This is a genomic window from Methylobacterium carpenticola, from assembly GCF_042748905.1.
Taxonomy (GTDB): Bacteria; Pseudomonadota; Alphaproteobacteria; order Rhizobiales; family Beijerinckiaceae; genus Methylobacterium; species Methylobacterium carpenticola.
Window position 1 is genome coordinate 1,291,930 of sequence record NZ_JBHZEO010000001.1, and the last position, 109,928, is coordinate 1,401,857.

Genomic DNA, 109,928 nt, shown 5'->3' on the forward strand with positions numbered 1-109,928 from the left:
ACTCGTTCGACGGCCATGGTCCGCGTGGCCGAGGCTGGTGGATATGGCCGAGCTTTTGAATCAGTAAAGTTAAAACGCGACCGGATCGGTCCGGATGCGTGCGGCGAAAAGAAGCTGTGCGGGCCGGCGAATCAATCGGACGAAAGTGCATGGCACGCCAACGCGTTGTGCGTTGCATCGGTGCATCCGCCCGCGACAGGCGCTATAAGGCGGCAACACGCGGGCCGTGCCCGCAAATCCCGAGGAGACGCCATGTCGATCGCCTTCCCGGCTCCGGACCCCGCCATCCTCGCCCGGCGCGAGGCGATCATCGAGGGGCTCCGCCCGCTCGTCGCGCGCGAGGCGCTGGTGACCAGCGAGGACGAGCGGCGCGCCTTCGAGACGGACGGGCTCACCGCCTATCGCCGGATGCCGCTCGCCGTGGTCCTGCCTTCCACCACCGCGGAGGTGGCGGCCGTGATGCGCTACTGCCATGCGGAGGGCGTGCGGGTGGTGCCGCGCGGCGCCGGCACCTCGCTGGCGGGCGGGGCGATCGCGCAGGAGGATGCGATCATCCTCGGCGTCGCCAAGATGAACCAGGTGCTGTCCCTCGACTTCGCGAACCGCACCGCCCGCGTGCAATCGGGCATCACCAACCTGGCGATCAGCGGCGCGGTGGCCCACGAGGGCTTCTTCTACGCGCCCGACCCGTCGAGCCAGCTCGCCTGCACCATCGCCGGCAACATCGCGATGAATTCGGGCGGCGCCCACTGCCTGAAATACGGCGTGACCACCAACAACCTGCTCGGCGTCACGCTGGTGCTGGTCGACGGCACGGTGGTGGAGATCGGCGGCGAGCATCTCGACGCGGCCGGCTACGATCTCCTCGGCCTGATCTGCGGCTCCGAGGGCCAGCTCGGCATCGTCACCGAGGCGACGGTGCGCATCCTGCGGGCTGCCGAGGGGGCCCGCCCGGCGCTGATGGGCTTCGGCAGCGTCGAGGCGGCCGGTGCCTGCACGGCGGCGATCATCGGGGCGGGCATCATCCCGGTCGCGATCGAGTACATGGACCGCGAGGCGATCACGATCTGCGAAGCCTTCGCGAAGGCCGGCTATCCCCTCGACGCCGAGGCGATGCTGATCATCGAGGTCGAGGGCTCGGACCAGGAATGCGACGCGATGCTCGCGCGCATCTGCGAGATCGCCAAGCCGTTCAACCCGACGAGCCTCAAGGTCTCGCAATCGGAGGCCGAGAGCGCGGCGATCTGGAAGGGCCGCAAATCCGCCTTCGGCGCCACCGGGCGGATCTCCGACTACATCTGCATGGACGGCACCATCCCGACCGGCCAGCTCGCGCAGGTGCTGGAGCGCATCGGGGAGATCACCAGGGCCTACGGCCTGCGCTGCGCCAACGTGTTCCACGCGGGCGACGGCAACCTGCATCCGCTGATCCTCTTCGACATCAACACGCCCGGCGAGATGGAGAAGGCCGAGAAGGCCGGCGAGGACATGCTGAAGCTCTGCGTCGAGGTCGGCGGCTGCCTCACGGGCGAGCACGGGGTCGGCATCGAGAAGCGCGACCTCATGAACGTGCAGTACGCGCCGGAGGACCTCGCCCAGCAGATGCGGGTGCGCGCCGTGTTCGATCCGGCCTGGCTGATGAATCCCGCCAAGGTCTTCCCGCTCGAGGGGCGGATCGCGGCCTGACCGGCGCGCATCGGACGGAGCCGCCCCGCGGCGCCGTCACAAAAAACCCGAACTCGCGGGGCATTCGGTCTTTTGTTCCGCCCGCCAAGACGACGCCGATCGTCGCGGGCCGCAGATTCGGGGCTTGCCAGTGATCATCCGCCACCCTGTCGCGACGGACGCGTTCACGCGCCTGCATCGGACCTTCACGGTCCATCTCGGCATCGCCGTGACGCTGGCGTGGGGCACGGCGCTGGGGGCCGCCTGCTACGCCCCCTGGGTGCGCAACATCCGCCCGCTCCTCGATCCGGACACGGGCCGCGTGGAGAGCACGTGGTCCTTCCTGTTCGCCATGCCGGTGGTGCTTACCCTGGCCTGGGCCGCTGCCCATTTCGGCCGCGAGACCTTCCGCCGCACGCAGATCCTGTCGAACGAGGCGGCGGAATTCGCCCTCGCGGCCGCCGTCGCCTTCGGGGTGTTCTACATGGCGATCGACCGGGCCGTGGCGGCCTTCTTCCTCGCGTCCTGAGCCGGGCCGCATGTCGGCATCCTGGCGCGAGTTCTGGAACCGCGCCAACCCGATCTACGTCAACGAGCGCCACCGGCAGCGGCACTATGCCGGCCTCGCCGACGAGATCGCCGCCCTGGTGCCCCATCCGGGAGCCCGCGTCCTCGATCACGGCTGCGGCGACGCCCTCTCGGCCGGGCGCGTCGCCGAGGCCTGCGCGCGGCTCTATCTCTGCGACGCCGCTCCCCGGGTGCGGGACGCCCTCGCCGCGCGGTTCGCGGGCGAGACCCGCATCGCGGTGATCGGCCCCGAGGAGATCCCCGCCCTGCCCGACCGCAGCCTCGACCTCGTCGTGGCGCATTCGGTGGCGCAGTACCTCACGCCGGCGGAACTCGACGGGCTGCTCGGCCTCTGGCACGCGAAGCTCCGGCCCGGCGGCTGCCTCGTCGTCGCCGACGTGATCCCGCCGGATCTCGGCGCCCTGGCCGATTCCCGCGCGCTCCTCGCCTTCGCGCGGCGCGACGGCTTCCTCGCCGCGGCCCTGCTCGGCCTCGCGCGCACCGCGCTGTCCGACTATCCCGCCCTGCGCCGCCAACTCGGCCTCACCCGCTATACGCCGGCCGCCATGCTGGAGCGGCTGCGCGCGGCGGGCTACATCGCCGAGGCGCGGCCGAATCTCGGCCACAACCCGCAGCGCCTCGCCTTCGCGGCCCGGGTGCCCGCCGGCTGAGCCGATCCGCCCTCGCCCGGCATCGGATGCGGCGGCGCCGGCCTTGAACCCTCGCCCCGGGAGACGATCTGTTGGGGTGCGTCACCAACTCAGGGCCGATGGCGATGCCCCTCTCGCGCCGCTCTCTCCTCGCGGGCGCCGCCGCGCTCGCGCTGCCTGGCCGCGCGCTCGCCGGCGCCGATGCCGATGTGGCGATCGTGGGGGCCGGGGCGGCCGGCCTCGCGGCAGCCGCGCGCGTCGCCCGCAGCGGGCGGCGCGTGGTGGTGCTCGAAGCCCGCGACCGCATCGGCGGGCGGGCCTTCACGGATCCGTCCCTCGGCCCGGAGCGGGCTTTCGACGCGGGCGGCCAGTACATCCACTGGGCCGAGCACAATCCCTGGACGGCCATCGCCGCCGCCGACGGCGTGCGGCGCGCGGATGACGGAGCCGGCCCATGGCCGATGCTGTTCATCGACGGCACGCCCGCGAGCGATGCCGACCGCGGCCGTCGCCGCGCCGGCTTCAGCCGGCTGACCACGATCCTCGACCGGCATCTCCCAGCGGACCGCTCGATCCGCGACGCGGCGGAGAGCGACGATCCCGCCGTGCTTGCCGCCGCCGCCGGCCTCACCCGCCTCTCCCTCGGCGAGGAGCCCGAGCGGGTCTCGGCCCAGGATTACGACCAGCTCTGGTCGGGAGAGGACATCTGGGTGGACGGCTACGGCGCGCTCGTCGCCCGGCACCATGCCGGCGTCACGGTCCGCACCGCCTGCCCCGTCCGGGCGATCGATGTCGGCGGGCCGGGTGTCGCCCTGGAAACGCCGTCCGGCACGCTGAAGGCCGGAGCCGCGATCGTCACCGTCCCGCTCGGCGTGCTCGCAGCCGAGGCGATCCGGTTCACGCCCGGCCTGCCCGCGGACCTCGCGGCGGCGATCGGCGGGCTGCGGATGGGGGCCTACACCAAGATCGCTCTGGCCCTCGACCCGGCCATCCTCGCCGAGATGCGCGATGCGGTGGTCGTCCGCTCCCCGCGGGCCGACAGGCCGGGCCTGAGCGCCTATCTGGAGATGCGGCCCTTCGGCCGCCCCCTCGCGATCCTGCATGCGGGCGGCGATGCGGCGCGGGCGCTCTGCGCGGCGGGCGAGGCCGAGGCCGTCGCCGCCGCCACGGACGAGGTCGCGTCCGTCTTCGGCGGCCGGGCCCGCGCCGGGATCACCGGTGGGCGCCTCGCCGGCTGGTGGACCGATCCCTTCGCCCGCGGCAGCTACTCGCTGGCCCTTCCCGGCCATGCCGGGGCACGGGCGGCCCTACACCGCCCGGTCGCCGACCGGCTGTTCTTCGCGGGCGAGGCGGCGGCGGGCGGCGGCGCGATGACGATCGGCGGGGCGACCCTCGACGGGGAGCGCGCCGCCCAGGCGGCATTGGCTCACCTGCAAGGTCATTGAGGAGCGCCGGGCGGCGGTGCGGGGGCGGATGGATTCCGCTCCAGACCTCTCGCTCCGCTTCATCGCCGCCGTGCCGGTGACCCCTTCGGCGAATGATGCCGAGGCTCCGCACCGCACGGCTCAGCTGGCCACCCGGCCCGCGCGCCCTATCTCTCTGGAGAGGCGACGCCCGGACGGCGCGATGACGCGCTTGCCCGCGGCCCGCCGGGCAGAAAGGCCGATCGATGTCGGAAGAGAACAGCGCCGTGCGCGACCGGGCGGAGACTCGGGCGGCGCGGGCGCGCATGCAGGCCGAGGCCGCGGCTGGAGCGTGGTCCGACCTGGAGAAGGCGAATCGTCACCGGGACGAGAACATGGCGCGGCTGCGGGCGATGCGCCTGCGCAAGGAGGCCGAGGAAGCCGAAGCGGCGCTCGCCGCCCCGGTCCGCAAGGTGCGCAAGCGCTGAGACGTCAGTGGAGTGCGCGCCGGGGCTGTCCGGTGCGCCGCTCCTCCCAGGCCTCCAGGGCCGTGCCCGAGATACCGCCGTCGCACAGGCGGCTGCTGAGATCCGTGAAGATCCGCTCGCAGAGTTCGAGATCGACCGCGCCGTCCATCCCGTCGTCGTCGGCCTCGTCCGCACTGGCGAAGCGGTCGAACGCCGCGGAGAGTTCGGCATAGGCGAGCGCCACCGGCATCGTGCGGAAGATCGTCAGGAAATCGTCGTCCACATCCCCGGTGTACAGGTCCCTCATGCGCACGGCGTAGCCGTCCGCGTGCTCGGCGATCTCGTATTGCCAATGGCGGCCTTCGCAGGCTGCAAGGATCATCGCGGTCTCCCGTCGCGCCTCGCATCACGAATGCGGAGGGCGGGCGGGAAGTTCCGATCCTCGCCGGCGAGCGGTGAGGAAACGCACCCTCAGGGCCGGATCCCGACCTCGAAGCCCGCCCGTCCGCTGATCCGAAGCTGGGTGCCGTTGCCGAGATCGACGAAGCCCGGCGCCTTCGCGCGCAGCGGCGGCGCCTCGCGGCATTCCGGCCGGTCGGGCAGGCGGACGCCCGGCGGCGCGTCCTGCGGACAAAGGCGCGGCCGGCGCGGTGCGGGCTCGCCGGCCGTCGCCGGCCCGGCGGCGATTGTCAGGAGGGTGCCGAGAACGAGCCTGATCGTGCGATGCGCGCGCATGCCCCCGTCCTACCAGCGCGGCGGCGCGCCGTCACGGCCGCGTCTGCCCGACATCGGCCGTGGTCACCTGCACGGTCCGGGTGCGGTTGCCGCGCAGGATCGTCAGCTCCAGGGTCTGCCCGACCCCGGCGGCCTGGATCGCCGCCGTGAGGTCCGCGAGCCGGTGCACCGGCTTGCCGTTCACCCCGACGATGATGTCGCCGAGATCGCCGGTGACCGGATCGACCCCGCGCAGGCCCGCCGCCGCGGCCGGGGAGCCGCGCATCACCCGCACCACCGCGACGCCGTCGATGCCGAGCTGGGCGGCGGCCTCCTCCTGGGCGGCGACGATGCCGATGCCCGGCGTCGGCGTGCGCCCGGTGCGGATCAGGTCGGGCACGACGCGGTTGACCACGTCGATCGGCACCGCGAAGCCGATACCGGCGCTGGCCCCGGAGGGCGAGAAGATCGCCGTGTTCACGCCGATCACCCGGCCGGCGGAATCGAGCAGGGGGCCGCCGGAATTGCCCGGGTTGATCGCCGCGTCGGTCTGGATGACGCCGGAGAGTTCGCGGCCCTCCTGGGTCGGCAGGCGGCGCTGGAGGGCGCTGATCACCCCGCTCGTGAGGGTGTGGTCGAGGCCGAACGGGTTGCCGATCGCGTAGACGAACTGCCCGACCTTCAGGTCGCCGGAGGTGCCGATGGCGATGGGCGGCGGCATCGCGCCGACGCGGCCGAGCCGGAGCACCGCGAGGTCGTAGTTCGGGGCCGTGCCGACGAGCGTTGCGGGCACGACCTCGCCGCTCGACAGCCGCACCGAGATATCCGAGCCGCCCTGGATGACGTGGTTGTTGGTCACGATGTGACCGGCCGCGTCCCAGACGAAGCCGGTTCCGGTCTGCTCGCCGCCCTGCCCCGCCGGCTCGCCGCTGTAGGGATCGCGCATCAGATCCTGCCCGCTCGGCACGCGGCGGGCGAAGACGTACACGACCGACGGCGCGGCGCGCTCGAACAGCGCCACGGTCGAGGCCTCGGCGGGCGCGAGGTCGCCCCGCGGCGTCACCGCGCGCGGCTGCTCCACGGAGAAGAGCAGGGCTGTCAGGTAGGGCTGGGCGACGAAGAGCGCGAGCAGCACCAGGGCGGCGCCCAAGGCGACCCGCAGGAAACGATCCGGCACGACGACACCTCCGTGCAGCGCTGACGCCCGAGCGGACTTGCTCCTGCAAGTCCGCCCGGCTTCCTGGTCTCGCATCATTGTCGCCGCCGAAGCGGCGACCGTCCCGGTGATGATGCCCAGCTTCGCCGCACTAACTGGGCTGTCGGGAGCGCGGCTTCAATGCGGGAAAACGCGCGGGCGCTCCGCGTGCTGACCGCCCGGCATGCCCGCACCACGGACGGTGCCCACGCTTTCTGTCGCGGCTATCGATTTGCCATGATAACCTCTCGCGAGGATCGTTACGGCAGGGCGTTTGAGCAGTCTTGCGCTTCTTTTCGGTGATATGGATGGGCTCCCGCCGCGCGCTGCCACTCTGGTATTACATTGCTGCACTCAATCTGGCGCTGCTGGTGCCCGGTTTCGCGGTCACGGTCGTGCTGCTGCATCAGTGGGTTGCGGCCGAACGGTCGCGGCTCGAGACCGCGACCGTGGCGATCAATCTCGAGGCGCTGGAGACGATCGACCGCTTCCTGGCCGCCCAGGTCGCCACGTTGCAGGCGCTCGCGACCTCCCCGGCACTGGAGACGGGGGACCTCGAACGGTTCGGCCGGCAGGCCAAGGAGCTGCTCCAGCTCCAGGGCATCAACCTCATCCTGCGCGACACGACCGGGCAGGAACTCATCAACACCCGGGCGTCATGGGGCGACCCCCTGCCCCGCATCATGCGCCCGGCCGATCAGGTCGTCCTGGCGACCGGGCGGCCGGCGATCTCGGACCTGCTGATCGGCTCCATCTCCCGCATGCCGGTCGTGCATGTCTGCGTGCCCGTCTACCTGCGGGGCGAGATCGCCTACGTGCTGAGCGCGAGCCTGCCCTCCGCGCGGATCGGCGCGCTCCTCGGCGAGGCCGGCGTCGCCCCGCCCTACTCGGCCTCGGTGGCGGACCGGTCCGGAACCATCATCGGCCGCTCGGTCGAGACGGAGCAGGCGGCCGGCCGGCCGCTGCCGGGCTTCCCCGACCTCGCGGGCGAGCGCGGGACTTGGAAGGGGCGCAACCTGCACGACGTGGCGGTGTTCGGCGCCTATCGGCGCTCGGCGCTCTCGGGCTGGACCATCGCGGTCGGGATCGAGCAGCAGGCGCTGCAGGCGCCCCTCTACGCCTGGCTCCGGCTGCTGGTCCCGGCCCTGGTCGGGCTCGGCCTCATCGCGCTCCTGATCTCGGGGCTGGTGGGCCGGCGGATCCTGCGCGCCAAGGGCAGCCTCGCCGCGAGCGCCCGGGCCATGGCGGAGGGGCGCGTCATCCCGGAGACCGTCACGCCGATCCGGGAGGCGAATGAGATCGGGGCCGCGCTCGCGGCCGCCTCGGTGCAGCTGCGGCAACAGGCCGACGCGCTCCTCGCCGCCAACCGCGACCTCGAAGGGCGCGTGGCCGAGCGCACCCGCGAACTCGCCGAGAAGGAGACCGTGCTGACGATGACCCTCGATGCCATGGATCAGGGGCTCGTCATGGTGGATGCCCGCGGCGTCGCCGCGGTCACGAATCGGCGCTTTGCCGAGATCCTGCGCCTCGATCCGGCCTTCCTCGCCACGCATCCCTCCCACGACGCGCTGCTGCGGATGCTGGAGGCGGCGGGCGAGTTCTCCGGGCTCGATCCGGTGATCCTGCAGGGTCTGAAGGCCCGCGACATCGCGCGGATCGGGCCCCGCTACGAGCGCGTGCGCCCGAACGGACAGGTGCTCGAGGTGACGACCACCTCCACGGCCGATGGCGGGATCCTGCACATCTTCACGGACGTCACCGCCCGCAAGGCGGTGGAGGCGGCGCTCGCGGAAGCGCACCGGGTCGCGCAGGCCGCGCGCCGCGAGGCGGAGGCGGGCAGCGCCGCCAAGTCCGAGTTCCTGGCGACGATGAGCCACGAGATCCGCACGCCGCTCACCGGCGTCCTCGGCTATGCCGACCTGCTGATGGCGGAGGGCGACCTCGCGCCCGAGCAGCGCCGCCTCGTCCAGCGGATCCAGGGAGCGGGCGAGGCGCTCCTGACCATCGTGGACGACATCCTCGACTTCTCCCGGATCGAGGCGGGCGAGATCAAGCTCGATCCGAGGCCGTTCCGTCCCGCCGAACTCGTCGACGATGCGCTCGCCCTGATCCGCGCGGCAGCGGACGACAAGCAACTCGCCCTCACCGCCCGGATCGATCCGGGCGTGCCGGAGCGGCTCGTCGGCGACGGCGGCCGCTTCCGGCAGGTGCTGCTGAACCTCCTCAACAACGCCGTGAAGTTCACCCGGCGCGGCAGCGTCACGGTGACGGTGACCCGCGAGGCGGATGGGACGGCGGCGCCGGGCTGCCCGATCCGGGTCCGCGTCACCGATACGGGCATCGGGATCCCGGCCGAGAAGCACGGGCGGCTGTTCCAGCGCTTCAGTCAGGTGGACGGCTCGATCCAGCGCCGCTTCGGCGGGACCGGCCTCGGGCTCGCGATCAGCCGGCGGCTGGTCGAGGCCATGGGTGGGGAGATCGCCGTCGAGAGCCGCGAGGGCGAGGGCTCGACCTTCTGGTTCACGGTCCGGCTGGCGGAATGCCCGCCCGCCGTCCCCGCGCCGTCCCCGGCTGCCGCCCCGCCCCGGTCCGGGCCGCCCGCCCGGATCCTGATGGCGGACGACAATCTCATCAACCAGGAGATCGTCCGGCGGCTGCTGGAGGCGATCGGGCACCGGGTCGACGTGGTCGATGACGGCGCCGCCGCGGTCCAGGCGGTGCAGGCGGCGGCCTACGACCTCGTGCTGATGGACGTGCAGATGCCGGGCACGGACGGGCTGACCGCCACGCGCCGCATCCGGGGGCTTCCCGGCGCCCCCGCCCGGGTCCCGATCATCGCGCTCACTGCCAACGTGCTGCCCGCGCAGGTCGCCGAGTTTCGGGCCGCCGGGATGGACGACCACATCGGCAAGCCCTTCCGGCACGACGACCTCTACGCGGTGGTGGCCCGCTGGAGCGGGGCCCGCGCCAAGCCCCTTGGCCGGTTGATGACCGCGACCAGCGTGTAGGAGATGATCATCAGGAGGAACCACGCGCCGAGCTTCTGAGGCGGCACCAGGGTCCAGCCGGCCCGCTGATGCGGGTAGATCCACGTGCGGCTCAGGGTTCCGATGTTCTCCGCGAGCCAGATGAACAGGGCGACGAGGACGAGGCCGAGCAGCAGCGGCATGCGCCGATGCACCCGCCAGACCTTGAAATGCACCGTCGCGGGCCAAAACAGCAGGGCCGCGAGCGCGAACAGGACCACGCGCAGATCGACGACGTAGTGGTGCGTGAAGAAGTTCACGTAGATCGCGAGCGACATGGCCGCCAGGGCCGGTAGCGGCGGGTGCCGGGTGAAGCGGAAGTCGAACAGCCGCCAGACCCGGGCGAAGTAGGATCCGACGCTCGCGTAGAGAAACCCGGTGAAGAGCGGGACGCCCCCGATCCGCAGCAGGCTCGGCTCCGGATAGATCCAAGAACCGACCGCGGTCTTGAACAGCTCCATGGCCGTGCCGACCACGTGGAAGACGAGGATCACCCGCGCCTCCTCCCAGGTCTCCAGCCGGAGGGCGAGCATCGCGATCTGGATCGCCACCGCCGCGAGGGTCAGCGCGTCGTAGCGGGTGAGCGGCGCTTGCGCGGGATAGAGCATGGCGGAGGCGAGCATCAGCCCGCAGAGCAGGCCGCCGAACAGGCAGGCCCAGCCCTGCTTCAGCCCGAAGCGCACGAACTCGTAGAGCGCCACGGCGGTGGGCCCGCGGGCGAGGGCGCGCTCCCCGATCCGCGCGTCGAGGGCGATGAAGCGGGCGAGCGGCGCCCAGAGGCGAGCGGCGCTGTCGGTGGAGGGCGGCGGGATCATGACGCTGCGCGGAAGGGCCTGGAGCCGTTCTGCCTCGATCCGCGTTTCCGCATCGTTCCCGCCGCCGGACCGGGAGCACCGGATCGGGGCGAGGCCGTCATGCCGGCCGCGCCCTGCCACCTTCATCCCATTGGCCCCTCTTCGGGAGGCGCCTATAAGGTGGACAGCACAGCATCAGCGAGGGCCGCAGGCCGATGACCCGCATCCCGGATTTCTCGGACATCGCCTTCTCGGCACCGGGTCTCGCCGCGCCGTCCGCCGTGGCGGCGGAGCCCTGGATGACGCCCGAGGGCATCCCCGTGAAGGCGGCCTACGGCCCGCAGGACCGCGAGGGCATCGACTTCCTCGAGACCTATCCGGGCATCGCGCCCTTCCTGCGCGGCCCCTACCCGACCATGTACGTCACCCAGCCCTGGACCATCCGGCAATATGCCGGCTTCTCCACGGCGGAGGATTCCAACGCCTTCTACCGGCGCAACCTCGCGGCGGGGCAGAAGGGACTCTCGGTGGCCTTCGACCTCGCCACCCACCGCGGCTACGATTCCGATCACCCGCGCGTCTCGGGCGATGTCGGCATGGCGGGCGTCGCCATCGATTCGATCTACGACATGCGCACCCTGTTCGCGGGGATTCCCCTCGACCAGATGACCGTGTCGATGACCATGAACGGCGCCGTGCTGCCGATCATGGCGCTCTACATCGTCGCCGCCGAGGAGCAGGGTGTGCCGCCGGCCAAGCTCGCGGGCACGATCCAGAACGACATCCTCAAGGAGTTCATGGTCCGCAACACCTATATCTACCCGCCGGCCGGGTCGATGCGGATCATCTCGGACATCTTCGCCTACACCTCGGCCAACATGCCGAAGTTCAACTCGATCTCGATCTCCGGCTACCACATGCAGGAGGCCGGGGCGACGCAGGATCTCGAACTCGGCTACACGCTTGCCGACGGCGTCGAGTACATCCGGGCGGGCTTGGCCGCCGGCCTCACCATCGATCAGTTCGCGCCGCGCCTGTCCTTCTTCTGGGCCATCGGCATGAACTTCTTCATGGAGGTGGCGAAGATGCGGGCCGCGCGCCTGCTCTGGGCCAAGCTCGTGAAGGAATTCGCCCCGAAATCCGACAAGTCGCTGGCTCTGCGCACCCATTCGCAGACGAGCGGCTGGTCGCTCACCGCGCAGGACGTGTTCAACAACGTCACCCGCACCTGCGTCGAGGCGATGGCGGCGACGCAGGGCGGCACCCAGTCCCTGCACACCAACGCCCTCGACGAGGCGCTGGCGCTGCCCACCGACTTCTCGGCCCGCATCGCCCGCAACACCCAGCTCTTCCTCCAGCAGGAGAGCGGCACCACGCGGATCATCGATCCCTGGGGCGGCTCCTACTACGTCGAGCGCCTCACCCGCGACCTCGCCGCCCGCGCCTGGGCGCATATCCAGGAGGTCGAGGGCCTGGGGGGCATGGCCAAGGCGATCGAGGCCGGCATCCCGAAGCTGCGCATCGAGGAGGCCGCGGCCCGCACCCAGGCCCGGATCGATTCCGGGCAGCAGACCATCGTGGGCGTCAACAAGTACAAGCCGGACGGCGACCGGCCGATCGACCTCCTGCGGGTCGACAACGGCAACGTGCGCACGATGCAGATCGACAAGCTGCGGCGCCTGCGCGCCGAGCGCGACGAGACGGCCGTCGCCGCGGCGCTCGACGCGCTGACGACGGCGGCGGGAGCGGAGGGCAACCTGCTGGCGCTCGCCGTCGCGGCGGCGCGGGCCAAGGCGACGGTGGGCGAGATCTCGGCGGCGCTGGAGCGGGCCTGGGGCCGGCATCAGGCGGAGATCCGCTCGATCTCGGGGGTCTACAAGCGGGAGATGGGCGGCATGTCGGGAGCGGTCGAGGAGGTGCGCAAGCTCGTCGAGCGCTTCGAGGAGGCGGATGGCCGCCGTCCCCGCATCCTGGTCGCCAAGATGGGCCAGGACGGGCACGATCGCGGCCAGAAGGTGATCGCCTCGGCCTTCGCGGATCTGGGCTTCGACGTGGATATCGGGCCGCTCTTCGCGACGCCGGAGGAGGCGGCGCGGCAGGCGGTGGAGAACGACGTGCACATCGTCGGCGTCTCCTCGCTGGCGGCGGGGCACCTGACGCTGGTGCCCGAGCTGAAGGCGGCGCTGGTCGCGGCCGGCCGGCCGGACGTGATGATCGTGGTGGGCGGCGTGATCCCGCCGGGGGACTTCGAGGCGCTCAAGGCGGCGGGCGCCTCGGCGATCTTCCCGCCCGGCACCGTGATCGCCCAGGCTGCTGCGACCCTCATCGCCGAACTCAACCAGCGCCTCGGCTACGGGTCCCGGCAGGCCGCCGAGTAGCGCGGTCTCAAAACGGTCACGGTTGTCCGGCCTGAGGCGGGGATCTTCCCCCGTCTCGCTGTCAGGTGCGCGCGTGCAGGCCGGCGCTATCGATTCCCTCGACGACACTGCCTTCTCGCGGCCCGGCGGCCAGCGGGTGAACCTGCGCTGGCTCGCGGCCTGCCTGCTCACGGGCGTGGCCGGAGCGGGGCTCCTCGGCGTCGCCCTCGATCTCGCGGCTTCGGACGGGATCGTCGCCGCACCGCCGGAACTCGCGGTGCGCCCGCACGCGGAGGGCCAGGCCGGAGCCGCGGCCCGCAAGGGCGACCGCCTCGTGCGCGACGAGATCGTGGTGGCGGCCAAGCGCGAGTTCCGCGCCTCGCTCACCGAGCGGGCGGGCGAGCGCGAGATCATCCGTCTCCATTCCTTCGTGCAGATCGCCACCGACCTGCCGCTGCGCGCCCCGGACGCGCCGATCCCACCCTTCGATCCGTTGCGCAGCGCGCAGGCCGAGGCCGCCGCCGACGAGGCGGGGACCGATCCGGCCGAGACCGCCGTGACCCTGGAGCGCAGCCCGCTCTCCGGCCTCGCCGAGGCGGCGGCCCCCGCCCTCACGGACGAGGAGGTCGACGCCCTCGTCGCCGAGACGCAGCGCCTCGCGGGCGGTCCCGGCTCCCTGCCCCCGCCTTCCCGCCCGAGCGCATGCTCTCGCGCGCGCTGCGGCTCGGGGCAGGGTCCGAGGAGATCGAGGCCCCCTCCGGCGCCATCGAGGTCAAGATCCTGCCGGAGAACCTGACCGAGATCCCGGAGACCCTGACCGCGCCCGCGACACCCCTGTTCGAGACGCGCGAGGCGGTGCTCGGCAAGGACCAGAGCCTCGACGCGCTCCTGCGCGCGAACGGGGCGCCGCCGGACCGGGCCGCGGCGATCCTCGCCGCGCTCAGCCCCCGCGCGCGGGGGGATCTGCCGGAAGGCCAGCATCTGCGCCTCCTGATCGTCCGCGACGGCCCGGCCGCCGGGATCGCCCGGGTGACGCTCTACGGCGAGGGCGGCATCGAGGAGATCGCGGCGGCGAACGACCGCGGCGTCTTCGTGTCGGTGGCGCCCCCGCGGGCCGGGGCCGTCGCGACTGCGGAGGACGAGGGCGGCGTCAGTCTCTACGAGAGCCTCTACAATGCCGGCCTCAAGAACGGCGTGCCCCGCGCCGTGATCGAGGACCTCGTGACGGCGCTCGCCGCCGGCACCGATCTGCAGAGCCGCGCCGAGCCGGGCGACCACGTCGAGATCGTCTTCACGGCGGACGAGGAGGCCAAGCCCGAACTCCTCTACGCGGCCCTGCGCAGCCACGGGGAGATGCAGACCCTCTACCGCTTCCGCATGCCGGGCAGCGGCGAGGTGGAGTATCTCGATGCGGATGGGCGCTCCTCGCGGAAATTCCTGATCCGGCGGCCGGTGGCGGAGGGGCGGATCAGCTCGCCCTTCGGAGCCCGTCTGCACCCGATCCTCGGCTATTACCGGATGCACAACGGCGTCGATTGGGCGGCGACCCGGGGCACGCCGATCATGGCGACGGGCGACGGCGTCGTGGTCTCGGCCGGCGCCCGGTCGGGCTACGGCAACCGCGTCGAGATCCAGCACGCCAACAACTACGCCACCGCCTACAACCACATGGCGCGGATCGCCCGCGGCATCGCGCCGGGCGCCCGGGTGCGTCTCGGACAGGTGATCGGCGCGGTGGGCACCACCGGACTGTCCACCGGGCCTCACGTCCATTACGAAGTCTCGATCAACGGACGCTTCGTCGACCCGATGAAGATCCGCCTGCCGAGCGCCCGCGAACTCACCGGCCCGTCGCTCGCCGCCTTCCGGGCGGCCGAGGAGCAGATCGACGCCCTGCGCCAGCACCGGAACGCGCGCAACACCGCGGAGCGCAGCTGAGGCGACGGGGGTTGGGAAGAACATTCCCCTTGTGTCGCCCACGAGAGAACATCCTGCCCCATCAGGCCCGAACTTCGAAAAAGCCGTCCATTGATCGCCGGGCCGCCCGGCCCGAGATTCCCGCTCATGAGCGAACGTCCCGAGACCTCATCGACGGTCTTCGACCCCTATGGTGAGCCGATCGCCATCGGCCCGGCCTGCCCCACCGAGGCCGGGGATCGCCGCGCGCGCCGGGCCGCCATCGCGCTGTTCTGGAGCCTCGCCCTCGCCCTGGTCGCCGGGCGGGTCTATCTCGGAAGCGAGCCGGTCGCGCACGGAGTGCGCATCATCGCCTCGGCTGCGGCGACGGTCCTTCGCTGACGGGTTCGCGCGACCCGGAAGACCCTTGGCAATCTCCGCTGGTCCTCAACTTCTCCGGTCCTCAATCGAAACCTCGTCCCAGATTGTGATCTGCAGGAGAACCGGGGCGTTCCATCCAGCGCGTCCGGGACGCTCCCGGGATGAGGCCTCGCGGCGGACGCTATCACGCCGCCCGTCCGCGCCGCACAACCGCAAGGTGATCAGAACGGCTCGCGCATCCGTCAATTGACCCATCGGCCAATCGGACTAGTTCTAGTCCGGCTTGGCGGGTCCATCGTCGCCGAATCGCGGATCCCGCGCCAGCCGGGAGGAGACAGGCCGGCCATGATGCGTCTCAACGTGAACGGGTCCGTGCGCGAGGTCGAGGCGGAGCCCGACACGCCGCTGCTCTGGGTGATCCGCGAACAGGTCGGTCTCACCGGCACGAAATACGGGTGCGGCATCGCCCAGTGCGGCGCCTGCACGGTCCATGTCGACGGGCAGGCCGTGCGCTCCTGCTCGCTGCCGGTCTCGGCGATCGGCGAGGATCAGGCGATCGTCACCATCGAGGGCTTGAGCCCGGACCGGTCGCATCCGGTGCAGAAGGCCTGGGCGGCGCTCGACGTGCCGCAATGCGGCTTCTGCCAATCGGGGATGATCATGGCCTCGGCAGCGCTCCTCGCCCAGAACCCGAAGCCCTCCGACGCGGAGATCCGCCGCGAGATCACCAATATCTGCCGCTGCGGCACCTATAACCGCGTGCTCGCGGGCATCCACCTCGCCGCCGAGGGCGGCGAGACCGGGCGCGGGTGAGGAGGCCGGCATGACGACAGCATCATCCCCCGCCCCTTCGCGCCGCGTCTTCCTCGCGGGCGCCGCGGCGACGGCCGGCGCCTTCAGCCTCGGCTTCCACGTTCCGGCCCTCGCCGAGTCCGCATCCCCGGCGGCACCCGAGGTCAATGCCTGGGTGGTCGTGCGGCCCGACGAGACCGTGGTGATCCGGATCGCCCGCTCCGAGATGGGCCAGGGCACCCTCACCGGCCTCGCCCAGCTCGTCGCCGAGGAACTCGGCTGCGACTGGGCCCGGGTGACGACCGAGTACCCGACGCCGGGGCAGAACCTCGCCCGCCAGCGGGTCTGGGGCGATTTCTCCACCGGCGGCAGCCGCGGCATCCGCGAATCCTACCTCGCGGTGCGCCAGGGCGGCGCCGCCGCCCGCATGATGCTGGTCGCCGCGGCGGCCGAGGGCTGGGGCGTCCCGCCCGGCGCGTGCCGGGTCGGGAAGGGCGTGATCACGCATCCGGGCTCGGGCCGCTCGACCACCTTCGGCACGGTCGCGGCGCGCGCCGCCGCGATGCCGCCGCCCAAGGACGTGGCCCTCAAGGATCCGAAGGACTGGACCATCGCGGGCAAGCCGCTCAAGCGGCTCGACACGGTGGCGAAGCTCGACGGCAGCCAGGTCTACGGCCAGGACCTGAAGCTCGACGGCATGCTGAACGCCGCGATCCGCGACTGCCCGGTGCCGGGCGGCCGGGTGAAGAGCTTCGAGGCCGCGTCGGTGCTCGGCATGCCGGGCGTCAGGAAGGTGGTGCAGGTCGGCGACAGCGGCGTCGCCGTGATCGCCGACACGTTCTGGCGGGCGAAGACCGCCGTCGAGGCGCTGCCGGTGGTCTGGGACGAGGGCCCGAACGCCGCCGTGTCGAGCGAGACCATCGCCGCCACCCTGAAGGCCGGGCTCGACGCGGACGAAGCCTTCGTCGGCAACAAGGCCGGCGACGCCAGGGCGGCCCTGCGCGACGCCGCGCGGGTGGTCGAGGCGACCTACGCCTACCCGTTCCAGAACCACGCCACCATGGAGCCGATGAACGCCACCGCCCGCTGGACCCCCGAGCGGTGCGAGGTGTGGACGCCGACGCAGAACGGCGAGGCGGCGCTCGCCGCCGCCGCCGAGGCGGCCGGCCTCTCGCCCCGGCAATGCGAGGTCTACAAGATCCATCTCGGCGGTGGCTTCGGGCGGCGCGGCGCCACCCACGACTGGGTGCGCCAGGCGGTTCTCATCGCCCGGGAGGTGCCGGGCACCCCGGTGAAGCTGATCTGGACCCGCGAGGAGGACATGACGCATGGCCGGTATCACCCGGTCACGCAGTGCCGGATGCGGGCGGCCCTGGATGCCGAGGGCAATCTCACCGGCCTGCACATGCGCATCTCCGGCCAGTCGATCCTGGCGGCGATCGTGCCGGGGCGGCTCGGGCCGGACGGGAAGGATCCGGTGACCTTCCAGGGGCTCAATCCCGGCGGGGCTGAGGCGGCGATCGGCTACACGATCCCGAACCTCCTCATCGACCACGCCATGCGCAACCCGCACATCATCCCGGGCTTCTGGCGGGGCGTGAACACCAACCCCAACGCCATCTACCTCGAATGCTTCATGGACGAGGTCGCCCATGCGGCGGGCCAGGATCCCCTCGCCTTCCGGCGCCGGCTGATGGCGAACCATCCCAAGCACCTCGCGGTGCTGAACGCGGTGGCCGAGCGCATCGGCTGGGACCGCAAGCCGCCCGAGGGCGTGCATCGCGGGCTCGCCCAGATCATGGGCTTCGGCAGCTACGTGGCGGGCGCCGCCGAGGTCTCGGTGCGCGACGACGGCACGCTGAAGATCCACCGCATCGTGGCGGCGACGGATCCCGGCGTCGCGGTGAATCCGCAGCAGATCGCCGCCCAGGTCGAGGGATCCTTCGTGTATGGTCTCTCGGCGGCCCTGCACGGGGAATGCACCGTGAAGGACGGCCGCATCGAGCAGACCAACTTCGACACCTATCCGGTGATGCGCATGGACGAGATGCCGGCCGTGGAGACGATCCTGATTCCGTCGGGCGGCTTCATCGGCGGCGTCGGCGAGCCGACCATCGCGGTCGCCGCGCCCGCCGTCCTCAACGCCGTCTTCGCGGCGACGGGCAAGCGGGTGCGCCAGATCCCGCTCAAGCACACCGACCTGCGGCGCGCGTGAGCCTCCGTCTCGCGCTCGTCCTCGCCGCGGGTCTCGACGGCACCCAGGTCTCGGCGCTCGCGGCGTCGCCGCTCGTGCCCCCGCCCGGCGCCTCGTCCTGCTCCGGCTGCCACGGCCAGCACGGCGAGGGGGTCTTCGCTCCCCTCGCGGGCCGTCCCGCGGAGGCGATCGCGACCGCGCTCGCGGAATACCGGGCGGGCACCCGGCCCGCCAGCGTCATGACCCGGATCGCCAGGGGATTTTCCGAGGCGGAGAGCCGCGCGATCGCCGATTACCTCGCCCAGCAGCCGCAGGGGGGCCCGTGACCGACACGACGCGGCGAAGCCTCCTCGGCGGGCTCGCGGGGATCGCCCTCGCCCGCCCCGCCTGCGCGCAGCCACTGCCCGTCCCAGGCGCGTCCGGGCGCGTCGTGGTCGTCGGCGGCGGCTTCGGTGGCGCGACGGCGGCGCGATCGCTGCATCAGGCGGGGCTCGCGGTCACGCTGATCGAGGCGGAGGCGACCTACACGGCCTGCCCGTTCAGCAACGAGGTCATCGTCGGCCTCCAGCCGATGGCGGCGCAGCGTTTCGGCTACGAGGGCCTGAAGGCGAGCGGCGTCACGGTGGTGCAGGCGCGCGCCACCGGGATCGACGGCCGCGCGCGGCAGGTGACGCTCGCCGACGGCACCACCCTGGCTTACGACCGCCTGATCCTCTCGCCCGGCATCGCCCTGCGCTTCGACGCCCTGCCCGGCTACGACGAGGCCGCCGCCGAGGTGATGCCGCATGCCTGGAAGGCCGGGGCGCAGACGGAACTCCTCGCCCGCCAGCTCCGGGCGATGCCGGATGGCGGCACCGTGGTGCTGGCGGTGCCGGGCAATCCCTATCGCTGCCCGCCCGGACCCTACGAGCGGGCCAGCCTGATCGCCCATTTCCTGAAGACGCGAAAGCCCCGCTCGAAGCTGATCGTCCTCGACGCCAAGGACACCTTCTCGAAGCAGAAGCTGTTCGAGGCGGCCTGGACGAGCCTCTATCCCGACCATCTCGAATACGTGCCGCTCGCCTCGGGCGGGCAGGTGACGGCGGTCGAGCCGGCGAGCCTGACCGTGCGGACGGACTTCTCGGAATACAAGGCGGCGGTGGCCTGCATCATCCCGCCCCAGCGCGCCGCGCCGATCGCCCTGTCCGCGGGCGTCGCCGACCGGACCGGCTGGTGCCCGATCGACCCCGTGACCTTCGAGTCGCGGCTCGTCCCCGGCATCCACGTCGTCGGCGACGCCGCCATCGCCGGCGCCATGCCGAAATCCGCGTTCTCGGCCAATGCGCAGGCCAAGGTCTGTGCGCAGGCGGTGGCCGACCTGCTGGCCGGGCGCACGCCCGTGACCCCGAAGCTGATCAACACCTGCTACAGCCTCGTCGCGCCCGGCTACGGCATCTCCGTCGCCGGCGTCTACCATCCGGCGAACGGCGTGCTCGCCGACGTGGACGGCGCCGGCGGCACGAGCCCCCTCGACGCCCCTTCCTCCCTGCGCGAGGCCGAGGCCGCCTACGCGGCCGCGTGGTATCGCACCATCACGGGCGACGTGTTCGGTTGAGGCCGGTCAGAACAGGTGGAAGGCGTGCGGGGCGAACAGGCCCACGGCCAGCATGCCGATCCCCGCGACGCCGAGCAGCCCCCCGCCGATGGCGAGCGCCGTGATGCCGGTGATGACCTGCGCGGAGGCGAGCACGATGCCGATCTGGAACGCCGCCGAGCCGATCTCGTAATGGTGGTAGCGCGCGAGCGCGAGATCGCGCTTCGCCTCGGCCGTCTTGGCGCGGGCGGCGAGTTCCTTGCGGCCTTCGCCCGTGCTGGGCTCCGATTCGTAGCGGCCCAGGGTCTTCTGCCATTCCTCGACCTGTTTCCTCACCGCCTCGCTCGGTGCGCCCGGCGCCTCGATCGCGGTCTGCTCCACCGCGGTCTTGAGGAAGGTGCTCCGGATGGTGCGCGCCTGGAAAAAGGCCCACAGATTGCTCGCCTCGACATTGGCACTCAGCGCATCCGTCTGCGCGCTCTTCGCCAACGTCTCGCCCAGCGCCAGGAACAGCGCCAGCACCGAGATCAACAGCGCAATCTTCTTGTTCGACCCTTCGACTGATCCGTGACCGCCCGACATCTCCGTCTCCTTCGCGTCAGCGTGGCCGCTGTCATAGCCGGCGATTCGCGAACCGCCAGTGACTTCTTGTCGGCGGGATCATCGCCGAGCCCCCTTTCCTTCCGGGGCGACTCGCGAAAAGAGAGGGACCGGTTTCCGTCATGGACGCTCCTCATGCATCGCACGCGTGCCCTGTTCGCCAGCTGCCTCGCGCTTGCCGCGCTCCCGGTCCGCGCCCAGACCGGGCCCGCTTGGCCCGACACCTATCTGAGCCGCGTCGAGGCGACGGCGGTGATGCAGACGCTCAACGCCCAGCTCCTCGCCGCCCGCAGCGCCACCTTCACCCTCGAAGGTTGGTGCGCCGCGCACAAGCTCGCACCCGAGCCGCGGCTCGTCGCCCGGCTGGTGCGCGAGGTCGAGCGGCCGGCCAGCGCCGAGACGCGCCAGCGCCTGCAGGTCGGCCCCGACGAGCCCCTGCGCTACCGGCGGGTGCGCCTCGCCTGCGGCGAGCACGTGCTATCGGAGGCGGACAATTGGTACGTGCCCTCCCGGCTCACGCCGGAGATGAACACGCTCCTCGAGACCACGGACACGCCCTTCGGCCGGGCGGTGCAGAGCCTCAGGCCCACCCGGCAGACGGTGGAGAGCCGCCTCCTGTGGCAGCCCCTGCCGGAGGGCTGGGATCAGGCGCCGCCCGCGGTCGGGACCTGCGCTCCCCTCGTGGTGCCGCAGGAGCTGTTCGCCCATCGCGCGGTGCTGTTCACCGCCGAGCGGCAGCCCTTCTCGGAGGTGGTGGAGACCTATGCGCGGGCCGTGCTCGACTTCGCCCGCGCGCCGCGCCCGGCGGATCCCGCCTGCGCGAAACCCTGATCGTCAAGGGAGACAACGTCGAGGGAGACAAGGGCTATGCCCCGCTACTACTTCGCGACCCGCGTGGGCGAGGATCTCGTGCCCGACCCGGATGGCCGCGTCCTCCGGGACGCGGACGAGGCCTGGGCGGCGGCGCGCGACCTGATCCGCGCGCTGCTGCGCGAGAGCGGACCGACCTCGCGCCTGTTCTCGGCCATCCTGGAAGTCACCGACGAGGCAGGCGAGATCGTGTTCGAGTTCCCGTTCCCGGAGGCGCTGGATCCGCAAGGGGAGAGCGGCGGCCGGCTTCACTGAGGCGGCGCGCCCTCGTGTCCGGCGATCTCATACGGTTTCCGGATGATCGCTTCGCGATGCGGAAACCGGCCTCGCTCAGGCGCCGCGCGGGCTCGTGATACGGTTTCCGAAAGTGATCTTCCGGAAACCGTATCAGTCGCCGGCCGTCTCGTCCGGCGCTCCCGCGGGGGCGAGACGGATCCAGGCGTCGAGGGCCCACCGGATCCCATGCCCCGCGGCGGCGACGACCGCCATCGAGCCGGCCAGGTTCAGGAAGAGGGACGCGTCCGTCATCGGTGCTTCTCGAACGGTTGAGAGGGCGCCTGCCGGTCGCCGGGCGGGGAAACCCGGATCGAGCGTCATGGCGCCGTTGCAGGCCAGTCTTCCCATCGCTTTCCGGCAAAACGATGAGACGGCCCGCCTCAATTCGAAGCTTGGTCGTTCCGATGTACGGCACAGTCACGGCTCGATGCCGGACTGTCCTGGCCGTTTAAGATCGCGTTAATTGCGGATGAGGGGGGATTAATCGTTGAGGCGAATGAGGCCGCCCCGGGCAGGGACGGCCTCGATTGTGGCGGGAGCGTCAGGCCGCGAGGGCGTAGGTCTCCGCCGGAGCCTCGGCCGCCATGAACTGGGCCCGCGCCAGCTCCGCGAAGCGCCCGCCTTCCGCGACGAGCTCGTCGAAGGTCCCGGCCTCCACGATGCGCCCCCGGTCGAAGACGAGGATGCGGTCGGCGTTGCGGATCGTCGCGAGGCGGTGGGCGATCACGAAGGTCGTGCGGCCCTCCATCACGGCGTCCAGCGCGCCCTGGAGCTTGCGCTCGGTGGCGGCATCGAGGGCGCTCGTCGCCTCGTCGAGGATCAGCACCGGCGGGTTCTTGAGGAGCGCCCGGGCGATCGAGAGCCGCTGCCGCTCGCCGCCCGACAGGGAGCGTCCGCGCTCGCCGATCACCGTGTCGAGTCCATCGGGCTGGCGGGCGAGGAAATCCATCGCCTGCGCCCGCTCCAGCGCGTCGAGCATCTCGGCATCGGTGGCGTCGGGCCGGCCGACCTGGAGGTTCTCGCGGATCGAGCGGGCGAACAGCATCGGCTCCTGGAACACCACGCCGATATTGTGCCGCAGCGAGGCGACGGAGAGGTCGCGGATGTCGTCGCCGTCGATGCGGATCGTCCCGGTCTCCGGATCGAAGGCGCGGTGGAGCAGGCTCAGGGTGGTCGACTTGCCCGAGCCGGTGGTGCCGACGAGGGCGACCGTTTCGCCCGGCGCGACCGAGAAGCTGATCCCGTCGAGCGCCGGCCGCCGGCCGTCGTAGGAGAAGGTCACGTCCTCGAAGGCGACCTCGCCGGCGATCCGGGCGACCGGGCGGGCGTTCGGCCGGTCGCGCACCGCCGGGACCGTGTCGAGGATGTCGAAGAATTCCTGCATCTTGGGCGCCTGCATGAAGAGCCCGTTGACGAAGGACACCACCTGATCGAGGCGCCCGACGAGGAGCGTCGCGAGGCTCATGAAGGACACCACGTCGCCGACGCTCGCCTGGCCCTGGAAGTGCAGCGCGAGACCGGTGACGAAGATCGCCGTCATGGTCAGGGTCGCCGAGGCCCGGGTCGCCACCGAGGCGAGCGCCCACCACGACAGGACCGGCGTCTGGGCCGCGAGCAGGTTGCGGATGATGCCCTGCATCGCCTCCTTCTCGGCCTTGGCGCGGGTGAAGGACTGGATCACCGCCACGTTGCCGAGGGCGTCGGAGGCGTGCGCGGCGAGGCCGGAATGGAAATGCTCCACCTCGCCCTGCAGGCTCTCCGTGCGGCGCAGCACGAAGGTGGTGAGCGCGGTGAAGGCGACGACCAGCACCAGCAGGATCGCGCCGAGCTGCCAGTTGAGGAACAGGGTCATCGGCAGCAGGACGACGAGCGAGACCAGGGCGGCGCAGTGGTCGCGGAAGAAGCCGAGCCACAGCCACGCCATGCCGTTCGAGCCCTCCAGCATCGCCTTGAGCACCCGGCCCGAATGGTTGGACGCGTGGAAGGCCAGCGGCAGGTCGAGGACGTGCTCGAAGTAGTTCGCCATGGCGCCGAGCCGGCGCCGGTGCGTCAGGCGGTCGGCGTGGAGCGCGATCAGCACGCTCGCCGCGATGCTGAACAGGCCGAAGCCGACCCAGGCGCCCACGAGCAGCATGAGGTCGCCGTAGGAGGCCGCCCCTTCCGGCCGCGCCGGCAGATGGGTCACCCGGTCGATGATGCGCCCGAACAGCACCGGCTCGGCGAAAGCCGCCGCCGCGAGCGCGATGTTGGCGAGCGTGAGCCCGGCGCCGAGCCGCAGATCGGGTCCGAGCTGGGCCATGACCCGCCCGTAGAGCCGCAACAGCCGCATGTGCTGAATCTCCGAAACCCCTTGGGCGCGGTGATCGTGCCGGATCCGTCGCCCGTCTCGTCCGCGGCGTCGGACGTTCAAGCCCTTCGCCATGCTCCCTTCATGACGGATTTCGCCTGAACGGCGCATGACGGGACGGGCGCGGGGGCAGGGCCTTTACGCTTCGTTGAGCACGATCCCCCTAGGCTGGGGATGGATGACCCGGACTCGTCCCGCGACAGGAAGTACGCAGCGTCATGGATCTCGCAACCGGCCTCGGCCTGCTCGGCGGCGTCGCCGTCGTCATCGTGCTGATCCTCATCGATGGCGGGAACTTCGCGGCCTATTTCGACAAGCACGCCGTCATCGTGATCTTCGGCGGGGCGACGGCCGCCACCATGCTGCGCTTCCCCTTCTCGGTGATCGTGCACGGCGTGCCGATGGGCCTGCGCTACGCCTTCAGCATGCGCTCCATCAAGCCGCGCGACCTCATCGACGAGATCACCAAGATCGCCGAGGTGGTGCGCAAGTCCGGCCCGATGGCCGTCGAGAACATGGAGATCTCCGACCCCTTCCTGGCCCAGGGGGTGCGCTACATCGCGGACGGCTACGACCGCGAGTTCATCCGCGACACGATGGAGCGCGACCGCGACAACTTCCTGATGCATCTGGAGGAGGGCTCGAAGGTGTACCGGGCCTTCGGCGACTGCGCCCCGGCCTGGGGCATGATCGGCACCATCCTCGGCATGGTGACGATGTTCGCCAACATGTCGGACCCCTCGAAGCTCGGCCCCGCCATGGCGACGGCGCTGCTCGCCACGCTCTACGGGGCGCTCATCGCCAACATGATCACCCTGCCGATCGCCGACAAGCTGCACGTCAAGCTGGAGGAGGAGGACGTCTCGCGCTCCCTCATCATCGACGGCGTCCTGCTGATCCGCGACTCGAAGAGCGCCTCGCTCGTGCGCGAGATGCTGATCGCCTACCTGCCCCACAACACCCGCGAGGAACTCGCCGCCGAGGCGGCGTGAGCCCGGCGAGCCCGAGGACGCACCAGTGGCCAGGAAGAAGCGGGGCGGCGCCCATGGCGGTCACGGCTGGTTCGTGACCTTCGCCGACCTGATGGCGCTCCTCATGAGCTTCTTCGTGATGATCGCCGCCTACTCGACCCAGGACCAGAAGAAGCTCCAGGCGGTTGCCGGCTCGATGCGCGACGCCTTCGGCAACAACCGGGAGAGCCGGTTCAACGGCATCATCGAGAAGAACGGGCTGCCGAGCGCCACGCGGCTGCGCGACCTGCGCGACGTCACGCCCGACAAGGCCTCGGACCGCACGACGCCCCCCTCGCCCGACGAGGTCTTCGACAACGGCGTGCCCCAGAACGGCTACCGCGACGGCTTCGGCCTCGCCATGGCGAGCCTGCGGCAGGCCCTGCAGGACCTGCCCGACATCGCCGAACTCTCGAAGAACGTGCTGATCCACGAGACCCAGCGCGGCCTCGACGTCTCGCTGGTGGATCAGGACGGCCGCTCGATGTTCCCCGACGGCTCGACCCGCCCGAACGACCGCACCCGGCAGGTGCTTGAGCGGCTGGCCCCGACGATCCGCGGCATGTCGAACAGGATCGCGATCGCGGGCTACACCTCGGCGACCCGCCCCGGCCGCCGCCCGGCCGCCCCGCCCTGGGAACTCTCAACCGGCCGCGCGATCAGCGTGCGCGAGACGCTGGCGGGCGCCGGCATTCCGGACGAGCGCTTCACGATCGTCTCCGGCAAGGCCGATACCGAGCCGCTCTTCCCGGACAATCCCTACATCGCGGCCAACCGCCGGGTGACGATCACGCTCCTGCGCGACGCCCCGCCCCTGCCGCCCGGCGTGGCCCTGCCGTGAGAACCGGCCGACGGCTCCCGGCGATCTCTCCCCAAACGCCTTCTCCAGCCCGCGACCTCAGATTGAGGTCGCGGATGGGACGGCCGGCCGAACTGGTCAAATAGGCCCTGCGGCGACGGATTACTTCGAGACCAGGAGCGTCCAGTAGACCTTGTACTTCGAGCCCGGCGCGTAGGCGGTGGCGATGCCCATGCGGGTGGCGTCGGGCGCGAGCAGCACCGCGTTGTGGGCCGGGCTGTCGCGCCAGCCGGAGAAGGCCTCCGCGAGGGTGTGGTAGCCCGCCGAGAGATTGGCCTTGGGGTCGGGAAAGCCCATCCGGGCCGCCACCGTCTTGACGATGTCGGCTTGGCTCGGCCGGTCGGCGGCCGCCATGGCGGCGCTTTCCGTCTCGGCGAGGCGCTGGAGTCCCGGATCGAGGGCGAGCGGAGGCAGGCCCTTGTTGCGCCGGTAGGCCCCGATCATGTCGCGCGCGGTGGCGAGGTCGAGCTGGGCCCCCGCCGCGGTCATCGGCCAGTAGAGCGAGGGGCCGGCCGGCCCCGTCTGGCGCACGGCCTCGCCGCCGGCGCAGCCCGCGAGGGCAGCGCCGAGGGCCAAAAGGGTGACCGATCGGGTGATCGACCGGGAGGCGGCGTGCGTCAGGCTCACGGGACGGACTCGGGCATTCGGCGGCGCTCGCCGCCGCCCGGGTTCGGAACCGCCGGATCGGTCGGGGATGCGATCCCGGGCACCACGGCCCGGGCGATCTGCCCCAACGCGTCCTGAACCGGTTCCAGTCCCTGCACGGTGACGATGCTCGCCCCTGGCCCGAGATTGGGGATGAGCCCCTCCTCCGACAAGGTCTTGAACACCGCGAAATTCAGGTCGCTCTGCACCTTCAGCTGCGAGGCGACGTCGGTGATCATCGCGATCATCTCGAATTCGAGGAACGGATCGCCGATCTTGCGGAACACCACGCGGGGCGGCGGCTCCTTCAGCACGTCGGCATGCGCCCGGGCGCAGCCGGCGATGAGGTCCGCGGCCCGCACCGGATCCTGGTTGCGCAGGACGTTCACGGTGATCGACACCCGTCCGGTGCGGTCGCCGCGCACCCGGTTCTTCACCACGCCCGAGATCAGGTTGGAGTTCGGCACGATCACGGCCGAGCGGTCGAAGGTCTGGATCTCCGTCGAGCGCACGCTGATGCGCCGGACGTAGCCCTCGTTGTCGCCGATCACCACGAGGTCGCCGACGCGGATCGGCCGCTCCCAGAGCAGCAGCAGGCCCGAGACGAAGTTGTTGACGATCGATTGCAGGCCGAAACCGATACCGACCGAGAGGGCACCGGCCACGATGGTGATCTTCTCCAGGCTCAGGCCCAGATACGAGAAGGCGATGGCGAGCGAGACCAGGAAGCCGACATAGCCCGTGACCGTCGCGATCGAGTTGCGCAGGCCCGCCTCGAGGTCGGTGGCCGGCAGATAGGTGTTCTCCAGCCAGCGCTTGACCACGCGCGAGACGGTCAGGCCGAGCAGGAACAGCCCGACCGCGATGACGATGGTCGAGAGCGAGATCGTGACGTCGCCGACCTTGAAGCCGAAGAAGGCCGCCCGCACCGAGGTGTAGATGTCGGTCGAATCGACGCCCCAGGTCGCCAGCAGCAGCACCGCCGCCACGACACCGAGGACCACGCGCACGAGACCACCCATCAGGACGGCGATCTGGTTGAGGGACTTCTTGCGCAGGCCGGTATTGGCCTGGAGGGCGGTGGCGATCCGCGAATCGTCCTGCAGCGTGCCGGTGATGAAGGCGTCCGCGCTGGTGATGGCGAGGTAGAGCAAAGCCGCCGCGATGGCCGTCCAGACCAGCTGGTCGATGAGGAAGGACGAGAGCGCGATGTAGCCGGACAGGGCGCAGAGCGCGACCGCAGCGGTGACGACCCAGCCGACGATGCGCAGGGGGCCGCCGATGCCGGTGCTCGATTCCGCCGCCACGTAGGGGCCGAAGCAGGCCTCCTCGGTCTCCGCGCGGGCCGCGAAGCGGCGCAGGCCCTCGGCCATCACCACGGCCACCACCGCCGCGAAGATGCCGCGGGTGACGATGCTGATCGGCAGGCCGACCGAGATCGCCTCGTTGAACTCCTCGATGGTGCGCCCGATGGCGATGACGAAGGCGATGCCGACCACGAGGCGGGTCAGGCGCTCGGCCGTCGCGTCCTCCATGGCGACGAGCCGCCAGTCGGGCTTGCCGGGCGAGAGGAGCGCGTCCGTCACCGCCTCGACCACGGCCACGAAGGCGAGCGCCATCAGCACCCCGTGCGCGACGGTGGAGTAGCGGTCCGGCATCAGGTCGGTCGCCTCGATGGCGAAGCTCACCAGGAAGCTGCCGGCCAGGGCCGGCACGGCGCCCGACAGCACGACGCGCCAGGCGGCCAGCACCTTGGCGCGGCGGCTCGGCGCCTTGGTCTTCTCGTTGGCGGCATCGCGTCGCCCGAGCCGCGGCGCGATGTGCCGGCGGGCGATGTAGAGCGCCACCGAGACGCCGATGGCGAGCGCGACCACCAGCAGGCGCAGGGGCGTGCCGCTGCGCTGCACCTGCCGGACGATGTCGTCGAGGGCCGTCTCGGCCGCCTTGACGTCGCGCGGCAGGCTCGAAGCCGCCCGCGCGTAGAGGTTCGGGCTGAGCAGCCCGTCCGTGCGCTCGAACAGGGCGCGGGTGAAGGCGGTGCGGCGGCGATTGCTGATCTGGTCGGTGATCTGCTCGCTCTGCACGAGGAGCGAGCGGGCGAGCCGCATGGTCTCGTCGATCTCGGCGACGCCGCCCTCGCGCTGCGCGCGCTCCTGGGCGACGTCGGGGGCCTCGGCGCCCTCCTTGGGCTTCGGCCCGAGCTGGTTCAGGCGCTCCTTGGCGGCTTCGAGGCGCGGGCCCAGGCTGTCGATGACGTGGCGCAGCCGCTCGGCCACGGGATCGATGCCGTCGCGCAGGAGTGCGAGATCGTCCTTGTTGAGGTTCTGATGGGTGAGCGCTTGCTCGCGCTGGTCGAGATCCGCCTTCTCCTGATCGAGCTGGGCGCGAATCTGCTTGATCTGCTCGGAGATCGGGGTCGGCTGCGGCTTGGGGGCAGGAGCGGCGGGCGCAGGAGCCGGCGGGGCCGCCTGAGTCGCCGGAGCGGCGGGAGCCGCCTGCGCGGTGGGGGCCTTGGCATCCGGCTTCGCCGCGGGGCCCTGCGCGGCCGCGAGGCCCGGCACCAGGACGGCGGCGGTCATCAGGGCGGCGATCCATCGGCGCAACGATGTCATGGCGGTCCTTCTCGTCCTGCGGACCCGGCGGTCCGGGCACGTCCTCACGGGGATCGAAGCCCTCGCGGCTCCGGCTTGCCCCGCACAAGTAACGCAGGGGCCGCCTCGGGTGGAGGGCGGATCCCCCATCGCCGAGCAATGGGGCGAAAGATCGCCCGTGCGCCCGCGGCCGGCCCCGGATGCGGCTGTGGGCGCGACACCGCAGGCGGAGCCCGAAACCTTCACAACCGTGTCATCCTGCTACTAGAATGACGGAACAATGGACTCGGCCCCTCCGGTCTGCTGCGAACAGATGGCGTCGATCATCTCGGTCCGGCAGCACAGATGCCCGGTACAGCCCCGGGCGCACTCGATCCGCGGCACCCGCCCGACCGGCGGCCATGCCGGCCTTCCGCCGTGTCCCCTCACTCCCCCCGGACAGAGCGTGAGGTAGGCGATGCATCCCATCCCCTGCCTCCGCCCGCGTCGCGAGCCCCGGTCCCCCGCCGGGCGCCCTCGCCGCAGCCGGACCGTTGCCAGGGCAGGATGATGCTGGATCTGCAAACCCTCGTGCTGAACGCGGATTATCGGCCGCTCTCGTACAATCCGCTCTCTCTGTGGTCCTGGAAGGACGCCTTCACCGCCCTGTTCCTCGACCGCGTCACATTGGTGGCGAGCTACGACGTCGAGGCCCGCTCCCCGAGCCGCGCGCTCAAGGTGCCGAGCGTCGTCGCGCTGAAGAGCTACGTGGCGATGGCGCGAAGCCCCGCCTTCACGCGCTACAACATCTACCTGCGCGACACGTTCAGCTGCCAGTATTGCGGGCTGCGGCTCCCCGCCGGCGGCCTGACCTTCGACCACGTGGTGCCGCGCTCGCGCGGTGGTCAATCGAGCTGGGAGAACGTGGTCGCGGCGTGCAGCCCCTGCAACCTGCGCAAGGCCAACCGCACGCCCGAGGAGGCGGAGATGCCCCTCCGCAACCTGCCGCGCCGGCCGAGCCGCCACGAGCTGCACCGCCGCCAGCCCGAATTCGACCACCGGCAGTACCACCACACCTGGATCGATTACCTGTACTGGGACAGCGAGCTGGAGACCTGAGCCTCAGGGCTCCGGGAAGACGGGCGGCGGCTCGTTGTAGATCGGCAGGCGCTCGTTGCGTGGCATCCAGGCGAGGTAGGGTTCACCCACAGGCTCCCCGTTGGCGACCGGCGCGGCGAGGCGCGGCTGACGATGCCGCGCCGCCCGCGCCTCGCGCGGAATGGACGTGACCTCGCGGCGCGCGCGCGCGTCCGTGCGGGCGGGCCGTTCCGCGGGGAGGCCATCGGCCGCGGCCGGCGTCGCCACGGCGAGGCCGAGCAGGAGACCGGCGGACAGGACGGAGCGGCGCATGGGCGGGATCTCCACGGGGTCCCGGGAGGATCGCGGTCCGGAGCGACTCGCCCGTTAAGGGCCGCGCCCGATCCGTCCGCATGGTTTCCGCCCTATTGCGCGGTGACGCCGCCGTCGATGACGAATTCGGACCCGGTGACGAAGCGCGATTCGTCCGCCGCCAGATAGGCGGCCATGGCGGCGATCTCGTCGGCCTGCGCGTTGCGGCCGAGGGGCACCGAGGCCCGCAGCCGCTCCCGCAGCGCCTCGGGGTCGCGCCCGCCGGCGGCCAGATCGTAGAGCATGTCCGTCTCGGTGAAGCCCGGATGGATCGAGTTGCAGCGGATCCCGTAGCCCTGGCGGGCGCAATGCAGCGCCACGGATTTCGTCAGCAGCCGCACGGCCCCCTTCGAGGCATTGTAGGCCGCGAGATTGTGGCCACCGACGATCCCGGAGACGGAGGAGAGGTTGATGATCGCCCCGCCGCGTCCCTGCGGCGGCTTCATCGCCCGCACGGCGTGGCGACAGCCGAGGAAGGTGCCGTCGACGTTGATGTCCTGCACCCGGCGCCATTGCTCGAGGGTGACCGACTCGATCGTCGCCACGACCGCGATGCCGGCGCTGTTGACCAGCACGTCGAGGCCCCCGAAGCGCTGCACCGCCTCGTCCACCGCCGATTGCCACGCCGCGTCGCGGGTCACGTCGAGGGCGGTGAAATGGAAGGCCGGATGCGTGGCCGCGGCCCGGGCGCCGGCCTCCGCGTCGATGTCGGCGAGGATGACTGCGGCGGCCCCCTCCTCCGCGAAGCGCCGGGCGGTCGCGAGGCCGATTCCGCGCGCGCCGCCGCTGATCAGGGCGACCTTCCCGGAGAGACGCTGCATCCTCGGCTCCGCATCGCGCCGCCGGGCGGCGGCGCGCGACACTGGGCCGGTTCGGGGCCTGCCGCAAGCGCCTCAGAACTTGAGCGCCGCGCCGCCGCGTACGGTGTTGATGTTGGCCTTGTGCCCGTCGAAATCATTGAACTGCACGTACTGGTACTCGGCCCGCAGCAGGATGCTGCTGGTGAGCGCGAATTCCAGACCCGCCCCGGCCGCGATGCCGCCGACGATCTTCTCACGGGATTTCGTGATCACGGTCGGGCCGGCCGGTACGCTCTGGGTGACATCGGCCTGATTGAACGAGGCGTAGCCGTCGTGCATGACCGGGGCGTTGGCGCCCGAGGCCTTGTTGCTGTTGTAGGTGGCCTGATCGTAGCCGTTCGCTTCGACCGCGACCGTGTCGGTGATCCGGGCACGGCCGATGGCGAGGCCGGCGGTGACGTAGGGCATGACGTTTCCGACGTCGTAGCCGAACCGGGCCCTGAGCGTGGCGTAGTCCTCGATCTTGGTCTTCGCCTCCCCGATCAGGTCGAGCGCTTGCCAGTATCCGTTCGTGAGATTCTGGCGGCCGATCGCGTCGATGGTCGTCCCCTGGACGCCGAGATGGGTGTAGTCGAGTTCGGCGCCGGCGACGATCTCGTCGAACTGGAAGTTGATGCCGAGATAGGCGCCGAACGAGGTGCCGTCGCGCCGCGCGCTTTGGGGATACAGAAGCGACGAGGCGCCGAAATTCGATTCATAGGTGGATCGCCGGAAGTAGTTCGCGACCGGCGTTTGGAAGACGTTGCCGAACCCGAAGCTGGCGCTCGACCAGCCGCCATGTCCGCCGACATAGACGCCGTCCCAGTTCCCCACGGGAGCCGGCGCATCGAAGCTGCTGCCGCGCAGGGTTCCGAAGTCGAGATCGGCCGCCAGCGCCGGATCGAGCCCGCCCAGGCACAGAGCGGCGAGAAGTCCTGAGGTCACGATACGCATGAGAGCGATCCCCCGACGAGGCGTCGGCGTCAATGGTCAATTGTCACGTCTCATAATCGCTAGGTAACCTTAAGATTGTCTTGCGGAGGACGGAGAGGAATGGTGCAAAACGAGGGAGGCCCGGAGCGGTCCTGCCGCTCCGGGCCTCTCGTGGGGTCGGCGCGCGCCGCGCCGGAGCGGGTTCAGTAGACGGCGGGCAGCCCGCCGGCTCCCGCGAAGGGCAGGCCGCCGAAGGCCCAGCGCAGGCCGATCCGGAACTCGTTGGCGGTGACGTCCTTCAGGCGGGTGTTGTAGCCGTAGGCGTCGAAGCCGGTCCGCGCCTTGCCGATATCGAGGTAGCGGTAGCTCGCGTCGATGCTGACGCCGTAGGCGACCTCGTAGGACAGGCCCGCCATGGCGGCCCAGGCGAAGGTGGTGACGCTGTGGTTCGCCCGCGCATCGGTCGTCTGCGGACCGATCGCGTAGATCGGCTGGGTGTCGCCGCAGGTGACGGTGGTGCAGGTGGTCCGCGTCCAGGCGTTGTGGAAGCGCTTCTCCGCGAAGCCGATGCCCGCGCCGACATAGGGCGTGAAGCCCCACCACGTGCCGAGATCGGCATAGACGTTGAACAGACCGGTGAGGACGTCGAGCTTGCCCGCCTCCTCGTTGTAGCCCTCCACGAAATTGGTGCGGGAGCTGTAATCGTGGAAGCGGCTGGCGGTGCGGGCGTCGATGGTGAAGTCGGCCCGCAGGAAGCTGTTGAACCGGTAGCCGATGCCGCCGCCGTAGCCGTCCGTGGAACTCAGGCGCAGGTCGACCAGCTTGGCCCCGGGCGTGCCCGGGAGCGTGTCGTCGCCCGGCCGGCGGAAATCGCTCGCCGTGTAGTCGCCGCGCAAGTACCAGCCCGTGCCGATCTCCACGGCCGGTGCCGGCGCCGGCAGCGGCGGGGCGGGCGGCAGCAGGTCGGCGGCCCCTGCCGGCGAGGCGGCGACCAGGACGGCACCGAGCGCCGCGGCCGCCCAGCAGTGACGCGATCCTTCCATGATGCTCTCTCCGGCGGTGCGCCCGGTGGGTGGCGCCGCCCATGTTGCCTGCGGTGATGATGATGCGCTGTCGCGCGGGGAACGGATGCCCAAGCGGGACTGCATCGGGCGATCCTGCTCGGATCGGCGCGTCAGTACTTGCGGACGATCGGACCCGGGGGCGGCTCGTAGGCGGCGATCGGCGGCATCGGCGCGACCAGGGGCACGCCGAACAGCCAGCGCATGCCGAGCTTGATGTCGTGGGACTCGATGTCCTTGACCTTGATCGGTGCGTAGCTCTGGCCGCAGAAGCAGTTCAGCACGCCGGTGCGCGCCTCGCCGAGATTGAGATAGCGGTAGGCCAGTTCGAGCTTCAGGCCGGGCGTGACCGCGTAGGAGAGACCCGCGTGCAGGGCCCAGGCGAAGCTCGTCGTCGTCTTGGACTTGTAGACGCCGCCGCTCGAGCCGCCCTGCGAGTAGACGTCGCTGCCGACGTTCCCGTTCGCATCGATCAGGTTGTACTTGATCAGGTTGACGCTGTTGTCGGAGAAGCCCGACAGGTGGTTGAAGGCGACGCCGACGCCGCCGCCGACGAACGGGGTCACGCCGTACCACGTGCCGAGATCGGCGTAGACGTTCGCCAGCACGACGGCGGAGGAGAGGTGGCCGTTCGTCGTCTCGTCCGTCTGGTCGGAGAACACGCCGCGCAGCCCGTCCGGGCCCTGCACGGTGTAGGGCGGCGCGTTGATGCGGTCGTTGGCCCGCATCCCGGCCGAGAACCGGTACTCGCCGGTGACGTCGCCGCGCAGCCAGGGATTGACCTGATAGCCGACGCCGATTCCCGCGAAGCCGCCGCCGCCGATCTCGCTGCCGTAATAGTGAACCGGGTCCGGCTGAGGCACCGTCGAGAGATGCGGCTCGGTGTAGATGCTCGCGCCGACATCACCGCGCAGATACCAGCCTCCCCCCATCTCCACCGGCGGCGGGGGCAGCGGTGGCGGAGGCGGTGGGAGCAGGTCGGCCGCGCGGACGAGGCCCGGCGCACCCACCGCCGCGGCGACCGTGACGATGCGCGCCAGCGCGAGTGGCTTGGAGCGGCCCATGACGAATCCTTGATTGAAGGGCCGGGCCGCATGTCGGCGCAGCGGCCTGCCCTGGATAACGTCATGAGTTTCAACGCAAGAGGTAAACCCCCGCTTAACGTTAAACCTTATCCCTACCTGACGATAAACAAGACCGAGTCATGTGCGGGGAAAGACACGGGCCGATCAGGCGGCCGCGCGACGCAGGGCTTCCACGACCTCGTCGACGACCTCGACCACGAGTTCGCGGTTGTCCCCCTCCGCCATCACGCGGATCACCGGCTCGGTGCCGGAGGGGCGGATCACCAGGCGGCCGGCATTGCCGAGCCGCAGGCGGGCGCCCTCGATGGCGGTGACGACGGAATCCTGCCGCAGCGGCTCCCCGGCGCCGTAGCGCACGTTCTTCAGCACCTGCGGCAGCGGGTCGAAGCAGTGGCAGACCTCGCTCACCGGGCGCTGCTGGCGCTGCACCACGGTGAGGAGCTGCAACGCCGCCACCAGCCCGTCGCCGGTGGTGGCGTAGTCGGACATGATGATGTGGCCGGATTGCTCGCCGCCGAGGTTGTAGCCGTGCTCGCGCATGTGCTCGAGGACGTAGCGGTCGCCCACCGCCGTGCGCACGAGGCTGAGGCCGAGGCCGCCGAGATAGCGTTCGAGGCCGAGATTGGACATGATCGTGGCGACGATGCCCGGCTGCGTCAGCCGCTCGTCGTCCCGCCAGGACCGGGCGACCACCGCCATGAGCTGGTCGCCGTCCACCCGCTGGCCCTTCTCGTCCACGACGAGCACCCGGTCGGCGTCGCCGTCGAGGGCGATGCCGATATCGGCGCGCAGCTCGCGCACCTTGTGCACCAGGGCGTCGGGGGCGGTGGAGCCGACGTCGCGGTTGATGTTGAAGCCGTCCGGCTCCGTGCCGATGGCGATGACCTCGGCCCCGAGTTCCCACAAGGTCTCGGGCGCCACCCGGTAGGCGGCGCCGTTGGCGCAGTCCACCACCACGCGCAGGCCGTCGAGGGTGATGTTGCGCGGGAGCGTGCGCTTGGCGAACTCGATGTAGCGGGCATGCACGCTCTCGATCCGCTTCGCGCGCCCGAGATCGGCCGAGCCCGACAGGCGCTTCTGCAGGTCGGAATCGAGCAGGCGCTCGATCTCGTGCTCGACCTCGTCGTTGAGCTTGAAGCCGTCCGGCCCGAACAGCTTGATGCCGTTATCCTCGTAGGGGTTGTGCGAGGCCGAGATCATCACGCCGAGATCGGCGCGCATGGAGCGCGTCAGCATCGCGACGGCCGGTGTCGGCATCGGGCCGAGCAGCAGCACGTCCATGCCCACCGAGGTGAAGCCGGCGACGAGCGCGGTCTCGATCATGTAGCCCGAGAGCCGGGTGTCCTTGCCGATCACCACCCGGTGCCGGTGGTCGCCGCGCTGGAACAGCAGGCCCGCCGCCTGCCCGACCTTGAGGGCGAGTTCCGGGGTGATGACGCCGTTCGCGCGCCCCCGGATTCCGTCGGTTCCGAAGTACTTGCGCAACACCGTCTCCTCGTCTCGGTTCGGTCCGCCTCGCACAGGGCCGGATTCCCCGGCGTGACGCGGCGGCGCCTCCATAGCATCGTGCCGAAGCACGACCATAAACACGCGGCAGCCTAAGACATGGTTGCGCCGGGCTTCCGCCGGCAGCTCCGCTCAGGGCCGGGTCCCGGCGGTGCGGGCATCACGCTCGGGCAGCCAGTCGAGTTCCACGATGGTCTCGCCCTCCTCGCGGTTGAAGCGAAGCGCGGAGTGCCGCATGGCCCGCAGGGACGCCGCCTCCTCGGCGCGGGGGCATTGCACCGGATCGTGGGCGTGCCTCTCCCGGTCGAGTTCCTGGGCGAAGGCCGTGCCGAGGCGGTCCAGCGTCTCCAGGGACGAGAACGGCGCCGACACGTAGACCGTGCGATGCGGGCCCCGGGCGAGGCAGTAGCGCCAATCGGCCAAGGCCGGCGCGGCGAGGATCGACAGGCACAGGGCGAGGATCAGCGGTCTCATCGCAGGGGTCCGGCGCGCCGACCGGCGCTCACCGAACCGCTATCGCCCTCCCATTGCGGCGCGAGGATGGCCGGGCGGCTCAGGCCTCCGCCCGCTCGGCCTCCTCGATCGGCAGCGTCCACACGAGCTCGCCCGCCTCGTCCGTGAGCCACACCAGCGTGGCGTCGTCCGAGAAGAGCTCGTCGGCCCGGCCGAGGGCGCGCGCCGAAGCCTGCCGCACCCCGGCGGCCTCGATCCGCACGTCCTGCAGCGCGCGGCCGACCGTGCCGTGCCGATCCCGCGTGGCGACCTGGAGACGGTAGGTAGGCATGACCTCGAATTCCCGCCGCTTGACGTAGGATCACCCGGGGCACTTACACTCCTTTTGCCGGCTCACTGCAAGGGGGCTTAGGTCCGGGTCCGGCGAATGTCGGGGCGGATGGCGCCGGCCGCGGCGTTGACAACGTCGCGCCGCCGCTTAGGCCTGACGGTCTCACAGGGGGAGACGACCGGATGAGGGTGGCCTGCGTCGGAGAGTGCATGGTGGAGCTGGCCGAGCGTCCGGACGGGGCGCTGGCGCGCGGCTTCGGCGGTGACACCCTCAACACTGCCCTCTATCTCGCGCGTCTCGGTGTCGCGGTGGATTACGTCACCGCCCTCGGCGACGATCCCTGGAGCGAGGAGATGGCCCAGGCCTGGGCGCGTGAGGGCATCGGTCTGGAGCGCGTGCGCCGCCTGCCCGGCCGCATGCCGGGGCTCTACATCATCCGCACCGACGGGGCCGGCGAGCGCAGCTTCCACTACTGGCGCGACAGCGCCGCGGCGCGCGATCTCTTCACCGAGCCGCAGGCCGGCGCCACCCGGGCCGCCCTCGAGACCTACGACGTCGTCTACTTCTCCGGCATCAGCCTCTCGCTCTACGGAGAGGCCGGGCGGGCGGCCCTCGCCGAGACCCTGGCCGCCTTGCGCGCCCGCGGCGGCCGCGCCGCCTTCGACACCAACTACCGGCCGCGCGGCTGGCCCGACCGGGCGCTGGCCCGGGCGGTCTTCCGCGAGGCGATGGCCGCCGCGGACCTGATCTTCGCCTCCGAGGAGGATCTCGACTGGCTCTACGGCGAGACCGGCACGGACGAGGTGCTGCGCCATCGCGGGCGCGCCGAGATCATCCTCAAGGAGAGCAGCGCCCGCACGCCGGTCGCGCGCCTGCTGCACGGGGATCACGAGGAGACCGTGCCCGCCGAGCCGGTCGAGCCCATCGTCGACACCACGGCGGCGGGCGACAGCTTCGCGGCGGGCTATCTGGCGGCGCGCCTCGCCGGCCTGCCGCCCCGCGAGGCTGCGGTCTGCGGCCACCGGCTCGCGGGCGCGGTGATCGGTCATCGCGGCGCCGTGATCCCCGCCGCCGCCATGCCAGCCCTGCCCTTCGGGGCCACCGGAGACAGCGAATGACGAGCCCCGCCGAATCCCGCCTCGCCCGCCTCGACGCGCTCCTCGCCGAGGCGCCCGTGATCCCGGTCATCACCGTGCCGGAGCTGGCGCATGCGGTGCCGCTCGCCCGCGCCCTCGTCGCGGGCGGCATCCGCACCCTCGAGATCACCCTGCGCACGCCCGTGGCCCGCGACGCCGCCCGGGCTATCATCGCGGAGGTGCCGGAGGCGGTGGTCGGGATCGGCACGGTGCTGACGCCGGAGGATCTCCAGGCCGCCCACGACCTCGGCGCGCGCTTCGCGCTCAGCCCGGGCGCCACCCCGGAGCTGCTGCGCGCCGCGGCGGATAGCGACATGGCCTTCATGCCCGGCATCGCGACCCCCTCCGAGCTGATGCAGGTGCTCGCCGCGGGCTTTCGCATCGCCAAGTTCTTTCCCGCCGTGCCGGCGGGCGGGCAGGCGGCGCTGAAGGCCCTCGCGGGGCCCTTCCCGCAGGCCCGCTTCTGCCCGACCGGGGGCATCGGCGAGGCCGATGCCAAGGCGTGGCTGGCGCTGCCGAACGTGGTGGCGGTGGGCGGCTCCTGGCTCGCGCCCGAGGCCGAGATCCGCGAGGGCCGCTTCGCGGCGATCACCGAGCGGGCGCGGCGCACGCTCGCCGGGCTGGCCTGAAGCCCGCACGCGGCGTCGTCTCGCACGAGGCAGAGCCTCGCACGAGGCCTCTGGCGCCGGGCCCCGACCGACGCTACATGAGGGAGGCGGGGCTGCGGGGTGCGTCAGGAGACACATATCCCCGGGGCCTTATCGACTCCCTCGGGAGCTGTCCCCGCCCTGGTCCGTGGACCGGGGCACACGGCGCCCACCTACGCTGTAGGTTTCCCGGGATCGATTCTCCAACGGCTTTCGTGGCTCCGCGCTTCTCCATGTCCGACACGTCCGTCGCTTCCCCCGACAAGGCCCTCCTCCGGAGAGAGGCCCTGTCGCGGCGGGATGAACTCGCCCCCGACATCCGGGCCGAAGCTTCGCGCCGCATCGCGGCCTCGGTGCTCGCCCTGCCCGACCTCGCCCGCGCCGTGCTCGTGAGCGCCTACTGGCCGATCCGCAGCGAGGTCGACGTGCGCCCGCTGATCGCGGCCCTGCGGGAGCGGGGCCAGGCGGTGGCGCTGCCGCAGGTGACGCCCGCAGGACTCGTCTTCAGGCAGGTGACCGATGCCGAGGCCCTGCGGGCGGGCGGCTTCGGCCTCAGCGAGCCGGGTCCGGACGCGCCCGTGGTCCGCCCCCGCGCCCTCCTCGTCCCGCTCGCCGCCTTCGACCGGCGCGGCCACCGCATCGGCTACGGCAAGGGCTATTACGACCGGGCGCTCGCGAGCCTGTCGCAGGACGGACCGATCCTCGCCGTGGGCGTGGCCTTCGCGGTCCAGGAGATCGCCGCCGTGCCCGACAGCCCCCACGACCGCCGCCTCGACCGCGTCGTCACCGAGACGGCCGTGATCGAGCCCACCGGAGCCTGATCCTCATGCGCCTGCTCTTCCTCGGTGACGTGGTCGGGCGGCCGGGCCGCAACGCGGTCGCGGACCGCCTGCCGGGCCTGCGCGAGCGCTGGCGGCTCGACTGCGTGGTGATCAACGGCGAGAACGCGGCGGGCGGGTTCGGCATCACCGAGACGATCTGCGACGAGCTGCTCGACGCGGGCGCCGACGCGGTCACCCTCGGCAACCACTCCTTCGATCAGCGCGAGGCGCTGGTCTTCATCGAGCGCCAGCCGCGCCTCGTGCGCCCCGCCAACTACCCGCCGGGCACGCCGGGCCGCGGCGCCACCGTGGTCGAGACGCGCTCCGGCGCCCGGGTGCTGGTGGTCAACGTGATGGGCCGGATCTTCCTCGACCCCCTGGACGATCCCTTCACGGCCGCCGACCGGGAGGTCTCGGCCTGCCCGCTCGGGCTCGCCGCCGACGCGGTCATCGTCGACGTCCACGCGGAGGCGACGAGCGAGAAGGAGGCCTTCGGCTACTTCCTCGACGGGCGGGCGACCCTGGTCGTCGGCACCCACACCCACGTGCCCACGGCGGATCACCGCATCCTGCCGGGCGGCACCGCCTACCAGTCCGATGCGGGCATGTGCGGCGACTTCGATTCGGTGCTCGGCATGCAGAAGGACGAGCCGGTGCGCCGCTTCTTGCAGAAGACCCCCGGCGCGCGCCTCGAAGCGGCCAGCGGCGAGGGCACCTTGTGCGGGATCGCCGTCGAGACCGACGACGCCACCGGCCTCGCCCGCCGCGTCTCCGCCGTGCGCCTCGGCCCCCATCTCGAAGAGACCTGGCCCCGCCACTGGGACTGAGCCCGCTCCCCGAAACCGTCATGCGTGTTTTGACTGCCGCCGCCGCGGCTTGATCCGCGGGCGCCCAGCCGGCACAGTGCCGCCGGCTGCGCCGGGATCGGTCCGGGCGGGAGCACCACGCGCGCGGCGGCCGGCGCCGCGACCCTGACAGAGCGAGACGAACCACGCGATGGCGGCGAGTGCTGCGTCCCCTCCCCTGACATCGCCCCGGATCTACCTCGTCCGCATGGTGGTGTTCCTGATCCTGGTCGGTTTCCTGGCCTTCGTGCTCTACCGGCAGATCGTTCCCGCCTTCATGGCGAATCCGGGCCTCAACGGCCTGATCCTCGGCGTCCTGTTCATCGCGATCCTGCTCGCCTTCGGCCAGGTGCAGCGCCTCTTCCGCGAGGTCCGCTTCGTCAACCGCACGGCGGCGGGGGAGCAGGGCGCGGGCGAGCCGCGCGTGGTCGCCGCCCTCGCGCCGCTGGTGCGCACGGTGAGCGCGGGGGAGCCGGTCGCGCCGTCGGGCTTCCGCCCGCTCCTCGACACCGTCGCCTCCCGCCTCGACGAGGGCCGCGAGGCCCTGCGCTACATCGCCGGGATCCTGATCCTGCTCGGCCTCCTCGGCACCTTCTGGGGCCTCATCGACACGCTCTCGGCCGTGGGCGGCGTCATCCGCTCGATGCGGGCGGGCGGCGGCGACGCGGCGGTGATGTTCGACGAGCTGAAGAGCGGGCTCGCCGTGCCGCTCTCCGGCATCGGCCTCGCCTTCTCGGCCTCCCTGTTCGGCCTCGCGGGCTCGCTCACCATCGGCTTCCTCGACCTTCAGGCGGGACAGGCGCATAACCGCTTCATCAACCAGCTGGAGGATTGGTTCGCGAGCCGCGCCGGGCCCGAGGCGGCGGCGGGCGTGGTCCTGCCGGCGCGGACCTCGGACGCCTCGCTGCGCGACCTCGCCGAGGCGGTCACGCGGCTTTCCACCCTCGTCGGCGACAGCACCGGCAACAGCCGCTCCAGCACCCAGGCCATGGCGAACCTCGCCGAGGGCATCCAGGGCCTCGTGCAGCACATGCGGGCCGAGCAGCAGATGATCCGCGACTGGGTCGAGGCGCAGGCGAGCCGCGAGCGCGAGCTGAAGCAGGTGCTGGAGCGCCTGAGCCGCGAGCGGGTGGGCTGATGCGCCCGCGCGAGATCGTCGCGCGCCGGGACGCCCGCTGATGGCCGGCCGCGTCCTGCGCCGCGAGCGCTCCCTCAACGTCTGGCCGGGCTACGTCGACGCGCTCACCACGCTGCTGCTCTCGGTCGTCTTCCTGCTGACGATCTTCGTCACCGGCCAGTTCTTCCTCTCGCAGGAGATCACCGGCCGCGACACGGTGCTCGACCGCCTCAACAAGCAGATCGCGGAGCTGACCGATCTCCTGGCCCTCGAGCGCAACGGCCGCCGCGTCCTGGAGGAGACGGCGGCCGCCCTGCGCTCGAATCTCCAGGAATCCGAGTCGGACCGGCGGCGCCTGCAGGAGACCCTGTCGAGCGACCAGGGCGCGCAGGGCAAGGCGACGGAACTCGGGCGCCAGCTCGAGGCCGAGAAGGGCGCCACCGCCCGCGCCCTGTCGCAGGTCGAGCTGCTGAGCCAGCAGATCTCGGCCATGCGCCAGCAGCTGGCGGCGCTGGAGGAGGCCCTCGCCGCCTCCGAGACCCGCGACCGCGAGAGCCAGGCGCGCATCGCCGATCTCGGCAGCCGTCTCAACGTGGCCCTGGCCCAGCGGGTGCAGGAACTCGCCCGCTACCGCTCGGACTTCTTCGGACGCCTGCGGCAGATCCTCGGCAACCGCACGGATATCCGCGTCGTCGGCGACCGCTTCGTGCTGCAATCCGAGGTGCTGTTCGCCGCCGGCCAAGCCACCCTGCGCCCGGAGGCCGGCCCGGAGCTCGACCGCATCGCTGCGGCCATCGTGGAACTCAACCGCCAGATCCCCTCGGACATTCCCTGGGTGCTGCGGGTCGACGGCCACACGGATGCGCGGCCGATCAGCTCCTCGGCCTTTCCGTCGAACTGGGCGCTCTCGGCGGCCCGCGCCATCGCGGTGGTGCAGTACCTCGCGGGCCGCGGCATCCCGCCCCAGCGCCTGCTCGCCGGCGCCTTCGGCGAGTTCCAGCCCCTCGACAGCGGCACCGGCGAGGAAGCCTATGCCCGCAACCGCCGCATCGAGCTGAAGCTGACCGAGCGCTGAGCGGCCGTCGACGCCTCTCTCGTCTCGGCGGCCGGCCGGGTCTATGACAGGCGCTCGGTCATTTGGCCCATCACGCGGTCACGTGACCCATCACTTGGCCGATCACGTGGCCCCGGCCCTCGGGCCCGACGACGAGACACGGACAGCGGCGATGATCGGCGGATGGGCAGTGGTGCTGACGGCGCTCATCTACATCTGCGCCCTGTTCGCCGTGGCCCATTGGGGCGACGTCTCGGGCCGCCGCCTGATGCGCGACGAGCGCGTGCGGCCGACCATCTACGCGCTCTCGCTCGCGGTCTACTGCACGTCGTGGACCTTCTTCGGCTCGGTGGGCCTCGCGAGCCGCTCGGGCCTCGACTTCCTGACGATCTATGTCGGCCCGGTTCTCGTGATCGGCCTCGGGCACCGGATGGTCGCCCGGGTGGTGCGCATCGCCAAGGCCCAGAACTCCACCTCCATCGCCGACTTCGTGGCCGCGCGCTACGGCAAGAGCGAGCGCATCGCCGCCCTCGTCTGCCTCATCGCCATCGTCGGGGCGATCCCCTACATCGCCCTCCAGTTGCGCGCGGTGGCCGCCTCGCTCCAGGTCTTCCTGCACGCGACCGATGGGGCCGGCGCCGGCATCCAGAACCTGATGGGCGATCTCGGCCTGTTCACCGCCCTGGTCCTCGCGGGCTTCGCGGTGGCCTTCGGGACGCGGCACGCCGACGCGACCGAGCACCAGGACGGCCTCACCCTGGCCATCGCCCTCGAATCGCTGGTCAAGCTCCTGGCCTTCCTGGTGGTCGGCGGCTTCGTGATCGGCTGGATCCTGCGCGACGCGCCGGTGGTGACGCCCGAGGCGATGGCGAGCGGCGCCGCCTCCCTCGCCGCGGACACCTCCGGCACCGGCACCCTGCTGATCCAGACCCTGCTCTCGGCCTGCGCGGTCCTGCTGTTGCCGCGCCAGTTCCACATGGCGGTGGTCGAGAACCGGGCGGTGGCCGATGTGGGGCGGGCGGCCTGGACCTTCCCGCTCTACCTCGTGCTCATCAACCTCTTCGTCGTGCCCCTCGCGGTCGTCGGGCTGATGCTGTTTCCGGACGGCACCGTGGCGCGGGACATGACCGTGCTCGCCCTGCCCCTCGCGGAGCGGGCGGACGGGATCGCGCTCATCGCCTTCATCGGCGGCCTCTCGGCCGCGACCGCCATGGTGATCGTGGAATCGGTCGCGGTGGCGATCATGATCTCCAACCACCTCGTGATCCCGGTGGTGCTGCGCCGCCGGCCGGGCGGCGGCGCGTCGAATCTCGGCGGCGTCGTGCTGGGCGTGCGCCGTGTCGCCATCGTCGTGGTGATCCTGGCGGCCTACGCGTATTCCCGGGTCGCGGGCGAGGTGGCGCTCTCGGCGATCGGCCTCCTGTCCTTCGCGGCGGTGGCGCAGATCGCCCCGGCCTTCCTCGGCGGGATCCTGTGGCGCCGCGGGACCGGGCTCGGTGCGGCGGCGGGCCTCACCATCGGCCTCGCGGTCTGGGCCTACACGCTGCTCCTGCCGAGCCTGTTCGGGGAGGGGCCGGACGCTCTCGCCGCCGAGCTTCTCCGCGCCGGGCCGTTCGGGATCGAGGCCCTGAGCCCGACCGCCCTGATGGGCCTCGACGAGCTGCCGCGCCTCGTCCACGGCACGCTCTGGAGCCTCGGCCTCAACGCGCTGGCCTATGTGGGCTTCTCCCTGCTGCGCGCGCCGAGCGCGATCGAGCGCCTGCAGGCCGAGGCCTTCGGCCACGAGGGCGCGCAGGGCGCCCCGAGCTTCCGCCTCTTCCGCGGCATGCTGACCTTCGGCGAGGTGCATCACGCGGTGGCCCGCTTCCTCGGGGAGGAGCGCACCGCCCGGGCCTTCGAGGAGTTCTTCGTCGCGAGCGGGCGCGCGCCGCTCCGGGCCGACGCGGTGGCGGGATTGGCCGAGCTGCGCCACGCCGAGCATCTCCTGGCCTCGGCCATCGGCGCGGCCTCGGCGCGCCTCGCCTTCTCGCTGCTGCTGGGCCGGCGCACCGTCTCGCCGCAGGCGGCGCTGCGCCTTCTCGACGACGCCTCGGCGGCCTTCCAGTACAGCCGGGACCTGCTGCAGCAGGGCCTCGACCATGCCGGCCAGGGCATCACGGTGTTCGACCGCGACATGACCCTGATCGCCTTCAACCGCGCCTTCGCCGACCTCTACGACCTGCCGAGCGACATGATCCGCACCGGCACGCCGCTCGAGGAGATCGTGCGCTTCAACGCCTCCCGCGGCACCTATGGCGGCCGGCAGGCGGACGATCTCGTGCGCGAGCGCATCGCCTCCTTCCGGCAGGAGACCGGGCCGCAGCGCCTGCGCCTGCATCCGAGCGGACGCGTGATCGAGATCCGGGCGAATCCGCTGCCGAACGGGGGCGTGGTCGCGACCTACACGGACGTCACCGACGCGGTCGCCGCCGAGGAGGCGCGCATGCGCCTCAACGAGGAGCTGGAGCGCCGCGTGCGCGAGCGGACCGAGGAACTCACCCGCCTCAACGAGGAGCTGACCCGGGCCAAGGGCGAGGCGGACGAGGCCAACGCCTCGAAGACGCGCTTCCTCGCCGCGGCGAGCCACGACATCCTCCAGCCGCTGAACGCGGCGCGGCTCTACGCCACCGCCCTGGTGGAGCGGGATCGCGCGGGCGATCCGTCGCTTGCCGAGAACGTCGACGCCTCGCTGGACGCGGTGGAGGAGATCCTCACCACCCTCCTCGACATCTCCCGCCTCGATACCGGCGCGCTCAAGCCGCAATTCTCGACCTTCCGGGTATCGGAGCTGCTGCGCCAGATCCGGCGCGAATTCGAGCCGATGGCCCGCGAGAAGGGGCTCACGCTCACCGTGATGCCCTGCACGCTGGTGATCCGCTCGGACCGGCCGCTCCTGCGGCGGCTGCTCCAGAACCTCGTCTCGAACGCCATCAAGTACACGCCCCAGGGCCGCGTCCTGGTGGGCGCGCGGCGGCGGGGCGACCGCCTCGCGCTGGTGGTCGGCGACACCGGTCTCGGCATCCCGGCTTCCAAGCAGAAGGTGGTGTTCCAGGAATTCCAGCGGCTCGACCAGGGCGCCAAGGTGGCCCGTGGCCTCGGCCTCGGCCTGTCGATCGTGGAGCGGGCGGCGCGCCTCCTCGATCACCCGGTCTCGCTGCGCTCGGTGCCGGGGCGCGGTTCGGTGTTCTCGGTGGCGGTGCCGCTCGCCGCCCTGCGCCCGGCACCGGAGGCGGCCGTCGAGGCGCCGCGCCCGGCGAGCGCCGCCCTGGCGGGGCTGTCGGTGCTCGCCGTCGACAACGAGCCGGCCATCATCGACGGCATGGCGCGGCTTCTGACGAGCTGGGGCTGCCGGGTCGAGACCGCGGGCTCCTTCGGCGAGGCCGTCCAGCAGGTGCTCGCCGGGCGCCTGCGGCCCGAGGTCATCGTTGCCGATTATCACCTCGACGAGGGCAACGGCCTCGACCTGATCGGGGCCCTGCGGGCCGCCCTGGCGGCGGACGTACCGGCCGTCCTGCTCACCGCCGACCGCTCGCCGCCGGTGCGCGACACCGCTGCGGCCCAGCGCGTCCATCTCCTCACCAAGCCGCTCAAGCCGGCCGCCCTGCGCGCGCTGCTCACCCAATGGCAGGCGGCACGGGCGGCTCCGGCGTGAGATGCCCTTGATCGCGCGGGGCGTCGGATCAGTGGCGCACCCACATCACCCGGGCCATCCAGGCGATGAGGGCGGCGGGCAGCATCCGCTCGGGCTCGCCGGGCGCGATCGCGGCGAATTCCGCCGCGCGGGCGGTGCGGCGGCGCAGATCGCCGGCGAGCAGCGTGCCGTCGCTGAGGCAGGCGAGCGTGCGGTCGCCGCGGCGGACCGGGGCCGCCGCGCAGACCACGAGGACGCTGCCGTCATGGTAGAGGGGCATCAGACCGTCCCCCTCCACCTCGATGGCGAAGCACTTCTGCGTCCCCAGATCCGGGAAATCCAGCTCCTCCCAGCCCTTCAGCGCCGGCAGACCGTCCGGCCCGACCTGCCGGCTCGTGGCCAGCGCCGTGCTGCCGATCAGCGGCAGGACCGGGGCCGGCGCGATCGCGCGCGGCTCGATGAGTTGCAGGAACTCGTCGAGGGAGGCGCCCGTGGCACGCAGGATCTTGGCCAGCGATTCCGTCGAGGGCCAGCGCTTCCGGCCGTCCGGCGCGACGCGCTTCGAGCGGTTGAAGCTCGTCGCGTCGAGACCGGCCCGGCGGGCGAGGCCCGAAGGCGTCAGACCGTGGCGTTGCGCGAGATGGTCGATCGCCAGCCAAATGCGCTCGTGAGACAACATGGGCGGAGTATCCGCGAGGGTGCGCAACAGATCAGCGATCTATCCACGCGGACCCTATCCTCGGGTCAGCGGAAACGCAAAGCTTTCGGCGCCGCTGCCGCTGACTCGGGCCGCGGGTCCCCACTCATCACAGGATTCTCGCATGCCCCTCATCTACAAGATCGCGCCGAGCGCCCTGTGGCGGGAGGCCGAGGCGCGTGGCGAATTCACCGGAGCGCCGGTCGACCTTGCGGACGGCTACATCCATTTCTCCACGGCCGCGCAGGTGCGGGAGACCGCGGCGCGCCACTTCGCCGGCCAGGAGGACCTCGTGCTCGCGGCCATCGAGGCGGAGGCGCTCGGCGGCGCCCTGCGCTATGAGCCCTCGCGCGGTGGCGACCTGTTCCCGCATCTCTACGGAACGCTGCCGCTCGGCGCGGTTCGCTCCGTCGTTCCCCTGCCCCTCGGGCCGGACGGACGGCACCGCTTTCCCGCAACCCTCGACGGCTGATCCGCCTTGCTCGCCTCCCTCTTCCCCCTCGCCCGCCCCGTCCTGCACGCCATCGACGCGGAGACCGCCCATCGCCTCACGATCCGGGCGCTCTCCCTGCTGCCGGCCGTCCCCGCCCCGGCGGACGATCCGCGCTTGGCGGTCTCGGTGTTCGGCCGGCGCTTCCCCAACCCGGTCGGCCTCGCGGCGGGCTTCGACAAGGGCGCCGAGGCGCCGGACGCCCTGCTCGGGCTCGGCTTCGGCTTCGTGGAGGTGGGCGGCGTGGTGCCTCAACCCCAGCCCGGCAACCCGCGCCCCCGGGTGTTCCGCCTCGCGGGCGACGGGGCGGTCATCAACCGGTTCGGCCTCAACAGCGAGGGGCTCGCGGTGGTGAGCCGGCGCCTCGCGGCGCGGGCGGGCCGGCCGGGCCTCATCGGCGCGAATATCGGGGCGAACAAGGAGGCGTCCGACCGGCTCGCCGACTACGTCGCCTGCACGCAGACCCTCGCGGGGCTGGTGGATTTCATCACCGTCAACGTGTCCTCGCCCAACACGCCGGGCCTGCGCGACCTCCAGGGCGAGGCCTTCCTCGACGATCTGCTCGCCCGGGTCGTGGCGGCCCGGGACGAGGCGGACCGGCCCCGGCGCACGGCGATCCTGCTCAAGATCGCCCCCGACATCACCCTCGACGCCCTCGACGCCATGGCGGCCACCGCCCTGCGGCGCGGGGTCGAGGCGCTGGTGATCTCGAACACCACGGTGGCCCGGCCCTCGAGCCTGACCGAGCGCACCCTCGCGGCCGAGACCGGCGGCCTCTCGGGGCGCCCGCTCTTCGCGCCGTCGACCCGGCTCCTGGCCGAGGCGTATCTGCGGGTCGGCGACCGCCTGCCGCTCGTCGGCGTCGGGGGGGTCGATTCGGCGGAGGCCGCCTGGACCAAGATCCGGGCGGGCGCGAGCCTCGTGCAGCTCTATTCCGCCCTGGTCTATGCCGGGCCGGGCCTCGTCCGCACGATCAAGGCCGGGCTCGCCGAGCGTCTCGCCCGCGAGGGCACGAGCCTCGCGGCGGTCGTCGGGCGCGAGGCCGCCGAGCTTGCCCGGATGGCGTGATCCGGCCTCCGCTCAGCGCGCGGGCATGGGCTGCGCGCCGAGCGGCACCTGCGGGAAGGCGGCGCGCGCGAGCCGCGGGTAGAGCAGCGCCTGCCCGAGGCCGCGCGCGGCCAGGAAGGTCAGGATCGCGAGCCAGAGCCCGGTATTGCCGAGGCCGTGGATCGCGGCGAGGACCACCAGATAGGCCGCGAGCGCGGCGACCATCAGGTTGCGCATCGGCCGGGTCCAGGTCGCGCCGATATAGATCCCGTCGAAGGCGAAGGCGGCCGCCGCGACGAGGGGCGTGAGGGCCGCGAAGGGCAGGTAGAGCCGCGCGACGGCGCGCACCTCCGGATTGGTCGTCACCGCGTCGATGAAGAGGCCGCCCGTCGTCAGGAACAGCACCGAGACGGCGAGCCCGAAGCCGATGCACCATCCCACGGCGTAGCGCACCGCGCGCCGGAAGGTCTCCTCCTCCCGGGCGCCGAGCGCCTGCCCGCACAGCACCTCGGCGGCGGTGGCGAAGCCGTCGAGGAAGAAGCTGCCGACGAGGAAGAGGTTCTGCAGCACCGCGTTGGCCGCGAGGGTGAGGTCGCCGGCCCGGGCGCCGAGCGCGGAGAACAGGCCGAAGGCGATGATGATGGCGATGGTGCGCACCATGACGTCGCCGTTCACCGCGAGCATGCGCAGGAGCCCGGCCCGCTCCAGCACCTCCCCCCGCGCGACCCGCCAGGGCCGGGCGCCGAGCCGCCGCAGCACGAGAAGGCCGAGGAGGAAGCCGAAGGCCTCGGCGGCGACGGTGGCGAGCGCCGCCCCCGCCACCCCGAGATCGAAACCCAGCACCAGCGCCACGGTGAGCGCGATGTTGAGGAGGTTCATGGCGACCTGGAGGGCGAGGCCGAGATCGGTGCGCCCGCGCCCGAGCGTCGAGCCCAGCACCGCGTAGTTGGCGAGGGTGAAGGGCGCCGCGAAGATCCGGATGCCGAAATAGGTCGAGAGGGCCGCGGTCACCGCGGGGCTCGCGCCCGCGAGCGCGAAGGCCGCAGCGCCGAGGGGCGCCTGCGCCGCCACCATCGCGAGCCCGACGAGGCCCGCGACGACGAGGGCCCGGGCGAGCGCCCGGTCGATCTCCGCAGTATCCCCCGCGCCGGCGGCCTGGGCGGTGAGCCCGGCGGTCGCCATGCGCAGGGATCCGAAGGTCCAGAACAGGTAGTCGAAGATCACCGCCCCGAGGGCCAGCGCTCCGAGGAGCGCGGCGTCGCCGAGCCGCCCGATCGCCGCCGCCCCGACGACGCCGAGGAGCGGCGTCGTCACGTTGGCGAGCGTCATCGGGAGCGCCAGCGCCAGGACGCGGCGGTTGGTCACCATGGGCGCGGAGCCGACCTGCATGGGATCTTACCGCCCGCCCGAGAGGAGCCGCGAGAGGAGCCAGAGCGGCACGACCACGACGGCGCCGGCCACGAGCCACGCGCCGGCATCGTGGAAGGTGGAGAAGCCGAGTTCGGCCAGTGCCCGCACCGTGTCGTAGGCGTGGAAGTAGAGCGCCCGCGGCGTGATCCCGACCATCGCCATGCCCGCGCCCACGAGAAGCGACAGGAAGACGAGCTTGACGAACACGGTGGCCGGCGAGCCGCCGAGGAAGCGGCGCAGCTCCGAGCCGGCGCGCCGGGCGCCGGATCCGTCGTGGGCTCCCCGCGGATCGTGCGAGTGGCCGGGCGGCATGGTGAATCTGGGGTCGGACATCGGATCCTCGGGACCGGAGCGGGGGCGGGATCGGGGCTCCCGGCTGCGGCGAACCGCACACACTTCCCCGCAAATGTGCATCTGGTGCGTTACGTCGCCTCGCGGCGCGTCGTAAAGATGGCAAGCTTTCTCGCCCGCACTAGGTCGGCGGGCGAAATTCCGACGACCGACAAGTCCGACGACCGACAAGGGAGACGCCCGCAGCCGCCGGGCGGTGACGAGACCGGAGCATGATCGATCACGCGCTCTTCGACCCTGCCAAGGCCGATCCGGATGCCGAGCGGCTGAACCGCGAGATCATGGCGGCGCAAGCCCGCGCGCCCGATCCCTGGTCGCTTCCCATCGCCGAGGTGCGGGCCATGCGCCGCCAGGGCAGCATCGCCGTGCCGGAGATGCCCCGGAGCGCCCGGGCCGAGACGATGACCATTCCGGGGCCGGGCGGGCCCATCACGCTGCGGGTGATCCGCCCGGTGCGCAAGGCCCGCGGCGCCTACCTGCACATCCATGGCGGCGGCTGGATCTGGGGCGCCTGCGACGAGCAGGACCCCTGGCTGGAGCGGATCGCCGACCGCTGCGGCTTCGTCTGCATCTCGGTGGAGTACCGGCTCGCCCCGGAGCACCCCTATCCGGCGCCGATCGACGATTGCGAGGCCGCCGCCCTGTGGCTGCACACGGAGGGGCGCAAGCTGTTCGGGGTCGAGGCCCTGACGGTCGGCGGCGAATCGGCGGGGGCCCATCTCGCGGTGATGACCCTGCTGCGCCTGCGCGACCGGCACAAGCTGCCGAAGGCCTTCCGCGGCGCCAACCTGTTCTCGGGCCTCTACGATCTCGGCGTCACCGCCAGCGCCCGGAACTGGGGCGAGGAGCGCCTCGTCCTCAACTCGCGCGACATACGTCATTTCGCGGACGGGTTCGTGCCCGAGGGCGTGCCGCGCCGCTCGCCGGACGTCTCGCCGCTCTACGCCGACCTGAAGGGGCTTCCCCCGGCCCTGTTCTCGGTGGGCACCCGCGACCCGCTCCTCGACGACACCCTGTTCATGTCGATGCGCTGGGCGGCCGCGAACAACGGCGGCTACACGGCAGTCTATACGGGTGGATGCCACGTCTTCATCCGCTACCCGCTCGCCATGACCGAGCGGGCCCTCGAACTGATCGAGCGCTTCCTGATGGCGCTGGCCTGAGGGCGGCCGGGGCGCTCAGGCCTCGCGGGCGACGGTCGTGCCGACGGGCGTGGTCTGCGCGGCCTGGGTCTCGCGGGCATAGGTCTTGGCGCGCAGGGCCGCTTCGGACGGAAGCTGGTCGAGCACCGATCCCGAGGACGGATCGATCACCTGGAACACCATCTGCTGCGCGTCGACGTCGCGCCGGTAGCGCACCTGCGATTGCGCGGCTTCGGCCGGTGCGCCGTCCGCGATGATGCGCTTCGCCTCGGGGCTGAGGTCGAGCGTGACGGCTTCGTCGAGCGGCGCCTTCTCGGCGCCGCGGCTGGCCGGGCGTTCCGTCGGCGGTGGTTCCGCCTCGATCGGGGCCGGCGCGGACGGCGCCGGCCAGGACCGGATCTCGAGCATCGAGAATCCCCTTGAGTTCATGTGTCGGGATCAGAAACCCTTCGTCCCTACCCGGTCCTTAACGGGCCGGCACAACTGATTAGTTGTGTTAAAGGCAAGTTAACGCGGCGCAGTTGATTTGCGGCGGAAGCGTCGCCGATCGCCGGAGCCCGCTCCGAGGGCGGCGCCGCGCGCGGCGCCGCCCTCCGTCATCACGGCGCGGCGTCGACGTAGAGCTTGCCGCCCTCGGCCAGGAACTCGGCCGATTTCGCCGCCATGCCGGCGGCCCGGTCCGCCTCGCTCAGCCCGGGCGCGGCCCCCACCACCGTGCCGGCCGCCTCCATGGCCAGCACGTCCGCCCGCAGGTCCTGCGTGATCTTCATCGAGCAGAATTTCGGCCCGCACATCGAGCAGAAATGCGCGACCTTGTGGGCGTCCTTCGGCAGGGTCTCGTCGTGGTAGGCGCGCGCGGTGTCGGGATCGAGCGAGAGGTTGAACTGGTCCTCCCAGCGGAAGTCGAACCGGGCGCGGGAGAGGGCGTCGTCGCGCAGCTGCGCGGCCGGGTGGCCCTTGGCGAGGTCGGCGGCGTGGGCGGCGATCTTGTAGGTGATCACCCCGGTCTTCACGTCGTCGCGGTTCGGCAGGCCGAGATGCTCCTTGGGCGTCACGTAGCAGAGCATCGCGGTGCCGAACCAGCCGATCATCGCCGCGCCGATGCCCGAGGTGATGTGGTCGTAGCCGGGGGCGATGTCGGTGGTCAGCGGGCCGAGCGTGTAGAACGGCGCCTCGCCGCATTCGCGCAGCTGCTTCTCCATGTTGACCTTGATCTTGTGCATCGGCACGTGGCCGGGGCCCTCGATCATCACCTGGCAGCCCTTCGCCCAGGCCACCTTGGTCAGCTCGCCCAGCGTCTCCAGTTCCGCGAACTGCGCCGCGTCGTTGGCATCCGCGATCGAGCCCGGGCGCAGGCCGTCGCCGAGGGAGAACGACACGTCGTAGGCCCGGCAGATGTCGCAGATCTCCTCGAACCGCTCGTAGAGGAACGATTCGCGGTGCCCGGCGAGGCACCAGCGCGCCATGATCGAGCCGCCGCGCGAGACGATGCCGGTGACGCGCCGCGCGGTGAGCGGCACGTGGGCGAGGCGCACGCCCGCATGGATGGTGAAGTAGTCGACGCCCTGTTCGGCCTGCTCGATCAGCGTGTCCTTGAACACCTCCCAGTCGAGCTTGAGCGGGTCGCCGCCGACCTTCTCCAGCGCCTGATAGATCGGCACGGTGCCGATCGGCACGGGCGCGTTGCGCAGGATCCAGCCGCGGATGTTGTGGATGTTGCGGCCCGTCGAGAGGTCCATGACGGTGTCGGCGCCCCAGCGGATCGCCCAGACCATCTTCTCGACCTCCTCGGCGGCGGACGAGGTCACGGCCGAGTTGCCGATATTGGCGTTGATCTTGACCAGGAAGTTGCGGCCGATGGCCATCGGCTCGAGTTCGGTGTGGTTGATGTTGGCCGGGATGATGGCGCGGCCGCGGGCGACCTCGTCGCGCACGAATTCCGGCGTGATGAAGGGCGGGACCGCCGCGCCGAAGCTCTCGCCGTCCGCGAGCTTGGCCTCGGCCTGCTCCAGCATCGCCCGGCGGCCGAGATTCTCGCGGTGGGCGACGTAGATCATCTCCTCGGTGACGATCCCGGCCCGGGCGAACTCGTACTGGGTCACGATCTGGCCCGGCGCCGCCCTGCGGATGGTGCGCGCGGCCGGGCACGGCGCGACGAGGCGGTCCTCGCCGACGAAGCCGTTATCCTCGGGCTTCACGGCGCGGGGCGTCACCGTGCCGTAGCCGCGGGCCGCGATCCAGGCCGCACGCGTTTCGGGCAGGCCGGCGGCGAGATCGATCCGGGCGTCGCTCTCGGTGTAGGGGCCGGAGGGATCGTAGACCCGCACCGGCGCCTCGGACGGATCGCTGAGGGCGATCTCGCGCAGGGGCACCCGGATGTCAGGCCGCCCCTCGGGACTGGCATAGACCTTGGCGGAGCCGGCGATGGGCCCGGTGGTCACGCTCTGCGGCAGGCCTTTGGGCGGAATGACGGGGGCGTTCATGGATCTCTCCCGGGTTCGAGGAGATCCGGTCAGTGACCGTGGTGTCGCGGGGGGCGTCTCGCATCGTGGTTCCTGTCCCTCCGCCGGTATGAACCGGATCAGGTTCAAGGGTCAGGGCGCGTCGAGCCCACTCTCAGCCCCTTGCGGGGCTCCCCTCGGAACATCCGAACTCTCCTTGGCCGTCGCGAGTTTGTCAATCGCGCGCCATCCGCCGCAGCGCGGGGCCTCGCGGGACATCCCTGCGCCCCCCACATCGGGCAGGGTTTTCGAGCGGAGCGGGCGGGTGGGACGGCGGGAACGGCGGTGGCGGGACGACGATCCGGCGACACACGGCCCCGCCGTTCCGGCCGCGGTGATCTGCCCGCTCTGCGAGCGGCGGATCCCGCCGCATTCCCGCCAGAGCCGCCACCACCTCACCCCGAAGCTGAAGGGCGGCACCCATGGCGGGACGGTGCAGCTGCATCAGATCTGCCATTCCGCGATCCATGCCCGCTACAGCGAGGCCGAGATCGCCCGCCGCCTCGCCGACGTCGCGAGCCTGCGCGACGATCCGGAGATCGCGCGGTTCCTGGCCTGGGTGCGCACCAAGCCCGACGACTTCCACGCCGCAACCCGCCTGACCCGCTCGCGCCGCGACGCCAAACGTCAACCACGCTGAGCGGAAGATCCCGTCAACCTTCCCGCAATTCTCACGAGATCCGACAGGAGGCCTTTACGGCTGCGGGGCGACGATGGGCCGACCCGCGTCCGAGCTTGCCGAGACCCCGCATGTCCGATCCATCCGCCCGCCCGTCCGGCCGCCTCGCCTGGGTGGATGTCGCCAAGGGCATCTGCATCATCCTCGTGGTGATGATGCATTCCACGCTCGGCGTCGGCGAGGCCATGGGGGGCGAGGGCTTCCTGCACGCGGTCGTGGCCTTCGCCAAGCCGTTCCGGATCCCGGATTTCTTCCTGCTCTCGGGGCTGTTCGTCGGGCGGGTGCTCGACCGGGAGTGGCGCCTCTTCGCGGACCGCCGGGTCGTGCATTTCGCCTATTTCTACCTGCTCTGGACGCTGATCCAGTCGGCGGTGAAGTACGGGCCGATCACGGACGGTGCCGGCCCCGGCGCCTTCGCGCTCCACCTCGCCCACGCCCTGGTCGAGCCCTATTCGACGCTGTGGTTCATCTATCTGCTGGCGGTTTTCTCGGTCGTCACCAAGCTCCTGCGCCGGGTGCCCTGGCCGCTCCTCCTCGGGGCCGCCGCGGTCCTGGAGATCCTGCCGATCGAGACCGGCTGGCTCGTGATCGACGAGTTCTGCGAGCGCTACGTCTACTTCCTGGGCGGGGCGCTGTTCGCCGAGCGGATCTTCGCGCTGGCGGATGGCGCCCGGCGCCGCGCCGCGCCGGCCCTCGCCGGGCTTTCCGCCTGGGCGCTGGTCGACGGGGTCCTGGCCTTCACGCCCTCGCCCCTGCCCGGCTTCCCGACCCTGGCGAGCCTGCCGGGGGTGAGCCTGCTCCTCGGCGCGGCGGGGGCCCTCGCCATCGTGGCGAGCGCGGCGCTCCTCACCCGCGCGGGCGGCCCGGTCACGGCGGCCCTGCGCCACTGCGGCGAGCGCTCGATCGTGATCTACCTCGCCTTCTTCCTGCCGATGGCCGCGACCCGGATCGCGCTCCTGAAGACCGGCGCGATCCCGGATGTGGGCGTGGCCTCGCTCGGGGTGACGGTGGTTGCCGTGGCGGTTCCGCTGGTGATCGAACGGCTGGTGCGCGACACGCCGGCGCGGTTCCTGTTCGTGCGCCCGAAGGCGTTCCACATCGTGCCGGAGCGGGCGCGGCCGGCACCGGCCGGCGTGCATGAGCCGGCCTCCGCCTGAACGGGCGTGGGAAGAGGAGCACGGGGCTCCTCTCCCATGGTTGTCTCAGCGCGTCACCCATACCGGGTCGGCGAGCCCGATCCGGTGATCCGGGCCCGCCCGAGGCCGTCTCAGCCGCCCGCCAGCAGGCCCTTCACGAGGCCGCTCGCCTTGGCGAAGTCCATCCGCCCGGTATATTTCGCCTTGAGCGCGCCGATGACCTTGCCCATGTCCTTCGGGCTCGCCGCACCGGTCTCGGCGATGGCGGACTCGATCGCCGCGCGGGTCTCGGCCTCGTCCATCTGCTGAGGCAGGAAGGCGGCGATGATCGCGGCCTCGGCCCGCTCGGCGGCGGCGAGTTCGGGACGCTCGCCCTGCTCGTAGAGCGTGGCCGATTCGTTGCGCTGCTTGATCATCTTCTGGAGCACGCCGAGGATCTCCTCGTCGGAGAGCGGCTCCTTGCCGAGGCCGCGGGCCTCGATGTCCTTGTCCTTGAGGGCGGCCTGGATGAGGCGGACGGTGGCGAGCTTCGCCTTGTCGCCAGCCTTCATGGCCTCCTTCATCTCGGCGGTGAGGCGCTCCCGCAGCATGATCGTCCGGTCTCCGTGTCAGTCGAGGAACTTGAGGCGAGGAACTTGAGGGTGGTGCGCGGCATGCCCACATTGACCCCATCGGGGAACGCCCCTTAAGACGCCGGGCCGGATACATCCGCACGGCCCGCCCTCGGGTGTGTCAGCCGTCCGCGCGACATAAGCGAGATCACGATCATGCTGCAAGACGAAGCCGCGGGCGCTCCCGCGCCCCACGACGGCTGGGCAGAGCCGGTCGCCACCGCCCTGCTGGTGCTCGCCGACGGCACGATCCTCGAAGGCTTCGGCATCGGCGCCACCGGCGAGGCGGCGGGCGAGGTCTGCTTCAACACCGCGATGACCGGCTACCAGGAGATCCTGACGGATCCCTCCTATGCGGGCCAGATCGTCACCTTCACCTTCCCGCATATCGGCAATGTCGGCACCAACGACGAGGATCTGGAGAGCCTCGATGCGGCGCCGGCCTCGGGCGTGCGCGGCGCGGTGATCGCCGCCGCGGTGACGAATCCGTCGAACTGGCGCTCGTCGAGCCATCTCGACGCCTGGCTGAAGGCGCGCGGCATCATCGGCATCACGGGCGTCGACACACGGGCGCTCACCGCGCTGATCCGCGACCGCGGCATGCCGAACGCCATGATCGCCAACGATCCGGAGGGCCGCTTCGACCGCGAGGCGCTGAAGGCCAAGGCGCGCGAACTGCCCTCCATGGAGGGGCTCGACCTCGTGCCGCCGGTGACGAGCCGCGAATCCTCCGCCTGGGGCGAGACCGTCTGGGAACTCGGCCAGGGTTACGGCAGCCGCAAGCCCGGCGAGGGGTTGCGGGTGGTCGCGATCGATTACGGCGTGAAGCGCAACATCCTGCGGCTCCTCACCCAGGCGGGCTGCGACGTCACCGTCGTGCCGGCCACGGCGACGGCCGAGGAGATCCTGGCCCTGAAGCCGGACGGCGTCTTCCTGTCGAACGGCCCCGGCGATCCGGCCGCGACGGGCGAGTACGCGGTGCCGGTGATCCGCACCCTGCTCGACCGGAAGATCCCGACCTTCGGCATCTGCCTCGGCCACCAGCTCATGGGTCTCGCTCTCGGCGGGCGCACCGTGAAGATGGGCCAGGGCCATCACGGCGCGAACCACCCGGTGAAGGACAAGACCACCGGCAAGGTGGAGATCGTGTCGATGAACCACGGCTTCGCGGTCGATCCGCAGAGCTTGCCGGAGACGGTCGTGGAGACGCACGTCTCGCTGTTCGACGGCTCGAATTGCGGCCTCAGCCTCACGGACCGGCCGGCCTTCTCGGTGCAGCACCACCCGGAGGCGTCGCCCGGCCCGCGCGACAGCCACTATCTCTTCGACCGCTTCGTCTCGCTGATCCGCGAAACGAAGGGCAGCAACGCCTGACATCCGCCGGGGCGAGGTGGTGCTCGCCGCCCGCCCCGGTGCCCGTCCCGACCGGGTTCGCCTCCCGCCGTCCGGCCGCCGCCCAGCCGCGAGCGACCTCTCCGCGCCGCGCGGCCAAGCGCCCCAAGATACGTCGGCGGTACCGTTCGTCTTCGTACCGTATTGCTCTATACATCGCTTGATTTTGCGGCGAACTGCTTGTGTGCGAACTCCGCAACACAGATGCGGTGCTGCAACATGATCTGATTTAACGATTTATTAACCATGCTGTCGCAGCTTCGTCCCACAACAACAAGTCAGAACGCTTGGGGGTGTTTCAGCCTTCAGAGGGAGAAGAGCATGGAGCGAGCGATCACTCTTGCGGATGCCGAACGCCGGCTGGTCATCGAGACTCTCATTCGCTGCCGCGGCAACCGCACGCGTGCCGCCCAACAACTCGGGATCTCTGTGCGGACGATTCGCAACAAGATCTCGGAATACAAGAAAATCGGGATCTGTCTTCCCGTCTACGCGGAAATCATCGACACGAAGCAGCTTGAGATCGCCAATCTCAACTGAGCGTTCGCGCGGCCGAGACGATGTCACGCCGGCGACACCTGCACCGCCCGCGCTTCCGAGTTCCCGAGCATGCGACGGCCCGCCGGGAAGACGCGTCACCGCGGTTTCGCCGGATGGGGTCCGTCAGGGCCGCGTCGGTCTGGCAGCACGACCCGGGTTGCGGTTGCGCCGTCACGGCGGCGATGGCGTTTTCCTCCGCCGGCCGCAGGCGGCATCCCGTCGCCAGGACCTGAACCCGACCCCATCGCCGATGGGATGCGCCCTGTGCTGACGGCTGGCGATATCCTGATGGGAGCGTCCGGATGCCGAAGCCGATTGCGTCGGCCGGCACCCTGCCGCTCACGGGACGATGATGGCGACGCAGCGCCTGGAGCGGGTCGAAGAGGCCTTCGGACCGGGACAGGCAACCTGGATCCGCTCGCCATCGTCGAGGAGCGACAGGATCAGCCTCGGATGCGTTGCCGAAGTCGAGCGGACTTCGACAGTGATGCGTCACTCTCGAGGAAGTATCGGGTTATGAATGAGGATGCGCGTGCTGGCGGAGAGGGAGGGATTCGAACCCCCGATGGACTTGCGCCCATGCCGCATTTCGAGTGCGGTGCATTCAACCGCTCTGCCACCTCTCCGGCGCCGCTTTCGCGTCGCTCCGGCAACACGGTCCGTGTCGCAGGCAAGGGCCTGTTACACGGCATTGTGCCGCCTCACAAGGGCCAATCGTGACTTTCTGCGCCCGTCCGGTTCAGCCGGCGCGGGCGGCCGCGGATCCGGCCAAGCTGATGCGGCGGGTGGCCGGCACGCGGGGCTCCGCGGCGCGGACGGGCCGGGCGCGGGACTGCGTGAACAGCACCGTGCCGACCAAGCCCGCCGCCGCCACCAAGTCCGTCTCCGCACAGGTCGCGGCGACCCGGAGCCCGATCTCGTGGGTGTGGCTCTTCCCGTACAGATAGGCCGCGAGCCGCGCGCGGGTGCGGGCGGGGATGCCCGAGACGATCGTGTCGATCGTCTCGCCGTCGCCGCGATAGAGTTCGCCCAGCGTCGCCAGCGGAACCGGGCATTCCGCTTCGTCGATCGATGGCAGTCGGGCCTTGGATGTCGTCATGGCGCACCTGGGGAGTCGAGTTGGCTCAAGCCTCCCTCGGGATGATGAAAAAATCCTTAAAAATATCATCATCCGCGGCAGATCCACCAGGAAATGCAAGTCGATCGGCAGAAAAGACACGATGCGCCGGCCCGCGGGTCGACTGCGACCTTACGGATGCCGGTGAATCGGATCGACCCAATAAACGGTCTCCGGCGGCTCGACCGGTTCGACGTGAGGGAGATTGACCACCACGGCCTCGTTGTCGGAGCGCACCAGCACGCATTCGAGCGGCTCGTCCGGCGAGGCGTTGATCTCCTGATGGGGGACGTAGGGCGGCACGTAGATGAAGTCACCCGGCCCCGCCTCCGCGGTGAATTCGAGGCGCTCCCCCCAGCGCATGCGCGCCCGCCCGCGCACCACGTAGATCACGCTCTCCAGCGCCCCGTGGTGATGCACCCCGGTCTTGGCATCGGGCTGGATGGCGACCGTGCCGGCCCAGATCTTCTGGGCGCCGACGCGCGCGTGGTTGATCGCCGCCTGCCGGAACATGCCCGGCGTCTGCGCCGTGTTCGGGTCGAGCTTGTCGCCGGTGACCACCCGCACGCCGTCATGCTTCCAGCGCGGCGTGCCGGCCTCGTCGGCGTGATGGTGATGATCGTGGCCCTCGTCCGACATCGCATCCTCTCAACCGATCGGAAAACCCCGCCATCCTGCGCCACCGCGCCGGGGCGCGCCAGAGGAAAGGCGCTCTGGATCGTTCGTTTTATAGAACGAGACATGGCCGAGTGCGGCCCCCGCCAGGATGTCTCGCTTCCGAAAGGACGGTTCCTCCCCCGGAGGCGGGTTCCCAGGGAGCGGACTGCTCTCTCAAACTGTTCTACAGAAAGAACATTCTGATTGACAGAGCGGCCTCCCTCGGCCGATCCTCAGGTCATTCCAGGCGGGCCGGCCGGCTCGCCGGACGGCCCGTCAGCGCGGCGCCGCCCGATCCAGACGGAGACGCGGCGATGCGGCCGAGCTTCACCCGAGACCACCGGCTCATTCCTCAGTGGCGCAGCCGGGCGCGGACGGCCCGGGACCGGTGTCGCCGGGGCTGACGCTCCGCCCCGAACCCAACCGCCCTGCCCTCAACCGCGCGCCCGAGCGGCGCCGCCCGCCGGCCCGCCGCCGGCGAGAGGAGAGTTGTCGTGATGTCTTCCGCCCGCATCGTCGAGATCGACGAGATCTCCGCCGGCATCGTCGTCCCGGAACCGGCCGGGTTCCGGTTCTTCTCGGCCCATCCGGATTACCACCTGCTGGAGGGCCGCATCTTCCGCAGTCCGCGGCACGCCACCCGCGCGGCCAAGGAGCTGCGCGCCACCCGCCGCACGCGGCGCCAGCAGCACTGATCGCCAGAGCGCGTCCCCGCTGACGTGGATCGCGGTTCGGCGCAAGGAAGCGCGTGCCATCGAGGGCTGGAGCAGCGACCGATCGCTGCTCCGGCCGCGCGCCCGCCCCCTTACCGGTTGCGGGCGAGGAGCAGGATCCAGCCGATCCCGATCGTGAGCACTAGGATGCCGATCGTGGCGAAGGCCGGGGTGCCGTGCTCCATCAGCTTTGGGGCGAGTTGCGTGGCGAAGGCCGCGACCACGAGGCCCACCGCCACCCGGGCGGCGGCCCGCTCGATGCCCCGGGTGAGCTTGTCCATCCCCTTGAGCTCGATCTCCACCGTGACGCGGCCCTGCTTCAGGCGCACCAGCATCAGGTGGACGAGGGTCGGCAGCTCCGAGGCCGCGCCGTAGAGGCCGGCGGCCAGCCCCTCGAACTTGGTCCGGACCTCCTTCATCGAGAAGCGCGTGCGCATGGTGCGCTTCACGGTGGGCCCCGCCGCCGCGAAGAGGTCGAATTGCGGGTCGAGCTGGCGCATGACCCCGTCCGCCGTCACCAGCCCCTTGAACAGGATGGCGAGGTCGGTGGGCATGGCGAGGTCGTTCTCCCGCGCCATGGTCATGAAGTCGGTGAGCACCACGCCGAGGTTCAGCGTCGCGCCGTTGTGCCGGGTGACGAAGGCCTGCGAGGCCGCCTCCAGCCGGGTCAGGTCCGGGTTGCTGCCGCCGGTCCAGTCGAGGAGCACGGCCATCAGCCCGTCGGCATCCTCCTTCAGCATGGCGCCGATGAGGATCAGCAACTGGGCGCGCCGGCGCTGCGACAGCCGCCCGACGATGCCGAAATCCACGAAGGCGATGCGGTTGCCGGCGAGGCAGAGGAGGTTGCCCGGATGCGGGTCGGCGTGGAAGACACCCTCGATCAGGGACATCTGCAGGAAGGCGTCGGTGCCGCGCTGGGACAGCACCACCCGGTCGAGCCCGTTATCCTCCAGCCGCTTCAGGTCGGTGGGCGGGATGCCGTGGATGAATTCCTGCACGAGCACGCGCTCGGAGGTCCATTCCCAGTAGATCTTCGGGAAGACGATGTCGTCCCGGTCCGCGAACAGGCCGGCGAGCAGCTCGCAGTTGCGCGCCTCGTTGAGGAGGTCGAGTTCCTCGCGCAGGCCGTTGGCGATGTGGCGCATCTGCTCGTGGGGCCGGTAGCGGGCCATCTCGGGCCACTCGGTCTCCACGATGCGCGAGGCATGCGAGAGCAGGCGCAGGTCCGCCTCGATGATCTTCTGCACGCCCGGACGGCGCACCTTGACGATCACCTCCTCGCCGCTCTCCAGGCGGGCCCGGTAGACCTGGGCGATCGAGGCCGAGGCGAGCGGGTTGGTGTCGAACTCGGAGAAGATCTCGCTCGGCGGCGCGCCGAGATCGGCTTCGAGCTGCGGGCGGATCACCTCCCACGGCACCGGCGCGACCCGGTCGTGCAGCTTGCCGAGTTCCTCGGTCCATTGCGGGGCGAGCAGGTCGGCGCGGCTCGCCAGCACCTGACCGAGCTTGATGAAGGTCGGGCCCAACGCCTCGATCGCCCGCCGCATCCGCTCCGGCTGCGACAGCCGGGTGACGTCGACGGCCGGAGTGCTGCGCCATGCGAGGCGCGGGATCGCCCTCAGGCCGAGCCGGTCCACGACTTGGTTCACGCCGAATCCGATCAGGATCCCGGCGATCTCCTGGAGGCGCTGGCGGTCGCGCGCCGCGACGAAGGCTGTTTTCAGCATGGATGCATCAGTTCAGCCCGGCTGCCGTGAGAGTTCAAAACCAGTGTCGGGCCCGCAGCGCCGAACCTTGGCAGGACGAGCCGGCATCGCCCGGCCGGAGGCTTACCGGCTCAACCCGGCCGGACTTGGGCAGATCGGAGCATCGAAGCAAGAAACCTCGGACCTGCCGGGCCACGATGGCTCGGGGCCGAGCGGACGACCGGTGCGGGGCTTGGATGAGCCGGGCCAAGTTCGCAGCGATTCCGTTCGGCGGGACGACACCACCCCCGCGGTAGCGCAAGGGCCGGCCCGGCACAACGCGGCAGGTCCGCGGCGAAGGGTGTCAGCCCCGCCGCCCGCGTGCCCGTCCCTCGCCCGGAGACGCGGCCCGCGGCGCGGCGAGGCCGTACTCGATGTCGAAGAAGCGGCGCACGGCCGGGACGTAGCGGGCGTTGAAACGGGGATCGACGTGCGGGAAGCCCGAGGCCTCGAGCGCCGGAAAGATGGCCTCGATCTCCGCCGCCCGCGCCTTGCCGACGAGCGCCACGGCGATCTCGGCATCGCTGGCGAATTCCGGCAGCGAGGCCAGCCCGCGGATGCGTTTCATGGCCATGTCCCCCCCCGGCGCCCGGACCGTCCGTGGTCCCGGGCGGTGCGCACGATGCCCGAACGACGCGGTTTCCCGCATCTGGCGCAGGATCGGGCGGACCCGAAAGTTGCAAGGGAAACCTAGAAGAGGCCCCCCACAAGAGGCCCCCCAAGAGAAACGGCCCCCCAAGAGAAACGGCCCCCCAAGAGAAACCCCGCCGCCGGACGGGCCGGGGGCGGGGCGTTGTGCGGCAGGGCGCGGACGCGTGCGCCCGTCTTCCGTCTTACATGCGGCTGCCGGAGCCGCCCCCGGTGCCCGTCTTGCCGGCACCACCGGTCTGGCCGCCCATGCCGCCCGTGTCGCCGCCGCGCAGGGTGCTGCCGGTGGTCTCCGGCGCCGTGCCGCGACCTTGGCCGGCACCCTGGCCGCCGTCACGCAGGCCCTGCCGGGCCTGCTCGCCCGCGCCGCGGCCCTGACCCATGCGGTCGGAGTTCGTCCGGTCCTGGCTCATCCGGTTCTGCTCGCCGCGGGTCCGGTCCTGGCCCAGGCGCTGCTCGTCGCGGCCGCGCTCCTGCGTCGCGTGCATGCCGTCACGGCGCTCGCCCGTGCGGATCTCGTCGCGGCCGCCGCGCACAGAGGTGCGCTCGCTGCTGCGGACATCGACGCGGTCGCGCCGCTCCCCGCGCACGCTCACGCTGCCCGTCGTCCCGGACCGCTCCGTCACCACCAGCCGGCGGTATTCCGGCGAGCCGTAGACGACCCGGCGGCCCTGCACGACCACGTAGCGCGGGCCGCGGTTCTCACGCACGACGAGGCGGCGGTACTCGGGCGAGCCGACGCGGACCCGGCGGCCCTGGATCACGACGAATTCCGCGCCCGCATGGCGAACGCCGCGCTTCTCGCGCCGCTCGATCACCACCAGGCGGCGGTACTCGGGCGAGCCGTAGACGACGCGCTGGCCGGCCACCGTGACGAAGCGGTGGCCGCCGCCGACCGAGACGCGATCCTCGCGGCTGCTCGTGCGCAGGCTGCGCCCCTCGATGCGGTCGTGGCGCTCGGCCCGGTCGCCGCGCAGGTCGTGCCGCTCGCCGCGGGAGGCCTCGTGGCCCGCGCGGTCGCGCCCGCCCATGCGGCCGTCCGACGTGCGGGTCGCGCCCGCTTCCCGTTCGTCCCGCGCGCCCATCCGCTGGTCGCCGCCGCGCTCGCGCTGAGCGTCCTGCTGCTTGCCGCCGGTCTCCCGGCTGCTCGTCTCCTGGCGGCCGCCCTGGCCGTCGCGCGTACCGGTCTCGCCGCGGGCGCCCTGCATCTCGCCACGGGCGCCCTGGCCCGCGCCGCGGCCGCCCATCTCGCCGCGTCCGGAACTTGTCGCCGCAGCGCCGGGCGCGCCGGACCTGGCCGGCGAACCCGCGCCGCTCGTCTGCGCGAATACCGACGTGCTGATCAGCAGCGCGGCAAGACCGGTGGTCAGGCGGGCCATCGACGTCTTGGTCATGATGCTCCTCCGAAGCTGAAAAAGATGCACCGAAACGTCGCCTGACGAGTATCGTTCCAATCCGGGTCGCGGGCTCAACGGTATTGCCAGGCTTGTATGCTCACGCACACCGCGAACGGCTACGATGAACATGTGTGCGACGCCGGACTTGATTGATGATCTGGGCAAGGGCCGAGAAGACCGATGCCCTGGTGGGAACCCGGTGCGTGCGACGGCGTTTCCGGGGACCGTGGCCGTAGCGCCCGTCGATCGTTTGGGGAGACGCGACACCGACATGCTGGCGGAGCCCTCGACGACCAATCCGGACCGTGACTGGCTGGATCTCGGAACCCCCGCCCCGCATCCCGCCGGGGCGGCCGCGCCCGAAATGCCGCGCCGCATCGATCCGAGCGTCATCAATCCGGGCTTGAAGCCGGGCTTGGCGGCGCGGGCGCTCGCGGCACGCTGGCAACCCATCGTCGCGGCCCGGTTGGCCCCCCTGCGACAGGCGGCGGAGCGGGTCGGCGATCGCGTTGCCGCGCATCCCCTCGCCGATCGGGCCCGGGGCGGCTGGCGCCGGCTCGGCGCTTTTCCCTGGGGCCTCGTCGCGCTCGGCGCGGGCGCCGGCCTGGTCTGCGCCTTCGCCGCCCTTCTCGCCGTCGCCTTCGCGACGCTGCCGCGCCTCGACGATCCGGCGCCGGCCGCCTTCCCGATCCAGGTCCAGGCGGATGACGGACAGGTGCTGGCGACCCGCGGCCCGGTGCGCGGGACGGCGCTCGCCTCGGGCGCCATCGCCGCTCCGATGAGGCACGCGATCGTGGCCGCGCAGGATCCCTGGTTCCACGACGATTACCGGCTCGACGCGCGCGGCATCGCCGACATCGTCCGCTTCGCGTTCCGCGAGCGGATCCCTACCGGCCCGCGCGCGGGCGCCCCCCGCCTGACGCAGCGCCTCGTGCGCCACCAGATCCTCGGCGAGCGGCGCGGCCTCGTCGGCAAGCTCCAGGAGGTGATGCTGGTCGTCTGGCTCCAAGCCCGCGCCACACCCGGTGAGATCCTCACCCGCGCCCTCAACACGGCGGCGTTCGGCCCCGACATCACGGGGATCGATGCAGCCTCACACCGGATCCTCGGCAAGCCGGCGAGCGGCCTGACCAATGCGGAGGCCGCCTTTCTCGCCGGCCTGACGCTTCGTCCCGCCGACCTGCGGCCCGACCGAGACGCGGAGGCGGCCCGTCTCCGCGCCCGGCAGGTGCTCGACGCGATGGTGATGACGGGCGCCCTCTCCCGGGCCGAGGCCGATGGCGCGGCCCGCGCCCTGGCGGGATTGTCCCTGCCCGAGGCGAATGCCGTGACGCGCAGCGGCTTTCCGGATCTCACCGTGGTCGCGGCCCGCGACCGGCTCGGCGACGCGGTCCGGGAGGCCACCCTGCGAACCTCCCTCGACCGCACGCTTCAGGGCTTCGCCGAGGGGGCGATCGAGCGCCGGCTCGATGCGGCCGCCAAGGGCCGGGGGGCACGGGCGGGCGTGGTGGCCCTCGCATCGGACGGCAGCGCGCTCGCGCTTGCGACGACGGGCGGCCCGCTCACCGCCGACCCGGCCGGTCGCGCGGTCGCGGAGGCGAGCCTGCGCCGCGTGAGCCGCAACGGCCGTCCGGTCTACGACCGCATGCAGGCGGCGACGCTCGACCCCGCGACGGTGCGTGCGCGGGCCTTCGCGCTCCTCGCCACCTTCGCCCGCCTGCCCGAAGGCGCCGAATCCCCGACCGCGACCCGCGACGGCATCGCCGTCGGCACGGCCGGCGACGTGACGGTCGGCGTGTGGGTCGCCTCGGAGGATGAGGGCACGGCGGGCTCCGCCCCGGAGGCGATCTGGCAGGATTTCGCCGCCAAGGCGCGCGAGGCGCGGGAAGCGCCCGCCCGCGAGACGGCGGCACCCCGCGCGGCCTGGCAGGCTCCCGAGGACAAGGCGAGGACGCAGGTGCTGCGGGGCGCCGCGCGGGTCATCGACACCGGCCGGCTGAAGATCGACGGGCAGACCGTCCGGCTGTTCGGCGTCGAGGGTCAGGGCGGACGCGTGGCACGGGAGTTCCGCCAGTATCTGCGCAAGCGCGAGGTGACCTGCGAGCCCGCCGGCGAAGCCGAGGTCTATCGCTGCCGCACCGGCGCGCAGGATCTCTCCGAGGTCGTGCTGTTCAACGGCGCCGGCAAGGCCGCGCCCGGCGCGACCCCGGAGCTGATCGCCGCCGAGGCGAATGCCCGGGAGCGCCAAGCCGGCCTCTGGCAGAACTGAGCGGTCCCTCCGTTCCTACAGTTCGAGGAACGGCGCGAAGCCGCCGAAGATCATGCGCCGGCCGTCGAAGGGCATGTCCGCCATCGCCGCCTTGAGGCGCGGATCCGCCATCACCTTGGCGTTGACCGCGTCGCGGTCGGCGCGGGAGGCGTAGAGGATCCACGAGAAGACGACCGTCTCGTCCTCGCGGGCCTGCACGGCGCGGGGGAACGAGGTGACCTCGCCGTAGGGCACGTCGTCGGCGAGACACTCCACGAAGGCGAGCGCGCCGTGCTCCTTCCAGACCTCCCCGGCGCGGCGGGCGAGGGCCTGGTAATCCGCGATCCTCTCCTTCGGCACCGCGACCACGAAACCGTCGACGTAGGTCATCCCGGGTCTCCCCTCTGCTGCGACGCCGGGACGACGCCTGCGCCGCCGGGATCCCGACAGGGGGCCTGAAAAAATCCCCGCGGCCGATCGGGCCCCTCCTTGCGAAACGCCGTTCCGCGGGATTGACAAGCGGCGCCGCTCCCCGAAGCATGGCAGCGGGCTCGACCAGAAGCCCCCTGACAAGGACGATACGGGTGAGGACAACGCTCCTGGCCGCGGCGTGCATCGCCGCTTGGCACGGCTCCGCCTGCGCGCAGCCCGCGAAGGCGATCTCCGATGGCGTGGTGCGCATCGGCTTCCTGCTCGACATGTCGAGCGTCTACGCGGACGTCACCGGCTCCGGCAGCGCCGCGGCGGCGCGCATGGCGGTGGAGGATTTCGGCGGGACGGTGCTCGGCGCGCCGGTCGAGGTCGTCGTCGCCGACCACCAGAACAAGCCGGACATCGCCGCCACGACCGCGCGGGCGTGGTTCGATACCGAGCGGGTCGACGCCATCCTCGACGTCGCGGCCTCGGCCACGGCACTGGCGGCGGCCGACATCGCCAAGGCCAAGAACAAGATCATCGCCTTCAGCGGGCCGGGCGCGGTGCGGCTCACCAACGAGGCCTGCTCGCCCGTCTCGATCCACTGGGCCTACGACACCTACGCGCTCGCCAACGTCACCGCCCAGGCGACGGTGAAGCGCGGCGGCGAGTCCTGGTTCTTCCTCACCGCCGACTACGCGTTCGGGCACGACCTGGAGCGGGATGCGAGCGCCGTGGTGAAGGCGAATGGCGGCAGCCTCAAGGGCAGCGTGCGGGCCCCGCTCAACACCGCCGATTTCTCGTCCTTCCTGCTCCAGGCCCAGGGTTCGGGCGCCAAGGTGGTCGGGCTTGCCAATGCGGGCCGCGACACCACCAACGCCATCAAGCAGGCGGCCGAGTTCGGCCTGACCCAGGGCGGCCAGACGCTCGCCGGGCTGCTCGTCTACATCAACGACGTCCACAGCCTGGGCCTGAAGCCGACGCAGGGCATGCTGCTGACGGAAGGCTTCTACTGGGACCTCGACGACGCCACCCGGGCGTGGTCGAAGCGCTTCTTCGAGCGGACCGGACGCATGCCGAACATGTCCCAGGCGGGCGTCTACTCGACGGTGACCCACTACCTGAAGGCCGTCGCCAAGGCCGGCACCGACGACACCGACGCGGTGATGCGGACGATGCGCGAGACGCCGGTGGACGACTTCTACGCCAGGGGCGGACGCATCCGGGAGGACGGCCGCATGGTCCACGACATGTATCTGTTCGAGGTGAAGCGGCCAGAGGAATCCACGGGCGAGTGGGACCTCTACAAGCGCGTGGCGACGGTGCCGGGCGACGAGGCCTTCCAGCCGCTCTCCGCCTCCCGCTGCCCCCTGGTGAAGAAGTGACCCTGCGCTGGAGCCGCCGGCCCGAGGGCTCGACCTGGGGCGATTGGGGACCCGACGACGAGTTGGGCCGCCTCAACCTGCTGACGCCCGAGAAGGTGCGCCAGGGCGTCGCCGAGGTGCGCGAGGGCCTGACCTTCTGCCTCAGCCTGCCCCTCGACTATCCGGGCGGCAACGTGCTGAACCCGCGCCGCCACCCGCCGAAGATCACGCCGACCGTGCGGGCGAACGGCCGCCCGAACATGAACTTCCCGGTCTGCGAGGAGGTGCCGGACGCCACCGACGTGATCAGCGACGACCTGGCGGTGCTGCACCTCCAGTATTCGACGCAGTGGGACGGGCTCTGCCACGTCGGTTCGCTGTTCGACGCGGACGGCGACGGGCAGGCGGAGCCCGTCTATTACAACGGCTTCCGGGCCGGGCGGGACGTCACCGGGCCGACCCGGCCGGAGGAGGCCGGCGCGCCCTCGCGGGCCAGGGCGCTCGGCATCGAGCGGCTGGCCGAGCGCGGCATGCAGGGGCGCGGGGTGATGATCGACCTCCATGCGCATCTCGGCGAGGGCCGCCGCGCGGTCGGCTACGACACCCTGCGGCGGATCCTCGACGCGGACGGCGTCGTGGTCGAGCCCGGCGACATGGTCTGCCTGCACACGGGCTTCGCCGAGCGCCTGCTCGGCATGGACCGCGCGCCCGATCCGGAGGTGGTGCACGGGCTCGGCGCCGGCCTCGACGGCCGCGACGGGCGGCTCCTCAACTGGATCACCGATTCCGGGATCTGCGCGCTCATCGCCGACAATTACGCGGTCGAGGCCTATCCGGCCCGGGCGATGCGGGGCTGCTGCGCCACCCTGCCCCTGCACGAGCACTGCCTGTTCAAGCTCGGGGTCAATCTCGGCGAACTCTGGCACCTCACGCCGCTCGCCACGTGGCTGCGGGCGAACGGGCGCTCGCGCTTCCTGCTCACCGCCCCGCCCCTGCGGCTTCCCGGCGCCGTCGGATCCCCGACCACGCCGATCGCCACCGTGTGATACCGGGGCCGGAGGCCCTCAGGCGGGTGTCCCGAGCCCATCGCGACCGAAAGCCGTAGACAGCCGCGCGGGCCGGGGACCATCCTCCCCGCGGCCGCGCGCCCGGCGGCGCGTGGATGCCACCTCAGCCACCGGGATCCCCCATGCGGCATGTCCTGTCTCCCGAGATCGGCGCGCGCTTCGCGGCCATCACCCTCGGCCACGTCACCCGCGAATATCCGAACAAGCCGGATCACGTGCTCGCCGGACCGGAGGACGCGCGCACGCCCGCCGATCTGCATCCGGTCTTCTACGGCAGCTACGACTGGCATTCCTGCGTCCATGGCTACTGGCTGCTGGCGCGCCTCCTGCGGCGCTTTCCGGACGGACCGCAGGCCGGCGCCATCCAGGCCCTGTTCGACCGGCAGCTGGTGCCCGAGAAGGTCGCGGGCGAGTGCGATTACCTTGCCGCCCCCGCCGCGCGCGGCTTCAAGCGTCCCTACGGCTGGGCGTGGCTTCTGAAGCTCGCCGATGAGCTGGCCCATCTGCGGGAGCCGCGCTGGTCGCAGGCCCTGTCGCCCCTCGCCGGGATCTTCGCGCAGCGGTTCCGCGACTTCCTGCCCGTCGCGCCCTATCCGGTCCGCGTCGGCACCCATTTCAACACGGCCTTCGGCCTGCGCATGGCCGCCGATTACGCGGAGGGGACGGGCGACGCTGCCCTGACCGCGCTGCTGCGGCGCAAAGCGGAGGCGTGGTACGGCGACGACGCCGATTGCCCCGCCTGGGGGGAGCCGGGCGGCGACGACTTCCTCTCCTCCGCCCTGATCGAAGCGGAATGCATGCGCCGCCTGCTGCCCGCCGACCGGTTCTCGCCCTGGTTCGACCGGTTCCTGCCGCAGGTCGCCCGGCGGGAGCCGGCCACGCTGTTCACGCCAGCCCGGGCGACCGACCGCAGCGACGGCAAGATCGCCCATCTCGACGGGCTCAACCTGAGCCGCGCATGGTGCTTCCGCGCGCTGGCGGAGACGCTTCCCGCCGACGATCCGCGACGGGCCGCGATGCAGGACGCCGCCGCGGCGCATCTCGACGCGAGCCTGCCCCATCTGGCGGACGACTACATGGGCGAGCACTGGCTCTCCAGCTTCGCCCTGCTCGCGCTCGAGGCCTGAGGACGAGAGCCCGCGCGCCGTGGCAGGCGGGGCCAGCGGGAATGATCCGGCCCGGCCGGGTGACGCCCCCGCGCCGTTCGTGCTATGGCCCGCGCCAACCTCCCTCACACGATCAAGCCTGCCCGCGCTGCCCTTCGGCCGCGGGGCGGGTGAGATTCATCCCGCCGAACGCGTCCCGCCATGACCGCTGCCCCCAAGATCTCCTTCGTGTCGCTCGGCTGCCCGAAGGCGCTGGTCGATTCCGAGCGCATCCTCACGCATCTGCGCGCCGAGGGTTACGAACTCACCCGCAAGCACGACGGCGCCGACGTCGTCATCGTGAACACCTGCGGCTTCCTCGATTCCGCCAAGGCGGAATCGCTGGGCGCGATCGGCGAGGCCATGGCGGAGAACGGCCGCGTCATCGTCACCGGCTGCATGGGCGCGCAGCCCGACGAGATCCGCGACAAGTACCCGAACCTCCTCGCCGTCACCGGCCCGCAGGCCTACGAGTCGGTGGTGGCGGCGGTCCATGAGGCGGTGCCGCCCGCGCACGATCCCTTCCTCGACCTTGTGCCGCCGCAGGGCGTGAAGCTCACGCCGCGGCACTACGCCTACCTGAAGATTTCCGAGGGCTGCAACAACCGCTGCACGTTCTGCATCATCCCCTCGCTGCGCGGCGACCTCGTCAGCCGGCCGGCGGGCGACGTGCTGCGCGAGGCCGAGAAGCTGGTGAAGGCCGGCGTCAAGGAACTCCTCGTCATCTCGCAGGACACCAGCGCCTACGGCGTCGACCTGCGCTACGCGACCAGCCCCTGGCGCGACGGCGAGGTGCGGGCGCGCTTCACCGACCTCGCCCGGGCGCTCGGCGACCTCGGGGTCTGGGTGCGGCTGCACTACGTCTATCCCTACCCGCACGTGGACGAGGTCATCCCGCTGATGGCCGAGGGCAAGGTGCTGCCCTACCTCGACATGCCGCTCCAGCACGCCAGCCCGAGCGTGCTCAAGCGCATGCGCCGTCCGGCGAACCAGGAGAAGATGCTGGAGCGCATCCGCTCCTGGCGGAGCATCTGCCCCGACCTCGCCATCCGCTCGACCTTCATCGTCGGCTTCCCCGGCGAGACCGAGGCCGAGTTCGAGGAACTGCTCGCGTGGCTCGCCGAGGCGAAGCTGGAGCGCGTCGGCGCCTTCCCGTACGAGCCGGTGAGGGGTGCGGCGGCGAACGACGCCGCCGCGTTGATCCCGGAGGAGGTGAAAGCGGAGCGTTACCGCCGCTTCATGGAGACCCAGGCGGCCGTGTCCCTGCGGCTGCAGAAGGCCAAGGTCGGCAAGCGCCTGCCGGTGATCATCGACGAGGCCGGCCCCACCGTCGCCAAGGGCCGCTCGAAATACGACGCGCCGGAGATCGATGGCAGCGTCCACGTCGCCTTCCGCCGCCCGGTGCGGGCGGGCGACATCGTGACGGTGAAGATCGAGCGCGCCGACACCTACGACCTGCACGGCGTCGCAGTCTGATACGGTTTCCGGAAGATCACTTTCGGAAACCGTATCACGAGCCCGCGCGGCGCTTGAGCGAGGCCGGTTTCCGCATCGCGAAGCGATCATCCGGAAACCGTATGAGGCCGCGAGCGCACCGGACGAACCTACTGCCGCCAGGGCGCGCAAGCTCGCCGCCAAGCGCGCGAACGGGCGGATCGAGCCCGGAGGATCGGCGCTGAGCGCCGCTCACCCGGCGACCGCCTCCAGCCTCACCCGCTCCACGCCCGCCTCCGCCATCGCCGCGTGGGCCCGCGCCAGCGAGCCGCCCTGGTCGATGGCCCGGCAGGCATCCTCCACCACCACGGCCGCGAACCCGGCCGCCCGCGCGTCGAGGGCGCTCCAGCCGACGCAGTAATCCGTCGCCAATCCGCAGAGCACCACCCGGGTGAAACCGCGTTCGCGCAGGTAGCCCGCGAGCCCGGTCGGCGTGCGCCGGTCCGCCTCCAGGAAGGCGGAGTAGCTGTCGATCCCCGGCCGGTAGCCCTTGCGGATGACGAGTTCCGCCGCGGGCAGGTCGAGCCCTTCCGCAAGGGCGGCGCCGGGCGTGCCCATCACGCAGTGGTCCGGCCAGAGCACCTGCTCGCCATGGGCGAGCCGCACCGTCTCGAAGAGCTGGCGGCCCGGATGGCTCGACGCGAAGGAGGCGTGGCCCGGCGGGTGCCAGTCCTGCGTGAGGACGACGTGCGCGAAAAGCCGGCCGAGCGCGTTGACCGGCCCGATCACCGCGTCCCCGTCCGGCACCGCGAGCGCGCCGCCGGGCAGGAAGTCGCGCTGGACGTCCACCACGAGGAGGACGTCCGTCTCGGCGGGGGTGATCACGGCAGCATCACGGTGGCGCCGGTGGTCTGGCGCCCGGCGAGGTCGCGGTGGACCTGAGCCGCCTCGGCGAGCTTCGCCCGGCTGTGCACCGGGATCTTGACCGCGCCGCTCTTGACCACCCCGAACAGATCCTCGGCCATCGCCTCCAGGCTCGCCCGCTCGGCGACGTGCGTGAACAGCGTCGGCCGCGTGGCGTAGAGCGAGCCCTTCTGGCCGAGAAGCGCGAGGTTGAAATCCTCGATCACGCCCGAGGCGTTGCCGAAGCTCACGAACATCCCGAAGGGCCGCAGGCAGTCGAGGGAGGCCGGATAGGTCGCCTTGCCGACGCCGTCATAGACCACCGCGCAGCCCTTGCCGCCGGTGATCTCCTTCACGCGGGCGGCGAAATCCTCGTCGCGGTAGAGGATGACGTGGTCGCAGCCGTTCTGGCGGGCGAGCTCCGCCTTGTCCTGCGACCCCACCGTGCCGATCACCGTCGCGCCGAGATGCTTGGCCCATTGCGTGGCGATGAGGCCGACGCCGCCGGCTGCCGCGTGGAACAGGATCGTGTCGCCGGCCTGCACCCGGTAGGTCTTGCGCAGCAGGTACTGGGCGGTGAGGCCCTTGAGCATCATCGCGGCGGCGGTGGCGTCGTCGACCCCCTCGGGGATCTTCACCACCATGCGGGCCTCGATCACCACCTCCTCGGCATAGGTGCCGGAGGCCGAGCCGTAGGCGACCCGGTCGCCCTTCGCGAGGCCGGTGACGCCCTCGCCCACCGCGACGACCTCGCCCGCGCCCTCGTTGCCGGGGGTGAAGGGCAGCTGCGGCGCCTTGTAGAGGCCCGAGCGGAAGTAGATGTCGATGAAGTTGACGCCGATGGCGGTCTGGCGGACGCGGATCTGACCCGGCCCCGGCGCGGCGACCTCCACCTCCTCGTAGCGCATCACCTCGGGGCCGCCGTACTCGTGAACCCGGATCGCCTTGGGCATGGTCGCCTCCCGCTTGTCGTTGCGGCCGGGATCATAGGAGGCGCGACGGTTTCGGCAATGGCGCGCGGCGCCGGATGACCCCATCTAGCTCTGCAATTGCACCCGTTTCGGTGGGGACCCCGATGAGCGACGCCAGTCACCCGGAATTCGACGTCGCGGTGGTGGGCGCGGGCGCGGCCGGCCTCGCCGCGGCGCTGGCGCTGGCGCGCGACGGCATCCGCACGGCGCTGGTCGGGCGGCACGCCCCCGTCGCGGACGGCCGCACGGTGGCGCTCCTCGACGGATCGGTGCGGCTCCTGAAGGCTCTCGGCGCCTGGGAGGCGGTCGAGCCCGCCGCGGCCCCCCTGGCGGAACTGCACATCATCGACGACACCGGCAGTCTGTTCCGGCCGCCGCCCGCCCGCTTCGTCGCCTCCGAGATCGGCCTCGACGCCTTCGGCTGGAACGTCGAGAGCGCGCGGCTGGTCGCGGCCCTGCGCGACCGGGCCCGGTCCGCGCCGGGTCTGCACCTGATCGAGGAGGACGCGGCCGGCGCCGTGCCCGGGCCGCAGGCCGCGAGCCTCGCGCTCGAGAGCGGCGGCGCCCTGCGGGCCCGGCTGATCGTGGCCGCCGACGGGGCCCGCTCCCCCTTGCGCGAGGGAGCCGGGATCCCGGTGAGGAGCTGGGACTACCCGCAGGCGGCGCTGACCACCATCCTGGCCCATGCCCGCGACCATCGCGAGGTCTCGACGGAGTTCCACACCCGGCAGGGACCGTTCACCCTCGTGCCGCTGCCCGGCGGGCGCCGCTCCAGCCTCGTCTGGGTGACCGATGCGGCGCGGGCCGAGCGCCTGCACGCCCTGGACGATGCCGCCCTGGCGCGGACGATCGAGGGGCAGGCCCAGGCGCTTCTCGGGCGGATGAGCATCGACGGGCCCCGCGGCGTGGTGCCGATGCGGGGCCTGCTCGCGGGCCGGCCGGTGGGGCCCCGGCTCGCCCTTGTCGGCGAGGCGGCGCATGTCTTCCCGCCGATCGGCGCCCAGGGCCTCAATCTCGGCCTGCGGGACGCCGCCGCCCTGCGCGACCTCGTGGTGGAGGCCCGCCAGGGCGGACAGGATCCCGGCGGGGAGGCGGTGCTCGCCCGCTTCGCGCGCAACCGGGGCTTCGATGCGCGCCTGCGCACCGCCGCCGTCGATGCCCTCAACCGCAGCCTGCTCTCGGGGCTGTTCCCGGCCGATCTCCTGCGCGGGGCGGGGCTCCTCGCCCTCACCACGCTCGCCCCCTTGCGCCGGGCGGTGATGCGCGAGGGCATCCTCCCGCGCTTCGGCACCCCGCGCCTCATGCGGGCCTGATCTCCCGCCCGTGCAGAAAGTACTACGGAATCGTCATGAAACCTCTGCCGTTGAGAATCGATTGATGAGTCCGGCGCAGACTAGGCTCAAGGACAAGCCCGCTTGGCACGGGATCCGCCAGGCAGGCGGACGGCACGGGAGTTGAACGGCATGATGTGGGACGGCCTTGGTCTGTTCTCCGGACCGGCCCCCCGTCGCCTCGCGGATGGGGGCGGTGCGGGCGGCAGCTCCAGCCTTGCCGAGGAGCCCCCTCGCCCCTCGCCCGATGGCCCCGTGCCCGACCGGCCCTCGGGGCGCCGTCCCAAGCTCGGCCTCGCCCTCGGCGGCGGCGCGGCCCGCGGCTGGTCGCATATCGGCGCCATCGAGGCTCTCGAGGATGCCGGCTTCACCATCGACGTGATCGCCGGCTGCTCCATCGGGGCGGCGGTGGGCGCCTGCTACGCGGGCGGCAAGCTCGGCGAGTTGAAGGACTTCGCCCTCTCCCTGACCAAGCGGCGGGTGATGGGGCTGCTCGATTTCCATCTCAGCGGCTCGGGGCTGATCGCGGGCGAGCGCCTGCGCCAGCTCCTCGTGCGCGACCTCGGCGGCCAGCGGATCGAGGCGATGCCCGTCACCTTCGCGACGGTCGCGACGGAACTCGGCACCGGCCACGAGATCTGGCTGACCAAGGGCTGCGTGGTCGAGGCGGTGCGCGCCTCCTACGCGCTGCCGGGCATCTTCGATCCGGTGAAGGTCGCGGGCCGCTGGCTGATGGACGGGGCGCTGGTGAACCCGGTGCCGGTCACGGTGGCCCGCGCCCTCGGGGCGGACGTGGTCTTGTGCGTGAACCTCAACGGCGACATCCGCATCCGCGGCACCGTGATCCAGGCCCATGGCGACGAGAGTGTGGTGGACGCCGCCGCGGCGGCGGCCGTCGCGACCCTGCCCGAGGCGCCGCGGCGCTGGCCGCGCCTGCGCGCCGCGCGCCCGACCAAGCCCCGGCTGGAGCCCGGGATGCCCGGCGGCATCGCCAGCGTCATGGTGGATGCCTTCAACATCACGCAGGACCGCATCTCGCGCTCGCGCCTCGCGGGCGATCCGCCGGACATCATGATCAACCCGAAGCTCGCCCAGATGGGCCTGTTCGAGTTCCACCGCGCGGAGGAATGCATCGAACTCGGGCGCCAGGCCGCCCGGAAGATGATGCCGGAGATCCGCGAGGTGGTGGCCGCCGCCGCCCTGCCGGGCTGAGCATCGCTCCGCCGGCCCAACTGCTGGTCGCCGGCTCGGCGGCGGGGACGATGCGGAACCAGGAGCCCCAGCAGAATTGCCTCGAGCCATCCTGCTGGGAGCGGTCGCGGTGCGTCGCGTCCGGTCAGGCGGTGGCGATGTACTCGCGCAGGGCCTGCTGCTCGGCCTCCACCGAGGCGATGCGGTGCTTGACGACGTCGCCGATCGAGACGAGGCCCACGAGGTGCCCGTCCTCCACCACCGGCACGTGGCGGAAGCGCCCGTCCGTCATCAGCTCCATCACCTCCTCAATGGCGGTGCCGCGGGTGCAGGTGATGACGCGGCCCGTCATGTAGCGGGAGACGGGATGCTCCAGCGCCGCGGCGCCGCTGCGGGCCACCGCCCGGATGATGTCCCGCTCCGATATGATGCCGAGCACCGAGAGGCCCGCATCGCTCACCACCAGGGCGCCGATGCCGCGCTCGGCGAGCAGCGCCGCGGCCTCGGCCAGGGTCCGGTGCGGCTGCACCGTCACAACGGTGCGGCCCTTCTGGGACAGAATACGCGCAACGGTCATCGCTTCCTCCTCGTCGCGAGGATCCGGCTGCCCGCGATCCCGCCGGGACGCGATGTCGCGCGGGGCCGATCCGTTGTTCCTGCGCCGAGTGTGTGATCTGCCGCGGTCCGTTGCAACAGGACTTCACGTCAAGGCACACGATCCGTCAGGGCCGACGCGGCTCGAGGAGCGGAAGCAGGAAGAAGCCGGCGGCGAAACCGCCGAGATGCGCGTCCCAGGCGATGCTCGCGTCGCTCATGCCGAGCGGCACGGCGAGGAGGCCGAACAGCAGGTTCGTGACGAACCAGATGCCGAGGAAGAGCGCGGCGGCCCGGTTGCGCAGGAGTTCGGGAATCGACTGGAGCCGGGCCGGGCTCGGCCGCTGCCAGGGCAGCCGGTTCGCGTGCAGCACGGGATCCGCCGCCGGCTGGAACACGAAGCGGGTGGCGGCGGCCATCAGGCCCGAGACGCCCGCCGAGGCGCCCACCAGCGGCAGGGTGCTCAAGGGGTCGATGAGGACGTGCAGCGCCCCCCCGGCCAGTGTCGAGACGAGGGCGACGACGCCGTAGCGCCACGCCCCGCAGCGGCGGGCGACCGGCGTGCCGAAGGCCGCGAGCCACAGGCTGTTGAGCAGGACATGCGCCCAGGACCCGTGCAGGAGGCCGTAGGTGACGAAGGTCCAGGGGCTCGCCTGGTTCTCGGCGATCAGGTAGCTCGCGAAGGCCTTGCGCGCCTCGACCTCGAGGGCGCTGCCCGGCCACGCGGCGGCGGCCCGCAGCACGTCCTCGGCCCGGCCGGGATCGATGGCCAGGGTCCAGCGGGCCGGAACCAGGGCGAGGTCCACGAGCAGCGTGATGTCCCACTCGTCCGGAATCAGCACGCGCAGGGCCTGGATCGCGACGAGCAGGCCGACCGAGGCGGTGACCACGGCCGGCATGTTGAAGACCGGCACGCGGGGCGGGCGCGGCAGATTCGGGGTGGCATCCATCCGGTCACCGTGGCGGCGCGGCGCTCCGGCCGCAAGACGGCGCGACGCATGCCGCGGCCGCGCGCAAAAAAGAAGGGAGAGCGTTGCCGCTCTCCCTTGATCGGGGTGATCGAACCGGGTGTAAGCCCGGTGCGGACGGCGTCCGGACCGTGACGACGCGGGCCGAATCGGCCCCCGCCCCTTGCTGAGCCGACCCATAGGGCGGCTCCGCCCCCCGCGCTAGCCCCCCGCGACAGTCCCGCGTCAAAATTATGGCGTTGTGCACTGCCGGCTCCGCCGCTTCCGCGTTAACCTTACGAGAACGTTGCGCTTTCCCGATCGCCGCCGCGGCATAGGCTCTGCTGCATCGAATCACCGAGCGGTGCCGCTGACCCGGCATCGTGCCGATCGTTCCCGAAACTGCCAGGGGCGTGCCCCGGTCCTGTGTCACGACGAGACATCATGAAGCATCCGACCAGCGCCCTGCTTCACGCCTACTGGAACGGACTGCGCGGCGCGCGGGCCGCCCCGGAACGCGGCGAGATCGAGCCCGGAGAGATCCGGCACATCCTGGCCGACAGCCTGATCCTCGAGGTCGAGCCGTCGCAGCGCGAGGCGACGGTGCGGCTCGCCGGCACGCGGATCTGCGCCCTCTTCGGCGCCGAACTGCGCGGGCGCGGCTTCGCCGGCCTGTGGGGCGAGGGGCCGGCGGCGGATCCCTGGCGCCTCATCGAGGTGGTGGTGCAGGAGACCGTGGGCATCGTCGTCGGTCTCGTGGGGACGACCCGCGAGGGCGACGAGATCGACCTCGAACTCCTGCTCCTGCCCCTGCGCCATCGCGGCAAGACCCAGGCGCGGGTGATCGGCGCCCTCTCGGCCGGCACCAACCCGACCTGGCTCGGCCTGCGGCCGGTGACGGCCCTGCGGACGGTGTCGCTGCGCATCCTCACGGGATCCGAGATCGCGGCCGATCCCGACCGGCCGCCGGAGCCGGCCAACGACCAGGAGGAGCCGCGCCGGCCCCGCCTCGTGGTGCATCGCGGCGGCCGCGCGTGAGCCGGTTTCGTTAAGATTCGAGGGACAGAATGACGAGGTTTCGGCCGATGCTGTCCTGAGGTCCGATCAGACCATGACCCACGCCACAAGCCCCCTCCCCGTCCGTGCGGGCCAGCAGGCATCCGGGGCGGCGGATCAGCGGCGGCATCACCGGGTCGCCATGGCCCTGCTCGGGCGCTACATGCTGCCGGACCGGCGCGAATATCCGTGCCAGACGGTGGACATCTCGCCCGGCGGCGTGCGGCTGGTCTGCGCCGTACCCGGAGAGGTCGGCCAGCGGACGGTGATCTACCTGGAGCAGCTCGGCCGCCTGGAGGGCCAGATCTCGCGCCTCCTGCCGGACGGGTTCGCGGTGGAGATCAGCGCGACCTCCCACAAGCGGGAGAAGATCGCCGCACAGCTCACGTGGCTCACGAACCGGGACAGCCTCGGCCTGCCGGAGGACCGCCGCCACGAGCGTCTGGTGCCGCGCGAGACCGCGGTGAGCCTGCGGCTCGCCGACGGCAGCGCCCTCCCCGCGCGCCTCGTCGACGTCTCGCTCTCGGGCGCGGCCATCGCCTGCGACCGGCCGCTCCCGGTGGGCGCGGCCCTGGTCGTCGGGCAGACGCCCGGGCGGGTGGTGCGCCAGTTCAAGGGCGGCCTCGCCGTGGAGTTCGACCGGCCCCTCGCCCCCGAGGATTTCGACGAGACCCTCGTGCTGTAGCACCCGCGCGGCGCACTCGGTTGACCGTCCGCGCCGCGCGGGCGATCAGACCGCATGACCACACCCTGGCGCGCGACGATCCTCACCCTGTATCCGGAGATGTTTCCCGGCCCGCTCGGGCTGTCGCTCTCGGGGGACGCCCTGGCCCGCGGGGCCTGGACGCTGGAGGCGCGCAACATCCGCGATCACGGCCTCGGCCGGCACCGGGCGGTGGACGATACGCCCGCGGGCGGCGGCGCCGGGATGGTGCTGCGCTGCGACGTGCTCGCCGCCGCCATCGACGCGGCCGCCCCGGCGGAGGATCCCCGCCCCCGGCTGCTGATGAGCCCCCGCGGCCGGCCCCTCACCCAGGAGCGCGTGCGGACGCTCAGCGACGGACCGGGCCTCGTGGTGGTCTGCGGGCGCTTCGAGGGGGTCGACGAGCGCGTCATCGCGGGGCGCGGCTTGGAGGAGGTCTCGATCGGCGATTACGTGCTCTCGGGCGGCGAACTCGCCGCCCTGGTCGTGATCGACGCCTGCGTGCGGCTGATCCCGGGCGTGATGGGCAAGGTCGCCTCGGGCGAGGAGGAGAGCTTCGAGGGCGGCCTGCTCGAATATCCGCACTATACCCGGCCGCGCGAATGGGAGGGCCGGGCCATCCCGGAGATCCTGACAGGCGGAAACCACGCCGCCATCGCCCGCTGGCGCGCCGAGGAATCCCTCCGGCTGACCCGTGAGCGCCGCCCCGACCTGATCGCGCGGCGGGATGGCGGCGGGTAACCGGGGGACATGATTCCGTCCGACCTTGGGACAGTCGACGGTTGTGGCGTCGCGATCACACGGTGCGATTGGTCATCCGCCCCCATCGCTGTTCCGTTGCCGAGCGGTTTCCATGGCAGCCCGATTGCAGCCGGAACGGGTGATACGGTTTCCGGACGATCACTTTCGGAAACCGTATCACGAGCCCGCGCGGCGCCTGAGCGAGGCCGGTTTCCGCATCGCGAAGCGATCATCCGGAAACCGTATGAGCCAGGATTTCGAGGGCAGACATCCGATGATCGCGAGGCGCGGCGCGAACCGGTCTCCCACCTTCTTCGGCGGCACGCTCCGCTTCTATCGGGGCAACTGGAGCGTCGACTGCACGGTGCGCAACCTGTCGCCGGAGGGCGCGATGATCGCGGTCTCGGACGCGGTGCCCCTGCCCACCGAGGCGGACCTGTCGATCCCGCATCTCGCACTGCACAAGCGCGCCCGGATCGTGTGGCGCCGGGACCGGCTGGCGGGCATCCGCTACCTGCCCATTGCGCCCCGCGGCGTCGTGGTGCCCTTCGACCGCCCGCGCCGCGCGCGCTGATCCGGGGCCGATTGCCGCAGGCCCCTGCGCCGGGCGCTCGCGCGGGGACTTTCGCCCAGGGACTTTCGCGCGGGGAGAGACGACGCAGCGACAGATCCCCGTCTTTTCGGTGGGTGACCGCGCCGATGTCTCGCGCTCGCGAGGCACCTCCGCTATAGCCGCAATTCATGAAGCTGATCACCTCGACGGATGGGCTCGCCGCGACCTGCGCGCACTTCGCCACGCAACCCTTCGTGACCGTCGACACGGAGTTCATGCGTGAGACGACCTACTACCCGAAGCTGTGCCTGATCCAGATCGCGGCACCGGACGGGTCGACGGCGCTCGTCGATCCGCTGGCCCCCGGGATCGATCTCGCCCCGTTCTTCGCGCTGATGGGCGACGAGGGCGTGCTGAAGGTCTTCCATTCGGCCCGGCAGGATCTGGAGATCATCTGGCTGCAGGGCGGGCTGCTGCCGCAGCCCTTCTTCGACACCCAGGTCGCCGCGATGGTCTGCGGCTACGGCGACTCGGTGTCCTACGAGCAACTCGTCAACGACGTCGCCAAGGCGAAGATCGACAAGTCCTCGCGCTTCACGGACTGGTCGCGCCGGCCGCTCTCGGAGGCGCAGCTCACCTACGCCCTGTCGGACGTCACGCACCTGATCAAGGTCTACGAGGAACTGGCCCGCCAGCTCCTCTCCACCGATCGCGGCGCGTGGCTCGACGAGGAGATGGCGGTCCTCACCTCCCCCGAGACCTACCGGGCCGATCCGGAGCAGGCGTGGCGGCGCCTCGCCGGGCGGATGCGCAAGCCCCGGGAGATCGCGGTGCTGATGGAGGTCGCCGCCTGGCGCGAGCGCGAGGCGCAGAGCCGCAACGTGCCGCGCGGGCGCATCCTCAAGGACGAGGCGGTGCTCGACGTGGCGACGGCGGCCCCGCGCAGCGTGGAGGCGCTCGGCCGGCTGCGCACCATCCCGACCGGCTTCGAGCGCTCCCGCACCGGGGCGGAAATCCTGGCGGCGGTGGAGCGGGGCCTCGCCCGCGATCCGGCCTCGATCCCCGTCCCGGAGCGCGGCCGGGCGCGCAGCGGCGGCAACGGCGCCCTCGTCGAACTCCTGAAGGTGCTGCTCAAGGCTGTCTGCGAACAGGAGCGGGTGGCGCCCAAGATCATCGCGACGGTGGACGATCTCGAAGCCCTGGCGGAGGACGACGAGGCCGACGTGCCGGTGCTGAGCGGCTGGCGGCGCGGCCTGTTCGGCGAGAAGGCGCTGGCCCTCAAGGCCGGCCGGGTCGCGCTCTCGGCCGAGGGCGGGCGCGTGGTGGTGCGGGATCTCGGCGAGGCGGCGGAGGGCTGAGCCGAGGGGGCCTACCTGATCCGATTGATCCCTTCGGGATGGCGGATCGAGGCGTCGCTCAAGGGCCGCGCCGGCCGCCCGCGCCGTGTACCAGGGCGAGCACCCCCGCCCGGAGCAGGTCGTACTTGCTGGGCAATCCCGGCCCCACGGGAAGCCGCCCGGCCGCCGCCAGAGTGGCGATGCCGTGCGAGAGCGCCCAGACCTCGAGGGCGATGAAGCGCGGATCGACGCCGGAGAACCCGTCCGGGAAGGTCGTGCGCAGGGCGTCCACCAAGAGCGAGAAGGCGTCGGTGTCGCGCGGCGGCCGCGGCGGCCCGCTCTCCTGCGCGGCGAGCGGGCGCGCCTCGAAGATGGCCGCGTAGTAGCCGGGCTCCTCCTCGGCGAAGGCGAGATAGGCCTCGCCCATCCGGGTGAAGCGTTCGAGCGGGGTGCCGGGGCCGCGCAGGGCCCGGCCGAGCCGCCCGGCGAGTTCCGTGAAGCCGCGCTCGGCCACCTCCTCCAGCAGGGCCTCGCGCCCGCGGAAATGCCGGTAGAGCGCGGCGGGCGAGACGCCGACGAGGCGCGCCGCATCGACCAGGGTGAAGCCGCCGAGGCCGCGCTCGGCGATGAAGCGGCGGGCCGCCTCGATCAGCGCTTCCTTGAGGTTGCCGTGATGATAGCCGCGCCGGTCGGACGGGCCGCTGCGCCAGGGTCGCACCGAAACAGAACTCCACGCGCCGACCGGGGGATCCGGCTCCTTACCCCATCTCCGGCAGAAGCGATAATGGTTCGCGCGGCACCGGCGCCCGGGGCCGCAGCCGGAAGCGGGGCGCGTGGTCCGGCCGCACCGTCACGGTGGCGACGGGCATCACCGGCCGGTCGTCATCCAGGGTGAGGACGAAGTCGCGGGACAGCCGCGCGAGGACCAGGGTCGCCTCCGCCAGGGCGAGCTGCGCCCCGATGCAGACCTGCGGCCCCGCCCCGAAGGGCAGGTAGACGAAGCGGTCCGGCTCCTCGCCGGGACGCAGGAAGCGCTGCGGGTCGAAGGCCTCGGGCCGCACCCACCAGCGCGGATTGCGGTGCATCACCCAGGTCGGGATCATCACCGTGGCGCCGGCGGGCACCGCGGTGCCGCAGACCTCGGTGGCCCGCCGCGCCCGGCGGGCGATCATGTAGGCGGGCGGATAGAGGCGCAGCGTCTCCTGCACCACCGCCCGGGCGAGGGGGAGGCGCGGCAGGCTCTCCGCCGCACCCTCCGGCCCGAGATCGAGCGGAGCGGCCTCCTGCGCCAGGGCCGTCTGCACGGCGGGGGCGCGGGCGAGGAGCAGCGCCGCCCAGAACAGGGTCGAGGCCGTGGTCTCGTGGCCGGCCACGATCATGGTCCCGACCTCGTCGGCGAGGAGCCCGTCGTGACCGTCCGCATGCGCCGCGCTGAGGAGATCGAACAGGTCGCGCGGCGCCCCGCCGCGACCCTGCGCGCGCCGGACCGCGACCACGTCGCGGATGAGGCGCAGCCAGCGGCGGCGGAACAGGGCCCGGGCCGGCGAGGCGGGCGTCGGCCAGCCCGGCGGCAGCAGGAAATCCGAGACGCGCGGACGGCCGAGGCCGCCGAGATAGCCCGAGATCATCCCGCGGATCCGGGCTTCGAAGGGGCCGGTTTCGAGCGAGAACATCGCGGCGGCCGCGATGTCGAGGCTGAGCCGCTGCATCTCCGAATGGAGGTCGACCGGCGCGCCGCCGGAGGCGGCGAGGCGGTGCATCGCGCCCTCGGTCGCCCGTGCGGTGTGGCCGGCCATCAGCGGCACGGTGCGGGGTGTGAAGGCGGGGGCGAGCACCTTGCGCTGGCGCCGCCACGCTTCGCCCTCGGCCAGGACGAGGCCGCGCCCGGCGATCGGCCCGAGGACGCGCCGCGCCGCCGGCAGCCGCGCGAAGTCGCCCGCCCCGGCGACGAGGACGTGGCGCGCGGCGTCCGGCGTGCAGAGCAGCACCACGCGACCGCCGCCCGGCAGCGGAAGGCTCACCGCCGGCTCGTGCAGGCAGGCGCGCGGGAAGGCGTCCAGCGTGTTGCGCCGGAACGCCCGCAGCAGGCGCAGCCAACCCACCCTGTCGGCCAGGGGCGGCATCGGCGGGACGTAGGGATCCGTGCCGTCCCCGGCACGCGCACTCGGAGCCATGCCCGGCCGCTCAGAGCCAGGAGCGCCCGCCGACGGGCGGCAGGCCGAGATGCGCGCTCACCGCCGCGCCGAGATCCGCGAAACCCTCGCGCCGGCCGATCGGCCCCGGCGGGATGCCCGGCCCGAAGGCCAGGACGGGCACCTGCTCGCGGGTGTGCTCGGTCCCGCTCCAGGTCGGATCGTTGCCGTGGTCGGCCGTGATCAGGCAGAGGTCGCCGGGCCTCAGGACGGCGCGGATCTCGGGAATGCGGGCATCGAAGCGTTCGAGGGCGGCGGCGTAGCCCGGCACGTCGCGGCGATGGCCGTACTCGGTGTCGAAATCCACGAGGTTCGCGAAGACCAGCCCGCCCGGGCCGAGCGCCGCGAAGGCGGCGAGCGCGGCGTCGAGGCAGGCGTCGTTGCCCGCGGGCTTCAGCTCGCGGCCGGTGCCGCGATGGGCGAAGATGTCCCCGATCTTGCCGACGCTGACGAGCGGCCGTCCCGCCGCCACGATCCGGTCGAGGAGCGTGTCGCCGGGCGGCGGCGTGGCGAGGTCGCGGCGGTTCGCCGTGCGGGTGAAGCCGCGATCCGCATCGCCCGTGAAGGGCCGGGCGATCACCCGGCCGATCCGGTAGGGATCGCAGAGGCGGCGGGCCACGGCGCAGAGCGCGTAGAGCCGCGCCAAACCGAACGCCTCCTCGTGCGCGGCGATCTGGAAGACGCTGTCGGCGGAGGTGTAGCAGATCGGCCGTCCGGTGCGGACGTGCTCGGCGCCGAGTTCCTCGATGATGGCGGTGCCGGAGGCGTGGCAATCGCCCAGGATGCCGGGGAGGCCCGCCTCGGCGATCAGGGCGCGGGTGAGATCCGCCGGGAAGCTCGGCCGCGTCGCGGGGAAATGGCCCCAGTCGAAGCCGACCGGGACGCCCGCGATCTCCCAATGGCCCGAGACCGTGTCCTTGCCCCGCGCCGTCTCGACCGCGTTCCCCCAGGCGCCGGACACCGGCCGCGCGGGCGCGAGGCCCGGCGGGATGCGGCCGGTCGCGGCCCCGGCGGCGAGGCCGAGGCCGAGTTCGGCGAGGTGCGGCAGCCGCAGCGGCCCCTGGCGCAGGCCCGCTCGGTCGCCCGCGCCGGCGACGCAGGCCTCGGCGATGTGCCCGACCGTGTCGGCCCCGGCATCGCCGTAGGTTCCGGCGTCCGGCGCTCCCCCGATCCCCACGGAATCGAGCACGATGAGGAGGGCGCGGCTCACTCGCGCACCGCGCCGGCCGGGGCCGCGGCGAGATCGAAGGCGGCGGCGAACAGGGCCCGCGTGTAGGCGGTCCGGGGCGCGGAGAAGATCGCCTCGGTCTCGCCCTCTTCCACCACCTGCCCGTTCTGCATCACCATCACCCGGTTCGCGAGCGCCCGCACGACCTTGAGGTCGTGGCTGATGAACAGGTAGCCGAGGCCGCGGCGAGTCTGAAGCTCCCGCAGCAGCGTCACGATCTGCGCCTGCACCGACATGTCGAGGGCCGAGGTCGGCTCGTCCAGCACGACGAAGCGGGGATCGAGCGCCATGGCCCGCGCGATGGCGATGCGCTGGCGCTGGCCGCCGGAGAATTCGTGCGGGTAGCGGTCCATGGCGGCGGGATCGAGCCCGACATCCGCCAGCGCCTGCGCCACGATGCGCCGCCGCTCGGCCGCCGTGCGGGCGCTCTTCTGGACGAGGAGCCCCTCCTCCACGATCTCGGCCACCGACATGCGCGGCGAGAGGGAGCCGTAGGGATCCTGGAACACCACCTGCATCTCGCGGCGCAGGGGCCGCATCCCGCCCTGCGTGAGCCCGTCGAGGCGCCGGCCCAGATAGACGATCGGGCCGTCCGAGGCCGTGAGGCGCAGGAGCGCGAGGCCGAGCGTGGTCTTGCCGGATCCCGACTCGCCCACCACTCCGACCGTCTCCCCCGCCCGCACCCGCACGGAGACGCCGTCCACCGCCTTCACGTGGCCGACAATGCGCCGCAGGAGCCCCTGCCGGATCGGGAACCACACCCGGATCGGCCCGGCCTCGACCAGGGTCTCGGCGCCCGCCGCCACCGGGTTGCCGCGCCCGGTCGGCTCGGCGGCGAGGAGGCGCTGCGTGTAGCCGTGCTGCGGCCGGGCGAAGACCTCGGCCACCGGCCCCGTCTCGACGATGCGGCCCTGCCACATCACGCAGACCCGGTCGGCCACGCGCCGCACCACCCCGAGGTCGTGGGTGATGAACAGCATCGCCATGCCGAGCCGGGCCTTGAGGTCGGCGAGCAGGGCGAGGATCTGCGCCTGCACCGTCACGTCGAGGGCGGTGGTCGGCTCGTCGGCGATGAGGAGATCGGGCTCGCAGGCGAGCGCCATCGCGATCATCACGCGCTGGCGCTGGCCCCCGGAGAGTTCGTGCGGATAGGCGGTGAGGCGCTGCTCGGCGTTGCGGATGCCGACGAGGGTGAGGAGTTCGAGCACCCGCGCCCGCACGCCGCGGTCCGGCACCTTGCGGTGCAGCCGCAGCACCTCGCCGATCTGGTCGGCGATGCGGTGGAGCGGGTTGAGCGAGGTCATCGGCTCCTGGAACACCATGGTGATGTCCGCCCCGCGCACCTCCCGCATCGCGGATTCGGGCAGGGCGAGGAGGTCGCGGCCCTTGAACTGGATGCGCCCGCCGGGCACCGCCCCGTCGAGGAGGCGCAGGACCGAGAGCGCCGTCACCGACTTGCCGGATCCGGATTCGCCCACCAGGGCGAGGGTCTCGCCGGGCCGGATCTCGAACGAGACGCGGTCGACCGCGCGGGTCTCCTGCCCTCCCTGGCGGAAGGCGACGGACAGGTCCTGGACGGAGAGGAGCGGGGCTGTCATCGCCTCGTCGGGTTTTCGCGGGGACGAAGGGGTTCTACGGGGCAGCGGCCCGCTCCCGCAACCTGCGACACTCTGCTGCCCGGCGCCAGCGGCGGAAGCGTGTCGGCTCGCATGCCCGGCCGAACGCGCTACATCGGCAGCGTGACCCGCCCGATCCTCCTCTGCCTGATCCTCCTCGCCCTCTGCCCGCGCCCGGCCGCCGCGCAGGCGGCCGGCGGCGCCACCGAGACGGTGGAGCAGGCGCTCTGCCGGCTCATCGAGGGGGCCGCGCAGGCGCAATCCCTTCCCGTCGCCTTCCTGACCCGGCTGATCTGGCGCGAGAGCAGCTTCCGCCCGCACGTGGTGAGCCCGGCCGGCGCGCAGGGCGTGGCGCAGTTCATGCCGGGCACCGCCGCCGAGCGCGGCCTCTCCGATCCGTTCGATCCCGAGCAGGCGATCCCGCACGCCGCGCGGCTTCTCACCGATCTGCGGCGGCGCTTCGGCAATCTCGGCCTCGCGGCGGCGGCCTACAATGGCGGGCCGGGGCGGGTCTCGGCCTGGCTTGCGGGCAGCGGCGGGCTCCCGGGCGAGACGCGGGCCTACGTCGCCGCCATCACCGGCCGCCCGGCCGAGGATTGGGCCGCCGAGGCCAAGGGCGACCAGAAGGGCGACATCACCGAGCCCGCCGGCACCCGCTGCCTGCAGGTGACCGCGGCCCTGCGCGTGCGCGGCCGCAACGAGACCTACTTCGCCGACAGTACGCCGTCGCTGGCCCCCTGGGGCATCCAGCTCGCCGGCAACTTCTCCAAGGCGGCGGCGCTCGCCGCCTTCGGCCGCGCCCGGGACCGCTACGCCGCCATCCTGGGCGACGTGCGCCCGATGGTGATCGGCACCCGCTTCCGCAGCCGAGGCACGCGGGCCTTCTACCGGATCCGCGTCCCCGCCGAGACGCGCCCCGCCGCCGAGGCCCTGTGCAACCGCATCCGCGGCGTCGGCGGAGCCTGCCTCGTCCTGAAGACCTGATCCGTCAGGCTATGCCCGCCCGCGCCTCGTCCATGCGGCGGCGGGCCGTCTCCACGGCGAGCGGCGGTGCCTGCCGGCCGATCGCCAGGGCCTCGTCGAGGATCGCCACCGCCTCCGCCCAGACGGCGGGCGAGAACAGGGCGGCGGCCTCGGCGGCATCGGCCGCCGCGCGGGCGTCGGTCTCGGCCGCGAAGGTGGCGGCGCGGCAGGCCGCGGCCGCCCGCGCCCCGCGGATCCAGACCCCGCCGCGCGCCGCCGCATCGGCCACGGAGCCCGCGGCCCAGGAGGCCGCGCGGGCGGCGGCCACCGCCTCCTCCAGATGATCCGCGGTCCGGCAGCCTTCGGCCTCCGCCGTCAGGGCGACCTGCTCCAAGACCCCGGGCAGCAGGCGCCGCACCGTCTGGAGGGTGAGATGCGCGGTGCGCGCCGCCTCCACGGCCGGATCGTCGGCGGAGCCGGAGAGGCGCAGCACGAAGCTCATCAGCCGCGGGCGCTCCGCATCCGGCATGGCGTCGTTGAGGCCGAGCGCGTAGGCGGCGAGCGGGCGCGAGAAGCAGGGCGGGCAATCGGCCGAGGAGCGGATCGCCCGGTAGGGGAGTCCGGCCGCGACGATGGCGGCCTCGTTGATGCAGGTGCCGCCGTCCGGGCCCGGAAAGGCGTGGGACCCCGGCAGCAGCCGCCAGTGGAGGATGTGGTCGAACGCGCCGCGCATGGAGCCTCCCGGTCTGGACAGGGAGCCTACACGCTTTCGGGCGGACGGCGAGCCCCGCGGCAACTGCGGCGAATCCGTCGCCGTCCCGGGCCTCATCCGGCGCTGAGGCTCAGGCCCGGCCGGCCACGGGCAGAGCGGCGAGATCGAGCGGGGGCGGTTCGGCGAGGGCCGTCGCCAGGGCGGCCTCCAGCCGCATCAGGTCCTCCTCCGCCTCGGGCTGCCAGCCGCAGCCGCAGCCGGGCCGGTCCCCGTGCAGGGAGGCCACCTGCCGGTAAAGGTCGCCGACCGTGCGGGCCGCCGCTTCGAGCGCCGCCATCGGCGGCATCGGGCGCCGCTCCAGCGCCTGCCAGAAGGCCCGGGTCAGCGCCTGGGCGAGCGCGTCGTCAGCGCTCATCGCCCGTCCCTCCCGGCGCGGGGCCCGGAGCGCTCGGCCAGCAGCGCGACCCATTGCTCCACCCCGACCCGGCGCATCGGCCAGCCTTCGCGCAGCAATCCCACGCAGCCGTGGATCAGGGTCAGGGCACGCACCATCGCTGGCTCCGTCGCATCTCGAACATCGGCCGACGGGCGCTTGCCGCCGCTGCGGCGGCGATGATCTCGCCCGGCACCCAAGACATGCGCCGGATTTTTCGGACAATCAAGCAGACGACAAAAGATTGGATCGGTTCAATACTATGATGACGTCGGTCGAGAGCGGAAACTTAATTATGATGATTCCAATGCACGGGGCCGGTTGGCAGGAGGGGCGGGAGCCGCTAGGGAGCGCCCAACCGCAATCCGAGACATCCTGCCCGAGACATCCTCCGATGAGCGACACCCCTCCCGACCGCCTCTGCACCGATCCGAACAGCCCCTTCCACGACGCCGCCGCCCTGGAGCGCGGGGTCGGCGTCCGCTTCAAGGGCGCCGAGAAGACCAACGTCGAGGAATATTGCGTGAGCGAGGGCTGGGTGCGCCTGGTCGCGGGCAATGCCCGCGACCGTTTCGGCAACCCGATGACGATCAAGCTCAAGGGGCCGGTGGAGCCGTATTTCCGGGGCCCGCCGCCGGCCGAGGGCTGAGCGCCCGCAGGGCCGCGAGGTCGAGCCGCCGGGTCGTCATCCGGAGGTGCCCCTCCGCGTCCCGGGGCCACTCGGCCTCGGGCCGGTCCCAGTAGAGTTCGAGCCCGTTGCCGTCCGGATCGTCGAGGTAGAGGGCTTGGCTCACCCCGTGGTCGCTCGCCCCCGTCAGGGGGATGCCGGCGGCATCGAGGCGCGCCAGGGCATCGGCCAGCGCCTCCCGGGTCGGGTAGAGGATCGCCACGTGGTAGAGGCCCGTCGTGCCCGGCGGCGGGCGCCGGCCGCCCTGGCTCTCCCAGGTGTTGAGGCCGATGTGGTGATGGTAGCCGCCCGCCGAGACGAAGGCGGCCTGCGTGCCGTAGCGCTGCATCAGCGCGAAGCCGAGGACGCCGCCGTAGAAGGCGAGCGCCCGGTCGAGATCGGCCACCTTCAGGTGCACGTGTCCGATGCGTGTTCCGGGATGGATCGGGGTCGGGTCCTCGGTCATCGCGGCCTCCATCAGGCCTCGCGCGTCAGCGCGTGGGCTCCGCTGCCGAGCAGCGCCTGGACCAGCAGGGCCACCGTCCAGAACCCGACGAACTCCCAGCCGCCGCCCGGGTTCTGCGCGAAGAACCCGTTGGCGCCGTGGACGGCGACGATGGCGCCGACGAGGATCGGCACCAGGGCGAGCGCCACCCAGCGCGCATAGACCCCGAGGATCAGGGCGAGGCCGCCCAGCGCCTCCGCGGCCATCACCGCGTAGGCGAGGGCCGGCGGCAGGCCGAGCTTGCCGAAGAAGGCGGCGGTGCCGGCGGGGGTGAACACGAACAGCTTCAGGCCGGCATGAGCCAGGAACAGGCCGCCGAGGCTGATCCGCAGCAGCAGGGCGGCGTAGGGGGCGGTGCGGGCGTCGGTCATCGGGGAAACTCCGGTTGCGTGACCGCGCAGTATCCTCGTTCCGGGGAGAAGATAATCCGGTATTCCCGCCATTCAGCTCACACTCGCGGAGTGATACGGTTTCCGGAAGATCACTTTCGGAAACCGTATCACGAGCCCGCGCGGCGCCTGAGCGAGGCCGGTTTCCGCATCGCGAAGCGATCATCCGGAAACCGTATGAGAGGGATCGATGCTCGACCGCGTCACCGGCATGCAGGTCTTCACGCGCGTGGCCACGCTCGGCAGCTTCTCGGCGGCCGGCCGGGCGCTCGGCCTGTCGCCGACCGGCGTCACCAAGCACGTGGCCGCGCTGGAGGAGCGGCTCGGCACGCGGCTCCTGCACCGCAGCACGCGCCGCCTCACCCTGACGGAGGCGGGGCGCGGCTATCTGGAGGCCTGCGAGCGGATCCTCGCCGAGATCGACGAGGCGGAATCCGCGGCGGGCGCCGAGGCGGAGGAGCCCCGCGGCACCCTGCGGCTCAACGTGCCGCTGTCCTTCGGAGTGCGCGAGATCGCCCCGGCGCTCACCGATTTCGCGGCGGCCCATCCGGGCCTGCGGATCGATCTCGGCCTCAACGACCGCACCGTCGACCTGATCGAGGAGGGCTGGGACCTCGCCGTGCGGATCGGCCATCTGCGCGAGTCGAGCCTCGTCGCGCGGTTCCTGGCGCCCTGCCGGGTCCGGCTCTGCGCGGCGCCGGCCTATCTGGCGGCGCAAGGTACGCCGCGCCGGCCCGAGGACCTCGCGGGCCACAATTGCCTCGGCTACACGCTCGCGAGCGCCGAGGGCTGGCGCTTCGGCGGCCGGGCCTATCCGGTCTCCGGCAACCTGCGCGCCTCGAACGGCGACGCCTTGCTGGCGGCGGCGATCGCCGGCCAGGGGCTGATCTACCAGCCGACCTTCATCGTGTCGGAGGCCCTGCGGGACGGGCGGCTCGTGGCGCTCGACCTCGGCGGGGAGCCGGCCGTGCTGCCGATCCACGCCCTGATGCCGCCGGGCCGGCGCCAGCCCGCCAAGGTCAGGGCCTGCGTGGCGTTCCTGGCCGAACGCTTCGGCGGCGAACCCGCCTGGGACCGGGGTCTGCCGGGGCCGGATGCTCCTGGCGCCCGATGAGCCCTGGCGCCCGATGAGCGATGGGGCGGTCGCGCCTCCGGCTGCCCGGCACCCGCTCTCGTGGACGAGCGCGGGTGCCGGGAGCGCTGCGCGACTGGGCGAGCTGGGACGCGGTGTTCCTGTTCCTCGCCGCAACGTCGCTGCTGGTCGTGCCGTCGATGCACGGGCCTCTGGCGGCGGAGCGCGCGCCCGAACCCGCGCAGCGGTGAGGGCGCCCGGGGGATCGGGGCTGGCGGCGCATTCATGCCGCGGCATCCCGTCGCCCGGTCGTCTTCCTCCGGTGAGGGAACGGCTCCATATTCCCCCCATGCCCGCCCCGAAGAAACCGCGCGCCTCCGCGGCCAAGGCCTCGAAGCCCGAGCTGAAGCCGCTGGATCCGTTCCTTGCGGAACTCCTGAACCCGGCCCTCAACCGCGACCGCCTGCCGGCGCAGGACGCCGCCGCGCCCGCGCCGGAGCCCCGCAGGCGCGGACGCCCGAAGAAGGCGGACGCGCCCGGCTTCGGCGAGGCGCCGCAGGCCGCCTTCGCGCACGGCACCGTCTCCGACGTCGACCCGGCCCTCGCGAAGTCCCTCGGCCTGCGCGCCGGGGATGACGGGCCGGACCTCGCCGAGGACGAGCAGACCTCGCTGGCGACGCAGGGCGTCTCGGCCACGGTGGACGCGCTGACCCGGCTGCTCACCGAGGGCAACCCGCTGTTCAAGGACGGCAAGCCCTGGGTGCCGCACCGGCCCGAGCGGCCGCAGAAGTCGGAGGGCGGCGTCGCCTTCCGGCTCAAATCCGACTTCAAGCCCGCGGGCGACCAGCCCAAGGCCATCGCTGACCTCGTGGAGGGCGTGCGCAGGAGCGAGCGCGACCAGGTGCTGCTCGGCGTCACCGGCTCCGGAAAGACCTTCACGATGGCCAAGGTCATCGAGGAGACCCAGCGCCCCGCCCTCATCCTCGCCCCCAACAAGACCCTGGCCGCCCAGCTCTACGGCGAGTTCAAGTCCTTCTTCCCGGACAACGCGGTCGAGTACTTCGTATCCTACTACGATTACTATCAGCCTGAAGCCTACGTGCCGCGCTCGGACACCTTCATCGAGAAGGAATCGTCGATCAACGAGCAGATCGACCGGATGCGCCACTCGGCCACCCGCGCGCTCCTGGAGCGGGACGACGTCATCATCGTCGCCTCGGTGTCGTGCATCTACGGCATCGGCTCGGTCGAGACCTATACGGCGATGTCGTTCACGGTGACGCTCGGCGAGAAGATCGAGCAGCGCCAGCTCATCGCCGACCTCGTCGCCCTGCAGTACAAGCGCATCCAGTCGGATTTCGCCCGCGGCACCTTCCGGGTGCGGGGCGACGTGATCGAGCTGTGGCCGGCCCACTTGGAGGACCGCGGCTGGCGCATCGGCCTGTTCGGCGACGAGGTCGAGGCCATCACCGAGTTCGACCCGCTCACCGGCAAGACCATCAACCCGCTGAAATTCGTCAAGATCTACGCCAACAGCCACTACGTGACGCCCCGGCCGACCCTCCAGCAGGCGGTGAAGGGCATCAAGGACGAGCTGAAATGGCGGGTCGAGGAGCTGACCCGGATGGGCCGGCTGATCGAGGCGCAGCGGCTGGAGCAGCGCTGCACCTTCGACCTCGAGATGATCGAGGCGACCGGCGCCTGCAACGGCATCGAGAACTATTCGCGCTACCTCACCGGCCGCAAGCCCGGCGAGCCGCCGCCGACCCTGTTCGAGTACCTGCCCGACAACGCTCTGGTCTTCACGGACGAGAGCCACGTCACGGTCTCGCAGATCGGCGGCATGTACCGGGGCGACTTCCGCCGCAAGGCGACGCTGGCCGAATACGGCTTCCGCCTGCCCTCCTGCCTCGACAACCGCCCGCTGCGGTTCGAGGAATGGGACGCGATGCGCCCGCAATCGATCCACGTCTCGGCGACGCCGGCCAAGTGGGAGATGGAGCAGACCGGCGGCGTCTTCGTGGAGCAGGTCATCCGCCCGACCGGCCTCGTGGATCCGGAGGTGATCATCCGCCCGGCCCGCAGCCAGGTGGACGACCTCCTCGGCGAGGTGAAGGAGGTGGCCCAGGCCGGCTACCGCACCCTCGTCACCACGCTCACCAAGCGCATGGCCGAGGATCTCACCGAGTACCTGCACGAGAACGGCGTGCGGGTGCGCTACATGCACTCGGACATCGACACGCTGGAGCGCATCGAGATCATCCGCGACCTGCGGCTCGGCGCCTTCGACGTGCTGATCGGCATCAACCTCCTGCGCGAGGGCCTCGACATCCCGGAATGCGCCCTGGTGGCGATCCTCGACGCGGACAAGGAGGGTTTCCTGCGCTCCGAGACCTCGCTGATCCAGACCATCGGCCGCGCGGCGCGCAACGCCGAGGGCCGGGTGATCCTGTACGCGGACCAGCGCACCGGCTCGATGGACCGCGCCATCGCCGAGACCGAGCGGCGCCGGGCCAAGCAGCTCGCCTACAATGCCGAGCACGGCATCACGCCCCAGAGCGTGAAGCGCAACATCGCCGACATTCTGGAGAGCGTGTTCGAGCGCGACCACGTGCAGGTGGATACCGGCCTCGCCAAGGGGGCGGTGACGGTCGGCCACAACCTCAAGGCCGTGATGGCGGATCTGGAGAAGCGCATGCGCGCCGCCGCCGCCGATCTCGACTTCGAGGAGGCGGCGCGCCTGCGCGACGAGCTGAAGCGCCTGCAGGCGACGGAACTCGCCATCGCGGACGATCCGATGGCCCGGCAGGACGAGGTGGAGGATCAGGCCGGCCGCTACGGCGCCAAGGGCGCCAAGGGCGCCAAGCGCCGCTACGGCCGCAACGCCGACCTGCCGCCCGGCACCGGTGGCGGACGGGAGCCCCTGGGCTCGGGCCCCCTCGGCAAGGGCCGCTCGGACGAGGGCACCCGCATCCGCAAGCCGACCCTCGACGAGATGGGCCCGGGGACCGACCGGGAGATCCCGATCTTCACCGAGCGGCCGGCGGCGCGCTCGACCCAGGGCTTCCCGGGCCAGCGGCCGAAATACAAGGGGCGCAAGGGACGGGGGTGAGCGACGCGGCGCGCCGGCCGGAACCGCCACCCGCGTCGCGCGTCTTGACCCCCAGGACTTGACTCCCAGGAAGAGCCGGGCGCGGCTCCGCCGGCCGTGAGCATCCGTCCGCCATCGCACCGAGGATGTCCCGATGACCCTGCTGGCCCGCCCGCTCGGACCCTGTCTGGCGCTGCTGCTGCTCGCCGTCGCGCCCGCCCACGCGATTTCCGATCGCCGCGACCAGCCGAGAGCCGCGGAAGTGCCCGCCGAGGGACGCGCCTCCGACCTGCCGCCGCCGCAGACCCTGAAGCCCGACACCAAGGTCATGCCGGGGGACACGGGTTTGACCGGCAACGCCAGCCGGCGCACGAACCCGCTCGATCACATCCCGGCGCACGAGCGGCGCGCGACGGGGGCCGGCGACGGCGCGGGCGACGCCCGCTGACGGGGACCCCCGCCTCCGTCCACTGTCGCTGCGCTCTTCCGGGACAGGGATGGGACGGTTGATGGAAGGAATGGTTTGCCATTCATGAGGATCGGCGAAGCCGGTGACGACGTCCCGTCGAGAGACCGCCCCGGCCGACACGGATAGCCGTCGCGGGGCCCGGCCCGCACTGACCCCGGACGGCGCGTCGCCCGCGCCCTTTCGCCTCCCGCGATGACGGGCGGCGACCTGCGCCCCGCCCTGGTGGAGACCGGCGAAGGCCGCACCGGCAGCCTCGCCGACCGGCTCACCCTGCTCTGCTGCGGCTACGATCCCGCCCGCGGGGTCTACGCGCCGCTGATCCGGCGCATCCTGATGGCCGCGGGCGCCGCGACGGTGCTGGGGACCGGCGGCCTGATCCTCCTCCTGCGCCGCCGCTCGCTCAGTCGACCGCCGCCCCCGTCAGCTCGGCCTGGGTGAAGCGCTGCTGTTCCTCCATCACCAGCCCGGCGAGGTCGCGCTTGAGAGCGTTGAACTCCGCCGAGGCGGTGTCCCGCGGGCGCGGCAGCTTCACCGCGATGTCCCGCTTCAGGCGCCCGGGCCGGTAGGTCAGCACCAGGATCCGGTCGGCGAGGTAGATCGCCTCCTCGATCGAGTGGGTCACGAAGACGATGGTCTTGCGGTACTCCGCCCAGATCCGCAGCAGCTCGTCCTGCAGGGTACGCCGGGTCAGCGCGTCGAGGGCGCCGAAGGGCTCGTCCATCAGCATCACCGGCGGGTCGAGGGCCAGGATGCGGGCGATGGCGACGCGCTGGCGCATGCCGCCCGACAGGTCCTTCGGGAAGCGCCCCATGAAGTCGGACAGGCCGAGGGTGCCGGCGATGCGCGCGGCGATGCCCTCCGCCTCCGGCCGCCGCACGCCCTTGATGTCGAGGCCGAAGCGGATGTTCTGCTCGACGGTCATCCAGGGGAACAGGGCGTATTCCTGAAACACCATGCCGCGGTCGGGGCCGGGCTCGGCCACCGGCCGGCCGCCGACGCGGATGTCGCCGCCGGTGAGCGGCGCGAAACCCGCGATGGCGTTGAGGAGGGTGGACTTGCCGCAGCCCGAGGGGCCGAGCAGGCAGACGAACTGGCCCTCGGGGATGGTGGCGGTGACGTTCTCCAGCGCCACCACGGCGCGCTCGCCCGTCCCGAAGACCTTCGAGGCCTGCGCGATGGCGATCTCGGCGGAATCCCGGCTCATGCGCGTCACCGCTCCAATCCGCGATGCCAGCGCAGCAGGTGGTCGTTCAGCCGCGACATCGCCGAGTCGATCAGCAGGCCGAGGAGGCCGATGGTCAGCATGCCGCCGATGATCTTGTCCGACCACATGTATTCGCGCGCCTCCAGGATGCGGTAGCCGAGCCCGTCCGACACCGCGATCATCTCCGCCACGATCACCACGATGAAGGCGGTGCCGATACCGATCCGCATGCCGGCGAGCACGAAGGGGCTCGCCGCCGGCAGGATCACGCGCCGGAACAGGGTCCAGGGCTTGGCGCCGAGGTTGCGGGCCGCCCGGATGTAGATGGAATCGACCTGCCGCACCCCCGCCACCGTGTTCACCAGCACCGGGAAGAACGTGCCGAGGGCGATCAGGAACAGGGCCGGCGGGTTGCCGAGGCCGAACCACACGATGGCGAGGGGGATGTAGGCGATCGGCGGGATCGGCCGCAGGATCTGGAGCAGCGGGTTCACGAGGCCGTAGAGCCGGTCGCTGGTGCCCATCAGGAGCCCCACCGGCAGGGCGAAGCCGACCCCGATGACGAAGCCGGCGATCACCCGGCCGAGGCTCGCCACCGCGTCGTGGGGCAGCTCGCCGGAGAACAGCCACGCGAGGTAGCTCTGGCTCTGCGGGTCGTGGGGCAGAGCGGGGATCAGCCCCTGGACCCAGCGCACCGCGACGGCGCTCGGCGGGGGCAGCACCACGGCCGAGAACAGGCCGGCCCGGCTGGCGATTTCCCAGACGACGAGAAGTCCGACGGGCAGGAGCGCGCCGCGCAGGACGGGAGAGCGGATCACGAGGGGGCTCCGGAATTCATCGATGACGGCGGTCGCGGCAGGGATCGGGCGGAGGAAGCGGGGGATCCCCCCGCCCGGGCGGGAGAGGGGTAGGGGCGGCCCGGCCTCAGGATCAAGCACGGAGCGTCGAGCCGTCAGCGGGACAGTTCAGGATTCCTGCGGCACCGTCTCCACCCTCGAGCGGGCGGATGGCCCGCGCGCGATCTTGGATCGCCGGCCCCTCTCCCACCCGGGAGAGGGGATCCCCGCGCCTCGGTGGAGGGCGTCAGTTCGTCTTCGCGCCGAGTTCCGCCTTGGCCTTCTCGAGGAGATCGAGCTTGACCCACTCGGCGTCGCTCTTCGGCGGATTGACCATCTTGCCGAGCCCGTACTTGTGCATCAGGTCGGCCGTGATCTGCATGTGGTTCGCCGGGATGTCGTAGGTGAAGGCCGCGTTCGCCATCGCGTCCTTGTAGTCCTGCGAGGTCAACTGGCCCTTGAAGACCTGCTCGCGGACGTACTTCTCGGCGAGGTCCGGCTTCTCGGTGAAGGTCTTGGTCGCCTCGACGAAGACCTTGAGCACGCGGGCGGCGACGTCGGGCCGCTCGGTGTACATCTTCTCGGTCATGACGAGCGGACGGTAGGGGATGCCGACCGGCGTGTCGTAGGGCTTGACGATCTCGTAGCCCCAGCCGGCGGAGATGGCCTGGGTCGATTGCGGCTCGCTCTGGCAGATCACGTCGACGTATTTCTGCGCCAGCGCCTGGTTCAGGTCGGCGTAGTTGTTGAAGTAGGTGAGCTGCACGTCCTTGCCCGGCCGCTCGGACCAGGTCAGGCCGTTCTTCTCGAGCTCCGCCAGCAGCATCAGGTCCTGGGTGCCGCCGCGCACCACGGCGACCTTCTTGCCCTTGATGTCGGCCAGGGTCTTGGCGCCGAGATCCGGCCGGCCGAGGATGCGCACGCCGCCATTGGCGAAGCCGGCCACCACGTAGAGCTTCACGCCGTTGCCGCGGGCCGCGACCGCGCCGTCCGCCCCGGAGGCCGAGATGTCGATCTGGTCGACCGCCATGGCCGGGTAGATGTCGGCGCCCTTCGCGAAGACCTTCTCGTCGATGCGCAGGCCGTATTTCGGCGCGATCTCCTTCATGTACGAGATGGCGCCGTAATGCGCGAACTTGAGGTTGCCGAGGCGGACCACGTCCTGGGCCGTCGCCGGGCCGGCCCACGCCGCGATGGCGGCCGCCAGGACCGCGAAGCGCTTCAACATCCCTCACTCCCGTTCGCGTCTGGCCGGGCTCTCGCGGCGCCGGCTCGTTGACGCGGGATACTGGACAAAGGGAGGGCTCGCGGGAAGACGGTTCCGGCCCGAAGGGATAAGACTTTAGACTCGCGGATGGCGGAGGGAGGCCCGGACGTGGCGGATGGCACAGGGGTGAGGCGCGTCGCGGTGGTCGGCTGCGGCACCGTGGGGGCGAGCTGGGCGGCTTTGTTCCTGGCGCACGGCCTCGACGTGACGGCGACCGATCCGGCCGAGGGGGCGCAAGCCCGCCTCGCCGCCGTCGTGGAGGGCGCGCGGGCGCAGCTCGCAGGGTTCGGCCTGACCGGCGCCGGAACGCTGCGCTTCGTGCCCACCATCCCCGAAGCCCTCGACGGGGCGGAGTTCGTGCAGGAGAACGCCCCCGAGAACGAGGCCTTCAAGCGCGAGCTTCTCGCCGAGATCGACGGGCTGCTGCCGCCGGCGGTGCTCGTGGCGAGCAGCACCTCGGCGCTCCTGCGCAGCGCCATCGTGGCCGCCTGCGCCCGTCCGGAGCGCGTCCTCGTCGCCCACCCGTTCAATCCCCCGCATCTGGTGCCGCTCGTGGAGATCGTGGCGGGCGATGCCGCCGTGGCGGAGCGCGCCGCCGCCTTCTATCGCGGCCTCGGGCGCCGGCCCGTGATCCTGCGGCGCGAGATGCCGGGGCACATCGCCAACCGTCTCGCCTCCGCGCTCTACCGGGAGGCGGTCAACCTCGTGGCCGAGGGCGTGGCGAGCGTCGCCGACATCGACGCCGCCCTCTGCCACGGCCCCGGCCTGCGCTGGGCGGCGATGGGCCCGCACATGACCTACCACCTCGGCGGCGGCGCGGGCGGCATCGCCCACTACCTCGCCCATCTCGGCCCGAGCCAGGAGCGCCGCTGGGCCTCCCTCGGCCAGCCCGCGCTCACGCCGGAGGTCCAGGCCGCGATCGTCTCGGGCGTCGCCGAGGAGGCGGCGGGCCTGTCCATCGCCGAGCTGGAGGCCCGGCGCGACCGGGCCCTCGTCGGAATCCTGAAGGCGCGCGAGACGGTCGCCCCCGACCCGGCCCAGCAAGCGACGACGGAGACCCGCGCGTGACGAAGCCCCTCATCATCGCGGTCGCCCCGAACGGCGCCCGCCTCACCAAGGCCGACCACCCGGCCCTCCCCATCGCGCCGCGCGAAGTCGGGCTCGAAGCCGCCCGCTGCCGCGAGGCCGGCGCGGCGATGATCCACCTGCACGTGCGCGACGCGGAGCATCGTCACAGCCTCGATGTCGACCGCTACCGGGAGGCCATCGCCGCGGTGCGCCGGGAGGCGGGCCAGGAGATGATCGTGCAGGTGACGACGGAGGCGGTGGGCCTCTACGCGCCGGCCGAGCAGGTCGCGGCGATCCGGGCGCTGCGGCCGGAGGCCTTCTCGGTGGCGGTGCGCGAACTCTTCGCCGAGCCCGACGACGAGGGCATGGCGGCCGCCTTCCTGGCGGTGCAGGCGAAGGCCGGCACCCTGGTCCAGCACATCCTCTACGATGCGGCCGACGTCACCCGGTTCCAGGGCCTCGTCGCCCGCGGCCTCGTTCCGCTGGAGCGGGCGAGCGTGCTGTTCGTGCTCGGCCGCTACAGCGCCGGGCAGCGCTCGGAGCCCGCCGACCTGATGCCCTTCCTGGCCGCCTGGAACTCGGGGCACCACCTCGACCTGCCCTGGGCGCTCTGCGCCTTCGGGCGCCAGGAGGCGGCCTGCCTGATCACGGCCGCCTGTCTCGGCGGGGATGTCCGCGTCGGCTTCGAGAACAATCTCTGGCGGCCGGACGGCACCCTCGCTCCCGACAACGCCGCCCAGGTCGCGGGCGTGGCCGCTCTCGCCCGGGGCCTTGGCCTCGAGATTGCTTCGCCCTCCATCGCCCGGACGCTGCTCCTGGCCCGGCGGTGATCGCGGGTTCCCGGACGCCGCAATGACAGAATGTCGCGGAACCCTTGCGGCACCGCACCCGTCCCACCACTGTGAAGCTCCGTGACGGCATTGTTTCATTTCCTCTTGCGGCGCAGCATGACGGCCCTCCTGGGGGCCGGTCTCGTGCTGCTCGCGGTCTCGGCGGCCTCGGCCGCTCCCGAGCGGAGCGGTCCGGTGATGCGCGCCGTGACCCCGGAGATGATCGATGCGAGCCTGCACGCCGATCTGCCGACGCGGTGCCTGCGCTTCATCACCAGCGTCTCCGCCCCGAGCGAGCCGATCCGCAGCAGCGATGACGGTGCCCAGGGCCCCTGCCCGTTCGAGGCGCTGACCCCCTCCGCCGCCGGCGTCGCGATGCGGCCGCCCCGGCATCTCGGATCGTGCCTGCCCGTGCGCAGCGTGCGCCTGGACCGCCCGCCGAAGCCGGCTCCCTGAGCCCCGCCTGATCGGTGCGACATCCGGTGCGGCATCGCGGCGCAGCCCGCATGCGCGTCGCCGTGGCGCTGGTCGCATTCGGGTCGCGTTCATTCCCTAGTGTCCGGCTCGTCGCCGATCGCGGCCGCCCAAGGGCGCGCGCCGCACCGGCGCGGTGATCCCGCGCCCCATCGTGACAGTCCCGCGCCCGGCAGACGGGCGCGCCCGCTCGCACCATCGCCATCGCCGCAGGCGGAGCCCGTGTGCCCGCTGCGTGCAGGAGCCCGAACGACCGTGACGCATCGCCGCCGCCTCGCTCTCGCCGCCCTCGCCGCCCTGGCGCTCGGCGCCTGCAAGCCGTCCCAGACGACAACGGCCGTGCCTGCCGGGACCCCGCCGACCGAGGTCAGCATCGTGACCGTCCGCAACCAGCCGATCCCGTTCGAGCGGGAGCTGCCCGGGCGCGTCGCTCCCACCCGCATCGCCGAGGTCCGCGCCCGAGTGTCCGGCCTCGTGATCAAGCGCACCTTCCAGCAGGGCAGCTCCGTCAAGGAGGGCGACCTCCTCTACAAGATCGATCCCGCTCCCTATCAGGTCGAACTCGACAGCGCCGAGGCGACGCTGGCCCGTGCCGAGGCCGCCCTGGTGCTGGCCCGCCAGCAGGCCGAGCGCCTGGAGACCCTGCTCTCGCGCCAGACCGCGAGCCAGGCTCAGTACGACGCCGCCTATGCCGGCCAGAAGCAGGCCGAGGCCGAGGTGGCGGGCGCCAAGGCGGCCCGCGACCGCGCCAAGCTCAACCTGAGCTGGACGGATGTGCGCGCGCCGATCTCCGGCCGCATCGGCCGGGCCCTCGTCACCGAGGGCGCCCTCATCGAGCAGGGCAGCGCCACCAACCTCGCGACGATCCAGCAGCTCGACCCGATCTACGTCGACATCACCCAGTCGGTGACCGAGCTCAACAAGCTGCGCCGCGACCTCGCGAGCGGCGAACTCGACAGCGTCGCGCCGGACGTCGCCGCCGTGCGGCTGATCATGGACGACGGCTCGCTCTATTCCGAGCCCGGCCGCCTGCTGTTCTCGGACGTGACCGCCGACCCGAGCACCGGCCAGGTGACCCTGCGCGTCGAGATCGCCAACCCGCACAACGAACTCTTCCCCGGCATGTACGTGCGGGCGCGCATTCGCCAGGGCATCGACGCGGACGCCATCGCGGTGCCCCAGCAGGCGGTCCACCGTTCCAATGACGGGCGGGCGGAGGTCTGGCTCGTGGGCGAGGGCGACAAGGTCATGCTCCACCCGGTGGAGGTCGGCCCGGTGGTCGAGGGCCAGTGGGTGATCCGCGACGGGCTGAAATCCGGCGACCGCGTCGTCACCGAGGGCTTCCAGAAGATCGTGGCGGGCACGGTGGTGAAGACCGTGCCCTGGCAGACGGCCGTCGCCACGGCCGGCGCCGGCCGCCACTGAGGGAGACGGACGTGGCCAGCTTCTTCATCGACCGTCCGGTCTTCGCCTGGGTCGTCGCCCTGTTCATCTGCCTGGGCGGCATCCTGACCATCCCGATGCTGCCGGTGGCGCAGTATCCGATCATCGCGCCGCCCTCGATCGCCCTCTCCACGGCCTTCCCGGGCGCCTCGGTGGAGGATCTCTACACCGGCACGACCCGCCTCATCGAGGACGAGCTGAACGGCGCGGCCAACATCCAGAGCTTCGAATCGGCCTCCGATTCGTTCGGCGTCGTCGAGATCACCGCGAATTTCGAGCCGGGCACCGACCCGGGCTATGCCGGCGTCGAGGTGCAGAACCGCCTCAAGCGCGTCGAGGCGCGCCTGCCCGCCGAGGTGCGCCAGCAGGGCATCCTGGTGGAGGAGGCCTCCGCCGCGACCCTCAACATCATCACCCTCGTCTCGACGGACGGCTCGATGGACGAGGTCGCGCTCGGCGACTTCCTCATCCGCAACGTCATCAACGAGATCCGTCGCATCCCGGGCGTCGGGCGCGCCACGCTCTACTCGACCGAGCGCAGCCTGCGCGTCTGGGTCGATCCCGACAAGCTGCGCGGCCTCTCGCTCAGCGCCGCCGACGTCACCAAGGCGATCCAGCGCCAGAACGTGCAGATCGCCTCCGGCGCGGTCGGCGCCCAGCCGAGCCCGTCGAACCACGCTGTGAACTTCCCGATCATCGTCAAGGGCCAGATGCGCGCCCCCGAGGAGTTCGGCGCCATCGTGCTGCGGGCGAACCCGGACGGCTCCACCGTGCGGCTGCGCGACATCGCCCGGATCGAACTCGGCGGCGAGGACTACAAGTTCACCACCCGCCTCAACGGCGGCGAGGCCGCCGGCATCTCGGTGACGCTCGCGCCCGACGGCAACGCCCTCGAGACCGCCAAGGCCATCCGCGCCAAGATGGAGGAACTCTCGCAGTTCTTCCCCTCCACCGTGAAGTGGGACATCCCCTACGACATCACCCCGGCGGTGAAGGCCTCGATCAAGAAGGTCATGATGACCCTGGTCGAGGCGGTGGTGCTGGTGTTCGTCGTGATGTTCCTGTTCCTGCAGAACATCCGCTACACCCTGATCCCGACGATCGTGGTGCCGATCGCGCTGCTCGGCACCTGCACCGTGATGCTGCTGGCCGGGTTCTCGGTGAACGTGCTCACCATGTTCGGCATGGTGCTGGCCATCGGCATCCTGGTCGACGACGCCATCGTGGTGGTCGAGAACGTCGAGCGCATCATGAACGAGGAGGGCCTCTCCCCGAAGGAGGCCACCCGCAAGGCGATGAGCCAGATCACCGGCGCCATCATCGGCATCACGCTGGTGCTGATCGCGGTGTTCATCCCGATGGCGTTCTTCCCCGGCTCGGTCGGCATCATCTACCGGCAGTTCTCGATCGCGATGGTGACCTCGATCGCCTTCTCGGCGCTGCTCGCGCTCTCGCTGACCCCGGCCCTGTGCGCGACGCTGCTGAAGCCGGTCGAGAAGGGCCACGGCCATGCCAAGGGCGGCGTCTTCGGCTGGTTCAACCGCTTCGTGGACCGGGAGACGGCGCGCTACGGCCGCGGCGTGCAATGGACGGTCGCCAAGTCCGGGCGGATGATGGCGATCTACCTGATCCTCGTCGCGGGCGTGGCTTGGGCCTTCGTGCGCCTGCCCGAGGGCTTCCTGCCGGTGGAGGATCAGGGCTTCTTCACCGTCGACATCCAGACGCCGCCGGGCTCGTCCTTCAACCGCACGCTCGCGGCGGTGAAGAAGGTCGAGGAGCACCTGATGGCCCAGCCCGGGGTCGCCACGGTGACGATCGTCAACGGCTTCTCCTTCTCGGGGCAGGGCCAGATGACCTCGCAGGCCTTCGTCACCCTGAAGGACTGGTCGGAGCGCGGGCCCGACCAATCGGCCGCCGCCCTGGTCGCGGGCACCAACAAGGCGCTCGGCACCTACAAGGACGCGGTGATCCAGGCGCTGGAGCCGCCGCCGATCGACAATCTCGGCAACGCCTCGGGCTTCAGCTTCCGCCTGCAGGACCGCGCCCAGAAGGGCTATTCCGCCCTGATGGCCGCGCAGGAGCAGCTGCTCTCGCTCGCGCGCAAGAGCCCGATCCTGAAGAACGTCTACGTCGAGGGCCTGCCGCCCGCGCCGCAGGCGGAACTCGTCATCGACCGCGAGAAGGCCGCCGCGCTCGGCGTCTCCTTCGAGGACATCAACGAGACCATCCAGGTCAATCTCGGCTCGGTCTACACCAACGACTTCCCGAACCGGGGCAAGATGCAGCGCGTGATCGTGCAGGCGGAGGCCGCCCAGCGGCTGAACCCGAGCGACCTCCTGAACTACGCGGTGAAGAACCAGCAAGGCACCATGGTGCCGATGGCCTCCTTCGCCGACCTGAAGTGGAGCGTGGGCCCGGCGCAGATCATCGGCTTCAACGGCTACCAGTCGGTGCGCATCACCGGCGAGCCGGCGGCGGGCTACACCTCGGGCGACGCGATCGCCGAGATGGAGCGGCTGATGACCCAACTGCCCAAGGGCTTCGGCTATACCTGGACCGGCCAGTCCCTCCAGGAGAAGCAGGCCGGCTCGCAGGCCACGCTGCTCCTCGCCCTCTCGGTGCTGATCGTGTTCCTGTGCCTCGCGGCGCTCTACGAGAGCTGGTCGATCCCGCTCTCGGTGATGCTCGTCATCCCCCTCGGGGTCGTCGGCTCGGTCCTCGGCGTGATCATCCGGGACATGCCGAACGACGTCTACTTCAAGATCGGCCTGATCACGATCATCGGCCTGTCGGCCAAGAACGCGATCCTGATCATCGAGTTCGCCCGCGAACTCTGGCGGCCGGGCACCCGGCTCGTCGAGGCGACCGTGGAGGCGTCCCGCCTGCGCTTCCGGCCGATCGTGATGACCTCGCTCGCCTTCATCTTCGGCGTCGTGCCCCTCGCCATCGCGGTGGGCGCGGCCTCGAAGAGCCAGCAGGCCATCGGCACCGGCGTGATGGGCGGCATGATCTCGGCGACCGTGCTCGCCGTGTTCCTGGTGCCGGTCTTCTTCGTGGTGGCGATGCGCCTGTTCCAGCGCCGCCGCGTGCGGGAGGAAGGCACCGCCGCCCCACCGCAATCCCTGCCGGAGTTCAAGGGCGAGCCGGCTCCGACGCACTGACCGGACGCTCGCGTCGTCCGCCGTCACCGCGGACGACGCAGCGGAACCATTGCGCGTCGCAGCTGTTCATAGGGTCAGGGCCTGCAATAAAGGCCACGTTTCAGGAGATCCCCATGAGCAGCTTCACCGATAAGGTTAAGGGCGTTGCCAATGAAGCCGTCGGCAACATCAAGCAAGGCGTTGGAAATTTGACCGATAACGACAAGCTGAAGGCCGAGGGCAAGGCCCAGGAGCTGAAGGGCGAGGCCCAGAAGACTGTCGGCGACGCCAAGGACGGCATCAAGAATGCCGCCGACGCGGTGAAGGACAAGCTCTGATCGGCGGGCGGACGACATCCGCCTGAGACCCGTCCGGTGACCGGCGTCGCGGGCTCGCGGCGCCGGTCATCGTCGTCGTGAGGTGCGCTCGCGCACCTGTGAATGGTCATTAACCCTCGCCCACGACACACTTATGGTCTAGCTTGGCTTGCGTCCCCCGGGCCAGCGTGCAGACCGATGACCGATTCATCCTCCACCGGCCGGACCAAGCCGGTTCCGGCATCGCCCCCGACCCTTCCCGCGGAGGTGCAGGAGCATCTCGGCCGCCAGCTCCGCGACGCCTATGCGGCGCTCGGCGAGGTCGAAGCGCCCGCCGCCTTCTCGGACCTGCTCACCCGGCTCGACGCCGCGCTCGCCGCTCTCGGCGCGCCGCGGGAGGACCGTTTCCGCGAGGAACTCCTGGCGGCGGCCTCCTCCCTGCGGCGCTTCGCCCTGACCCTGACCGCGAATCCCTCGCGGGCCGACGACCTCGTGCAGGACACTCTGCTCAAGGCGTGGCAGAGCCGCGACCGGTTCGAGGACGGGACGAATCTGAGCGCGTGGCTGTTCACCATCATGCGCAACGCCTTCTACTCCGAGCACCGCAAGCGCTCCCGCGAGGTGGAGGATGGCGAGGGCGTCTATTCCGCGCGCCTGACCACCGCGCCCAGCCAGGGCGACCGGCTCGACGTGCAGGATCTGCAGGAGGCGCTGAACAAGCTCGTCGCCGAGCAGCGCGAGGCGCTGCTCCTCGTGGCGGTCGGCGACATGTCCTACGAGGACGCGGCCGCGCTGATGCAGTGCAAGGTCGGCACGGTGAAGAGCCGGGTCTGCCGCGCCCGCGACAAGCTCGCCGAACTCCTCGGCTATACGGGCGGCGAACTCGGCGCCGACCGCCTCACCCGTTCGGTCCTGAACGGCAGCAGCCTGATGGCCCTCGAAGGCTGAGGACGGCTCACGCCGGCCGTGCGGCGATCCGCGACCAGCGCGCCGCCGCCCGCTCGTAGAGATCCATGTCGGAGGCGTTGAGCCGCTCGACATAGGCACGCAGGGCCGGGCTGAGTTTCGGCCCCGCGAGACGGGAGGCGAGCCCGCGGGCGTTCTTGTGCGCCACCGGGAAGGCGAGGCCGAAGCGGCGATTCAGCCGCTCCACGAAGGCCTCGTAGGCCTCCAGGATCCCGACCAGGGCGAGCTGGTCGAGGTCGGCGTTGCCGAAGGCCTGGGTCTGGACGTTCTGGTTGCGCGGATCCTCGATGAAGGCTTCCAGGCTCTGCTGCGTGCGGCCGTGCTTCTTCTGGAAGACGTAGTAGGACAGCACCTGCTCGGTCGGCTCGCGGAACAGGGTGAAGGCCCGCTCCGGATCGAAGCCCGGCAGGAAGGCCGCGCTCATGTGGCTCGCGTAGAAGGCGATGCCGTTCCGCGCCAGGTACTCCGCGATCATCGCCAGCTGCTGGCCGATCTGCAGCTCCGGGCGGTAGTACATGATCTCGTTGGCGTAAGGATGTGTCGTCGGACTGTCCTTGCCATAGAGCATGAAGATCTTATCCTTGGGAAAGATCTCATGCGCCGCGTAGCGGATGCTGGTGCCGCCCGTCTTGGGAAGATGGAGGAAGAAAAGCGGCGACATGGAACGGAAACCTATGGAAAAAAGCGGGAATTCGTTCCGGGCCGGAGGCCGGATCCGCCTATGCGTGACGATGATTGATGGTCTTGTTGTGGCGACGCTTGCGGGCAGATGGTTGAGGGCAGCTTGCGCCGCGCTTCCGGACATCTCCCGCCGAGACGGCATCGCATTCCTCTGCTCCTGATCGCCATCGCGCCTTTATCCACAGCGATCCACAGGCCGGGCTCATCCCCCATCGTCGGACTCGCGCCCTGAGGCGCCGCCGCGCTAGAACAAATCGGGAACATACGCGTTCGGGTCGGAGGCGGACATGGCATGCATGAGACCGGACGAGAGCGGCGGCTCGCCGCCCTGCGGGAGAGGATCGGCGGCCTGGAGCGGACCGCGCGGCCCCGGCCGGCACTGCCGCTCGGGATCGACGCCGTCGACCGCCACCTCCCGGGCGGGGGGCTGCGCCTCGGCGCGCTGCACGAGGTGGTCGAGGCCGGGCCGAGCGCCGGCCACGCGGCCCTCGCCGCCCTCTTCGCCGGCGGTCTCCTCGCCCGGCTGCCCGGCCCCGTCCTGTGGTGCCTCGCCGGCCGCGACCTCTTCGCCCCCGGCCTCGCCGCGGTGGGCCTCCATCCCGACCGGGTTCTCTACGCCGAGACCCGCCGCGAGGCGGAGGTTCTGCCGACCATGGAGGAGGGCTTGCGGCACGGCAGCCTCGCGGCGGTGGTGGGCGAGGTCGCGCGGATGGGGCTCACCGCCTCGCGGCGGCTTCAGCTCGCCGCCGAGAGCGGCGGCGCGCTCGCCCTGGTGATCCGCCGCTGGCGTGCGGGGGCCGACATCGAGCCGAGCGCCGCCGCCACCCGCTGGTGCGTCACGCCCGCGCCTTCCCCGGCCCTGCCGGCCGCGGTGCCGGGTCTGGCGCGGTCCCGCTGGTCCCTCGCCCTCTTGCGCGCCCGCGGCGCGGAACCCCGGACATGGCTCGTCGAGGCTCCCGATGCGCAGGGTCGTCTCCATCTTCCTGCCGACCTGGCCGACCGACCGCCTGCGGCGCAAGGGCGGCTCTCCGCCGCCGGATAGGCCCCTCGTGACCGTGGCGACGGCGGGTCCGCGCCGGCTTGTGGCGGCCGTCGACGCCACCGCCCGGCGGATCGGCCTGCGGCCCGGGATGCCGGTGGCGCAGGCGCAGGGCATGGTGGTGGATCTCGCGATGGCCGAGGCCGACTTTGCGGACGATGCCGCGGGCCTCGCGCGCCTCGCGGGCTGGTGCCTCGCCTACGCGCCCCTGGTCGCCCTCGATCCGCCGGACGGGATCTGGATCGAGAGCGCGGGCGCGGCGCATCTGCGCGGCGGCGAGGCGGGGTTCGTCGCGGATCTCAGCCGGCGCATCCGGGCGGGTGGCTTCGCGGTGCGGATCGGCCTCGCCGACACGCCGGGCGCCGCCTGGGCGGTGGCGCGGCACGCGCCGCGGGCGCCGATCGTGCCGCCGGGCGGCCAGGCGGCGGTGCTGGAGCCGCTGCCGGTGCGCGCCCTGCGCCTCGAGCCCGGGATCGTGGCCGGGCTGGAGCAGCTCGGCCTCACGCGGATCGGCCAGATCGCCGCCCTGCCCCGGGCCCCGTTGCGCCTGCGCTTCGGCGAAGCGGTGGCGGCCCGCCTCGACCAAGCCCTCGGCCGCGCCCCCGAACCCCTCGCCTACCTGACGCCCGCCGAGATTCCGCGGGCCCGCCTCGCCTTCCCGGAGCCCATCGGCGCGCCCGAGACGCTGGCCCGCGTGGTGGCGCGGCTCACCGCCCTCCTCGGCCTCGATCTGGAGCGCCGGGGGCTCGGGGCGCGCCGGCTCGATCTCGTCTTCCGGCGGATCGACGGCGTGCCGCAGGCCCTGCGCCTCGGCACCGCCCGGCCGAGCCGCGATCCCGCCCATCTCGCCCGGCTGTTCACGGAGCGCCTCGCCGGGGTGGATCCCGGTTTCGGCATCGAGGAGGCCTCGCTCGCGGCCACCCGCACCGAGCCCCTGTCGGCCCGGCAGATCGCGGCCCTCGCGGCGGGCGAGGCCGATCCGGACGCGATGGGCGAACTCGTCGACCGGCTGGCGGCGCGGCTCGGGCCGGGCCGGCTGTTCCGTGCCGCCCCCGTCGAGAGCGAGTGGCCGGAGCGGAGCGTGCGCCGCGTGGCCCCCCTCGCCCCGGCGAGCGGCCTCACCTGGCCCGCGGACCTGCCGCGGCCGGGCCGGCTGGTCGATCCCCCGGAGCGGGTGGAGGCGGTCGCGGAACTGCCCGACGCTCCGCCGGCCCTGTTCGTCTGGCGCGGGCGGCGTTTGCGGGTGGTGCGGGCGG

At 71.8% G+C, this 109,928-nt stretch carries 108 protein-coding genes, 1 tRNA gene, 1 other RNA gene and 1 riboswitch (1 of these 111 running past the window's edge); of the genes, 63 read left to right on the plus strand and 47 right to left on the minus strand.

Going from position 1 to position 109,928, the window contains the following annotated elements:
- Positions 1-252 precede the first annotated feature (252 nt).
- The 5 genes from ACE101_RS06225 to ACE101_RS06245 all read left to right on the plus strand — a co-directional run bounded on the left by ACE101_RS06225 (position 253) and on the right by ACE101_RS06245 (position 4,773).
- Complete coding sequence (locus ACE101_RS06225; RefSeq protein ID WP_379126871.1) at positions 253-1,686, plus strand: FAD-linked oxidase C-terminal domain-containing protein; 1,434 nt, start codon at positions 253-255, stop codon at positions 1,684-1,686.
- 130 nt (positions 1,687-1,816) lie between these two features.
- Positions 1,817-2,194 carry a hypothetical protein gene (locus ACE101_RS06230; protein WP_379138504.1) on the plus strand — a complete coding sequence of 126 codons (378 nt, stop codon included), beginning with the start codon at positions 1,817-1,819 and terminating at the stop codon, positions 2,192-2,194.
- 10 nt (positions 2,195-2,204) lie between these two features.
- On the plus strand, positions 2,205-2,903 hold the full coding sequence (locus ACE101_RS06235; RefSeq protein ID WP_379126873.1) for a class I SAM-dependent methyltransferase: 699 nt from the start codon (positions 2,205-2,207) through the stop codon (positions 2,901-2,903).
- A gap of 104 nt (positions 2,904-3,007) precedes the next feature.
- On the plus strand, positions 3,008-4,327 hold the full coding sequence (locus ACE101_RS06240; protein WP_379126875.1) for a flavin monoamine oxidase family protein: 1,320 nt from the start codon (positions 3,008-3,010) through the stop codon (positions 4,325-4,327).
- Positions 4,328-4,551: 224 nt separating this feature from the next.
- Positions 4,552-4,773, plus strand: coding sequence for a hypothetical protein (locus ACE101_RS06245; RefSeq protein WP_379126877.1), 222 nt, complete (start codon positions 4,552-4,554; stop codon positions 4,771-4,773).
- Positions 4,774-4,777: 4 nt separating this feature from the next.
- Here ACE101_RS06245 and ACE101_RS06250 read toward each other — a convergent pair whose 3' ends face one another.
- The 3 genes from ACE101_RS06250 to ACE101_RS06260 all read right to left on the minus strand — a co-directional run bounded on the left by ACE101_RS06250 (position 4,778) and on the right by ACE101_RS06260 (position 6,643).
- Positions 4,778-5,134: a hypothetical protein gene (locus tag ACE101_RS06250; protein WP_379126879.1), complete on the minus strand. Its 357-nt coding sequence runs from the start codon at positions 5,132-5,134 to the stop codon at positions 4,778-4,780.
- 89 nt (positions 5,135-5,223) lie between these two features.
- On the minus strand, positions 5,224-5,487 hold the full coding sequence (locus ACE101_RS06255) for a hypothetical protein (protein WP_379126881.1): 264 nt from the start codon (positions 5,485-5,487) through the stop codon (positions 5,224-5,226).
- Between the two features lie 31 nt (positions 5,488-5,518).
- The gene (locus ACE101_RS06260; protein WP_379126883.1) at positions 5,519-6,643 is read right to left on the minus strand and encodes a S1C family serine protease; all 1,125 of its coding nucleotides are present in this window, start codon (positions 6,641-6,643) and stop codon (positions 5,519-5,521) included.
- A 326-nt stretch (positions 6,644-6,969) separates the two neighbouring features.
- On the opposite strand from ACE101_RS06260, the gene ACE101_RS06265 reads away from it, so the two are divergent.
- The gene (locus tag ACE101_RS06265) at positions 6,970-9,669 is read left to right on the plus strand and encodes an ATP-binding protein (RefSeq protein ID WP_379126885.1); all 2,700 of its coding nucleotides are present in this window, start codon (positions 6,970-6,972) and stop codon (positions 9,667-9,669) included.
- Here ACE101_RS06265 and ACE101_RS06270 read toward each other — a convergent pair.
- Positions 9,594-10,502: a DUF817 domain-containing protein gene (locus ACE101_RS06270; protein WP_379126887.1), complete on the minus strand. Its 909-nt coding sequence runs from the start codon at positions 10,500-10,502 to the stop codon at positions 9,594-9,596. The two genes, ACE101_RS06265 and ACE101_RS06270, sit on opposite strands and share 76 nt — an antisense overlap.
- A 194-nt stretch (positions 10,503-10,696) precedes the next feature.
- Between ACE101_RS06270 and scpA the strand changes: the two genes are divergently transcribed.
- From scpA to ACE101_RS06310, 8 genes are all read left to right on the plus strand, one after another.
- On the plus strand, positions 10,697-12,859 hold the full coding sequence (gene scpA, locus ACE101_RS06275) for a methylmalonyl-CoA mutase (protein WP_379126889.1): 2,163 nt from the start codon (positions 10,697-10,699) through the stop codon (positions 12,857-12,859).
- Positions 12,860-12,932: 73 nt separating this feature from the next.
- A complete protein-coding gene (locus tag ACE101_RS06280) occupies positions 12,933-13,634 on the plus strand; it encodes a hypothetical protein (RefSeq protein ID WP_379126891.1) in 702 nt (233 codons plus the stop codon).
- The gene (locus ACE101_RS06285) at positions 13,541-14,776 is read left to right on the plus strand and encodes a peptidoglycan DD-metalloendopeptidase family protein (protein WP_379126893.1); all 1,236 of its coding nucleotides are present in this window, start codon (positions 13,541-13,543) and stop codon (positions 14,774-14,776) included. The genes ACE101_RS06280 and ACE101_RS06285 overlap by 94 nt, the downstream gene beginning before the upstream one ends.
- A gap of 126 nt (positions 14,777-14,902) precedes the next feature.
- Entirely contained in the window at positions 14,903-15,136 is a 234-nt protein-coding gene (locus ACE101_RS06290) for a hypothetical protein (protein WP_379126895.1), read from the plus strand.
- Positions 15,137-15,460: 324 nt separating this feature from the next.
- Positions 15,461-15,928, plus strand: coding sequence for a (2Fe-2S)-binding protein (locus tag ACE101_RS06295; protein ID WP_379126897.1), 468 nt, complete (start codon positions 15,461-15,463; stop codon positions 15,926-15,928).
- Between the two features lie 10 nt (positions 15,929-15,938).
- On the plus strand, positions 15,939-18,122 hold the full coding sequence (locus tag ACE101_RS06300; RefSeq protein WP_379126899.1) for a xanthine dehydrogenase family protein molybdopterin-binding subunit: 2,184 nt from the start codon (positions 15,939-15,941) through the stop codon (positions 18,120-18,122).
- Positions 18,119-18,427: a c-type cytochrome gene (locus ACE101_RS06305; RefSeq protein WP_379126901.1), complete on the plus strand. Its 309-nt coding sequence runs from the start codon at positions 18,119-18,121 to the stop codon at positions 18,425-18,427. The genes ACE101_RS06300 and ACE101_RS06305 overlap by 4 nt, the downstream gene beginning before the upstream one ends.
- On the plus strand, positions 18,424-19,695 hold the full coding sequence (locus ACE101_RS06310; protein ID WP_379126903.1) for an FCSD flavin-binding domain-containing protein: 1,272 nt from the start codon (positions 18,424-18,426) through the stop codon (positions 19,693-19,695). The genes ACE101_RS06305 and ACE101_RS06310 overlap by 4 nt, the downstream gene beginning before the upstream one ends.
- Before the next feature lie 6 nt (positions 19,696-19,701).
- On the opposite strand, the gene ACE101_RS06315 is transcribed toward ACE101_RS06310, so the two are convergent.
- Positions 19,702-20,256 carry a DUF4337 domain-containing protein gene (locus ACE101_RS06315; protein WP_379126905.1) on the minus strand — a complete coding sequence of 185 codons (555 nt, stop codon included), beginning with the start codon at positions 20,254-20,256 and terminating at the stop codon, positions 19,702-19,704.
- 153 nt (positions 20,257-20,409) lie between these two features.
- Between ACE101_RS06315 and ACE101_RS06320 the strand changes: the two genes are divergently transcribed.
- Positions 20,410-21,105, plus strand: coding sequence for a hypothetical protein (locus ACE101_RS06320; RefSeq protein WP_379126907.1), 696 nt, complete (start codon positions 20,410-20,412; stop codon positions 21,103-21,105).
- Positions 21,106-21,141: 36 nt separating this feature from the next.
- Positions 21,142-21,399, plus strand: a complete 258-nt coding sequence (locus ACE101_RS06325; protein WP_379126909.1) for a DUF6894 family protein — start codon at positions 21,142-21,144, stop codon at positions 21,397-21,399.
- 132 nt (positions 21,400-21,531) lie between these two features.
- On the opposite strand, the gene ACE101_RS06330 is transcribed toward ACE101_RS06325, so the two are convergent.
- Positions 21,532-21,672: a hypothetical protein gene (locus tag ACE101_RS06330; protein WP_379126911.1), complete on the minus strand. Its 141-nt coding sequence runs from the start codon at positions 21,670-21,672 to the stop codon at positions 21,532-21,534.
- Between the two features lie 289 nt (positions 21,673-21,961).
- A complete protein-coding gene (locus tag ACE101_RS06335) occupies positions 21,962-23,749 on the minus strand; it encodes a glucan ABC transporter ATP-binding protein/ permease (RefSeq protein WP_379126913.1) in 1,788 nt (595 codons plus the stop codon).
- A gap of 236 nt (positions 23,750-23,985) precedes the next feature.
- Between ACE101_RS06335 and ACE101_RS06340 the strand changes: the two genes are divergently transcribed.
- Both ACE101_RS06340 and ACE101_RS06345 read left to right on the plus strand, forming a co-directional pair.
- Complete coding sequence (locus ACE101_RS06340) at positions 23,986-24,759, plus strand: motility protein A (RefSeq protein WP_379126915.1); 774 nt, start codon at positions 23,986-23,988, stop codon at positions 24,757-24,759.
- A 25-nt stretch (positions 24,760-24,784) separates the two neighbouring features.
- On the plus strand, positions 24,785-25,618 hold the full coding sequence (locus ACE101_RS06345; protein WP_379126916.1) for a flagellar motor protein MotB: 834 nt from the start codon (positions 24,785-24,787) through the stop codon (positions 25,616-25,618).
- A gap of 120 nt (positions 25,619-25,738) precedes the next feature.
- Here ACE101_RS06345 and ACE101_RS06350 read toward each other — a convergent pair whose 3' ends face one another.
- Positions 25,739-26,263, minus strand: coding sequence for a CAP domain-containing protein (locus ACE101_RS06350; RefSeq protein ID WP_379126918.1), 525 nt, complete (start codon positions 26,261-26,263; stop codon positions 25,739-25,741).
- Entirely contained in the window at positions 26,260-28,860 is a 2,601-nt protein-coding gene (locus ACE101_RS06355; RefSeq protein ID WP_379126920.1) for a DUF3772 domain-containing protein, read from the minus strand. The genes ACE101_RS06350 and ACE101_RS06355 overlap by 4 nt, the downstream gene beginning before the upstream one ends.
- A gap of 561 nt (positions 28,861-29,421) precedes the next feature.
- On the opposite strand from ACE101_RS06355, the gene ACE101_RS06360 reads away from it, so the two are divergent.
- Positions 29,422-29,970 carry an HNH endonuclease gene (locus ACE101_RS06360; RefSeq protein ID WP_379126922.1) on the plus strand — a complete coding sequence of 183 codons (549 nt, stop codon included), beginning with the start codon at positions 29,422-29,424 and terminating at the stop codon, positions 29,968-29,970.
- 3 nt (positions 29,971-29,973) lie between these two features.
- On the opposite strand, the gene ACE101_RS06365 is transcribed toward ACE101_RS06360, so the two are convergent.
- The 8 genes from ACE101_RS06365 to ACE101_RS06400 all read right to left on the minus strand — a co-directional run bounded on the left by ACE101_RS06365 (position 29,974) and on the right by ACE101_RS06400 (position 36,508).
- Positions 29,974-30,261, minus strand: a complete 288-nt coding sequence (locus ACE101_RS06365; RefSeq protein ID WP_379126924.1) for a hypothetical protein — start codon at positions 30,259-30,261, stop codon at positions 29,974-29,976.
- A 92-nt stretch (positions 30,262-30,353) separates the two neighbouring features.
- Positions 30,354-31,121 carry a glucose 1-dehydrogenase gene (locus ACE101_RS06370; protein WP_379126926.1) on the minus strand — a complete coding sequence of 256 codons (768 nt, stop codon included), beginning with the start codon at positions 31,119-31,121 and terminating at the stop codon, positions 30,354-30,356.
- A gap of 72 nt (positions 31,122-31,193) precedes the next feature.
- Positions 31,194-32,093, minus strand: coding sequence for an outer membrane protein (locus tag ACE101_RS06375; RefSeq protein WP_379126928.1), 900 nt, complete (start codon positions 32,091-32,093; stop codon positions 31,194-31,196).
- Positions 32,094-32,275: 182 nt separating this feature from the next.
- On the minus strand, positions 32,276-33,115 hold the full coding sequence (locus ACE101_RS06380) for an outer membrane protein (RefSeq protein ID WP_379126930.1): 840 nt from the start codon (positions 33,113-33,115) through the stop codon (positions 32,276-32,278).
- 131 nt (positions 33,116-33,246) lie between these two features.
- Complete coding sequence (locus ACE101_RS06385; RefSeq protein ID WP_379126932.1) at positions 33,247-34,197, minus strand: outer membrane protein; 951 nt, start codon at positions 34,195-34,197, stop codon at positions 33,247-33,249.
- A 165-nt stretch (positions 34,198-34,362) separates the two neighbouring features.
- Positions 34,363-35,703 (minus strand): phosphoglucosamine mutase, encoded by a 1,341-nt coding sequence (glmM, locus tag ACE101_RS06390; RefSeq protein ID WP_379126934.1) that lies wholly within the window; start codon positions 35,701-35,703, stop codon positions 34,363-34,365.
- Positions 35,704-35,856: 153 nt separating this feature from the next.
- Positions 35,857-36,198 (minus strand): hypothetical protein, encoded by a 342-nt coding sequence (locus ACE101_RS06395; protein ID WP_379126936.1) that lies wholly within the window; start codon positions 36,196-36,198, stop codon positions 35,857-35,859.
- A 79-nt stretch (positions 36,199-36,277) separates the two neighbouring features.
- Positions 36,278-36,508: a hypothetical protein gene (locus ACE101_RS06400; protein WP_379126938.1), complete on the minus strand. Its 231-nt coding sequence runs from the start codon at positions 36,506-36,508 to the stop codon at positions 36,278-36,280.
- Positions 36,509-36,690: 182 nt separating this feature from the next.
- Between ACE101_RS06400 and ACE101_RS06405 the strand changes: the two genes are divergently transcribed.
- The 8 genes from ACE101_RS06405 (at position 36,691) to ACE101_RS06440 (ending at position 45,819) form a co-directional block, all read left to right on the plus strand.
- Positions 36,691-37,626: a sugar kinase gene (locus ACE101_RS06405; RefSeq protein ID WP_379126939.1), complete on the plus strand. Its 936-nt coding sequence runs from the start codon at positions 36,691-36,693 to the stop codon at positions 37,624-37,626.
- Positions 37,623-38,273, plus strand: coding sequence for a bifunctional 4-hydroxy-2-oxoglutarate aldolase/2-dehydro-3-deoxy-phosphogluconate aldolase (eda, locus tag ACE101_RS06410; RefSeq protein WP_379126941.1), 651 nt, complete (start codon positions 37,623-37,625; stop codon positions 38,271-38,273). The genes ACE101_RS06405 and eda overlap by 4 nt, the downstream gene beginning before the upstream one ends.
- 86 nt (positions 38,274-38,359) lie before the next feature.
- A non-coding RNA gene (gene ssrS, locus ACE101_RS06415) (6S RNA) lies at positions 38,360-38,517 on the plus strand.
- Positions 38,518-38,524: 7 nt separating this feature from the next.
- Positions 38,525-39,112: a 5-formyltetrahydrofolate cyclo-ligase gene (locus ACE101_RS06420; protein WP_379126943.1), complete on the plus strand. Its 588-nt coding sequence runs from the start codon at positions 38,525-38,527 to the stop codon at positions 39,110-39,112.
- 5 nt (positions 39,113-39,117) lie between these two features.
- Positions 39,118-39,939: a TIGR00282 family metallophosphoesterase gene (locus ACE101_RS06425; RefSeq protein WP_379126945.1), complete on the plus strand. Its 822-nt coding sequence runs from the start codon at positions 39,118-39,120 to the stop codon at positions 39,937-39,939.
- A gap of 169 nt (positions 39,940-40,108) precedes the next feature.
- The gene (locus tag ACE101_RS06430) at positions 40,109-41,095 is read left to right on the plus strand and encodes a flagellar motor protein MotA (RefSeq protein WP_379126947.1); all 987 of its coding nucleotides are present in this window, start codon (positions 40,109-40,111) and stop codon (positions 41,093-41,095) included.
- Positions 41,096-41,135: 40 nt separating this feature from the next.
- Positions 41,136-42,149, plus strand: a complete 1,014-nt coding sequence (locus tag ACE101_RS06435; protein ID WP_379126949.1) for a peptidoglycan -binding protein — start codon at positions 41,136-41,138, stop codon at positions 42,147-42,149.
- Between the two features lie 151 nt (positions 42,150-42,300).
- Positions 42,301-45,819 (plus strand): NahK/ErcS family hybrid sensor histidine kinase/response regulator, encoded by a 3,519-nt coding sequence (locus ACE101_RS06440; protein WP_379126951.1) that lies wholly within the window; start codon positions 42,301-42,303, stop codon positions 45,817-45,819.
- Between the two features lie 28 nt (positions 45,820-45,847).
- On the opposite strand, the gene ACE101_RS06445 is transcribed toward ACE101_RS06440, so the two are convergent.
- Entirely contained in the window at positions 45,848-46,477 is a 630-nt protein-coding gene (locus tag ACE101_RS06445) for a S24 family peptidase (protein ID WP_379126953.1), read from the minus strand.
- Between the two features lie 142 nt (positions 46,478-46,619).
- Here ACE101_RS06445 and ACE101_RS06450 point away from each other — a divergent pair, with 142 nt between their 5' ends.
- Positions 46,620-46,967 carry a DUF952 domain-containing protein gene (locus tag ACE101_RS06450; RefSeq protein ID WP_379126954.1) on the plus strand — a complete coding sequence of 116 codons (348 nt, stop codon included), beginning with the start codon at positions 46,620-46,622 and terminating at the stop codon, positions 46,965-46,967.
- A 6-nt stretch (positions 46,968-46,973) separates the two neighbouring features.
- On the plus strand, positions 46,974-48,053 hold the full coding sequence (locus ACE101_RS06455; protein ID WP_379126956.1) for a quinone-dependent dihydroorotate dehydrogenase: 1,080 nt from the start codon (positions 46,974-46,976) through the stop codon (positions 48,051-48,053).
- A gap of 12 nt (positions 48,054-48,065) precedes the next feature.
- On the opposite strand, the gene ACE101_RS06460 is transcribed toward ACE101_RS06455, so the two are convergent.
- Together ACE101_RS06460 and ACE101_RS06465 are read right to left on the minus strand one after the other, a co-directional pair.
- On the minus strand, positions 48,066-49,421 hold the full coding sequence (locus ACE101_RS06460) for an MATE family efflux transporter (RefSeq protein WP_379126958.1): 1,356 nt from the start codon (positions 49,419-49,421) through the stop codon (positions 48,066-48,068).
- A gap of 6 nt (positions 49,422-49,427) precedes the next feature.
- On the minus strand, positions 49,428-49,775 hold the full coding sequence (locus ACE101_RS06465) for a DUF6460 domain-containing protein (protein ID WP_379126960.1): 348 nt from the start codon (positions 49,773-49,775) through the stop codon (positions 49,428-49,430).
- Positions 49,776-50,005: 230 nt separating this feature from the next.
- On the opposite strand from ACE101_RS06465, the gene ACE101_RS06470 reads away from it, so the two are divergent.
- Complete coding sequence (locus tag ACE101_RS06470) at positions 50,006-50,956, plus strand: alpha/beta hydrolase (RefSeq protein ID WP_379126962.1); 951 nt, start codon at positions 50,006-50,008, stop codon at positions 50,954-50,956.
- Between the two features lie 15 nt (positions 50,957-50,971).
- Here ACE101_RS06470 and ACE101_RS06475 read toward each other — a convergent pair whose 3' ends face one another.
- The gene (locus ACE101_RS06475; protein WP_379126964.1) at positions 50,972-51,343 is read right to left on the minus strand and encodes a flagellar protein FlaG; all 372 of its coding nucleotides are present in this window, start codon (positions 51,341-51,343) and stop codon (positions 50,972-50,974) included.
- Between the two features lie 191 nt (positions 51,344-51,534).
- Positions 51,535-53,418, minus strand: coding sequence for a phosphomethylpyrimidine synthase ThiC (thiC, locus tag ACE101_RS06480; RefSeq protein ID WP_379126965.1), 1,884 nt, complete (start codon positions 53,416-53,418; stop codon positions 51,535-51,537).
- 57 nt (positions 53,419-53,475) lie between these two features.
- Positions 53,476-53,584, minus strand: a riboswitch (TPP riboswitch).
- Between the two features lie 117 nt (positions 53,585-53,701).
- Between thiC and ACE101_RS06485 the strand changes: the two genes are divergently transcribed.
- The gene (locus tag ACE101_RS06485) at positions 53,702-54,076 is read left to right on the plus strand and encodes an HNH endonuclease family protein (RefSeq protein WP_379126967.1); all 375 of its coding nucleotides are present in this window, start codon (positions 53,702-53,704) and stop codon (positions 54,074-54,076) included.
- Positions 54,077-54,186: 110 nt separating this feature from the next.
- On the plus strand, positions 54,187-55,272 hold the full coding sequence (locus ACE101_RS06490; protein WP_379126969.1) for an acyltransferase family protein: 1,086 nt from the start codon (positions 54,187-54,189) through the stop codon (positions 55,270-55,272).
- Positions 55,273-55,382: 110 nt separating this feature from the next.
- On the opposite strand, the gene ACE101_RS06495 is transcribed toward ACE101_RS06490, so the two are convergent.
- A complete protein-coding gene (locus ACE101_RS06495) occupies positions 55,383-55,841 on the minus strand; it encodes a GatB/YqeY domain-containing protein (RefSeq protein ID WP_379126971.1) in 459 nt (152 codons plus the stop codon).
- 177 nt (positions 55,842-56,018) lie between these two features.
- On the opposite strand from ACE101_RS06495, the gene carA reads away from it, so the two are divergent.
- Positions 56,019-57,236, plus strand: a complete 1,218-nt coding sequence (gene carA / locus ACE101_RS06500) for a glutamine-hydrolyzing carbamoyl-phosphate synthase small subunit (RefSeq protein WP_379126973.1) — start codon at positions 56,019-56,021, stop codon at positions 57,234-57,236.
- Positions 57,237-57,575: 339 nt separating this feature from the next.
- The gene (locus ACE101_RS06505; RefSeq protein ID WP_379126975.1) at positions 57,576-57,794 is read left to right on the plus strand and encodes a helix-turn-helix domain-containing protein; all 219 of its coding nucleotides are present in this window, start codon (positions 57,576-57,578) and stop codon (positions 57,792-57,794) included.
- Positions 57,795-58,330: 536 nt separating this feature from the next.
- On the opposite strand, the gene ACE101_RS06510 is transcribed toward ACE101_RS06505, so the two are convergent.
- From ACE101_RS06510 to ACE101_RS06520, 3 genes are all read right to left on the minus strand, one after another.
- Positions 58,331-58,420: transfer RNA gene (locus ACE101_RS06510), tRNA-Ser, on the minus strand.
- 113 nt (positions 58,421-58,533) lie between these two features.
- Positions 58,534-58,893, minus strand: coding sequence for a hypothetical protein (locus ACE101_RS06515; RefSeq protein WP_379126977.1), 360 nt, complete (start codon positions 58,891-58,893; stop codon positions 58,534-58,536).
- A 150-nt stretch (positions 58,894-59,043) separates the two neighbouring features.
- The gene (locus tag ACE101_RS06520; protein ID WP_379126979.1) at positions 59,044-59,550 is read right to left on the minus strand and encodes a cupin domain-containing protein; all 507 of its coding nucleotides are present in this window, start codon (positions 59,548-59,550) and stop codon (positions 59,044-59,046) included.
- Between the two features lie 515 nt (positions 59,551-60,065).
- Between ACE101_RS06520 and ACE101_RS06525 the strand changes: the two genes are divergently transcribed.
- On the plus strand, positions 60,066-60,263 hold the full coding sequence (locus ACE101_RS06525) for a hypothetical protein (protein WP_379126981.1): 198 nt from the start codon (positions 60,066-60,068) through the stop codon (positions 60,261-60,263).
- A 110-nt stretch (positions 60,264-60,373) separates the two neighbouring features.
- Here ACE101_RS06525 and ACE101_RS06530 read toward each other — a convergent pair whose 3' ends face one another.
- The 3 genes from ACE101_RS06530 to ACE101_RS06540 form a co-directional block, all read right to left on the minus strand.
- Positions 60,374-62,008, minus strand: a complete 1,635-nt coding sequence (locus ACE101_RS06530) for an ABC1 kinase family protein (protein WP_379126983.1) — start codon at positions 62,006-62,008, stop codon at positions 60,374-60,376.
- Between the two features lie 322 nt (positions 62,009-62,330).
- Positions 62,331-62,594, minus strand: coding sequence for a hypothetical protein (locus ACE101_RS06535; protein WP_379126985.1), 264 nt, complete (start codon positions 62,592-62,594; stop codon positions 62,331-62,333).
- Between the two features lie 265 nt (positions 62,595-62,859).
- Entirely contained in the window at positions 62,860-64,068 is a 1,209-nt protein-coding gene (locus ACE101_RS06540) for a hypothetical protein (RefSeq protein WP_379126987.1), read from the minus strand.
- A 274-nt stretch (positions 64,069-64,342) separates the two neighbouring features.
- Between ACE101_RS06540 and ACE101_RS06545 the strand changes: the two genes are divergently transcribed.
- On the plus strand, positions 64,343-66,340 hold the full coding sequence (locus ACE101_RS06545) for a transglycosylase domain-containing protein (RefSeq protein ID WP_379126989.1): 1,998 nt from the start codon (positions 64,343-64,345) through the stop codon (positions 66,338-66,340).
- A 15-nt stretch (positions 66,341-66,355) separates the two neighbouring features.
- On the opposite strand, the gene ACE101_RS06550 is transcribed toward ACE101_RS06545, so the two are convergent.
- Positions 66,356-66,709, minus strand: coding sequence for a DUF1428 domain-containing protein (locus tag ACE101_RS06550; protein ID WP_379126991.1), 354 nt, complete (start codon positions 66,707-66,709; stop codon positions 66,356-66,358).
- A gap of 194 nt (positions 66,710-66,903) precedes the next feature.
- On the opposite strand from ACE101_RS06550, the gene ACE101_RS06555 reads away from it, so the two are divergent.
- The 4 genes from ACE101_RS06555 to rimO all read left to right on the plus strand — a co-directional run bounded on the left by ACE101_RS06555 (position 66,904) and on the right by rimO (position 71,785).
- A complete protein-coding gene (locus tag ACE101_RS06555; RefSeq protein WP_379126993.1) occupies positions 66,904-68,118 on the plus strand; it encodes an ABC transporter substrate-binding protein in 1,215 nt (404 codons plus the stop codon).
- A complete protein-coding gene (locus tag ACE101_RS06560; protein WP_379126995.1) occupies positions 68,115-69,143 on the plus strand; it encodes a cyclase family protein in 1,029 nt (342 codons plus the stop codon). The genes ACE101_RS06555 and ACE101_RS06560 overlap by 4 nt, the downstream gene beginning before the upstream one ends.
- Before the next feature lie 143 nt (positions 69,144-69,286).
- The gene (locus tag ACE101_RS06565; protein WP_379126997.1) at positions 69,287-70,291 is read left to right on the plus strand and encodes a DUF2891 domain-containing protein; all 1,005 of its coding nucleotides are present in this window, start codon (positions 69,287-69,289) and stop codon (positions 70,289-70,291) included.
- A gap of 180 nt (positions 70,292-70,471) precedes the next feature.
- A complete protein-coding gene (gene rimO, locus ACE101_RS06570) occupies positions 70,472-71,785 on the plus strand; it encodes a 30S ribosomal protein S12 methylthiotransferase RimO (RefSeq protein ID WP_379126999.1) in 1,314 nt (437 codons plus the stop codon).
- A 210-nt stretch (positions 71,786-71,995) separates the two neighbouring features.
- On the opposite strand, the gene pncA is transcribed toward rimO, so the two are convergent.
- Together pncA and ACE101_RS06580 are read right to left on the minus strand one after the other, a co-directional pair.
- Complete coding sequence (pncA, locus tag ACE101_RS06575; protein ID WP_379127001.1) at positions 71,996-72,628, minus strand: bifunctional nicotinamidase/pyrazinamidase; 633 nt, start codon at positions 72,626-72,628, stop codon at positions 71,996-71,998.
- A complete protein-coding gene (locus ACE101_RS06580; RefSeq protein ID WP_379127003.1) occupies positions 72,625-73,599 on the minus strand; it encodes a quinone oxidoreductase family protein in 975 nt (324 codons plus the stop codon). The genes pncA and ACE101_RS06580 overlap by 4 nt, the downstream gene beginning before the upstream one ends.
- Positions 73,600-73,721: 122 nt before the next feature.
- On the opposite strand from ACE101_RS06580, the gene ACE101_RS06585 reads away from it, so the two are divergent.
- Together ACE101_RS06585 and ACE101_RS06590 are read left to right on the plus strand one after the other, a co-directional pair.
- Complete coding sequence (locus ACE101_RS06585; protein WP_379127005.1) at positions 73,722-74,930, plus strand: UbiH/UbiF family hydroxylase; 1,209 nt, start codon at positions 73,722-73,724, stop codon at positions 74,928-74,930.
- A 150-nt stretch (positions 74,931-75,080) separates the two neighbouring features.
- Positions 75,081-76,160 carry a patatin-like phospholipase family protein gene (locus ACE101_RS06590; RefSeq protein ID WP_379127006.1) on the plus strand — a complete coding sequence of 360 codons (1,080 nt, stop codon included), beginning with the start codon at positions 75,081-75,083 and terminating at the stop codon, positions 76,158-76,160.
- Positions 76,161-76,284: 124 nt separating this feature from the next.
- On the opposite strand, the gene ACE101_RS06595 is transcribed toward ACE101_RS06590, so the two are convergent.
- Together ACE101_RS06595 and ACE101_RS06600 are read right to left on the minus strand one after the other, a co-directional pair.
- Positions 76,285-76,716: a CBS domain-containing protein gene (locus ACE101_RS06595; protein WP_379127008.1), complete on the minus strand. Its 432-nt coding sequence runs from the start codon at positions 76,714-76,716 to the stop codon at positions 76,285-76,287.
- Between the two features lie 145 nt (positions 76,717-76,861).
- Positions 76,862-77,683, minus strand: a complete 822-nt coding sequence (locus ACE101_RS06600) for a rhomboid family intramembrane serine protease (protein ID WP_379127010.1) — start codon at positions 77,681-77,683, stop codon at positions 76,862-76,864.
- 441 nt (positions 77,684-78,124) lie between these two features.
- Between ACE101_RS06600 and ACE101_RS06605 the strand changes: the two genes are divergently transcribed.
- From ACE101_RS06605 to rnd, 5 genes are all read left to right on the plus strand, one after another.
- A complete protein-coding gene (locus ACE101_RS06605; RefSeq protein WP_379127012.1) occupies positions 78,125-78,718 on the plus strand; it encodes a PAS domain-containing protein in 594 nt (197 codons plus the stop codon).
- A 73-nt stretch (positions 78,719-78,791) separates the two neighbouring features.
- On the plus strand, positions 78,792-79,421 hold the full coding sequence (locus tag ACE101_RS06610) for a PilZ domain-containing protein (RefSeq protein ID WP_379127014.1): 630 nt from the start codon (positions 78,792-78,794) through the stop codon (positions 79,419-79,421).
- A 54-nt stretch (positions 79,422-79,475) separates the two neighbouring features.
- Positions 79,476-80,180 carry a tRNA (guanosine(37)-N1)-methyltransferase TrmD gene (gene trmD, locus ACE101_RS06615; RefSeq protein ID WP_379127016.1) on the plus strand — a complete coding sequence of 235 codons (705 nt, stop codon included), beginning with the start codon at positions 79,476-79,478 and terminating at the stop codon, positions 80,178-80,180.
- A 274-nt stretch (positions 80,181-80,454) separates the two neighbouring features.
- Positions 80,455-80,754, plus strand: coding sequence for a PilZ domain-containing protein (locus ACE101_RS06620; RefSeq protein ID WP_379127018.1), 300 nt, complete (start codon positions 80,455-80,457; stop codon positions 80,752-80,754).
- Between the two features lie 167 nt (positions 80,755-80,921).
- Positions 80,922-82,091, plus strand: coding sequence for a ribonuclease D (gene rnd / locus ACE101_RS06625; protein WP_379127020.1), 1,170 nt, complete (start codon positions 80,922-80,924; stop codon positions 82,089-82,091).
- Positions 82,092-82,149: 58 nt separating this feature from the next.
- Here the strand turns inward: rnd and ACE101_RS06630 are convergent, their stop codons facing one another.
- The 4 genes from ACE101_RS06630 to ACE101_RS06645 are packed head-to-tail and all read right to left on the minus strand — an operon-like array spanning position 82,150 to position 87,088.
- Positions 82,150-82,788: a TetR/AcrR family transcriptional regulator gene (locus tag ACE101_RS06630; RefSeq protein WP_379127022.1), complete on the minus strand. Its 639-nt coding sequence runs from the start codon at positions 82,786-82,788 to the stop codon at positions 82,150-82,152.
- A gap of 40 nt (positions 82,789-82,828) precedes the next feature.
- Positions 82,829-84,244, minus strand: coding sequence for a cytochrome P450 (locus ACE101_RS06635; RefSeq protein ID WP_379127024.1), 1,416 nt, complete (start codon positions 84,242-84,244; stop codon positions 82,829-82,831).
- Between the two features lie 10 nt (positions 84,245-84,254).
- Positions 84,255-85,472 (minus strand): phosphopentomutase, encoded by a 1,218-nt coding sequence (locus tag ACE101_RS06640; RefSeq protein ID WP_379127026.1) that lies wholly within the window; start codon positions 85,470-85,472, stop codon positions 84,255-84,257.
- Positions 85,469-87,088 carry an ABC transporter ATP-binding protein gene (locus ACE101_RS06645; protein ID WP_379127028.1) on the minus strand — a complete coding sequence of 540 codons (1,620 nt, stop codon included), beginning with the start codon at positions 87,086-87,088 and terminating at the stop codon, positions 85,469-85,471. Before ACE101_RS06645 ends, ACE101_RS06640 begins: the two co-directional genes overlap by 4 nt.
- 111 nt (positions 87,089-87,199) lie before the next feature.
- Here ACE101_RS06645 and ACE101_RS06650 point away from each other — a divergent pair, with 111 nt between their 5' ends.
- Positions 87,200-88,090, plus strand: coding sequence for a lytic transglycosylase domain-containing protein (locus tag ACE101_RS06650; protein WP_379127029.1), 891 nt, complete (start codon positions 87,200-87,202; stop codon positions 88,088-88,090).
- Between the two features lie 4 nt (positions 88,091-88,094).
- Here the strand turns inward: ACE101_RS06650 and ACE101_RS06655 are convergent, their stop codons facing one another.
- From ACE101_RS06655 to ACE101_RS06665, 3 genes are all read right to left on the minus strand, one after another.
- Entirely contained in the window at positions 88,095-88,802 is a 708-nt protein-coding gene (locus ACE101_RS06655; RefSeq protein ID WP_379127031.1) for a hypothetical protein, read from the minus strand.
- 109 nt (positions 88,803-88,911) lie between these two features.
- The gene (locus tag ACE101_RS06660; protein WP_379127033.1) at positions 88,912-89,196 is read right to left on the minus strand and encodes a hypothetical protein; all 285 of its coding nucleotides are present in this window, start codon (positions 89,194-89,196) and stop codon (positions 88,912-88,914) included.
- Positions 89,193-89,333, minus strand: a complete 141-nt coding sequence (locus tag ACE101_RS06665; protein ID WP_379127035.1) for a hypothetical protein — start codon at positions 89,331-89,333, stop codon at positions 89,193-89,195. The genes ACE101_RS06660 and ACE101_RS06665 overlap by 4 nt, the downstream gene beginning before the upstream one ends.
- A 275-nt stretch (positions 89,334-89,608) precedes the next feature.
- On the opposite strand from ACE101_RS06665, the gene ACE101_RS06670 reads away from it, so the two are divergent.
- Positions 89,609-89,863, plus strand: coding sequence for a DUF3297 family protein (locus ACE101_RS06670; RefSeq protein ID WP_379127036.1), 255 nt, complete (start codon positions 89,609-89,611; stop codon positions 89,861-89,863).
- Here ACE101_RS06670 and ACE101_RS06675 read toward each other — a convergent pair.
- Positions 89,811-90,347 carry a VOC family protein gene (locus ACE101_RS06675; RefSeq protein WP_379127038.1) on the minus strand — a complete coding sequence of 179 codons (537 nt, stop codon included), beginning with the start codon at positions 90,345-90,347 and terminating at the stop codon, positions 89,811-89,813. The genes ACE101_RS06670 and ACE101_RS06675 overlap by 53 nt on opposite strands.
- 11 nt (positions 90,348-90,358) lie before the next feature.
- A complete protein-coding gene (locus ACE101_RS06680) occupies positions 90,359-90,757 on the minus strand; it encodes a DoxX family protein (protein WP_379127040.1) in 399 nt (132 codons plus the stop codon).
- Positions 90,758-90,965: 208 nt separating this feature from the next.
- Between ACE101_RS06680 and ACE101_RS06685 the strand changes: the two genes are divergently transcribed.
- From ACE101_RS06685 to ACE101_RS06705, 5 genes are all read left to right on the plus strand, one after another.
- The gene (locus ACE101_RS06685) at positions 90,966-91,889 is read left to right on the plus strand and encodes a LysR family transcriptional regulator (RefSeq protein ID WP_379127042.1); all 924 of its coding nucleotides are present in this window, start codon (positions 90,966-90,968) and stop codon (positions 91,887-91,889) included.
- 20 nt (positions 91,890-91,909) lie between these two features.
- Positions 91,910-92,098 (plus strand): hypothetical protein, encoded by a 189-nt coding sequence (locus ACE101_RS06690; RefSeq protein WP_379127044.1) that lies wholly within the window; start codon positions 91,910-91,912, stop codon positions 92,096-92,098.
- A gap of 98 nt (positions 92,099-92,196) precedes the next feature.
- Positions 92,197-94,959: an excinuclease ABC subunit UvrB gene (gene uvrB, locus ACE101_RS06695; RefSeq protein ID WP_379127046.1), complete on the plus strand. Its 2,763-nt coding sequence runs from the start codon at positions 92,197-92,199 to the stop codon at positions 94,957-94,959.
- Positions 94,960-95,092: 133 nt separating this feature from the next.
- Positions 95,093-95,386 carry a hypothetical protein gene (locus ACE101_RS06700; RefSeq protein ID WP_379127048.1) on the plus strand — a complete coding sequence of 98 codons (294 nt, stop codon included), beginning with the start codon at positions 95,093-95,095 and terminating at the stop codon, positions 95,384-95,386.
- A gap of 213 nt (positions 95,387-95,599) precedes the next feature.
- A complete protein-coding gene (locus ACE101_RS06705; RefSeq protein WP_379127050.1) occupies positions 95,600-95,845 on the plus strand; it encodes a hypothetical protein in 246 nt (81 codons plus the stop codon).
- On the opposite strand, the gene ACE101_RS06710 is transcribed toward ACE101_RS06705, so the two are convergent.
- The 3 genes from ACE101_RS06710 to ACE101_RS06720 form a co-directional block, all read right to left on the minus strand.
- Positions 95,808-96,611 (minus strand): ABC transporter ATP-binding protein, encoded by an 804-nt coding sequence (locus ACE101_RS06710; protein ID WP_379127052.1) that lies wholly within the window; start codon positions 96,609-96,611, stop codon positions 95,808-95,810. The two genes, ACE101_RS06705 and ACE101_RS06710, sit on opposite strands and share 38 nt — an antisense overlap.
- Before the next feature lie 5 nt (positions 96,612-96,616).
- Positions 96,617-97,411, minus strand: a complete 795-nt coding sequence (locus ACE101_RS06715; protein WP_379138506.1) for an ABC transporter permease — start codon at positions 97,409-97,411, stop codon at positions 96,617-96,619.
- A gap of 283 nt (positions 97,412-97,694) precedes the next feature.
- Entirely contained in the window at positions 97,695-98,675 is a 981-nt protein-coding gene (locus ACE101_RS06720; protein ID WP_379127054.1) for an ABC transporter substrate-binding protein, read from the minus strand.
- 147 nt (positions 98,676-98,822) lie between these two features.
- Between ACE101_RS06720 and ACE101_RS06725 the strand changes: the two genes are divergently transcribed.
- The 7 genes from ACE101_RS06725 to ACE101_RS06755 all read left to right on the plus strand — a co-directional run bounded on the left by ACE101_RS06725 (position 98,823) and on the right by ACE101_RS06755 (position 106,934).
- Positions 98,823-99,782 carry a 3-hydroxyacyl-CoA dehydrogenase NAD-binding domain-containing protein gene (locus tag ACE101_RS06725; protein WP_379127056.1) on the plus strand — a complete coding sequence of 320 codons (960 nt, stop codon included), beginning with the start codon at positions 98,823-98,825 and terminating at the stop codon, positions 99,780-99,782.
- Complete coding sequence (locus ACE101_RS06730) at positions 99,779-100,612, plus strand: beta-keto acid cleavage family enzyme (RefSeq protein WP_379127058.1); 834 nt, start codon at positions 99,779-99,781, stop codon at positions 100,610-100,612. The genes ACE101_RS06725 and ACE101_RS06730 overlap by 4 nt, the downstream gene beginning before the upstream one ends.
- 117 nt (positions 100,613-100,729) lie before the next feature.
- Positions 100,730-101,068 (plus strand): hypothetical protein, encoded by a 339-nt coding sequence (locus ACE101_RS06735; protein WP_379127060.1) that lies wholly within the window; start codon positions 100,730-100,732, stop codon positions 101,066-101,068.
- A gap of 273 nt (positions 101,069-101,341) precedes the next feature.
- A complete protein-coding gene (locus tag ACE101_RS06740) occupies positions 101,342-102,511 on the plus strand; it encodes an efflux RND transporter periplasmic adaptor subunit (RefSeq protein ID WP_379127062.1) in 1,170 nt (389 codons plus the stop codon).
- An 11-nt stretch (positions 102,512-102,522) separates the two neighbouring features.
- Complete coding sequence (locus ACE101_RS06745; protein WP_379127064.1) at positions 102,523-105,690, plus strand: multidrug efflux RND transporter permease subunit; 3,168 nt, start codon at positions 102,523-102,525, stop codon at positions 105,688-105,690.
- Positions 105,691-105,803: 113 nt separating this feature from the next.
- The gene (locus ACE101_RS06750; RefSeq protein ID WP_379127066.1) at positions 105,804-106,007 is read left to right on the plus strand and encodes a CsbD family protein; all 204 of its coding nucleotides are present in this window, start codon (positions 105,804-105,806) and stop codon (positions 106,005-106,007) included.
- A 177-nt stretch (positions 106,008-106,184) separates the two neighbouring features.
- A complete protein-coding gene (locus ACE101_RS06755; protein WP_379127068.1) occupies positions 106,185-106,934 on the plus strand; it encodes a sigma-70 family RNA polymerase sigma factor in 750 nt (249 codons plus the stop codon).
- A 7-nt stretch (positions 106,935-106,941) separates the two neighbouring features.
- Here the strand turns inward: ACE101_RS06755 and ACE101_RS06760 are convergent, their stop codons facing one another.
- A complete protein-coding gene (locus ACE101_RS06760) occupies positions 106,942-107,613 on the minus strand; it encodes a hypothetical protein (protein ID WP_379127070.1) in 672 nt (223 codons plus the stop codon).
- A 312-nt stretch (positions 107,614-107,925) separates the two neighbouring features.
- Between ACE101_RS06760 and ACE101_RS06765 the strand changes: the two genes are divergently transcribed.
- On the plus strand, positions 107,926-108,675 hold the full coding sequence (locus ACE101_RS06765; RefSeq protein ID WP_379127072.1) for an ImuA family protein: 750 nt from the start codon (positions 107,926-107,928) through the stop codon (positions 108,673-108,675).
- Positions 108,593-109,928, plus strand: partial view of a DUF6504 family protein gene (locus tag ACE101_RS06770; protein WP_379127074.1) — the 5' portion only. It continues 170 nt past the right edge of the window; the window shows 1,336 of its 1,506 coding nt (coding positions 1-1,336); it begins with the start codon at positions 108,593-108,595; its stop codon lies beyond the right edge, outside the window. The genes ACE101_RS06765 and ACE101_RS06770 overlap by 83 nt, the downstream gene beginning before the upstream one ends.

What these genes read in the sequence shown, in the direction of transcription:
- ACE101_RS06650 (WP_379127029.1), top strand. Translation starts at nt 87,200, where the DNA reads ATGCCCGGCCGAACGCGCTACATCGGCAGCGTGACCCGCCCGATCCTC.
- ACE101_RS06585 (WP_379127005.1), top strand. Translation starts at nt 73,722, where the DNA reads ATGAGCGACGCCAGTCACCCGGAATTCGACGTCGCGGTGGTGGGCGCG.
- ACE101_RS06660 (WP_379127033.1), bottom strand. Translation starts at nt 89,196, where the DNA reads ATGAGCGCTGACGACGCGCTCGCCCAGGCGCTGACCCGGGCCTTCTGG.
- rnd (WP_379127020.1), top strand. Translation starts at nt 80,922, where the DNA reads ATGAAGCTGATCACCTCGACGGATGGGCTCGCCGCGACCTGCGCGCAC.
- ACE101_RS06450 (WP_379126954.1), top strand. Translation starts at nt 46,620, where the DNA reads ATGCCCCTCATCTACAAGATCGCGCCGAGCGCCCTGTGGCGGGAGGCC.
- ACE101_RS06565 (WP_379126997.1), top strand. Translation starts at nt 69,287, where the DNA reads ATGCGGCATGTCCTGTCTCCCGAGATCGGCGCGCGCTTCGCGGCCATC.
- ACE101_RS06755 (WP_379127068.1), top strand. Translation starts at nt 106,185, where the DNA reads ATGACCGATTCATCCTCCACCGGCCGGACCAAGCCGGTTCCGGCATCG.
- ACE101_RS06670 (WP_379127036.1), top strand. Translation starts at nt 89,609, where the DNA reads ATGAGCGACACCCCTCCCGACCGCCTCTGCACCGATCCGAACAGCCCC.
- carA (WP_379126973.1), top strand. Translation starts at nt 56,019, where the DNA reads ATGCTGCAAGACGAAGCCGCGGGCGCTCCCGCGCCCCACGACGGCTGG.
- ACE101_RS06600 (WP_379127010.1), bottom strand. Translation starts at nt 77,683, where the DNA reads ATGGATGCCACCCCGAATCTGCCGCGCCCGCCCCGCGTGCCGGTCTTC.
- ACE101_RS06315 (WP_379126905.1), bottom strand. Translation starts at nt 20,256, where the DNA reads ATGTCGGGCGGTCACGGATCAGTCGAAGGGTCGAACAAGAAGATTGCG.
- ACE101_RS06385 (WP_379126932.1), bottom strand. Translation starts at nt 34,197, where the DNA reads ATGGGCCGCTCCAAGCCACTCGCGCTGGCGCGCATCGTCACGGTCGCC.
- ACE101_RS06445 (WP_379126953.1), bottom strand. Translation starts at nt 46,477, where the DNA reads ATGTTGTCTCACGAGCGCATTTGGCTGGCGATCGACCATCTCGCGCAA.
- ACE101_RS06370 (WP_379126926.1), bottom strand. Translation starts at nt 31,121, where the DNA reads ATGCAGCGTCTCTCCGGGAAGGTCGCCCTGATCAGCGGCGGCGCGCGC.
- ACE101_RS06495 (WP_379126971.1), bottom strand. Translation starts at nt 55,841, where the DNA reads ATGCTGCGGGAGCGCCTCACCGCCGAGATGAAGGAGGCCATGAAGGCT.
- eda (WP_379126941.1), top strand. Translation starts at nt 37,623, where the DNA reads ATGACGAGCCCCGCCGAATCCCGCCTCGCCCGCCTCGACGCGCTCCTC.
- ACE101_RS06705 (WP_379127050.1), top strand. Translation starts at nt 95,600, where the DNA reads ATGACGGGCGGCGACCTGCGCCCCGCCCTGGTGGAGACCGGCGAAGGC.
- ACE101_RS06545 (WP_379126989.1), top strand. Translation starts at nt 64,343, where the DNA reads ATGCTGGCGGAGCCCTCGACGACCAATCCGGACCGTGACTGGCTGGAT.
- ACE101_RS06240 (WP_379126875.1), top strand. Translation starts at nt 3,008, where the DNA reads ATGCCCCTCTCGCGCCGCTCTCTCCTCGCGGGCGCCGCCGCGCTCGCG.
- trmD (WP_379127016.1), top strand. Translation starts at nt 79,476, where the DNA reads ATGACCACACCCTGGCGCGCGACGATCCTCACCCTGTATCCGGAGATG.
- ACE101_RS06460 (WP_379126958.1), bottom strand. Translation starts at nt 49,421, where the DNA reads ATGCAGGTCGGCTCCGCGCCCATGGTGACCAACCGCCGCGTCCTGGCG.
- ACE101_RS06520 (WP_379126979.1), bottom strand. Translation starts at nt 59,550, where the DNA reads ATGTCGGACGAGGGCCACGATCATCACCATCACGCCGACGAGGCCGGC.
- thiC (WP_379126965.1), bottom strand. Translation starts at nt 53,418, where the DNA reads ATGAACGCCCCCGTCATTCCGCCCAAAGGCCTGCCGCAGAGCGTGACC.
- ACE101_RS06590 (WP_379127006.1), top strand. Translation starts at nt 75,081, where the DNA reads ATGATGTGGGACGGCCTTGGTCTGTTCTCCGGACCGGCCCCCCGTCGC.
- ACE101_RS06285 (WP_379126893.1), top strand. Translation starts at nt 13,541, where the DNA reads ATGCTCTCGCGCGCGCTGCGGCTCGGGGCAGGGTCCGAGGAGATCGAG.
- ACE101_RS06620 (WP_379127018.1), top strand. Translation starts at nt 80,455, where the DNA reads ATGATCGCGAGGCGCGGCGCGAACCGGTCTCCCACCTTCTTCGGCGGC.
- ACE101_RS06680 (WP_379127040.1), bottom strand. Translation starts at nt 90,757, where the DNA reads ATGACCGACGCCCGCACCGCCCCCTACGCCGCCCTGCTGCTGCGGATC.
- ACE101_RS06400 (WP_379126938.1), bottom strand. Translation starts at nt 36,508, where the DNA reads ATGCCTACCTACCGTCTCCAGGTCGCCACGCGGGATCGGCACGGCACG.
- ACE101_RS06465 (WP_379126960.1), bottom strand. Translation starts at nt 49,775, where the DNA reads ATGTCCGACCCCAGATTCACCATGCCGCCCGGCCACTCGCACGATCCG.
- ACE101_RS06760 (WP_379127070.1), bottom strand. Translation starts at nt 107,613, where the DNA reads ATGTCGCCGCTTTTCTTCCTCCATCTTCCCAAGACGGGCGGCACCAGC.
- ACE101_RS06610 (WP_379127014.1), top strand. Translation starts at nt 78,792, where the DNA reads ATGACCCACGCCACAAGCCCCCTCCCCGTCCGTGCGGGCCAGCAGGCA.
- ACE101_RS06605 (WP_379127012.1), top strand. Translation starts at nt 78,125, where the DNA reads ATGAAGCATCCGACCAGCGCCCTGCTTCACGCCTACTGGAACGGACTG.
- ACE101_RS06475 (WP_379126964.1), bottom strand. Translation starts at nt 51,343, where the DNA reads ATGCTCGAGATCCGGTCCTGGCCGGCGCCGTCCGCGCCGGCCCCGATC.
- ACE101_RS06515 (WP_379126977.1), bottom strand. Translation starts at nt 58,893, where the DNA reads ATGACGACATCCAAGGCCCGACTGCCATCGATCGACGAAGCGGAATGC.
- ACE101_RS06540 (WP_379126987.1), bottom strand. Translation starts at nt 64,068, where the DNA reads ATGACCAAGACGTCGATGGCCCGCCTGACCACCGGTCTTGCCGCGCTG.
- ACE101_RS06655 (WP_379127031.1), bottom strand. Translation starts at nt 88,802, where the DNA reads ATGCGCGGCGCGTTCGACCACATCCTCCACTGGCGGCTGCTGCCGGGG.
- ACE101_RS06335 (WP_379126913.1), bottom strand. Translation starts at nt 23,749, where the DNA reads ATGCGGCTGTTGCGGCTCTACGGGCGGGTCATGGCCCAGCTCGGACCC.
- ACE101_RS06765 (WP_379127072.1), top strand. Translation starts at nt 107,926, where the DNA reads ATGCATGAGACCGGACGAGAGCGGCGGCTCGCCGCCCTGCGGGAGAGG.
- ACE101_RS06420 (WP_379126943.1), top strand. Translation starts at nt 38,525, where the DNA reads ATGTCCGACACGTCCGTCGCTTCCCCCGACAAGGCCCTCCTCCGGAGA.
- ACE101_RS06710 (WP_379127052.1), bottom strand. Translation starts at nt 96,611, where the DNA reads ATGAGCCGGGATTCCGCCGAGATCGCCATCGCGCAGGCCTCGAAGGTC.
- ACE101_RS06490 (WP_379126969.1), top strand. Translation starts at nt 54,187, where the DNA reads ATGTCCGATCCATCCGCCCGCCCGTCCGGCCGCCTCGCCTGGGTGGAT.
- ACE101_RS06375 (WP_379126928.1), bottom strand. Translation starts at nt 32,093, where the DNA reads ATGCGTATCGTGACCTCAGGACTTCTCGCCGCTCTGTGCCTGGGCGGG.
- ACE101_RS06325 (WP_379126909.1), top strand. Translation starts at nt 21,142, where the DNA reads ATGCCCCGCTACTACTTCGCGACCCGCGTGGGCGAGGATCTCGTGCCC.
- ACE101_RS06270 (WP_379126887.1), bottom strand. Translation starts at nt 10,502, where the DNA reads ATGATCCCGCCGCCCTCCACCGACAGCGCCGCTCGCCTCTGGGCGCCG.
- ACE101_RS06440 (WP_379126951.1), top strand. Translation starts at nt 42,301, where the DNA reads ATGATCGGCGGATGGGCAGTGGTGCTGACGGCGCTCATCTACATCTGC.
- ACE101_RS06355 (WP_379126920.1), bottom strand. Translation starts at nt 28,860, where the DNA reads ATGACCGCCGCCGTCCTGGTGCCGGGCCTCGCGGCCGCGCAGGGCCCC.
- rimO (WP_379126999.1), top strand. Translation starts at nt 70,472, where the DNA reads ATGACCGCTGCCCCCAAGATCTCCTTCGTGTCGCTCGGCTGCCCGAAG.
- ACE101_RS06380 (WP_379126930.1), bottom strand. Translation starts at nt 33,115, where the DNA reads ATGGAAGGATCGCGTCACTGCTGGGCGGCCGCGGCGCTCGGTGCCGTC.
- ACE101_RS06700 (WP_379127048.1), top strand. Translation starts at nt 95,093, where the DNA reads ATGACCCTGCTGGCCCGCCCGCTCGGACCCTGTCTGGCGCTGCTGCTG.
- ACE101_RS06425 (WP_379126945.1), top strand. Translation starts at nt 39,118, where the DNA reads ATGCGCCTGCTCTTCCTCGGTGACGTGGTCGGGCGGCCGGGCCGCAAC.
- scpA (WP_379126889.1), top strand. Translation starts at nt 10,697, where the DNA reads ATGACCCGCATCCCGGATTTCTCGGACATCGCCTTCTCGGCACCGGGT.
- ACE101_RS06750 (WP_379127066.1), top strand. Translation starts at nt 105,804, where the DNA reads ATGAGCAGCTTCACCGATAAGGTTAAGGGCGTTGCCAATGAAGCCGTC.
- uvrB (WP_379127046.1), top strand. Translation starts at nt 92,197, where the DNA reads ATGCCCGCCCCGAAGAAACCGCGCGCCTCCGCGGCCAAGGCCTCGAAG.
- ACE101_RS06265 (WP_379126885.1), top strand. Translation starts at nt 6,970, where the DNA reads ATGGGCTCCCGCCGCGCGCTGCCACTCTGGTATTACATTGCTGCACTC.
- ACE101_RS06245 (WP_379126877.1), top strand. Translation starts at nt 4,552, where the DNA reads ATGTCGGAAGAGAACAGCGCCGTGCGCGACCGGGCGGAGACTCGGGCG.
- ACE101_RS06525 (WP_379126981.1), top strand. Translation starts at nt 60,066, where the DNA reads ATGTCTTCCGCCCGCATCGTCGAGATCGACGAGATCTCCGCCGGCATC.
- ACE101_RS06395 (WP_379126936.1), bottom strand. Translation starts at nt 36,198, where the DNA reads ATGAGACCGCTGATCCTCGCCCTGTGCCTGTCGATCCTCGCCGCGCCG.
- ACE101_RS06320 (WP_379126907.1), top strand. Translation starts at nt 20,410, where the DNA reads ATGCATCGCACGCGTGCCCTGTTCGCCAGCTGCCTCGCGCTTGCCGCG.
- ACE101_RS06580 (WP_379127003.1), bottom strand. Translation starts at nt 73,599, where the DNA reads ATGCCCAAGGCGATCCGGGTTCACGAGTACGGCGGCCCCGAGGTGATG.
- ACE101_RS06685 (WP_379127042.1), top strand. Translation starts at nt 90,966, where the DNA reads ATGCTCGACCGCGTCACCGGCATGCAGGTCTTCACGCGCGTGGCCACG.
- ACE101_RS06735 (WP_379127060.1), top strand. Translation starts at nt 100,730, where the DNA reads ATGACGGCCCTCCTGGGGGCCGGTCTCGTGCTGCTCGCGGTCTCGGCG.
- ACE101_RS06255 (WP_379126881.1), bottom strand. Translation starts at nt 5,487, where the DNA reads ATGCGCGCGCATCGCACGATCAGGCTCGTTCTCGGCACCCTCCTGACA.
- ACE101_RS06675 (WP_379127038.1), bottom strand. Translation starts at nt 90,347, where the DNA reads ATGACCGAGGACCCGACCCCGATCCATCCCGGAACACGCATCGGACAC.
- ACE101_RS06295 (WP_379126897.1), top strand. Translation starts at nt 15,461, where the DNA reads ATGATGCGTCTCAACGTGAACGGGTCCGTGCGCGAGGTCGAGGCGGAG.
- ACE101_RS06665 (WP_379127035.1), bottom strand. Translation starts at nt 89,333, where the DNA reads ATGGTGCGTGCCCTGACCCTGATCCACGGCTGCGTGGGATTGCTGCGC.
- ACE101_RS06405 (WP_379126939.1), top strand. Translation starts at nt 36,691, where the DNA reads ATGAGGGTGGCCTGCGTCGGAGAGTGCATGGTGGAGCTGGCCGAGCGT.
- ACE101_RS06300 (WP_379126899.1), top strand. Translation starts at nt 15,939, where the DNA reads ATGACGACAGCATCATCCCCCGCCCCTTCGCGCCGCGTCTTCCTCGCG.
- ACE101_RS06225 (WP_379126871.1), top strand. Translation starts at nt 253, where the DNA reads ATGTCGATCGCCTTCCCGGCTCCGGACCCCGCCATCCTCGCCCGGCGC.
- ACE101_RS06330 (WP_379126911.1), bottom strand. Translation starts at nt 21,672, where the DNA reads ATGACGGACGCGTCCCTCTTCCTGAACCTGGCCGGCTCGATGGCGGTC.
- ACE101_RS06690 (WP_379127044.1), top strand. Translation starts at nt 91,910, where the DNA reads ATGGGGCGGTCGCGCCTCCGGCTGCCCGGCACCCGCTCTCGTGGACGA.
- ACE101_RS06470 (WP_379126962.1), top strand. Translation starts at nt 50,006, where the DNA reads ATGATCGATCACGCGCTCTTCGACCCTGCCAAGGCCGATCCGGATGCC.
- ACE101_RS06360 (WP_379126922.1), top strand. Translation starts at nt 29,422, where the DNA reads ATGCTGGATCTGCAAACCCTCGTGCTGAACGCGGATTATCGGCCGCTC.
- ACE101_RS06595 (WP_379127008.1), bottom strand. Translation starts at nt 76,716, where the DNA reads ATGACCGTTGCGCGTATTCTGTCCCAGAAGGGCCGCACCGTTGTGACG.
- ACE101_RS06290 (WP_379126895.1), top strand. Translation starts at nt 14,903, where the DNA reads ATGAGCGAACGTCCCGAGACCTCATCGACGGTCTTCGACCCCTATGGT.
- ACE101_RS06550 (WP_379126991.1), bottom strand. Translation starts at nt 66,709, where the DNA reads ATGACCTACGTCGACGGTTTCGTGGTCGCGGTGCCGAAGGAGAGGATC.
- ACE101_RS06340 (WP_379126915.1), top strand. Translation starts at nt 23,986, where the DNA reads ATGGATCTCGCAACCGGCCTCGGCCTGCTCGGCGGCGTCGCCGTCGTC.
- ACE101_RS06645 (WP_379127028.1), bottom strand. Translation starts at nt 87,088, where the DNA reads ATGACAGCCCCGCTCCTCTCCGTCCAGGACCTGTCCGTCGCCTTCCGC.
- ACE101_RS06235 (WP_379126873.1), top strand. Translation starts at nt 2,205, where the DNA reads ATGTCGGCATCCTGGCGCGAGTTCTGGAACCGCGCCAACCCGATCTAC.
- ACE101_RS06365 (WP_379126924.1), bottom strand. Translation starts at nt 30,261, where the DNA reads ATGCGCCGCTCCGTCCTGTCCGCCGGTCTCCTGCTCGGCCTCGCCGTG.
- ACE101_RS06530 (WP_379126983.1), bottom strand. Translation starts at nt 62,008, where the DNA reads ATGCTGAAAACAGCCTTCGTCGCGGCGCGCGACCGCCAGCGCCTCCAG.
- ACE101_RS06720 (WP_379127054.1), bottom strand. Translation starts at nt 98,675, where the DNA reads ATGTTGAAGCGCTTCGCGGTCCTGGCGGCCGCCATCGCGGCGTGGGCC.
- ACE101_RS06535 (WP_379126985.1), bottom strand. Translation starts at nt 62,594, where the DNA reads ATGAAACGCATCCGCGGGCTGGCCTCGCTGCCGGAATTCGCCAGCGAT.
- ACE101_RS06250 (WP_379126879.1), bottom strand. Translation starts at nt 5,134, where the DNA reads ATGATCCTTGCAGCCTGCGAAGGCCGCCATTGGCAATACGAGATCGCC.
- ACE101_RS06430 (WP_379126947.1), top strand. Translation starts at nt 40,109, where the DNA reads ATGGCGGCGAGTGCTGCGTCCCCTCCCCTGACATCGCCCCGGATCTAC.
- ACE101_RS06505 (WP_379126975.1), top strand. Translation starts at nt 57,576, where the DNA reads ATGGAGCGAGCGATCACTCTTGCGGATGCCGAACGCCGGCTGGTCATC.
- ACE101_RS06635 (WP_379127024.1), bottom strand. Translation starts at nt 84,244, where the DNA reads ATGGCTCCGAGTGCGCGTGCCGGGGACGGCACGGATCCCTACGTCCCG.
- ACE101_RS06435 (WP_379126949.1), top strand. Translation starts at nt 41,136, where the DNA reads ATGGCCGGCCGCGTCCTGCGCCGCGAGCGCTCCCTCAACGTCTGGCCG.